103 protein-coding genes, 1 tRNA gene and 1 pseudogene (2 of these 105 only partly in view) are annotated in these 113,797 nt (G+C 60.4%); 45 read left to right on the plus strand and 60 right to left on the minus strand.

What is annotated here, in order from left to right:
* From AC07OJ_RS13885 to AC07OJ_RS13905, 5 genes are all read right to left on the minus strand, one after another.
* Positions 1–698: the 5' portion of a gamma-butyrobetaine dioxygenase gene (locus AC07OJ_RS13885; RefSeq protein ID WP_495094664.1), read on the minus strand. Its footprint begins 463 nt before the window's first position; 698 of the gene's 1,161 nt are visible here — the first part of the coding sequence; the start codon lies at positions 696–698; the stop codon falls past the left edge of the window.
* A gap of 9 nt (positions 699–707) precedes the next feature.
* A complete protein-coding gene (locus AC07OJ_RS13890; RefSeq protein ID WP_106802431.1) occupies positions 708–1,187 on the minus strand; it encodes a thioesterase family protein in 480 nt (159 codons plus the stop codon).
* A 118-nt stretch (positions 1,188–1,305) separates the two neighbouring features.
* Positions 1,306–2,271, minus strand: coding sequence for an L-carnitine dehydrogenase (locus tag AC07OJ_RS13895; RefSeq protein WP_106802432.1), 966 nt, complete (start codon positions 2,269–2,271; stop codon positions 1,306–1,308).
* A gap of 57 nt (positions 2,272–2,328) precedes the next feature.
* On the minus strand, positions 2,329–3,216 hold the full coding sequence (gene cdhC / locus AC07OJ_RS13900) for a 3-dehydrocarnitine:acetyl-CoA trimethylamine transferase CdhC (RefSeq protein WP_065904795.1): 888 nt from the start codon (positions 3,214–3,216) through the stop codon (positions 2,329–2,331).
* Between the two features lie 74 nt (positions 3,217–3,290).
* The gene (locus AC07OJ_RS13905) at positions 3,291–4,235 is read right to left on the minus strand and encodes a choline ABC transporter substrate-binding protein (protein ID WP_065904794.1); all 945 of its coding nucleotides are present in this window, start codon (positions 4,233–4,235) and stop codon (positions 3,291–3,293) included.
* A 193-nt stretch (positions 4,236–4,428) separates the two neighbouring features.
* On the opposite strand from AC07OJ_RS13905, the gene AC07OJ_RS13910 reads away from it, so the two are divergent.
* Both AC07OJ_RS13910 and AC07OJ_RS13915 read left to right on the plus strand, forming a co-directional pair.
* Positions 4,429–5,373 carry a GlxA family transcriptional regulator gene (locus AC07OJ_RS13910; protein WP_065904801.1) on the plus strand — a complete coding sequence of 315 codons (945 nt, stop codon included), beginning with the start codon at positions 4,429–4,431 and terminating at the stop codon, positions 5,371–5,373.
* Between the two features lie 68 nt (positions 5,374–5,441).
* The gene (locus AC07OJ_RS13915) at positions 5,442–6,608 is read left to right on the plus strand and encodes an AAA family ATPase (protein ID WP_495094665.1); all 1,167 of its coding nucleotides are present in this window, start codon (positions 5,442–5,444) and stop codon (positions 6,606–6,608) included.
* Between the two features lie 124 nt (positions 6,609–6,732).
* On the opposite strand, the gene AC07OJ_RS13920 is transcribed toward AC07OJ_RS13915, so the two are convergent.
* On the minus strand, positions 6,733–7,149 hold the full coding sequence (locus AC07OJ_RS13920; RefSeq protein WP_495094666.1) for a DUF3010 family protein: 417 nt from the start codon (positions 7,147–7,149) through the stop codon (positions 6,733–6,735).
* A 41-nt stretch (positions 7,150–7,190) separates the two neighbouring features.
* Positions 7,191–7,592 (minus strand): lysozyme inhibitor LprI family protein, encoded by a 402-nt coding sequence (locus tag AC07OJ_RS13925; protein ID WP_034109800.1) that lies wholly within the window; start codon positions 7,590–7,592, stop codon positions 7,191–7,193.
* Between the two features lie 218 nt (positions 7,593–7,810).
* Here AC07OJ_RS13925 and AC07OJ_RS13930 point away from each other — a divergent pair, with 218 nt between their 5' ends.
* The 6 genes from AC07OJ_RS13930 (at position 7,811) to etfB (ending at position 15,702) form a co-directional block, all read left to right on the plus strand.
* Positions 7,811–8,788, plus strand: a complete 978-nt coding sequence (locus AC07OJ_RS13930; RefSeq protein ID WP_213552689.1) for a dipeptidase — start codon at positions 7,811–7,813, stop codon at positions 8,786–8,788.
* Positions 8,789–9,001: 213 nt separating this feature from the next.
* On the plus strand, positions 9,002–9,532 hold the full coding sequence (locus tag AC07OJ_RS13935; RefSeq protein ID WP_065904787.1) for a DUF5943 domain-containing protein: 531 nt from the start codon (positions 9,002–9,004) through the stop codon (positions 9,530–9,532).
* Positions 9,533–9,548: 16 nt separating this feature from the next.
* Entirely contained in the window at positions 9,549–11,609 is a 2,061-nt protein-coding gene (gene dgcA, locus AC07OJ_RS13940; RefSeq protein WP_065904785.1) for a dimethylglycine demethylation protein DgcA, read from the plus strand.
* A gap of 151 nt (positions 11,610–11,760) precedes the next feature.
* Positions 11,761–13,701 carry a dimethylglycine demethylation protein DgcB gene (gene dgcB, locus AC07OJ_RS13945; protein ID WP_495094667.1) on the plus strand — a complete coding sequence of 647 codons (1,941 nt, stop codon included), beginning with the start codon at positions 11,761–11,763 and terminating at the stop codon, positions 13,699–13,701.
* Complete coding sequence (etfA, locus tag AC07OJ_RS13950; RefSeq protein ID WP_495094668.1) at positions 13,701–14,921, plus strand: electron transfer flavoprotein subunit alpha; 1,221 nt, start codon at positions 13,701–13,703, stop codon at positions 14,919–14,921. Before dgcB ends, etfA begins: the two co-directional genes overlap by 1 nt.
* A gap of 10 nt (positions 14,922–14,931) precedes the next feature.
* The gene (etfB, locus tag AC07OJ_RS13955; RefSeq protein ID WP_120450242.1) at positions 14,932–15,702 is read left to right on the plus strand and encodes an electron transfer flavoprotein subunit beta; all 771 of its coding nucleotides are present in this window, start codon (positions 14,932–14,934) and stop codon (positions 15,700–15,702) included.
* 894 nt (positions 15,703–16,596) lie between these two features.
* Here etfB and gbca read toward each other — a convergent pair.
* Positions 16,597–17,892 carry a glycine betaine monooxygenase oxygenase subunit gene (gbca, locus tag AC07OJ_RS13960; RefSeq protein ID WP_495094669.1) on the minus strand — a complete coding sequence of 432 codons (1,296 nt, stop codon included), beginning with the start codon at positions 17,890–17,892 and terminating at the stop codon, positions 16,597–16,599.
* 282 nt (positions 17,893–18,174) lie between these two features.
* Between gbca and gbcB the strand changes: the two genes are divergently transcribed.
* The gene (gbcB, locus tag AC07OJ_RS13965) at positions 18,175–19,275 is read left to right on the plus strand and encodes a glycine betaine monooxygenase reductase subunit (protein ID WP_106802438.1); all 1,101 of its coding nucleotides are present in this window, start codon (positions 18,175–18,177) and stop codon (positions 19,273–19,275) included.
* 178 nt (positions 19,276–19,453) lie between these two features.
* Here gbcB and AC07OJ_RS13970 read toward each other — a convergent pair whose 3' ends face one another.
* The gene (locus tag AC07OJ_RS13970; protein ID WP_495094670.1) at positions 19,454–19,654 is read right to left on the minus strand and encodes a hypothetical protein; all 201 of its coding nucleotides are present in this window, start codon (positions 19,652–19,654) and stop codon (positions 19,454–19,456) included.
* A gap of 194 nt (positions 19,655–19,848) precedes the next feature.
* Complete coding sequence (locus tag AC07OJ_RS13975; RefSeq protein ID WP_065929441.1) at positions 19,849–20,889, minus strand: threonine aldolase family protein; 1,041 nt, start codon at positions 20,887–20,889, stop codon at positions 19,849–19,851.
* Positions 20,890–20,979: 90 nt separating this feature from the next.
* Between AC07OJ_RS13975 and AC07OJ_RS13980 the strand changes: the two genes are divergently transcribed.
* The 8 genes from AC07OJ_RS13980 (at position 20,980) to fdhA (ending at position 30,945) form a co-directional block, all read left to right on the plus strand.
* Positions 20,980–21,708: a TraX family protein gene (locus AC07OJ_RS13980; RefSeq protein ID WP_495094716.1), complete on the plus strand. Its 729-nt coding sequence runs from the start codon at positions 20,980–20,982 to the stop codon at positions 21,706–21,708.
* A 236-nt stretch (positions 21,709–21,944) separates the two neighbouring features.
* A complete protein-coding gene (gene glyA, locus AC07OJ_RS13985) occupies positions 21,945–23,198 on the plus strand; it encodes a serine hydroxymethyltransferase (protein WP_106802442.1) in 1,254 nt (417 codons plus the stop codon).
* A 22-nt stretch (positions 23,199–23,220) separates the two neighbouring features.
* On the plus strand, positions 23,221–24,471 hold the full coding sequence (locus AC07OJ_RS13990; RefSeq protein WP_003209185.1) for a sarcosine oxidase subunit beta: 1,251 nt from the start codon (positions 23,221–23,223) through the stop codon (positions 24,469–24,471).
* A gap of 15 nt (positions 24,472–24,486) precedes the next feature.
* Complete coding sequence (locus AC07OJ_RS13995; protein WP_065904766.1) at positions 24,487–24,789, plus strand: sarcosine oxidase subunit delta; 303 nt, start codon at positions 24,487–24,489, stop codon at positions 24,787–24,789.
* Positions 24,786–27,803 carry a sarcosine oxidase subunit alpha gene (locus AC07OJ_RS14000; protein WP_495094671.1) on the plus strand — a complete coding sequence of 1,006 codons (3,018 nt, stop codon included), beginning with the start codon at positions 24,786–24,788 and terminating at the stop codon, positions 27,801–27,803. Before AC07OJ_RS13995 ends, AC07OJ_RS14000 begins: the two co-directional genes overlap by 4 nt.
* Positions 27,804–27,935: 132 nt before the next feature.
* Positions 27,936–28,568: a sarcosine oxidase subunit gamma gene (locus AC07OJ_RS14005; RefSeq protein ID WP_065904762.1), complete on the plus strand. Its 633-nt coding sequence runs from the start codon at positions 27,936–27,938 to the stop codon at positions 28,566–28,568.
* A 125-nt stretch (positions 28,569–28,693) separates the two neighbouring features.
* Positions 28,694–29,551 (plus strand): formyltetrahydrofolate deformylase, encoded by an 858-nt coding sequence (gene purU, locus AC07OJ_RS14010; RefSeq protein WP_005792124.1) that lies wholly within the window; start codon positions 28,694–28,696, stop codon positions 29,549–29,551.
* Between the two features lie 194 nt (positions 29,552–29,745).
* Positions 29,746–30,945: a formaldehyde dehydrogenase, glutathione-independent gene (gene fdhA, locus AC07OJ_RS14015; protein WP_034116135.1), complete on the plus strand. Its 1,200-nt coding sequence runs from the start codon at positions 29,746–29,748 to the stop codon at positions 30,943–30,945.
* 29 nt (positions 30,946–30,974) lie between these two features.
* Here the strand turns inward: fdhA and AC07OJ_RS14020 are convergent, their stop codons facing one another.
* The 4 genes from AC07OJ_RS14020 to AC07OJ_RS14035 form a co-directional block, all read right to left on the minus strand.
* Complete coding sequence (locus AC07OJ_RS14020) at positions 30,975–31,379, minus strand: hypothetical protein (protein WP_495094672.1); 405 nt, start codon at positions 31,377–31,379, stop codon at positions 30,975–30,977.
* A 139-nt stretch (positions 31,380–31,518) separates the two neighbouring features.
* On the minus strand, positions 31,519–31,977 hold the full coding sequence (locus AC07OJ_RS14025; protein WP_065904758.1) for an anti-sigma factor: 459 nt from the start codon (positions 31,975–31,977) through the stop codon (positions 31,519–31,521).
* 76 nt (positions 31,978–32,053) lie between these two features.
* The gene (locus tag AC07OJ_RS14030; protein WP_065904756.1) at positions 32,054–32,731 is read right to left on the minus strand and encodes an anti-sigma factor; all 678 of its coding nucleotides are present in this window, start codon (positions 32,729–32,731) and stop codon (positions 32,054–32,056) included.
* Positions 32,728–33,372 carry an RNA polymerase sigma factor gene (locus tag AC07OJ_RS14035; RefSeq protein WP_371920610.1) on the minus strand — a complete coding sequence of 215 codons (645 nt, stop codon included), beginning with the start codon at positions 33,370–33,372 and terminating at the stop codon, positions 32,728–32,730. The genes AC07OJ_RS14030 and AC07OJ_RS14035 overlap by 4 nt, the downstream gene beginning before the upstream one ends.
* Positions 33,373–33,499: 127 nt before the next feature.
* On the opposite strand from AC07OJ_RS14035, the gene AC07OJ_RS14040 reads away from it, so the two are divergent.
* A complete protein-coding gene (locus tag AC07OJ_RS14040; protein ID WP_065904752.1) occupies positions 33,500–34,072 on the plus strand; it encodes a DUF2780 domain-containing protein in 573 nt (190 codons plus the stop codon).
* Here AC07OJ_RS14040 and yihG read toward each other — a convergent pair.
* Positions 34,069–34,956 (minus strand): 1-acylglycerol-3-phosphate O-acyltransferase, YihG family, encoded by an 888-nt coding sequence (yihG, locus tag AC07OJ_RS14045; RefSeq protein WP_495094673.1) that lies wholly within the window; start codon positions 34,954–34,956, stop codon positions 34,069–34,071. The genes AC07OJ_RS14040 and yihG overlap by 4 nt on opposite strands.
* Before the next feature lie 172 nt (positions 34,957–35,128).
* Between yihG and rloA2 the strand changes: the two genes are divergently transcribed.
* From rloA2 to creD, 4 genes are read left to right on the plus strand one after another with little or no spacing between them, the layout of a single operon-like run.
* Positions 35,129–35,629, plus strand: coding sequence for a retropepsin-like aspartic peptidase RloA2 (gene rloA2, locus AC07OJ_RS14050; protein ID WP_065904748.1), 501 nt, complete (start codon positions 35,129–35,131; stop codon positions 35,627–35,629).
* A gap of 8 nt (positions 35,630–35,637) precedes the next feature.
* The gene (creB, locus tag AC07OJ_RS14055) at positions 35,638–36,306 is read left to right on the plus strand and encodes a two-component system response regulator CreB (RefSeq protein ID WP_065904742.1); all 669 of its coding nucleotides are present in this window, start codon (positions 35,638–35,640) and stop codon (positions 36,304–36,306) included.
* Positions 36,306–37,745: a two-component system sensor histidine kinase CreC gene (gene creC, locus AC07OJ_RS14060; protein WP_065904741.1), complete on the plus strand. Its 1,440-nt coding sequence runs from the start codon at positions 36,306–36,308 to the stop codon at positions 37,743–37,745. Before creB ends, creC begins: the two co-directional genes overlap by 1 nt.
* Before the next feature lie 51 nt (positions 37,746–37,796).
* Complete coding sequence (gene creD / locus AC07OJ_RS14065; protein WP_495094674.1) at positions 37,797–39,170, plus strand: cell envelope integrity protein CreD; 1,374 nt, start codon at positions 37,797–37,799, stop codon at positions 39,168–39,170.
* 293 nt (positions 39,171–39,463) lie between these two features.
* On the opposite strand, the gene AC07OJ_RS14070 is transcribed toward creD, so the two are convergent.
* The 8 genes from AC07OJ_RS14070 to AC07OJ_RS14105 all read right to left on the minus strand — a co-directional run bounded on the left by AC07OJ_RS14070 (position 39,464) and on the right by AC07OJ_RS14105 (position 48,409).
* On the minus strand, positions 39,464–40,093 hold the full coding sequence (locus AC07OJ_RS14070; RefSeq protein ID WP_106802450.1) for a glutathione S-transferase family protein: 630 nt from the start codon (positions 40,091–40,093) through the stop codon (positions 39,464–39,466).
* Positions 40,094–40,172: 79 nt separating this feature from the next.
* Positions 40,173–40,370: a hypothetical protein gene (locus tag AC07OJ_RS14075; protein WP_106802451.1), complete on the minus strand. Its 198-nt coding sequence runs from the start codon at positions 40,368–40,370 to the stop codon at positions 40,173–40,175.
* The gene (locus AC07OJ_RS14080) at positions 40,367–41,470 is read right to left on the minus strand and encodes a PepSY-associated TM helix domain-containing protein (RefSeq protein ID WP_065904730.1); all 1,104 of its coding nucleotides are present in this window, start codon (positions 41,468–41,470) and stop codon (positions 40,367–40,369) included. Before AC07OJ_RS14080 ends, AC07OJ_RS14075 begins: the two co-directional genes overlap by 4 nt.
* A 62-nt stretch (positions 41,471–41,532) precedes the next feature.
* Entirely contained in the window at positions 41,533–43,965 is a 2,433-nt protein-coding gene (locus AC07OJ_RS14085) for a TonB-dependent siderophore receptor (protein WP_495094675.1), read from the minus strand.
* A 233-nt stretch (positions 43,966–44,198) separates the two neighbouring features.
* On the minus strand, positions 44,199–45,167 hold the full coding sequence (locus AC07OJ_RS14090) for a FecR domain-containing protein (protein WP_495094676.1): 969 nt from the start codon (positions 45,165–45,167) through the stop codon (positions 44,199–44,201).
* Positions 45,164–45,682 carry an RNA polymerase sigma factor gene (locus tag AC07OJ_RS14095; RefSeq protein WP_065904725.1) on the minus strand — a complete coding sequence of 173 codons (519 nt, stop codon included), beginning with the start codon at positions 45,680–45,682 and terminating at the stop codon, positions 45,164–45,166. The genes AC07OJ_RS14090 and AC07OJ_RS14095 overlap by 4 nt, the downstream gene beginning before the upstream one ends.
* 100 nt (positions 45,683–45,782) lie before the next feature.
* Positions 45,783–46,490 (minus strand): 3'-5' exonuclease, encoded by a 708-nt coding sequence (locus tag AC07OJ_RS14100; RefSeq protein WP_495094677.1) that lies wholly within the window; start codon positions 46,488–46,490, stop codon positions 45,783–45,785.
* Positions 46,487–48,409, minus strand: coding sequence for a putative nucleotidyltransferase substrate binding domain-containing protein (locus tag AC07OJ_RS14105; protein ID WP_495094678.1), 1,923 nt, complete (start codon positions 48,407–48,409; stop codon positions 46,487–46,489). Before AC07OJ_RS14105 ends, AC07OJ_RS14100 begins: the two co-directional genes overlap by 4 nt.
* Positions 48,410–48,654: 245 nt before the next feature.
* Here AC07OJ_RS14105 and AC07OJ_RS14110 point away from each other — a divergent pair, with 245 nt between their 5' ends.
* Both AC07OJ_RS14110 and AC07OJ_RS14115 read left to right on the plus strand, forming a co-directional pair.
* Complete coding sequence (locus AC07OJ_RS14110) at positions 48,655–49,101, plus strand: response regulator (RefSeq protein ID WP_065904718.1); 447 nt, start codon at positions 48,655–48,657, stop codon at positions 49,099–49,101.
* Positions 49,102–49,227: 126 nt separating this feature from the next.
* A complete protein-coding gene (locus AC07OJ_RS14115; RefSeq protein ID WP_120450214.1) occupies positions 49,228–49,668 on the plus strand; it encodes a hypothetical protein in 441 nt (146 codons plus the stop codon).
* Between the two features lie 50 nt (positions 49,669–49,718).
* Here AC07OJ_RS14115 and AC07OJ_RS14120 read toward each other — a convergent pair whose 3' ends face one another.
* Positions 49,719–51,896 (minus strand): malate synthase G, encoded by a 2,178-nt coding sequence (locus AC07OJ_RS14120; protein WP_495094679.1) that lies wholly within the window; start codon positions 51,894–51,896, stop codon positions 49,719–49,721.
* Between the two features lie 365 nt (positions 51,897–52,261).
* On the opposite strand from AC07OJ_RS14120, the gene AC07OJ_RS14125 reads away from it, so the two are divergent.
* Positions 52,262–52,774 (plus strand): glycine cleavage system transcriptional repressor, encoded by a 513-nt coding sequence (locus AC07OJ_RS14125; RefSeq protein WP_495094680.1) that lies wholly within the window; start codon positions 52,262–52,264, stop codon positions 52,772–52,774.
* 222 nt (positions 52,775–52,996) lie between these two features.
* On the opposite strand, the gene rarD is transcribed toward AC07OJ_RS14125, so the two are convergent.
* From rarD to AC07OJ_RS14150, 5 genes are all read right to left on the minus strand, one after another.
* Positions 52,997–53,881 carry an EamA family transporter RarD gene (rarD, locus tag AC07OJ_RS14130; RefSeq protein WP_065904709.1) on the minus strand — a complete coding sequence of 295 codons (885 nt, stop codon included), beginning with the start codon at positions 53,879–53,881 and terminating at the stop codon, positions 52,997–52,999.
* Between the two features lie 171 nt (positions 53,882–54,052).
* Positions 54,053–55,027 carry a serine/threonine protein kinase gene (locus AC07OJ_RS14135; RefSeq protein WP_065904707.1) on the minus strand — a complete coding sequence of 325 codons (975 nt, stop codon included), beginning with the start codon at positions 55,025–55,027 and terminating at the stop codon, positions 54,053–54,055.
* Positions 55,028–55,337: 310 nt separating this feature from the next.
* Positions 55,338–57,236, minus strand: a complete 1,899-nt coding sequence (locus AC07OJ_RS14140) for a PhoX family protein (RefSeq protein ID WP_495094681.1) — start codon at positions 57,234–57,236, stop codon at positions 55,338–55,340.
* Positions 57,237–57,315: 79 nt separating this feature from the next.
* Entirely contained in the window at positions 57,316–58,080 is a 765-nt protein-coding gene (locus AC07OJ_RS14145; RefSeq protein ID WP_120450208.1) for a TOBE domain-containing protein, read from the minus strand.
* 57 nt (positions 58,081–58,137) lie between these two features.
* Positions 58,138–58,875, minus strand: a complete 738-nt coding sequence (locus tag AC07OJ_RS14150) for a ComFC family protein (RefSeq protein ID WP_065904698.1) — start codon at positions 58,873–58,875, stop codon at positions 58,138–58,140.
* Positions 58,876–58,967: 92 nt separating this feature from the next.
* Here AC07OJ_RS14150 and bioB point away from each other — a divergent pair, with 92 nt between their 5' ends.
* The 10 genes from bioB to AC07OJ_RS14200 all read left to right on the plus strand — a co-directional run bounded on the left by bioB (position 58,968) and on the right by AC07OJ_RS14200 (position 71,456).
* Positions 58,968–60,023, plus strand: coding sequence for a biotin synthase BioB (gene bioB, locus AC07OJ_RS14155; protein WP_065871819.1), 1,056 nt, complete (start codon positions 58,968–58,970; stop codon positions 60,021–60,023).
* A gap of 163 nt (positions 60,024–60,186) precedes the next feature.
* Positions 60,187–61,356, plus strand: a complete 1,170-nt coding sequence (gene bioF / locus AC07OJ_RS14160; protein ID WP_106802459.1) for an 8-amino-7-oxononanoate synthase — start codon at positions 60,187–60,189, stop codon at positions 61,354–61,356.
* A complete protein-coding gene (locus tag AC07OJ_RS14165) occupies positions 61,349–62,080 on the plus strand; it encodes an alpha/beta fold hydrolase (protein ID WP_495094682.1) in 732 nt (243 codons plus the stop codon). Before bioF ends, AC07OJ_RS14165 begins: the two co-directional genes overlap by 8 nt.
* Complete coding sequence (gene bioC, locus AC07OJ_RS14170; protein WP_495094683.1) at positions 62,073–62,885, plus strand: malonyl-ACP O-methyltransferase BioC; 813 nt, start codon at positions 62,073–62,075, stop codon at positions 62,883–62,885. Before AC07OJ_RS14165 ends, bioC begins: the two co-directional genes overlap by 8 nt.
* On the plus strand, positions 62,882–63,562 hold the full coding sequence (bioD, locus tag AC07OJ_RS14175) for a dethiobiotin synthase (protein ID WP_065904689.1): 681 nt from the start codon (positions 62,882–62,884) through the stop codon (positions 63,560–63,562). The genes bioC and bioD overlap by 4 nt, the downstream gene beginning before the upstream one ends.
* 106 nt (positions 63,563–63,668) lie before the next feature.
* Positions 63,669–63,950, plus strand: coding sequence for a pyrroloquinoline quinone biosynthesis protein PqqE (locus tag AC07OJ_RS14180; RefSeq protein WP_065904687.1), 282 nt, complete (start codon positions 63,669–63,671; stop codon positions 63,948–63,950).
* A gap of 316 nt (positions 63,951–64,266) precedes the next feature.
* Positions 64,267–66,072, plus strand: a complete 1,806-nt coding sequence (locus AC07OJ_RS14185) for a phenylacyl-CoA dehydrogenase (RefSeq protein WP_065904685.1) — start codon at positions 64,267–64,269, stop codon at positions 66,070–66,072.
* Positions 66,073–66,280: 208 nt separating this feature from the next.
* A complete protein-coding gene (locus tag AC07OJ_RS14190) occupies positions 66,281–67,570 on the plus strand; it encodes a GGDEF domain-containing protein (protein ID WP_106802463.1) in 1,290 nt (429 codons plus the stop codon).
* A gap of 90 nt (positions 67,571–67,660) precedes the next feature.
* A complete protein-coding gene (locus AC07OJ_RS14195; RefSeq protein ID WP_495094684.1) occupies positions 67,661–69,430 on the plus strand; it encodes an acyl-CoA dehydrogenase C-terminal domain-containing protein in 1,770 nt (589 codons plus the stop codon).
* Positions 69,431–69,677: 247 nt separating this feature from the next.
* Positions 69,678–71,456: an acyl-CoA dehydrogenase C-terminal domain-containing protein gene (locus AC07OJ_RS14200; protein WP_120450198.1), complete on the plus strand. Its 1,779-nt coding sequence runs from the start codon at positions 69,678–69,680 to the stop codon at positions 71,454–71,456.
* 241 nt (positions 71,457–71,697) lie between these two features.
* Here the strand turns inward: AC07OJ_RS14200 and AC07OJ_RS14205 are convergent, their stop codons facing one another.
* Entirely contained in the window at positions 71,698–72,597 is a 900-nt protein-coding gene (locus AC07OJ_RS14205) for a LysR family transcriptional regulator (protein WP_065904676.1), read from the minus strand.
* A 209-nt stretch (positions 72,598–72,806) separates the two neighbouring features.
* On the opposite strand from AC07OJ_RS14205, the gene AC07OJ_RS14210 reads away from it, so the two are divergent.
* The 3 genes and pseudogenes from AC07OJ_RS14210 to AC07OJ_RS14220 all read left to right on the plus strand — a co-directional run bounded on the left by AC07OJ_RS14210 (position 72,807) and on the right by AC07OJ_RS14220 (position 74,670).
* A complete protein-coding gene (locus tag AC07OJ_RS14210) occupies positions 72,807–74,075 on the plus strand; it encodes an aspartate aminotransferase family protein (protein WP_495094685.1) in 1,269 nt (422 codons plus the stop codon).
* A 169-nt stretch (positions 74,076–74,244) separates the two neighbouring features.
* A pseudogene (locus AC07OJ_RS14215) lies at positions 74,245–74,415 on the plus strand (helix-turn-helix domain-containing protein); the annotation flags it as partial.
* 96 nt (positions 74,416–74,511) lie between these two features.
* Positions 74,512–74,670 (plus strand): YqaE/Pmp3 family membrane protein, encoded by a 159-nt coding sequence (locus AC07OJ_RS14220; RefSeq protein ID WP_007904205.1) that lies wholly within the window; start codon positions 74,512–74,514, stop codon positions 74,668–74,670.
* A 5-nt stretch (positions 74,671–74,675) separates the two neighbouring features.
* Here the strand turns inward: AC07OJ_RS14220 and pqqE are convergent, their stop codons facing one another.
* The 10 genes from pqqE to AC07OJ_RS14270 form a co-directional block, all read right to left on the minus strand.
* Complete coding sequence (gene pqqE, locus AC07OJ_RS14225) at positions 74,676–75,806, minus strand: pyrroloquinoline quinone biosynthesis protein PqqE (RefSeq protein ID WP_201146007.1); 1,131 nt, start codon at positions 75,804–75,806, stop codon at positions 74,676–74,678.
* The gene (gene pqqD, locus AC07OJ_RS14230; protein ID WP_106802467.1) at positions 75,799–76,074 is read right to left on the minus strand and encodes a pyrroloquinoline quinone biosynthesis peptide chaperone PqqD; all 276 of its coding nucleotides are present in this window, start codon (positions 76,072–76,074) and stop codon (positions 75,799–75,801) included. Before pqqD ends, pqqE begins: the two co-directional genes overlap by 8 nt.
* Positions 76,071–76,823: a pyrroloquinoline-quinone synthase PqqC gene (pqqC, locus tag AC07OJ_RS14235; RefSeq protein WP_017138042.1), complete on the minus strand. Its 753-nt coding sequence runs from the start codon at positions 76,821–76,823 to the stop codon at positions 76,071–76,073. The genes pqqD and pqqC overlap by 4 nt, the downstream gene beginning before the upstream one ends.
* Positions 76,824–76,834: 11 nt before the next feature.
* On the minus strand, positions 76,835–77,746 hold the full coding sequence (gene pqqB / locus AC07OJ_RS14240; protein WP_120450194.1) for a pyrroloquinoline quinone biosynthesis protein PqqB: 912 nt from the start codon (positions 77,744–77,746) through the stop codon (positions 76,835–76,837).
* A 71-nt stretch (positions 77,747–77,817) separates the two neighbouring features.
* The gene (gene pqqA, locus AC07OJ_RS14245) at positions 77,818–77,892 is read right to left on the minus strand and encodes a pyrroloquinoline quinone precursor peptide PqqA (RefSeq protein WP_003194766.1); all 75 of its coding nucleotides are present in this window, start codon (positions 77,890–77,892) and stop codon (positions 77,818–77,820) included.
* A gap of 159 nt (positions 77,893–78,051) precedes the next feature.
* Positions 78,052–80,418 (minus strand): pyrroloquinoline quinone biosynthesis protein PqqF, encoded by a 2,367-nt coding sequence (gene pqqF, locus AC07OJ_RS14250; protein WP_495094686.1) that lies wholly within the window; start codon positions 80,416–80,418, stop codon positions 78,052–78,054.
* 48 nt (positions 80,419–80,466) lie between these two features.
* A complete protein-coding gene (locus tag AC07OJ_RS14255; protein ID WP_495094687.1) occupies positions 80,467–81,261 on the minus strand; it encodes a carbon-nitrogen hydrolase family protein in 795 nt (264 codons plus the stop codon).
* A 10-nt stretch (positions 81,262–81,271) separates the two neighbouring features.
* The gene (locus tag AC07OJ_RS14260; RefSeq protein ID WP_065904799.1) at positions 81,272–82,954 is read right to left on the minus strand and encodes a flavin monoamine oxidase family protein; all 1,683 of its coding nucleotides are present in this window, start codon (positions 82,952–82,954) and stop codon (positions 81,272–81,274) included.
* Positions 82,955–83,122: 168 nt separating this feature from the next.
* Positions 83,123–83,569, minus strand: a complete 447-nt coding sequence (locus AC07OJ_RS14265) for an Lrp/AsnC family transcriptional regulator (RefSeq protein WP_065904662.1) — start codon at positions 83,567–83,569, stop codon at positions 83,123–83,125.
* Positions 83,570–83,653: 84 nt separating this feature from the next.
* Positions 83,654–84,172 carry a hypothetical protein gene (locus tag AC07OJ_RS14270; protein ID WP_495094688.1) on the minus strand — a complete coding sequence of 173 codons (519 nt, stop codon included), beginning with the start codon at positions 84,170–84,172 and terminating at the stop codon, positions 83,654–83,656.
* 737 nt (positions 84,173–84,909) lie between these two features.
* Here AC07OJ_RS14270 and AC07OJ_RS14275 point away from each other — a divergent pair.
* Together AC07OJ_RS14275 and AC07OJ_RS14280 are read left to right on the plus strand one after the other, a co-directional pair.
* Complete coding sequence (locus AC07OJ_RS14275; RefSeq protein WP_495094689.1) at positions 84,910–86,412, plus strand: alpha/beta fold hydrolase; 1,503 nt, start codon at positions 84,910–84,912, stop codon at positions 86,410–86,412.
* Positions 86,412–88,982, plus strand: coding sequence for an AAA-like domain-containing protein (locus AC07OJ_RS14280; protein WP_495094690.1), 2,571 nt, complete (start codon positions 86,412–86,414; stop codon positions 88,980–88,982). The genes AC07OJ_RS14275 and AC07OJ_RS14280 overlap by 1 nt, the downstream gene beginning before the upstream one ends.
* A 177-nt stretch (positions 88,983–89,159) precedes the next feature.
* Here AC07OJ_RS14280 and AC07OJ_RS14285 read toward each other — a convergent pair whose 3' ends face one another.
* Positions 89,160–90,428 carry a hypothetical protein gene (locus AC07OJ_RS14285; protein WP_495094691.1) on the minus strand — a complete coding sequence of 423 codons (1,269 nt, stop codon included), beginning with the start codon at positions 90,426–90,428 and terminating at the stop codon, positions 89,160–89,162.
* 151 nt (positions 90,429–90,579) lie between these two features.
* Positions 90,580–91,122 (minus strand): plasmid mobilization relaxosome protein MobC, encoded by a 543-nt coding sequence (gene mobC, locus AC07OJ_RS14290; RefSeq protein WP_495094692.1) that lies wholly within the window; start codon positions 91,120–91,122, stop codon positions 90,580–90,582.
* Between the two features lie 304 nt (positions 91,123–91,426).
* Here mobC and AC07OJ_RS14295 point away from each other — a divergent pair, with 304 nt between their 5' ends.
* Positions 91,427–91,615, plus strand: a complete 189-nt coding sequence (locus AC07OJ_RS14295) for an AbrB/MazE/SpoVT family DNA-binding domain-containing protein (RefSeq protein ID WP_495094693.1) — start codon at positions 91,427–91,429, stop codon at positions 91,613–91,615.
* Positions 91,616–91,745: 130 nt separating this feature from the next.
* On the opposite strand, the gene AC07OJ_RS14300 is transcribed toward AC07OJ_RS14295, so the two are convergent.
* Positions 91,746–91,994 carry an antitoxin VbhA family protein gene (locus AC07OJ_RS14300; RefSeq protein WP_495094694.1) on the minus strand — a complete coding sequence of 83 codons (249 nt, stop codon included), beginning with the start codon at positions 91,992–91,994 and terminating at the stop codon, positions 91,746–91,748.
* Positions 91,995–92,512: 518 nt separating this feature from the next.
* On the opposite strand from AC07OJ_RS14300, the gene AC07OJ_RS14305 reads away from it, so the two are divergent.
* Entirely contained in the window at positions 92,513–92,827 is a 315-nt protein-coding gene (locus AC07OJ_RS14305) for a hypothetical protein (RefSeq protein WP_282397594.1), read from the plus strand.
* A 368-nt stretch (positions 92,828–93,195) separates the two neighbouring features.
* Here the strand turns inward: AC07OJ_RS14305 and AC07OJ_RS14310 are convergent, their stop codons facing one another.
* The 12 genes from AC07OJ_RS14310 to rpsU form a co-directional block, all read right to left on the minus strand.
* The gene (locus AC07OJ_RS14310) at positions 93,196–94,272 is read right to left on the minus strand and encodes a TrbL/VirB6 family protein (RefSeq protein WP_495094695.1); all 1,077 of its coding nucleotides are present in this window, start codon (positions 94,270–94,272) and stop codon (positions 93,196–93,198) included.
* Position 94,273: 1 nt separating this feature from the next.
* Positions 94,274–94,537 (minus strand): EexN family lipoprotein, encoded by a 264-nt coding sequence (locus AC07OJ_RS14315; RefSeq protein WP_457404110.1) that lies wholly within the window; start codon positions 94,535–94,537, stop codon positions 94,274–94,276.
* On the minus strand, positions 94,534–94,998 hold the full coding sequence (locus AC07OJ_RS14320) for a hypothetical protein (RefSeq protein ID WP_495094696.1): 465 nt from the start codon (positions 94,996–94,998) through the stop codon (positions 94,534–94,536). The genes AC07OJ_RS14315 and AC07OJ_RS14320 overlap by 4 nt, the downstream gene beginning before the upstream one ends.
* Before the next feature lie 306 nt (positions 94,999–95,304).
* On the minus strand, positions 95,305–95,559 hold the full coding sequence (locus AC07OJ_RS14325) for a hypothetical protein (protein ID WP_457404106.1): 255 nt from the start codon (positions 95,557–95,559) through the stop codon (positions 95,305–95,307).
* Between the two features lie 53 nt (positions 95,560–95,612).
* Entirely contained in the window at positions 95,613–96,392 is a 780-nt protein-coding gene (locus AC07OJ_RS14330) for a helix-turn-helix domain-containing protein (protein ID WP_495094697.1), read from the minus strand.
* Positions 96,389–96,631 (minus strand): plasmid-related protein, encoded by a 243-nt coding sequence (locus AC07OJ_RS14335; protein WP_495092141.1) that lies wholly within the window; start codon positions 96,629–96,631, stop codon positions 96,389–96,391. Before AC07OJ_RS14335 ends, AC07OJ_RS14330 begins: the two co-directional genes overlap by 4 nt.
* 277 nt (positions 96,632–96,908) lie before the next feature.
* Positions 96,909–97,964, minus strand: a complete 1,056-nt coding sequence (locus AC07OJ_RS14340) for a site-specific integrase (RefSeq protein WP_495094698.1) — start codon at positions 97,962–97,964, stop codon at positions 96,909–96,911.
* A 125-nt stretch (positions 97,965–98,089) separates the two neighbouring features.
* Positions 98,090–98,166 (minus strand) — tRNA-Ile (locus AC07OJ_RS14345).
* A gap of 15 nt (positions 98,167–98,181) precedes the next feature.
* On the minus strand, positions 98,182–101,925 hold the full coding sequence (locus AC07OJ_RS14350; protein ID WP_282397591.1) for an EAL domain-containing protein: 3,744 nt from the start codon (positions 101,923–101,925) through the stop codon (positions 98,182–98,184).
* 136 nt (positions 101,926–102,061) lie between these two features.
* On the minus strand, positions 102,062–103,912 hold the full coding sequence (rpoD, locus tag AC07OJ_RS14355) for an RNA polymerase sigma factor RpoD (protein WP_065904657.1): 1,851 nt from the start codon (positions 103,910–103,912) through the stop codon (positions 102,062–102,064).
* Positions 103,913–103,979: 67 nt separating this feature from the next.
* Entirely contained in the window at positions 103,980–105,950 is a 1,971-nt protein-coding gene (dnaG, locus tag AC07OJ_RS14360; protein WP_495094699.1) for a DNA primase, read from the minus strand.
* A 444-nt stretch (positions 105,951–106,394) separates the two neighbouring features.
* Positions 106,395–106,610: a 30S ribosomal protein S21 gene (gene rpsU, locus AC07OJ_RS14365; RefSeq protein ID WP_002551877.1), complete on the minus strand. Its 216-nt coding sequence runs from the start codon at positions 106,608–106,610 to the stop codon at positions 106,395–106,397.
* A gap of 202 nt (positions 106,611–106,812) precedes the next feature.
* Here rpsU and tsaD point away from each other — a divergent pair, with 202 nt between their 5' ends.
* Positions 106,813–107,838 carry a tRNA (adenosine(37)-N6)-threonylcarbamoyltransferase complex transferase subunit TsaD gene (tsaD, locus tag AC07OJ_RS14370; protein ID WP_065904654.1) on the plus strand — a complete coding sequence of 342 codons (1,026 nt, stop codon included), beginning with the start codon at positions 106,813–106,815 and terminating at the stop codon, positions 107,836–107,838.
* Between the two features lie 33 nt (positions 107,839–107,871).
* Here the strand turns inward: tsaD and plsY are convergent, their stop codons facing one another.
* Complete coding sequence (gene plsY, locus AC07OJ_RS14375; protein WP_065904651.1) at positions 107,872–108,441, minus strand: glycerol-3-phosphate 1-O-acyltransferase PlsY; 570 nt, start codon at positions 108,439–108,441, stop codon at positions 107,872–107,874.
* A gap of 74 nt (positions 108,442–108,515) precedes the next feature.
* Here plsY and folB point away from each other — a divergent pair, with 74 nt between their 5' ends.
* Positions 108,516–108,869 carry a dihydroneopterin aldolase gene (gene folB, locus AC07OJ_RS14380; protein WP_015886183.1) on the plus strand — a complete coding sequence of 118 codons (354 nt, stop codon included), beginning with the start codon at positions 108,516–108,518 and terminating at the stop codon, positions 108,867–108,869.
* On the plus strand, positions 108,860–109,378 hold the full coding sequence (folK, locus tag AC07OJ_RS14385; RefSeq protein ID WP_065904649.1) for a 2-amino-4-hydroxy-6-hydroxymethyldihydropteridine diphosphokinase: 519 nt from the start codon (positions 108,860–108,862) through the stop codon (positions 109,376–109,378). The genes folB and folK overlap by 10 nt, the downstream gene beginning before the upstream one ends.
* A gap of 57 nt (positions 109,379–109,435) precedes the next feature.
* On the opposite strand, the gene AC07OJ_RS14390 is transcribed toward folK, so the two are convergent.
* The 4 genes from AC07OJ_RS14390 to AC07OJ_RS14405 form a co-directional block, all read right to left on the minus strand.
* On the minus strand, positions 109,436–110,665 hold the full coding sequence (locus tag AC07OJ_RS14390; RefSeq protein WP_495094700.1) for a multifunctional CCA addition/repair protein: 1,230 nt from the start codon (positions 110,663–110,665) through the stop codon (positions 109,436–109,438).
* A 63-nt stretch (positions 110,666–110,728) separates the two neighbouring features.
* Positions 110,729–112,294 (minus strand): SpoVR family protein, encoded by a 1,566-nt coding sequence (locus AC07OJ_RS14395; RefSeq protein ID WP_065904645.1) that lies wholly within the window; start codon positions 112,292–112,294, stop codon positions 110,729–110,731.
* Positions 112,291–113,562 carry a YeaH/YhbH family protein gene (locus AC07OJ_RS14400; RefSeq protein WP_495094701.1) on the minus strand — a complete coding sequence of 424 codons (1,272 nt, stop codon included), beginning with the start codon at positions 113,560–113,562 and terminating at the stop codon, positions 112,291–112,293. Before AC07OJ_RS14400 ends, AC07OJ_RS14395 begins: the two co-directional genes overlap by 4 nt.
* Before the next feature lie 113 nt (positions 113,563–113,675).
* Positions 113,676–113,797, minus strand: partial view of a PrkA family serine protein kinase gene (locus AC07OJ_RS14405; protein WP_003194732.1) — the final stretch only. The gene runs 1,801 nt beyond the window's last position; only the last 122 of its 1,923 coding nucleotides appear in the window; its start codon lies off the right edge, out of view; it ends in the stop codon at positions 113,676–113,678.

The following is a 113,797-nucleotide window of genomic DNA, read 5'->3' on the forward strand; positions in this document are numbered from 1 at the left end:
TCGTTCACCAGGCAATGTAGAAATTGCAGCCCCGGTTGCAGCTCCCGCGTCGGCAAATCGCTGTGCAACGGCAGGTTGAAGGCGGTGTAGGCATTGCTGTCGGCATCGGCCTTGGATTGCACGTTGAACAGCACGCCGAAATTGCTTTCGCGGATGAACGCAATACGCTTGGCGATCAGCGCCAGTGAGCCGGGTTCGGTCGGTACGCCGCGCACTTGGGTCAAGCCAGAGTCGCGCACGGCCAGCAGCCACTGCAGCAGCGCCTTGGGGTCTTCCATCACGGCGGCATAGTCGAACACCGGCAACGTAAAGCGGCTGTCCCAGAGCCTGGATTTCGGCCGGGCAGCCTGGCGTTCAGCGCGCGATTGGTCGTCGTAGGCGTGAGCCCGCAACCAGCCGGGATCGTATTGGCTGCGATGGCCGCCGAGCCACTGCACACTGAGAAAACCCTGCTCGATCTGCACATCGACGGCGGTCAGTGCCTCGTCCACATCGACGATTTCCAGCACCTGCTCGCGGGTGACGCTGTACACGCATTCGGTGCACGGGCAGTTATCGCGCAGCCATTGATGATGAAACGGGCTGACCCGTCCATCGGCCCACCGCACGCGAATCTGATCGTTCAGCACCTGCGCATCGGCGAGGTCGCTGATCTTGGGGTAGGTACGAAAATCGGCAACAGCGGCGGCGGTTTGCATGGTGGCTCCTTATGGTTTTTTGGGTGGCAATCCAATCACTCGACCCAGCAGGGCGGGGCGGGGCAGGTCGGCTTGAGCGGTGCTGATGACCGTCAGCTTTTCCAGCGTGGCCTCGGTGAACGGCGCCGAATTCGGTCCTGCCAGGTCGACGTGCAAGAGCATCTGTTCATTGCCGGCCAGTTCCTGCTCATGACCGACTAAATGCAGGCTGTGATAGAGATGCAGGCGCTTGGCGTCGTGGGCGATCAGTTGCGTGTGTACTTCAACCTCGGCACCCAGTTTCACCTCGTGCAGGTAGTTGAGGTGCAGCTCGAGCGTGAACAACGAGTGGCCGCTGGCTTCGCGGTTTTCGCTGTCCAGCCCCAGGGTGTCCATCAGTGCGTCGGTGGCGTAGCTGAAGATCAGCAGGTAGAACGCATCGCGCAGATGGCCGTTGTAGTCCACCCAATCCGGTTGGATTTTGGTGGTGTAGGTGGTCAATGCAGGCATGTCTGGGATTCCGGATCATTATTCGGTTCAACTGTAGGAGCTGGCTTGCCGGCGATGGCGATGTCGGATTCACCACCGCTATCGCCGGCAAGCCAGCTCCCACAAGGATCAACTGCCGTTATTCGGCGAAGCTCATGCCGTGCTTGGCTTTAGTCACCTTGACCGCCTCCAGCACTGCCAGCAGGCAATCATCACGATAGCGTTCCAGCGCCGAAATGCTGTGGCTGCCGAGTTGATCGCGGGTGCCGTCGACCACATCGTCAATCAACTTGTCGGTGAGTTCCGGTGCCGGCAGGTACGTCCACGGCAACTGCAGCGCGGGGCCGAACTGCGCCATGAAGTGACGCATGCCGGCATCACCGCCTGCCAGGGTGTAGGTGAGGAAGGTGCCCATGAACGACCAACGCAAGCCGGCGCCAAAACGAATCGCATCGTCGATTTCACCGGTGGTCGCCACGCCGTCATTCACCAGGTGCAGCGCCTCGCGCCACAGCGCTTCGAGCAAGCGGTCGGCGATGAAGCCGGGGACTTCCTTGCGCACATGCAACGGGCGCATGCCAAGGGATTCATACACCGTGATCGCGGCTTGAATGGCTTGCGGCGCGGTGTGCTTGCCGCCGACCACCTCCACCAGCGGCAGCAGGTACACCGGGTTGAACGGATGACCCACCACGCAACGTTCCGGGTGCGTGGAGCCTTCATAAAACTCGCTCGGCAACAGCCCTGATGTACTCGAACCAATCAATGCATTCGGCTTGGCCGCTGCACTGATCTTGCTGTGCAGTTCCAGCTTCAACTCCAGGCGCTCCGGGGCGCTTTCCTGGATGAAGTCGGCGTCTTTCACGCACTCTTCAATGGTGGCGACAAAGCGCAGGCGCTCCTGCGAGGCACCCGGTGCCAGGCCTTGTTTCTCCAGGGCGCCCCAGGCATTCGCGACGCGCTTGCGCAGGGCGGCTTCGGCACCGGGCGCCGGGTCCCAGGCGACCACATCGAGGCCGTGGGCCAGGGCGCGGGACACCCAGCCGCTGCCGATAACGCCGCTGCCGAGGGCGGCGAAGGTTTTGATTTCAGTGATAAAGCTCATGGAAAATTCCTGAAGTATTCGATGATCCCGCATGTTTAATTCGCTTTCGGCAAGCAATCAGCCGCGCTTGGCCAGGCCCATCTTGATTCGACCTTCCGCCGGGGTCATGACCCGTGCACCCAGGCGGCTGAGGATTTCACTCGCCCGCTCCACCAGTTGGCCATTGGTCGCCAGCACGCCCTTGTCCAGCCACAGGTTGTCTTCCAGGCCGACCCGCACGTTGCCGCCCAGCAGCACCGCTTGTGCGGCCATCGGCATTTGCATGCGGCCGATGCCGAAGCCGGCCCACACCGCGTCGGCGGGCAGGTTGTCGACCATGGCTTTCATGGTGGTGGTGTCGGCCGGCGCGCCCCACGGAATGCCCAGGCACAGTTGGAACAACGGGTTATCGAGCAGGCCTTCCTTGATCATCTGCTTGGCGAACCACAGGTGGCCGGTGTCGAAGATTTCCAGCTCGGCCTTCACGCCCAGCTCTTGAATGCGCTTGGCGCCGGCACGCAGTTGCGCCGGGGTCGACACGTAAATGGTGTCGCCGTCGCCGAAGTTCAGGGTGCCGCAGTCCAGGGTGCAGATTTCCGGCAGCAGCTCCTCGACGTGAGCCAGGCGGGTCAGCGGGCCGACCAGGTCGGTATTGGGGCCGAACTCCATCGGGTGCTCGCCGCCGCCGATCTCCAGGTCGCCGCCCATGCCGGCCGTGAGGTTGACGATGATGTCGATGTCGGCCTCGCGGATGCGCTCCATCACTTCGCGGTACAGGGCGACGTCGCGGCTGAACTTGCCAGTGTGCGGATCACGCACATGGCAGTGCACCACGGTGGCACCGGCCTTGGCGGCTTCCACCGCGGCGGCGGCGATTTGCTTGGGGGTGACCGGCACGTGCGGGCTTCTGGCGGTCGTGTCGCCAGCACCGGTGAGTGCGCAGGTGATGATGACGTCGTGGTTCATGAGGCAGGTTCCTTACAGGCGTGGTGGTGCCGTTCGCAGCCAGGAATGGCTGCGAAACGGTGATTCGGATCAGGTTATTTGCTGCTCAATTGCAGGTTGGCGGCGGCCGGTTTGCCGTCGAACGTGGTCACCCCTTCTAGCCAGCGCTGCTGGTCTTGCGGGTGATCCTTGAGCCACTGCCTGGCGGACTCGAGAGCGTCCTTGTGATCCAGCAACGGCTGCATCATTCGGCTCTCGTCGGCCGCAGTGAAGGTCAGGTTGGTCAGCAGCTTGTGGACGTTGGGGCACTGCTCGGCGTAGTTCGGCGCGGTAACGCTCCACACGGTGGCCATGCCTTCGTTCGGGCCCAGGGCATCGTCGCTGCCGGTGAGGTAAGTCATGGCGACGTTGACGTTCATCGGGTGCGGCGCCCAGCCGAAGAACACCACCGCTTCCTTGCGGCGCACCGCGCGGTCGACGGCGGCGAGCATGCCGGCCTCACTGGATTCCACCAGCTGGAACTTGCCGAGGCCGAACTGATTCTTGGCGATCATGGCCTTGATCTGGGTGTTGGCGCCCGAGCCAGGCTCGATGCCGTAGATCTTGCCGCCCAGCTCTTTCTCGAACTTGGCGATGTCGGCGAAGGTTTTCAGGCCTTTGTCGGCGAGGTACGTGGGGACTGCGAGGGTGGCGCGGGCGTCTTCCAGGCTCGGCTTGTCGAGGACCTTGACCTGCTTGGCGTCGACGAACGGCGTGATGGTCTGGGTCATCAGCGGGTTCCAGTAGCCGAGGAACAGGTCCAGGCGCTGGTCGCGGATGCCGGCGAAGATGATTTGCTGGGAGGCGCTGGTCTGTTTGGTCTTGTAGCCGAGGCCGTCGAGCAACACTTGGGTCATGGCGCTGGTGGCGATTACGTCGGTCCAGTTCACCACGCCCATGCGCACGTTCTGGCAAGAGGCCGCATCGGCAGCCAGGACGTTCGTGCTCAAAATGGCGCTGGCGCTGAGTGCGAGCACGCAGCGGCTGATCAGTCGGTTCATGGTGGATCCCTCGGCAGGTCGTTATTGTGGGGGCCGGCGTCTTTGTGCGCCGTGAGGCCAAGTTACGCAGCTTGCAGGTCGAGAAAACGCACGGCGGCGACTCGCTCTTGCACTGCAGCGACCTGCCCCCTTGAATCCGCCCATGAACGGGAGTATCACAGTGCCACGCTGCCCGTCCGACGAGAGCGCCACCATGTCCCAGGATTTCTACTTTCTGCTGATGCCGGGTTTCTCGGCCATCGGTTTTATCTCCGCGTTGGAGCCACTGCGGGTCGCCAACCGCTTTCGTGGTGAGCTGTACCGCTGGCACATACTGAGCGCCGATGGAGGGGCGGTACTGGCGAGCAATGGCATGTCGGTCAACGCCGATGCCGCGCTGGAACCCCTGAAAAAAGGCGCGACGCTGCTGGTGGTGGCCGGCTTCGAGCCGCTGCAGTTCGCCACGCCTGCGCTGGAGCACTGGCTGCGCCGCCTCGACCACGATGGCGTGACCCTCGGCGCCATCGACACCGGCGCGTGTGTGCTGGCCGAAGCCGGTTTGCTCGACGGCCACCGGCTGACCCTGCACTGGGAAGCCATCGACGCCTTCAAGGAATCTTATCCACAGCTCACCGTGACCCAGGAGCTGTTCGAGATCGACCGCCGGCGCATCACCTGCGCCGGCGGCACCGCTTCCATCGACCTGATGCTTGACCTGATCGCCCAGGCCCACGGCCCGGACCTGGCGATCCAGGTCTCCGAGCAATTCGTGCTCGGGCGTATTCGCCCACGCAAAGACCACCAGCGCATGCAGATCGCTACGCGCTATGGCATCAACAACAAGAAGTTGGTGCAGGTGATCGGCGAAATGGAGCAGCACACCGAACCGCCCCTGAGCACCCTGGCCCTGGCGGAGGCGATCAAGGTCACGCGGCGCCAGCTGGAGCGCCTGTTTCGCCTGCACCTGAACGACACACCGAGCAACTTCTACCTCGGCCTGCGCCTGGAAAAAGCCCGGCAACTGCTGCGCCAGAGCGATATGAGCGTGCTGGAAGTGAGCATTGCCTGCGGGTTTGAGTCGCCGTCGTACTTCACCCGGAGTTATCGGGCGCGGTTTGCGAAATGTCCGCGGGAGGACCGGCGACGGGAGGCGGTTTGACGGCCAATTATAGTAGATTATACTCGCTACTATAATTTATAGTCCTTTGCATAATTGAGTATAAAACCATGTCCAAGCACAGCGGCTTTGTATTCCGCCGTCCCGCCCTGGCCAGCAGCATTGCCGATGGCCTGGTGGGGGCTGGCATCCAGGATTTCACCTCGGGCCTGTTTCTAGCGGCGCCGCGCCGCACGGGCAAAAGTACGTTTTTGCGTGAAGACCTGATCCCGGAGTGCCAGCTGCGCGGTTGGCTGGCGGTGTATGTCGATCTGTGGGCCGACAAAGAGAAAGACCCTGCGGAGTTGATCGCCAGTGCAATCGCCGCCGCGCTGGTGACCTATGAGAAGGGCATTCGCAAGCTGGCCAAGAACATTGGCATCGAGAAATTAAGCTTCCTGCGTACCCTGTCCTGGGATTTCACCAAGCCGCAATTGCCCGTCGGTGCGACGCTGACCCAAGCCTTGGAGTTGCTCCACAGTGCTGCGGAAAAACCCGTTGTGCTGGTGATTGACGAAGCGCAGCACGCCTTGACCACCGAGTCAGGCATCAATGCGATGTTCGCGCTGAAGGCCGCCCGGGACCAGCTAAATCAAGGGCGTGACGAGGAGGGCAGCGGTTTGCACCTGGTGTTCACCGGTTCCAACCGCGACAAGCTGGCCCATTTGGTGCTGGGCAAGAGTCAGCCGTTCTTCGGGTCCAGCATCACGCCGTTCCCGTTGCTCGGCAAAGAGTTCACGCGAGCCTACACCGCGCACCTCAACGCACATTTGGCTAAAACCAATCAGTTCAACGCCGCCGACATTGATGACGCCTTCGAGCTGGTAGGCCGTCGCCCCGAAATGCTGCGCACCATTATTGGCGAAGTGGCGCTGGAGCTGGGCGAAGCGAGCAATCTGGGCCAGTTGCTGCACAGCCGCGCCGAATTTCTGCGTGCCGGCGTGTGGACGGAATTCGAAAGTGCCTGGAACAACCTCACCGTCCCCCAGCGAGCCGTGCTCGAGGTCATGGTGCAGCGCTCGCAGAACAACGAACCCTTTGCGCCGTTCACCGACAGCACCCTCACGGCGGTGAGCAAGGCGCTGGAAGCCATGGGCAGCGATGTGGTGCCGGGCACCCAGACGATTCAGGCCTGTATCGATGCCCTGCGCGACAAGGAACTGGTGTGGAAGTCGAGCCGGGGCGGATATGCCCTGGAGGACAAAACCTTCGGCGATTGGCTGCTGCGCAAGCGCTGAAGGGCAACACTGGTCAAATGTGGGAGCTGGCTCGCCTGCGATAGCGGTCGATCAGGCAGTGCAGGGTTGTCTGGCAAACCGTCATCGCCGGCAAGCCAGCTCCTACAGGGGGTTGGTGTGTGGCTTATTTCTTCAGCAGGGCCGAACACGCCGCCTTATAGGCTTCATGCTGATACTTGTTCAACGAGGCCGGCAGCTCGAAGTTGTGTTTCTTGTTCTGTGCATTGATGGTCTGCGGCGACAGCAGCGTCACCTCAACCCCCTCCAGCAACTGAAACACGCCTTCGATCTTGAACGTGGTCGGGCCGCCGGCGAACTCGCCTTTCTTGCTGCGCTTCTTGATCGCGATCCGGGTGATGGCGTTGGCCTGCACGAACGCCTTCACCTGTGCCGCAAAGGCTTTGACGTTGGCGGCTTCATCGTCGTCTTCAAGCGCGATTTTCTTGGTGGCCAGGGCGAGGTGGGCCAGCGCCTGGTTATCCAGTGAGGCAACGGCGATGATGGCTTCGCTGCCTTTGATTTCGATGCCGCAGAGAGTCATGAGTAGCCTTGATTCAAGAGGAAAGTGACGGGGATTGTCGCTTATTCCTGCCCGATCGACTCCAAAAACTCCGACCGCTCATCACTCATCCGCGCCAGGCAGTCATTTTGCGCAATCGCGTAGGCCTTGGTCCCGTTCACCGCTGGGAAGGTGTCCACGGCGCAGTCGGCGTCACGCAGTTTTTCCCACTTTTGCTGGGCATCCTTCAGACGAGCGGTAATGTCGGCGAGTTTGGTCTTGTCGCTGCCATAGGTCGAACCCATGCGTTCCAGCAGGCCCTGGTAGTTATCCTTGAGCAGCTGTTCGGCGGTGGTTTTGTTGTAGGTGGCGCATTCCAGGGTTTGCTTGTCGTTTTCGATGCCATCGCACGGCGTGCTGTCGGTGTCTTCGGCCGCGTGGACGCCGGTTGCGATGAGTGCCAAAGCCAGGAAAATCGATTTCATTGCGCCGTCTCATATCAGGTGATGCGGAATTCTGGCTCAAGCGTAAGACAAATAACAGCCGCCAGTCAGACACCTCTTAACAGCCTTTGTCGCGGATTGACGCTTTCGGCAATTCCCCTGTCGTTTTTGCACCCGGCTCGGGTTTGCCCTGGGCATATGCTGGCCCCAAAGCGCCGGCAGACGATTCGGCGCATGAATCGCCAATAAGGGGACGCCTGATGAGCCCAGCCGAATTGCACGCCGACAGCATCGTTATCGACGGGCTGATTATTGCCAAGTGGAACCGCGACCTGTTCGAGGACATGCGCAAAGGTGGCCTCACCGCCGCCAACTGCACCGTGTCGGTGTGGGAAGGGTTCCAGGCCACGATCAACAATATCGTCGCCAGCCAGACCCTGATCCGCGAGAACAGCGACCTGGTGATCCCGGTGAAAACCACCGCTGACATCCGCAAGGCCAAGGAGCAGGGCAAGACCGGCATCATCTTCGGCTTCCAGAACGCCCATGCGTTTGAAGACCAGTTGGGCTATGTCGAGATCTTCAAGCAGCTCGGCGTCGGTGTGGTGCAGATGTGCTACAACACCCAGAACCTGGTGGGCACCGGCTGCTACGAACGCGATGGCGGCCTGTCGGGCTTCGGGCGCGAGGTGGTCGCCGAAATGAACCGCGTCGGCATCATGTGCGACCTGTCCCACGTCGGCTCCAAGACTTCCGAAGAAGTCATCCTCGAATCGAAAAAACCGGTGTGCTACTCCCACTGCCTGCCTTCCGGCCTGAAAGAGCACCCGCGCAACAAGTCCGATGAAGAACTCAAGTTCATTGCCGACCATGGCGGTTTTGTCGGCGTGACCATGTTTGCGCCGTTCCTCGCCAAGGGCATCGATTCGACGATCGACGACTACGCCGAAGCCATCGAATACACCATGAACATCGTCGGCGAAGATGCCATCGGCATCGGCACCGACTTCACCCAGGGCCATGGCCAGGATTTCTTCGAAATGCTGACCCATGACAAGGGCTACGCCCGCCGCCTGACCAGCTTCGGCAAGATCATCAATCCGCTGGGCATCCGCACCGTGGGCGAGTTCCCCAACCTCACCGAGACCCTGCTCAAGCGCGGCCACAGCGAGCGCGTGGTGCGCAAGATCATGGGCGAGAACTGGGTCAGCGTCTTGAAGGACGTTTGGGGCGAGTGAATACCTCCGGAGCCTACTCCGCTCGCCGATAGCTGCGTCAGGTCCTCGCGCCAAACTCGCCGTACGTCCCGTACTGCCTCGCTTGTCGCTCCGGTCCTTCCTTGCTCTCGACGTGCTCGCTACGGCTCCAAAGTCATTCACACGGCTTGTTTATAAGAGCAAAGCAAAAGCTTTGCTAAGCACTGAAAACGAATTTTCTGGAGTTAAGTTTCCATGGCCAAGATCGCCCCGCAATTGCCTATCGAAGTCGACAGCGAAACCGGTGTCTGGACCTCCGACGCCCTGCCGATGCTGTACGTGCCGCGCCATTTCTTCGTCAACAACCACATCGGTATCGAAGAAGTCCTGGGCGCCGAGGCCTATGCCGAGATCCTCTACAAGGCCGGCTACAAATCCGCCTGGCACTGGTGTGAAAAAGAAGCCGAATGCCACGGCCTGGAAGGCGTCGCGGTGTTCGAGCACTACATGAAGCGCCTGTCGCAACGTGGCTGGGGCCTGTTCAAGATCCAGGACATCGACCTCGACAAAGGCACGGCCAGCGTCAAGCTCGAACACTCGGCGTTTGTCTACGTGTACGGCAAGGTCGGGCGCAAGGTCGACTACATGTTCACCGGCTGGTTTGCCGGCGCGATGGACCAGATCCTGCAGGCACGCGGCAGCAGCATTCGCACGGTAGCCGAGCAAGTCTACGGTGGCTCCGAAGAGGGCCACGACGACGGCCTGTTCACCGTCAAGCCGTTGTAAGTCGAGGAACCCTGCCATGGCTTTCGAAGCAATGTTCGCGCCGATCCAGATCGGCAAACTGACCATTCGCAACCGCGTGCTCAGTACCGCCCACGCCGAGGTGTATGCCACCGACGGCGGCATGACCACCGACCGCTATGTGAAGTACTACGAAGAGAAAGCCAAGGGCGGGATCGGCCTGGCGATCTGCGGCGGGTCTTCCAGTGTGGCCATCGACAGCCCGCAAGGCTGGTGGAAATCGGTGAACCTGGCCGACGACCGCATCATCCCGCACTTTCAGAACCTGGCCGATGCCATGCACAAGCATGGCGCCAAGATCATGATCCAGATTACCCACATGGGCCGCCGCTCGCGCTGGGATGGCGAGCATTGGCCGACCCTGCTGTCGCCCTCGGGCATCCGCGAGCCGGTGCACCGTGCGACCTGCAAGACCATCGAGCCGGAAGAAATCTGGCGCGTGATCGGCAACTACGCCACGGCGGCGGCGCGCGCCAAGGCCGGTGGCCTGGACGGTGTGGAACTGTCGGCGGTGCACCAGCACATGATCGACCAGTTCTGGAGCCCGCGGGTCAACAAGCGTACCGACGAATGGGGCGGCAGCTTTGAAAACCGCATGCGCTTCGGCCTGGAAGTGTTGAAGGCGGTGCGCAAGGAAGTCGGTCCGGATTTCTGCGTCGGCATTCGTTTGTGTGGCGATGAATTCCACCCGGACGGCCTGTCCCACGAGGACATGAAGCAGATCGCCAAGTATTACGACGACACCGGCATGCTCGACTTCATCGGCGTGGTTGGCTCGGGGTGCGACACCCACAATACCCTGGCCAACGTGATCCCCAACATGAGTTATCCACCGGAGCCGTTCCTGCACCTGGCGGCCGGTATCAAGGAAGTGGTCAAGGCCCCGGTGCTGCACGCGCAGAACATCAAGGACCCGAACCAGGCCACGCGGATCCTGGAAGGCGGCTACGTGGACATGGTCGGCATGACCCGTGCGCACATCGCCGACCCGCACCTGATCGCCAAGATCAAGATGGGCCAGGTCGACCAGATCAAGCAGTGCGTCGGCGCCAACTACTGCATCGACCGCCAGTACCAGGGCCTGGATGTGCTGTGCATCCAGAATGCTGCGACGTCCCGTGAGTACATGGGCGTGCCGCACATCATCGAGAAGTCCACCGGGCCCAAACGCAAAGTCGTGGTGGTCGGTGCCGGCCCGGCCGGGATGGAAGCCGCACGGGTGGCTGCAGAACGGGGCCACGACGTGACCCTGTTCGAGAAGAAAGACTTTATCGGTGGGCAAATCACCACCGCTTCCAAAGCCCCGCAACGCGACCAGATCGCCGGCATCACCCGCTGGTTCCAGTTGGAGTTGGCGCGCCTGAACGTGGACCTGCGCCTGGGCGTGGCGGCGAATGCCGACGCGATCCTCGACCTGCGCCCGGATGTGGTGGTGCTGGCCGTCGGCGGGCATCCGTTCCTGGAACAGAACGAACACTGGGGCGCAGCCGAAGGCCTGGTAGTCAGCAGCTGGGACGTGCTCGACGGCAAGGTTGCGCCGGGCAAGAACGTGCTGGTGTACGACACCATCTGCGAATTCACCGGCATGTCGGTGGCGGATTTCCTGGCGGACAAGGGCAGCCAGGTCGAGATCGTCACCGACGACATCAAGCCGGGCGTGGCCGTCGGCGGTACGTCGTTCCCGACCTACTACCGCAGCATGTACCCCAAGGAAGTGATCATGACCGGCGACATGATGCTGGAAAAGGTCTACCGCGAAGGCGACAAGCTGGTGGCGGTGCTGGAGAACGAATACACCGGCGCCAAAGAGGAGCGGGTGGTCGACCAGGTGGTGGTCGAGAACGGCGTGCGCCCGGATGAAGAACTCTATTACGGGTTGAAAGCCGGCTCGCGCAACAAGGGCCAGATGGACATCGAAGCCCTGTTCGCGATCAAGCCGCAGCCGTGTTTGAGCGAGGCGGGTGAGGGTTACTTGCTGTTCCGCATCGGTGACTGTGTAGCGCAGCGCAATACCCACGCCGCGATCTATGACGCCCTGCGCCTGTGCAAGGATTTCTGACCCACCTGATCGTTCCCACGCTCTGCGTGGGAATGCCGCCCTGGACGGCTCTGCGTCCGCTCTTAAGGTCGTGACGCAGAGCGTCACAGGATGCATTCCCACGCGGAGCGTGGGAACGATCATTGACCCCGAGATCTGTGGGAGCTTCACCATGTTGAACACCTTGCTTCCTGTTCTTTTGTTCGCAGCGATAGGCCTCGCCGTACTCGGCGCCCTGCGCCGGGTGAACATGTGGCGCCGTGGCCGTGCATCCAAAGTCGACCTGCTGGGCGGCCTGCTGGCCATGCCCAAGCGCTACATGGTCGACCTGCACCATGTGGTCGCCCGCGACAAATACATCGCCAACACCCACGTCGCCACTGCCCTGGGCTTTGTGCTCTCGGCGTTGCTGGCGATCCTGGTGCATGGGTTCGGCCTGCATAACCGCATACTGGGCTACGCCTTGCTGCTGGCTTCGGTGTTGATGTTTGTCGGTGCCACGTTCGTCTACCTGCGTCGGCGCAACCCGCCTGCGCGGCTGTCCAAAGGCCCGTGGATGCGCCTGCCGAAAAGCCTGATGGCGTTTTCGGTGAGTTTCTTCCTGGTGACGTTGCCGGTGGCCGGGGTCCTGCCTGCGGACTTCGGCGGCTGGTTGCTCGCTGTGCTGCTGAGCCTTGGCGTGCTGTGGGGCGTGTCCGAAATGTTCTTCGGCATGACCTGGGGCGGCCCGATGAAACACGCCTTCGCGGGCGCCCTGCACCTGGCCTGGCACCGCCGGGCCGAGCGCTTCGGTGGCGGTCGCTCCACTGGCTTGAAGCCGCTGGACCTCAGCGACAAGACCGCGCCATTGGGGGTGGAAAAACCCAAGGATTTCACCTGGAACCAACTGCTCGGCTTCGACGCCTGCGTGCAGTGCGGCAAGTGTGAGGCCGCGTGCCCGGCATTCGCCGCCGGCCAGCCGCTGAACCCGAAAAAGCTGATCCAGGACATGGTGGTCGGCCTGGCCGGCGGCACCGATGCCAAGTTCGCCGGCAGCCCTTATCCCGGCAAGCCTGTCGGCGAACACAGCGGCAACCCGCACCAACCGATCGTCAATGGCCTGGTGGACGCCGAGACCCTGTGGTCCTGCACCACCTGCCGCGCCTGCGTGGAAGAGTGCCCGATGATGATCGAGCACGTGGACGCCATCGTCGACATGCGCCGCCACCTCACCCTGGAAAAAGGCGCCACGCCGAACAAGGGCGCCGAGGTCCTGGAAAACCTGATCGCCACCGACAACCCCGGCGGCTTTGCGCCGGGCGGGCGCCTGAACTGGGCGGCGGATTTGAACCTGCCACTGCTCAGCAACAAAGGCCGCGCCGACGTGCTGTTCTGGGTCGGCGACGGCGCATTCGACATGCGTAACCAGCGCACCCTGCGGGCTTTCGTCAAAGTGCTCAAGGCCGCCAAGGTCGACTTCGCCGTGCTCGGCCTCGAAGAGCGCGACAGCGGCGACGTGGCCCGCCGTCTCGGCGATGAAGCCACCTTCCAACTGCTGGCCACGCGCAATATCCAGACCCTGGCCAAGTACAGCTTCAAGCGCATCGTCACCTGCGACCCGCACAGTTTCCATGTGCTGAAAAATGAGTACGGCGCCTTCAACGGTGACTACGTGGTGCAGCACCACAGCACCTTCATGGCCGAGTTGATCGGCGACGGCGCGCTGAACCTGGGCCAGCACAAGGGCAACAGCGTGACCTATCACGACCCGTGCTACCTGGGGCGCTACAACGGCGAATACGAGGCGCCGCGCCAGGTGCTGCGCGCGCTGGGCATCGAGGTCAAGGAGATGCAACGCTCGGGCTTCCGTTCACGCTGCTGCGGCGGCGGCGGTGGTGCACCGATCACCGACATCCCCGGCAAGCAACGTATCCCCGATATGCGCATGGAGGACATCCGCGAAACCGGCGCCGAGCTGGTCGCCGTGGGCTGTCCGCAATGCACTGCGATGCTGGAAGGTGTGGTCGAACCGCGCCCGATGATCAAGGACATCGCCGAACTGGTGGCTGACGCGTTGCTTGAAGACGCCGCACCGGCCAAGACCCTGAAACGCGAACCTGCGGAGGTGCACTGATGAGCGACATTATCCGCCGCGACCCACGGGCCGAATGGATCGCCCGCAACCGCCTGCACCCGTTGCATGCAGCGATGCAGCCGGCGCAACACAGCTGGATGGGGCCTAACGGTGTGATTCGCAAAAACGTCCACGGTGTCGGGTTCATCGGCCCCAACGGCATCAAGCGCATCGACCGCAGCGGCGCCCAGCAGGGCGGCACGGCCAAGCGTATGGCGGCGGTGCAGGTGCAGTTGCCGCTGCACCAGGTGCCTGCGCCGGCGTTCTATATCAACGTGGTGCCGGACATGGTCGGCGGCCGCCTGAGCAGCCACGACCGCGACCTGATCGGCCTCGCGCGGCAACTTGCCGGCAGTGACGGCGCGGTGCTGGCGGTGGTGTTTGGCGAGCACAAGGAAAGCGCCTTTGCCACGGCCGGGGTGGATCGCCTGCTCGTGCTCGACGGCCACGAATTCGACGGTTATGCACCGGAACAACGCGTGCAGGGCCTGCGTGCTGTGGATAACCAGTTCAACCCGCGCCATTGGTTGCTGCCTGACAGTCGCAGCGGTGGCGGTGAGTTGGGTCGGCGCTTTGCCGCCAGCCTCAAGGAACGTCCGGCCACGCGGGTGTGGCAGATCAAGGGCCAGGAGTGCATCGGCCGCGCCGGGGCGGGCCAGGAGGACTTGGCGCGACCGCTGCCGCGCCTGATCCTGGCGGCCGCCGAGTGCGCCGAGCCGGTCAGCGAGACCCGCCACGAAGTGTTGCCCGTGGAGTTATCCACAAGCCTGGCACGCAGCCTGCCGCGCATCGAAGACCTCGGCGCGGTGGCGGTGGACCCGGCAGCGATTCCGATGGCCGAGGCCGAATTCATTTTCTCTGGCGGCAATGGCGTGAAGGACTGGGCGCTCTTCCACCAGACCGCCGCTGCATTGGGCGCCACCGAAGGCGCATCGCGCGTGGCGGTGGACGACGGCTTTATGGCCCGCGATCGCCAGGTCGGCGCCAGCGGCACCTGGGTGACGGCGCGGGTGTACGTGGCCGTGGGGATTTCCGGGGCGATCCAACACCTGCAAGGCATCGGTGCCTGCGACAAGGTGGTGGCGATCAACCTCGACGCCGGCTGCGACATGATCAAGCGTGCCGACCTGTCGGTAATCGGCGAAAGCGCCGCGATTCTGCAAGCCTTGATCGATGCGGTGCAGACATACCGCAACGGCGCCAAGCGCGATGCGGCTTAAGGATATGGCCATGACCACGAATGTAATCAGCCTGGTGTCCATCGGCGCCCACCCGACCTCCGGCCGCCCACGTCGCGCCGAACAGGACGCGCGCGCGGTCGAGTTGGGCCTGCAGATGGCGGGGGACAAATTGCAGGTGCTGCACGCCGGCGATATCCACGAGCCGACCTTGCGCAGCTACCTGGGCATGGGGTTGCCGCAGCTGCACGTGCTCGAACAACCGGCCGGCGCTGATGCCCTGCCGGTGCTCAGTGATTATTTGCGCGAGGCCGGCGCCCAGGTGGTGCTCACCGGCAGCCAGGCCGAAACCGGCGAAGGCTCGGGAATGTTGCCGTTCCTGCTGGCCGAGCAATTGGGCTGGCCGCTGATTGTCGGCCTGGCGCAGGTGGAGTCCATCGATGGCGGCGTGGCCCACGTGCTGCAAGCTTTGCCCCGTGGCCAGCGGCGCCGCCTGAAGGTACGCCTGCCGTTCCTGGCGACTGTGGATAACGCCGCGCCCAAGCCACGACAAAGCGCCTATGGCCCCGCGCAACGCGGCGAGCTGGCGGCCCATGAGGTTGAGGTCGAGCAGGACGAGTTATTCACCGGCGCGCTGTTGCAGCCGGCCAAGCCACGGCCCAAGCGCCTCAAGGTGATCAAGGCCAAGAGTGGCGCCGACCGCATGAAGGCGGCCACGGCCAAGGCCAGCGGCGGCGGCGGGCAAGTACTCAAGGGCGTGAGCGCCGAAGAGGGCGCCCAGGCCATTCTCAAGCTGCTCATCGAAGAAGGCGTCGTGCGCTGATTCAGGGCATTACGATGCCTGTGTGGGAGCTGGCTTGCCTGCGATGGCCTCATCGCGGTCTTGCCTTGGACCGGGTCGCCTGCATCGCGGGCAAGCCCGCTCCCACAGGAAAGCCGGTTGGGCCGGTGTTTTTGCGGCGCGCCTGGAGGATTACCCACAATCCCTGTTGATCCACCTGTGGATAACCTGTTCGCGGTTGTCCACACCCCCTGCAAATCAAGCCCTGTAGCCCTCTGTATGAAAAACAACCAGCCTAACTGACGGTTTTTCCTTGGGTTTTTCTCTTATTCAGCGCCTCTCTGTCCACAGACTTTCCCCCAAAGTCTGTTGGCGCTTCTGTGGATAAGATGTTCGCTATCGGCTGCAGGCCATATAAACAGGGGCTTTCAGGTTGTTGGTCGAAATATGATCAATTAGGCAGTATTACCGGCTGTGTGAGCCTGGATACCCCGGTTTATGAAGGTTTGAAGCGGTTTTCCACAGCGCTGGCAAAGTTGCCCCCAAAGTCTGTTGGTGCTTCTGTGGATAAGGTGTTTGCGCACCGCTGCAGCCCACGGATTATGTGGCTTGCAAAGGATTGATCAATAAGTGATCAATGTGTATCGGGAACCGTGAGCTTGAATAAGTCACGGATTTTCTTCAGTTAATTTTGGACGGGTCGTGCAGTTGCCCACAATTGCTGTGGGTGGCTTTGTGGATAAGTTGTTGGGTAAAGGCTGGAGGGCACAGTGGTAAAGGGGTGTAGCGGGGTTGATCAATTATTGATCATTGCGTGGGGCTAAAAGTAGGAGCGGGCTTGCCCGCGAAAGCGGTGTGCCAGCCGTACAATTTACCGGCTGATCCACCCCTTTCGCGAGCAAGCCCGCTCCCACATTTTTATCTGTGGTGTGTCAGTTACTCGTGAACCGCAACGCCCTTGAGGTAAGGCGCGGGCGCCGCCCCCAGGTTGTTGAGCATGCGCTCGCTGTACCAGTCCACGAAGTTCACCACGCCAAATTCATAGGTCTTCGAGTACGGTCCTGGCTGATAGGCCGTGGAGTTGATGCCGCGCTGGTTCTCTTCGGCCAGGCGCCGGTCCTGGTCGTTGGTGGCGTCCCACACCTGGCGCATGCGCTCCACGTCGTAGTCCACGCCTTCGACGGCGTCCTTGTGCACGATCCACTTGGTGGTGACCATGGTTTCCTGGGCGCTGATCGGCCACACGGTGAACACGATGATGTGGTCGCCCATGCAGTGGTTCCACGAGTGCGGCAAGTGCAGGATGCGCATCGAGCCCAGGTCGGGGTTCTTGATGCGGCCCATGAGCTTGGCACAGCCCTGCTTGCCGTCCAGGGTCATCGACACGGTGCCCTTGAGCAAAGGCATGCGCACGATACGGTTGCGCAGGCCGAAGCTGGCGTGGGCGTAAGGGATTTTCTCGGCATCCCAGGCGGCGGCCGAGGCGGCGACGTGGTCCTTGAAGGCCTGGTCGGCGCGCGGGTCGGTGACGTCGTCCCATTCCAGCAGGGTTTTCAACAGCTCCGGGTGCGACGCGTTGCAGTGGTAGCACTCGCGGTTGTTTTCCAGCACCAGTTTCCAGTTGGCTTTTTCCATCAAGGTGGTTTGCACCGCCACCTTGGTGTTCTCCATGTCGTACGGTTCCATGTAGTGATTGAGTGTCGACAGGAAGTCATCGATGGCCGGCGGATTCTCGGCCAGGCTGATGAAGATGTAGCCGCCGGCGGTCTTCACATTCACTGGCTTGAGGCCGTACTGCTTCATATCGAAGTCGGCGCCCATCTCGGTGCCGGCGAACAGCAGGCGGCCGTCCAGCTCGTAGGTCCATTGGTGGTAGTGGCACACCAGTTTGGCGACCTTGCCCTTGTCGCTGGTGCACAGGCGCGAGCCCCGGTGGCGGCACACGTTATGGAACGCATGCACGACGCCTTCGGCGCCACGGATCACGATGATCGGGTTCTTGCCCACTTGCAGGGTCAGGTAGTTGCCCTTGGTAGGGATTTCGCAGGTCATGCCGGCGATCAACCATTCTTTCTGGAAGATCTCCTGCATGTCGATATCGAACAGCCGCTCGTCAGAGTAGAACGGCTGCGGCAGCGAGAAGGTGCGCTCGCGCTCTTGCAGCATTTGCGCGGTGGCCTTGCGTGCGAGTTCCAGCGGATCGCCCAAGCTCAGGGTTGCGGTGACGTCCATCGTGTGTGTCCTCATGGCCATTCTGTGTGGCCGGGATAAGTGGCTACGGTTGTTGCTGTGCAAGGCGTAAAGAAAGCGTCGTTGTTGGGAGCGAGTGTGGGGCCGCCGATGCCCCGAACCTTATCCATGAGCGACATGGCCCACTCTGATCCCGACGCGCAACCCCCGTGGTATGGGGGCTGGTCGCGATAAGTATGTGAATGTCGCAGATAGGTAAATGGGTGGTTCTCGCGTTACGCAGAATCGCCACCATCAGGCCGACACACGGCTACGGAGAACAGCATGTCCAACAGCTTCCTGAATCCGGTCACCACCCAGACCTGGGCCAATGGTCGACACATCGTCCGTTGCGTCAAAGTCATCCAGGAAACCTGGGACGTGCGCACCTTCTGCTTCATGGCCGACCAGCCGATCCTGTTCTTCTTCAAGCCGGGCCAGTTCGTGACCCTGGAGCTGGAAATCGACGGCCAGCCGATCATGCGCTCCTACACCATTTCCAGTTCACCGTCGGTGCCTTACAGCTTCTCGGTGACCATCAAGCGCGTGCCGGGTGGCCGTGTGTCCAACTGGCTGCACGACACCCTGCATGAAGGCCAGGAACTGGCGGTGCACGGTCCGGTGGGGCTGTTCAATGCCATCGACTTCCCGAGCCCGAAAGTGTTGTACCTCAGCGGTGGCGTGGGGATTACTCCGGTGATGTCCATGGCGCGCTGGTTCTACGACACCAACGCCAACGTCGACATGACGTTTATCCACAGCGCCCGTTCGCCCAAGGACATCATCTACCACCGCGAGCTGGAACACATGGCGTCGCGGATCGACAACTTCAGCCTGCACCTGATCTGCGAGAAACACGGGCTGGGCGAACCGTGGGCCGGTTATCGCGGCTACTTGAACCACAAGATGCTCGAGCTGATGGTGCCGGACTTCCTGGAGCGCGAAGTATTCTGCTGCGGCCCCACGCCTTATATGAACGCAGTGAAGCGCCTGCTGGAAGCTGCCGGTTTCGACATGGCGCGCTACCACGAGGAATCCTTCGGCGCGACGCCGCCGGAAGCGCGCGCCGATGCGGTGGAGCAAGCCGAACAAGCGGCCGAGGCACCGGAAATCGACCTGGCGGACCTGCACCAGGTGGAGTTCATTGCCTCGGGCAAGAGCATTCGCGTGGCGCCTGGCGAAACCGTCCACGCAGCGGCGGCCAAGCTTGGGCTGTTGATCCCCAAGGCCTGCGGCATGGGCATCTGCGGAACATGCAAAGTGATGAAGCTGGGCGGGGAGGTCGAGATGGACCACAACGGCGGGATCACCGAGGAAGACGAAGCCGAAGGCTACATCCTGTCGTGCTGCAGTGTGCCCAAGGGTGATGTGCGCATCGAATTCTGATTTACCACGCGCTTAAGCGAGCACGATCCAATGTGGGAGCGGGCTTGCCCGCGAATGCGGTGTATCAGTCAAAATCTCCAGCGACTGACACTCCGCTTTCGCGAGCAAGCCCGCTCCCACAGTTTTACCGGGTTACATCAGTGATGGCTGGGTGACTGGGGAATGCTCAAGCTAACGGTTACTGGGCATAGATATGCACGACGAAGTGCTGGCCTGATGCTGTCAATTCGTAGACTTTGTCGTAGATCCGCAAGGTCCTGGATGGTTCGCGGATGGTGTCACCGACTTTTGCGTATTTGCGAAACTCATCCCAATCAATGACGGTGGTGCTGATGGTGCCGTCGCCTTGCAGGTTGTTACTGTTGTTTTGATATTCCATGGTGTAGTCCTCTGCTGGAGTTCCATTTCCGGCCGATTGTTCGGCAGGCGGTGATACCCGAAAGGAGGTCGCTGCAGCGGCCTTTTCCTTCCGGGTTCCAAGAGGCTAGTCAACGAAAAGCGGGTCCGCTGCTGTCAGAAATATCAAAAAACAGTCTCGGCATTCGGCCAGTATTCGGCGGCCTTTTTCCTACGTTAAGCGTTCATCACTTCCCGAATATCCGCAGCCAATTCTCTTACGCGCTCTTCTTCGGTATCCCACGCACACATGAAGCGCGCACCGCCTTTGCCGATGAAGGTGTAGAAGCGCCAGCCCTTGGCCGTGAGTGCGGCGATGGCCGGTTCCGAGAGTTGCAGGAACACGCCGTTGGCCTGTACCGGGAACATCAATTCCACACCCGGAATGTCTGCCACCAGGCTGCTCAGCAGCTGCGCGCAGTGGTTGGCATGGCGTGCGTGTTTGAGCCAGGCGTCGTTTTCCAGCAGGCCCACCCACGGCGCGGAGAGGAAGCGCATTTTCGACGCCAGCTGGCCGGCCTGTTTGCAGCGGTAGTCGAAGTCTTCGGCCAGTTTGTGGTTGAAGAACAGGATCGCTTCGCCCACCGCCATGCCGTTCTTGGTCCCGCCAAAGCACAGCACGTCGACCCCGGCTTTCCAGGTCAGGTCGGCCGGCGAGCAGCCGAGGAACGCGCAGGCGTTGGAGAAGCGTGCGCCGTCCATGTGCAGGTTCAGGCCCAGCTCCTTGCAGGTAACGCTGATCGCGCGGATTTCTTCCGGGGTGTACACGCTGCCGACTTCGGTGGCTTGGGTGAGGGTGACCACGCGCGGTTTCGGGTAGTGGATGTCCTGGCGCTTGAGGGCGATCTCACGAATCGATTCCGGGGTCAGTTTGCCGTTTTCGGTGCGCGCGGTGAGCAGCTTGGAGCCGTTGGAGAAAAACTCCGGTGCGCCGCATTCGTCGGTTTCGACGTGGGCGGTTTCCGAGCAAATCACGCTATGGTAGCTCTGGCACAACGAGGACAGCGCCAGCGAGTTGGCTGCAGTCCCGTTGAAGGCGAAGAACACTTCGCAGTCGGTTTCAAACAGATTGCGGAAACCGTCGGCGGCGCGATGGGTCCATTCATCATCGCCGTAGGCGCGTTGATGGCCCTGGTTGGCTTGTTCCATGGCGGCCCAGGCTTCCGGGCAGATGCCCGAATAGTTGTCGCTGGCGAATTGTTGGCTCTTGTCGGTCATGGCCCATTCCTGTGGTCGATGTTGGTGCGCACTGTAACCAAGATTGTCGGGCGTGCGCACGCACTGTAAATGCAAAGTCACTGGGGAATTATGCACGGCACTGAAACGATTCCTGTCAGACGCGTCCGTGATGGCGCCCTGGACCTGCTCAAGTGGCTGGCGCTGCTGTGCATGGTGCTTGATCACCTGCGCTATGTCGGGCTGAGCCTGGATGGCCTGTACGTACCGGGGCGCCTGGCGTTCCCGTGGTTTTGCCTGGCGATTGCGGCGAATTTGCATCGGGTCAAGGGCGCGCCGGTGACGGGGCAGTGGCGCTATATGGGCTGGTTGCTGCTCTTCAGCGTGATCAGTGAAGTGCCGTACCGTCTGTTTATCGACGACGCCGATACCTTGAACGTGCTGCCGACCCTCGCGCTGGGTCTGCTGGTTGCCCGAGGATGGCAGCAGAAGACGCTGGTTGATCGAGGATTGGCGCTGATTGCGTTAGTTGTCGCCGGCGTATTTTCGACCCAACTCATGTTCGGTTTCTTTGGCGTCGTGCTGCCGCTGGCGATGCTCGTGGTGCTCAGCCGGCCCTGGTATTTCAGCATATTGCCAGGCCTGGTATGCGTAGCTGCCAATCAATGGCAGATCCTGCTCAATAGCGGCACGCCAGTGGCGTTAATGGGATTGGCGACATGCCTGATTGCGCCGCTGGCCGGACTGGTCTTGTTGCGACATGCCGGGCAGGTGTCGCCACCGGCCATGCGGCGCTGGGCGTATGCGCTTTATCCAGCGCATTTCTTACTATTGCTACTCCTTCGAAAGATCATCGCCTAATGCTTGTGGGCGCTGGCTTGCCTGCGATGCAGACGCCTCGTTCGAGGGGATGGTATCGCAGGCAAGCCAGCTCCCACACAAGCCCGCTCCCACATTTGTTCTGTGTTGTTCCGGCCATGTCGTAAACGCACCTTTGCGTGGCGTCCGTAGGCATTTGACCTGCGAGCGCCAGCCCTACCATCGCATCAAAGGGCCCTGCGAGGGCCTCAACAATACGAAAGGCTGGGAGAGACGCGATGTTCAGCAAAAAAGACCAGATCCAGGGATATGACGACGCACTGCTGGCGGCCATGAATGCCGAGGAGCAGCGCCAGGAAGATCATATCGAGCTGATCGCGTCGGAGAACTACACCAGCAAACGCGTGATGGAAGCCCAGGGCAGCGGCCTCACCAACAAATACGCCGAAGGCTACCCGGGCAAGCGCTACTACGGCGGCTGCGAGCACGTGGACAAGGTCGAGGTGCTGGCGATCGAACGCGCCAAGCAGCTGTTCGGCGCCGATTACGCCAACGTGCAGCCGCACTCCGGCTCGTCCGCCAACAGCGCGGTGTACCTGGCGCTGCTGAACGCCGGTGACACCATCCTCGGCATGAGCCTGGCCCACGGCGGTCACCTGACCCACGGCGCCAAGGTGTCGTCCTCGGGCAAGCTGTACAACGCGGTGCAATACGGCATCAACACCGACACCGGCCTGATCGACTACGACGAAGTCGAGCGCCTGGCGGTGGAGCACAAGCCGAAGATGGTTGTCGCCGGTTTCTCCGCGTACTCCAAGACCCTGGATTTCCCCCGTTTTCGCCAGATTGCCGACAAGGTCGGGGCGCTGCTCTTCGTCGACATGGCTCACGTCGCCGGCCTGGTTGCCGCTGGCCTGTACCCGAACCCGCTGCCGTACGCTGATGTGGTCACCACCACCACCCACAAGACCCTGCGCGGCCCGCGTGGCGGTTTGATCCTGGCCAAGTCCAACGAAGAGATTGAGAAAAAACTCAACTCCGCAGTATTCCCCGGCGCCCAGGGCGGCCCGCTGATGCACGTGATCGCCGGCAAGGCCGTGTGCTTCAAGGAAGCGCTGGAGCCCGGCTTCAAGGCCTACCAGCAACAGGTCATCGACAACGCCCAGGCCATGGCCGAGGTGTTTATCAAGCGGGGCTACGACGTGGTGTCCGGCGGCACTGACAACCACTTGTTCCTGGTCAGCCTGATCCGCCAGGGCCTCACCGGCAAAGAGGCGGACGCCGCCCTCGGTCGCGCCCACATCACCGTCAACAAGAACGCCGTGCCGAATGACCCGCAGTCGCCGTTCGTGACCTCGGGCCTGCGTATCGGCACCCCAGCGGTGACCACGCGTGGTTTCAAAGTGCCGCAGTGCATCGAACTGGCCGGCTGGATCTGCGACATCCTCGACAACCTCGGCGACGCCGACGTCGAGGCCAACGTGGCCAAGCACGTGTCTGCCCTGTGCGCTGATTTCCCGGTTTATCGCTGAGCGCGGTTTTGGAGTAATGACTATGCAACGCTACTCGGGCTTCGGCCTCTTCAAGCACTCACTCAGCCACCACGAAAACTGGCAGAAGATGTGGCGCACGCCGACCCCTAAAAAGGTCTACGACGTGGTCATCGTCGGCGGTGGCGGGCATGGCCTGGCGACCGCCTACTACCTGGCCAAGGAACACGGCATCACCAACGTGGCCGTGGTCGAGAAAGGCTGGCTGGGCGGCGGTAACACCGCGCGCAACACCACCATCGTGCGTTCCAACTACCTGTGGGACGAGTCGGCGCACCTCTACGAACACGCGATGAAGCTCTGGGAAGGTTTGTCCCAGGACCTGAACTACAACGTGATGTTCTCCCAGCGTGGCGTCTACAACCTGTGTCACACCCTGCAGGACATCCGAGATTCCGAGCGCCGCGTGAGTGCCAACCGCCTCAACGGCGTGGACGGCGAACTGCTCAACGCCAAGCAAGTGGCCGATGAGATCCCGTACCTCGACTGCTCGAAAAATACCCGCTACCCGGTGATGGGCGCCACTGTGCAACGGCGCGGCGGCGTGGCCCGTCACGATGCCGTGGCCTGGGGCTTTGCCCGCGCCGCTGATGCACTCGGCGTGGACTTGATCCAGCAGACCGAAGTGATCGGTTTCCGCAAGGAAAACGGCGTGTGCATCGGCGTGGAGACCAACAAGGGCTTCATCGGCGCCAAGCGCGTCGGCGTGGTCACCGCCGGTAATTCCGGGCACATGGCTTCGCTCGCGGGCTTTCGCCTGCCGATCGAATCCCACCCGTTGCAAGCACTGGTGTCGGAGCCGATCAAGCCGATCATCGACAGCGTGATCATGTCCAACGCCGTGCACGGCTATATCAGCCAGTCCGACAAGGGCGACCTGGTGATCGGCGCGGGGATCGACGGCTACAACGGCTACGGCCAGCGCGGCTCTTACCCGGTGATCGAACACACCATCCAGGCCATCGTCGAGATGTTCCCGGTGCTGTCGCGCGTGCGCATGAACCGCCAATGGGGCGGCATCGTCGACACCACGCCGGACGCCTGCCCGATCATCTCCAAGACCCCGGTCCCGAACATGTTCTTCAACTGCGGTTGGGGCACCGGTGGCTTCAAGGCCACGCCGGGCTCAGGCAACGTGTTTGCCGCCAGCCTCGCCAAGGGTGAAATGCACCCGCTGGCAGCGCCTTTCTCCATCGACCGTTTCCACAACGGTGCGTTGATCGATGAACACGGCGCTGCAGCCGTCGCTCACTAACAGGAGAAATTCCCTATGTTGCATATCTTCTGTCCTCACTGCTTTGAGCTGCGCTCCGAAGAGGAATTCCACGCGTCCGGCCAGGCACATATCCCGCGCCCGCTGGACCCGAACGCCTGCACCGACGAAGAGTGGGGCGACTACATGTTCTTTCGCGATAACCCGCGTGGCCTGCACCACGAGCTGTGGATCCACGCCGCCGGGTGCCGCCAGTATTTCAACGCCACCCGCGACACCGTGACCTACGAAATTCTTGAAACCTACAAGATAGGCACCAAGCCGCAATTCACCGCCAAGGCTTCTGGAGAGAAGGTATGAGCCAGATCAATCGCCTGTCCAACGGTGGCCGGATCGACCGGAACAAAGTGCTGAGCTTCAGCTTCAATGGCCAGAGCTACAAAGGCTTTGAAGGCGACACCCTGGCCGCAGCCCTGCTGGCCAACGGCGTCGACATCATCGGTCGCAGCTTCAAGTATTCCCGCCCGCGCGGCATCTTCGCCGCCGGTGCCGAAGAGCCGAACGCGGTGCTGCAGATCGGCGCCACCGAAGCCACCCAGATTCCCAACGTGCGCGCTACCCAACAGGCGCTGTACCAAGGCCTGGTCGCCACCAGCACCAACGGCTGGCCGAGCGTCAACAACGACATGATGGGCATTCTCGGCAAGGTCGGCGGCAAGCTGATGCCGCCGGGTTTCTACTACAAAACCTTCATGTACCCGCAGTCGTTCTGGATGACGTACGAGAAGTACATCCGCAAGGCTGCCGGCCTGGGCCGCTCGCCGACCGAGAATGACCCGGACACCTACGACAACATGAACCGTCACTGCGACGTGCTGATTGTCGGCGCCGGCCCTGCCGGTTTGGCCGCTGCACTGGCCGCCGCGCGCAGCGGTGCCCGCGTGATCATCGCCGACGAGCAGGAAGAGTTCGGCGGCTCGTTGCTGGATTCGCGCGAGAGCCTCGACGGTAAGCCGGCCACCGAGTGGGTCGCCAGCGTCATCGCCGAATTGAAAGCCCTGCCGGACGTGGTGCTGCTGCCTCGCGCGACCGTCAACGGTTACCACGACCATAACTTCCTGACCATTCACGAGCGCCTTACCGATCACCTCGGCGACCGTGCGCCGATCGGCCAGGTGCGCCAGCGTATCCACCGTGTGCGTGCCAAGCGCGTGGTGCTGGCGACCGGCGCGTGCGAGCGCCCGCTGGTGTACGGCAACAACGATGTGCCGGGTAACATGCTCGCCGGTGCGGTCTCGACTTACGTGCGCCGCTACGGCGTGGCGCCGGGCAAGAAGCTGGTGCTGTCGACCAACAACGACCACGCCTATCGCGTGGCGCTGGACTGGTTCGACGCTGGCCTGCAAGTGGTCGCCGTGGCCGATGCGCGTCACAACCCACGCGGCGCGCTGGTGGAAGAGGCCCGCGCCAAAGGCATTCGCATCCTCACCGGCAGCGCCGTGATCGAGGCCCGTGGCAGCAAGCACGTGACCGGCGCCCGCGTGGCGGCCATCGACGTCAAGGCGCATAAAGTCACCAGCCCCGGCGAGTGGCTGGACTGCGACCTGGTCGCCAGCTCCGGCGGCTACAGCCCGGTGGTCCACCTGGCTTCGCACCTGGGCGGCAAGCCGACCTGGCGTGAAGACATCCTCGGCTTCGTCCCGGGCGAAGCGCCGCAGAAGCGCGTGTGCGTCGGTGGTATCAACGGCGTCTACGGCCTCGGCGATTCCCTGGCGGATGGTTTTGAAGGCGGCGTGCGCGCGGCCAGCGACGCCGGTTTCGCGCCGGTGGAAGGCACCTTGCCGAAAGCCTTGAGCCGTCTGGAAGAGCCGACACTGGCGTTGTTCCAGGTGCCCCATGAGAAAGCTACCGCGCGGGCGCCCAAGCAATTTGTGGATTTGCAGAATGACGTCACCGCCGCCGCCATCGAACTCGCGACCCGCGAAGGTTTCGAGTCGGTCGAGCACGTCAAGCGCTACACCGCGCTGGGCTTCGGCACCGACCAGGGCAAGCTGGGCAACGTCAATGGCCTGGCCATCGCCGCCCGTTCGCTGAACGTGACCATCCCGCAGATGGGCACCACCATGTTCCGTCCCAACTACACGCCGGTGACCTTCGGCGCCGTCGCGGGCCGCCACTGTGGGCACATCTTCGAGCCGGTGCGCTACACCGCGTTGCAGGCCTGGCACGTGAAAAACGGCGCCGAGTTTGAAGACGTCGGCCAGTGGAAACGCCCGTGGTACTTCCCGCGTAACGGTGAAGACCTGCACGCCGCCGTGAAGCGTGAGTGCCTGGCCGTGCGCGACAGTGTCGGCCTGCTCGATGCATCCACCCTCGGCAAGATCGACATCCAGGGCTCGGACGCGCGTGAGTTCCTCAACCGCATCTACACCAACGCGTGGACCAAGCTCGATGTGGGCAAGGCGCGCTACGGCCTGATGTGCAAGGAAGACGGCATGGTCTTCGACGACGGCGTCACCGCCTGCCTCGCCGACAACCACTTCCTGATGACCACCACCACCGGCGGCGCCGCGCGCGTGCTGCAGTGGCTGGAGATCTACCAGCAGACCGAGTGGCCAGACCTCAAGGTGTACTTCACTTCGGTCACCGACCACTGGGCGACCATGACCCTGTCTGGTCCCAACAGCCGCAAGCTGTTGAGTGAAGTGACCGACATCGACCTGGACAAGGACGGCTTCCCGTTCATGACCTGGAAGGAAGGCCTGGTCGGCGGTGTGCCGGCGCGGGTGTTCCGCATCTCGTTTACCGGCGAGCTGTCGTACGAAGTCAACGTGCAGGCCGACTATGCGATGGGTGTGCTGGAGAAAATCGTCGAGGCCGGCAAAAAGTACAACCTCACGCCCTACGGCACCGAGACCATGCACGTGCTGCGGGCCGAGAAGGGCTTCATCATCGTCGGCCAGGACACGGACGGCTCGATGACCCCGGACGACCTGAACATGGGTTGGTGTGTCGGTCGCACCAAGCCGTTCTCGTGGATCGGCTGGCGCGGGATGAACCGTGAAGACTGCGTGCGCGAAGAGCGCAAGCAACTGGTGGGCTTGAAGCCGATCGATCCGAACGTATGGCTGCCGGAAGGCGCGCAACTGGTGTTCGATCCGAAGCAGACGATCCCGATGAAGATGGTTGGCCACGTCACCTCAAGTTATGCGCACAACTCGCTGGGTTATTCGTTTGCGATGGCGGTGGTGAAGGGCGGCTTGAAGCGCATCGGCGAGCGGGTGTTTTCGCCGCAGGCCGACGGCAGCGTGATCGAGGCGGAGATCGTGTCTTCGGTGTTCTTTGACCCGAAAGGCGAGCGCCAGAACATCTGACACCTGATCGTTCCCACGCTCCGCGTGGGAATGCATCCCGGGGCGCTCTGCGCCCAAAGAGCGGACGCAGAGCGTCCATGGCGGTATTCCCACGCAGAGCGTGGGAACGATCAAATTCAACACAGGTGCTTTATGACAGCAGCCAATGTTTACCAACAACGCCCCACCACCGGCGCCAAGGCCGAGTCGTCGCTGCACCATGCCGACCTCGCCAGCCTGGTCGGCAAGGGCCGCAAGAATGCCGGCGTGACCGTGCGTGAAAAGAAACTCCTCGGCCACCTGACCATCCGTGGCGATGGCCACGATGCCGCCTTCGCCGCCGGCGTGCACAAGGCCCTGGGCATCGAGTTGCCTGGCGCCCTGCAAGTGATCGTCAACGGCGAAACCAGCCTGCAATGGCTCGGCCCGGATGAGTGGCTACTGGTCGTGCCAAGCGGTGAAGAGTTCGCCGCCGAGAAAAGTTTGCGCGAGGCGCTGGGCGAGCTGCATATCCAGATCGTCAACGTCAGCGGCGGCCAGCAGATCCTCGAGCTCAGCGGCCCGAATGTGCGCGACGTGCTCATGAAGTCCACCAGCTACGACGTACACCCCAACAACTTCCCGGTGGGCAAGGCGGTGGGCACGGTGTTCGCCAAGTCGCAACTGGTGATCCGCCATACCGCTGAAGACACCTGGGAGCTGGTGATTCGTCGCAGCTTCTCGGACTACTGGTGGTTGTGGCTGCAGGATGCCTCGGCCGAATTCGGCCTCAACGTTCAAGCCTGACATGATCGTTCCCGCGCTCCGCGTGGGAATGCATCCCGGGGCGCCCTGCGTCCCAAGAGCGGACGCAGAGCGTCCATGGCGGCATGCCCACGCAGAACGTGGGAACGATCAAGGAGTCATGCACTATGAGCCGCGCACCCGATACATGGATTTTGACCGCCGACTGCCCCAGCGTGCTCGGCACGGTGGACGCGGTCACCCGCTATCTGTTCGAGCAGGGGTGCTACGTCACCGAGCACCATTCGTTCGATGACCGCCTCTCGGGCCGATTTTTTATCCGCGTGGAATTCCGCCAGCCCGACGGCTTTGACGAGCAGGCTTTCCGCGATGGCCTGGCCACGCGCGGTGAAGCCTTTGGCATGATCTTCGAGCTGACGGCGCCGAACTACCGGCCAAAAGTGGTGATCATGGTCTCCAAGGCCGATCACTGCCTGAATGACCTGCTGTACCGCCAGCGCATCGGCCAGCTGTCGATGGATGTGGTCGCGGTGGTCTCCAATCACCCCGATCTCAAACCTTTGGCCGACTGGCACCAGATTCCCTACTACCATTTCCCCCTCGACCCCAATGACAAACCGTCCCAGGAGCGGCAGGTGTGGCAAGTGGTGGAAGACACGGGGGCAGAGCTGGTGATCCTTGCGCGCTACATGCAAGTGCTGTCGCCGGAGCTGTGCCGCAAGCTGGATGGCAAGGCGATCAATATCCACCACTCGTTGCTGCCGGGATTCAAGGGCGCCAAGCCCTATCACCAGGCCTACAACAAGGGCGTGAAATTGGTCGGCGCCACGGCGCATTACATCAACAACGATTTGGACGAGGGCCCGATCATCGCCCAGGGCGTGGAGGTGGTGGACCACAGCCACTATCCCGAGGACTTGATTGCCAAGGGACGGGATATCGAAGGCCTGACATTGGCCCGGGCCGTGGGGTATCACATTGAGCGGCGGGTGTTTTTGAATGCCAATCGCACGGTGGTGCTTTGATGGACGCCTTCGCGAGCAAGCCCGCTCCCACATTCGACCGCATTCCAAAGGTGGGACCCGGTCGAATGTGGGAGCGGGCTTGCTCGCGAAAGGGCCATCAGCAACAACGCAAAAACAGCATCTGTACCCGAGCACTTAAACGCGCTGCCTGCCTGGGCAACGCGGTTCCATAAAAACAACAGCGAGGTGAAAGCATGTCTGGTAATCGTGGTGTCGTGTATCTCGGCAACGGCAAGGTCGAAGTACAGAAAATCGACTATCCCAAAATGCAGGACCCCCGTGGCAGGAAGATCGAGCACGGCGTCATCCTGCGCGTGGTCTCCACCAACATCTGCGGCTCCGACCAACACATGGTGCGCGGCCGCACCACCGCCCAGACCGGCCTGGTGCTCGGTCACGAGATCACCGGCGAAGTGATCGAGAAGGGCAGCGACGTCGAAAACCTCAAGATCGGTGACCTGGTCTCCGTCCCCTTCAACGTGGCGTGCGGCCGCTGCCGTTCCTGCAAGGAGCAACACACCGGCGTCTGCCTGACCGTCAACCCGGCACGTGCGGGGGGCGCCTATGGCTATGTCGACATGGGCGACTGGACCGGCGGCCAGGCCGAGTACGTGCTTGTGCCGTACGCCGATTTCAACCTGCTGAAACTGCCGGACCGCGACAAGGCCATGGAGAAAATCCGCGACCTGACCTGCCTCTCCGACATCCTACCTACCGGTTACCACGGCGCCGTGACGGCCGGTGTCGGCCCTGGCAGCACTGTCTACATCGCCGGCGCTGGCCCGGTCGGCCTGGCTGCAGCGGCCTCGGCACGCCTGCTGGGCGCGGCGGTGGTGATCATCGGTGACGTCAACCCGATCCGCCTGGCCCACGCCAAGGCCCAGGGGTTTGAGATTGCCGACCTGTCCAAGGACACCCCGCTGCACGAACAGATCGCCGCGCTGCTGGGCGAGCCGGAAGTGGACTGCGCCGTCGACGCCGTAGGCTTCGAAGCCCGTGGCCACGGCCATGAAGGCGCCAAGGCGGAGGCCCCGGCCACCGTGCTCAACTCGCTGATGGGCGTGGTGCGCGTGGCGGGCAAGATCGGTATCCCCGGCCTCTACGTGACCGAAGACCCGGGCGCCGTCGACGCCGCCGCGAAAATGGGCAGCCTGAGCATTCGCTTTGGCCTGGGCTGGGCCAAATCCCACAGCTTCCACACCGGGCAGACGCCGGTGATGAAGTACAACCGCCAGCTGATGCAGGCGATCATGTGGGACCGTATCAACATTGCCGAGATCGTCGGTGTGCAGGTGATCAGCCTGGATGATGCACCGCGCGGATACGGCGAGTTCGATGCGGGTGTGCCGAAGAAATTTGTGATCGATCCGCACAAGTTGTTCAGCGCGGCGTAATAAAAAAGGGCGACTTCAAGTCGCCCTTTTCAGTGGTGCGTAAATTCACACCTGGAACGGTCCAGGGCTTCGCAATAGGTGCCTCTCCACTCGCCTCTGGTGGGCGTAAGGTTCCAATCAACGACAGGTGCCGTTACCGAAACGCTGACGTCGTTATTCATGGGGCCTTTGTAGGTGCAAATGACGGCCTTGCTGTTCATGTCGTAACGGGCATCGTGGAAGGTCGAGTCAGTCAGGTCCGACACCGCCGCCTGCGGGTTTTCGCCTGTCCAGGTGAGCGCGTCAGGCTGTGAGGTTTCGTAGCGGTAACCGCCGTTGGCCATTGCCGTTTGCTTGATGTCCTGGATCGGCGGGCAGGTGGAAGTTGCCGCCGCGTGGGCAGGGCCCATCAGTGCGATCGTGACGAACACACCGGCAGACATTGCGCTGTTCATGGCCCACCTCCTGTGGCGCGCGGGAAGCTTTATGCTGCGGGTGGTTTTGCGTCGTCGGCTACTGTGAGAAATCACAGTTTTCTAGAACAGATCGCGATTAATCGATGGGCTTTTATCGCGAGACACGCAAAAGGCCAACTCAACGCACTGCCAGCGCGCCCTGATACACCGTCGGCCCTGTCGGCTGTTTGCTCAACGAGCCGCCCTTGGTCTCCGAACTCACCAGTAACGCCACCGGCTGGCGGATGCTTGCCTGCTGGCGCGGGTTGAGACCGATGATGCCTTTGCCGTCTTCCGGCAATAGCCCCAGGGAGACCGGTTTGCCCCCTTCGGGCATGGCCCACAGTTCCAGGCTGCGATCGGGCTCGGGCGCTGTTGTGGCGATCGGTTCGACTTCGAGGTAATCCTTGTGCGCCATGACCTGCGCCGCCGGCTGCTGGGTGGTGGTCACCAGGGTGGCGGCAGACTTGACGTTGTCCTGGGTGTAGAACGCGCCGCCGAGGCCGGCGATCACGGCCACGCAGACGCCGATGAACAGGCGCGGACGGCTCCAGAAAGGGGGTTTGGGCTCGATGATAGTGGGGCGTGTCGCGCTCATGAAGAGGGTCCTGACAGGGCTTTCAGTCCTGTCATGGACCCTGGTTTACGCGATGGGTTCCTGAACCGGTTGGCGCTCAAAGTGATGCCAATTGGCCCTGATACAGCACCGGTCCGGTCGGCTGCCCGGTGGGCGAACCGCCGCGCGGCTCCAGGCTCACGGCCAGGGTCAGCGGTGCGGCAAGCAAGGCTTGCTGTGCCGGGCTCAGCTGAATCCGGCCCCTGCCTGCCGTCGGCACCAGGCCCAGCGAGATCGGTTTGCCACCGGGCTGGATGGCCCACAATTCCAGGTCGCGCGTCGGCTCAAGCGCGGCCAACGCCAGCGGCTCCACTTGCAGGTGATCGGCAAACGCCTTGATCTGCAGCGCCGGTTGCTGGTTGGCAGCGACGAGTGTGGCGTTGTATTCCACGCCCAGGTCGCGTTGGTACAGCACGCCCACCAGCACCGCGATGACAATCCCGAAGGCGGCCGCCCATAGCCGCAGGTTCAGCCACAACGGTTTCTTCGCCGGCAGGTGCAGGACCTGCGGCTCGATCCGCGCCTGGATGCCTTCCCACACGTGATCGGGCACCGGCCGTTCGGGCAGGGTCCCGGTCAGGCTGGCCAGGGCCGCCTGCCAATGGCCGAGTTCCACGCGCAATGCGGCGTCGTCGAGCAGCAGGGCCTCAAACCGGCGGCGGGCGGTAGCGGGCATCAGGCCGATGGCGTAGTCGCCCGCCAGGGCGCGGCGCAGGGGAGTGGTCTGGTAGTTCATGATTCAAGGCACCTGCGCAGGCGTTCCATGCCGCGACGAATCCAGGACTTGACCGAACCCAGCGGCGCGGCCAGATGGTCGGCCAATTCCGAGCACGACAGGCCCTGGAAGTAAGCCACGGTGATCGATTGGCGCTGCATGCCGTCGAGCGTGTCGAGGCAGCGGTTCAGCGCGCGGGCCTCGCGCTCGCTGTCGAGCTGTTCGAAGGTACTGGGGCCGTCATCGAGCAGGGCGTCCTGTTGGCCATCTGCCAACGGTTGTTCACGGCGTTTGCGCAGTTGGTCGATGGCCAGGTTGCGGGTGATGTTCACCATCCAGGTCATCGGCGCCGCCAGGTGGGCCTCGTAGCGCGAGGCGTTGTACCAGATACGCACGAAGGCTTCCTGCAGCACCTCTTCAGCCAGGTCCGGGCGCCCCATGAAACGCAAGGCAACGCCGTGCAGCCGCGGTGAAACCGTACGGTAGAGGGTTTCGAACGCCTGGCGGTTGCCCAGGGCGCATTGGGCCAGCAGGGGCCGCAGCGGGTCAGCGTCGGAAGTGGAAATAGGGCTTCTCCAGGCCCTGGCGACAGGGCGGTGGGACTGCACGTGCAAGCGGTGGCAGGCAGAGGGTAGTCCAGGTTGCGCGTGCGTTCCATTCACCGGCGTCGTCCTCAACAGGTGTGTGGGGGTTATACGCAGCAGACGGGGGATTGGATGCACTGGGAACAATCCCCCGGGCTACCCAGTCAAACGCCTGCTTTCGCACCTATATCCAGAGGTTGTTTCGATGAAGATTTCACGCGGTTTCGCCCTTTCCTGCCTGATGACCCTGGCGGCCGGCCCGGTGTTCGCCGCAGGGTTCAGCCTTGGCGATGCGGCCAATGCCATTTCCGGCATGCAGGGGGGCAACAACAAAGCCGCTGCCGCCGCACCGTCGTCCGAGACGGCCGGCCTGCTGAGCGCATTGACCTCGCAATTGAATGTCACCCCCGAGCAAGCGGTCGGCGGCACCGGCGCGATGCTCGGCCTGGCCAAGAACCAACTGAGCAGCACCGACTACTCGCAACTGGGCAAGAGCGTGCCGGGCCTGGATCAGCTGTCGGGCAACAACGCGTTGGGCAGCCTCGGGGCCTTGAGCGGGATGCTCGGCCAGACCGGCGGCAGCAAGACCAGCGGCCTGGATGGCCTGCTGGGTAATGTGAAAAACACCAATGACCTGAACACCGCGTTCAGCGCACTGGGCATGGACAGCGGCATGGTCGGCCAGTTTGCCCCGGTGATCCTGCAGTACCTGGGCGGCCAGGGCGCCAGCAGCTCCGTGTTGGGCAAACTGGCCCAGGCGTGGGGCACCGGCAGTTAAGGGTTTTCCGCGCGCAGTTGGGCGATGCGCGCGTCTTTCTCCAGCCAGAGCTGGTTCACCCAGTTCTGGACGGTCTGGCGAAACACCGGATCGTTTTCGTAATCGCCCTGCCACAACGCCGGATCCAGCTCGCGGGTCTGGATATCGATGATCACCGTCGGCACCGAGCCGCAGATCAAGTCCCAGAAGCCCGGGATCTTCTCCTGGGGATAGACGACCGTAACGTCGAGCACGGCGTCCAGTTGTTCACCCATCGCCGCCAATACAAACGCCACGCCACCCGCCTTGGGTTTGAGCAGACGCTCGAACGGCGAGGCCTGCTGTTTGCGCTTGGCCGGGGTGAACCGCGTGCCTTCCAGGTAATTGACCACCGTCACCGGCTGGCGCTTGAACAGCTCGCAGGCCTCTTTGGTGATCTTCAGGTCCTGGCCGGCCAGCTCGGGGTGCTTGGCCAGGAAAGCCTTGGTGTAGCGCTTCATGAACGGGTAATCCAGCGCCCACCAGGCCAGGCCGAGGAAGGGCACCCAGATCAGTTCTTTTTTCAGGAAGAATTTGAAGAACGGCGTGCGCCGGTTGAGGGCCTGGATCAGCGCGGGGATATCCACCCACGATTGATGGTTGCTGATCACCAGGTAGCTGGTGTCGCCGCGCAGGTCGCCGCCGCCGCGAATGTCCCAGCGGGTCGGGATGCACCACGAGAAAATAAGCTTGTCGATCTCGGCCCAGGTCTCGGCGATCCACATTACCGCCCAGGATGCGTAGTCGCGAAAACGTCCGGGAGCCACCAGCTTGAGCAGGGCAAACACCATCAATGGCCCGAACAGCACCAGGGTGTTGAGCAACAGCAGCAGGGTAACGAAACAGCCGGTGAGCAGGCGGCGCATAAGCAACTCTTGGGATCGTGTGGGCGGGTCATGATAAGAGAGCTTGGTCTGCAGGCCAAATCTCAAATCACCGGACGAATGTTTCACAATGTGCCCGGTATGCTCGGATCAGCTAACTAAGTGCCCCCTTTGCGGTCTAGAATCCGCCTACTTCTTTCCGAGGAACCACTTCGTGAAACTGCTCCTTGCCTCGCTCGCCCTGGTTGCCCTGCCCGTCATGGCTGCCGAGCCGACCCTTTACGGTCGCTACGAATACATCCAGTTGCCGGAGATCGGCGAAACCTTCAAGGCCAAGATGGACACCGGCGCGCTGACCGCTTCGCTGTCGGCCCGTGACATCGAGACCTTCACCCGTGACGGCGACGATTGGGTGCGCTTCCGCCTCGGCGGCAAGGACGCCAGCAACAAAGTCTACGAACACAAAGTGTCGCGCATCAGCAAGATCAAGAGCCGCGCCGACGAAGACGACGACAAGGACGAAGCCAGCGTGGCCAAGCGTCCGGTGATCGACCTGGAAATGTGCCTGGGCGACGTCAAGCGCACCGTCGAGGTCAACCTGACCGACCGCAGCAGCTTCAACTACCCGTTGCTGATCGGCGCCAAGGCCCTGCGCGAGTTTGGTGCAGCGGTGAACCCGGCCCGTCGCTATACCGCTGACAAACCGGACTGCTGATCGAACCCATGCCGCACATCCTGATTGTCGAAGACGAAGCGGCGATAGCCGACACGCTGATCTTTGCCCTGCAAGGTGAGGGCTTCACCACCACCTGGCTGAGCCTTGGCCAGGAAGCGCTGGCCTATCAACGGCAAACACCGGCCGACCTGATCATCCTCGACATCGGCCTGCCGGATATCACCGGCTTTGAGACCTGCAAGCAATTGCGGCGTTTCAGCGAAGTGCCGGTGATGTTCCTGAGTGCGCGCGATGGCGAGATCGACCGCGTGGTGGGCCTGGAGATCGGCGCCGACGATTATGTGGTCAAGCCGTTCAGCCCGCGGGAAGTGGCGGCGCGGGTGCGGGCGATCCTCAAGAGGGTCGGCCCTGGCGTGGCTCCCGCCGTGTTCCAGGTTGACCTGGAGCGCATGCAGATCAGTTATCGCGGCCAACCCCTGAGCCTCACGCGCCATGAGTTCCGCCTGCTGCAGAGCCTGCTGGAGCAACCCGAGCGCGTGTTCAGCCGCGAGCAGTTGCTGGACGCGGTGGGCGTGGCGGCGGATGCCGGCTACGAGCGCAATATCGACAGCCACATCAAGAGCCTGCGCAGCAAATTGCGTGGCATTGCGGCGGACGCCGAGCCGATCCAGACCCATCGCGGCCTCGGCTACAGCTATAGCCCGGGCAACAGCTGATGCGCCTGGGGCTGCGGATTTTCCTGGTGTATGCGCTGTTCATCGGCCTGACCGGCTACTTCGTGCTTAGCACGGTGATGAAGGAAATCCGCCCCGGCGTGCGCCAGTCCACCGAAGAAACCCTGGTGGACACCGCCAACCTGCTGGCCGAGATCCTGCGTGATGACGTGAAAAACCACACCCTCGGCCAGAGCCACTGGCCGCAGCTGCTCAAGGCCTACGGCAATCGCCAGCCGGGCGCGACCATCTGGGGCCTGCCGAAAAACCAGGTCAACCACCGTATCTACGTGACCGATGCCAAGGGCACCGTGCTGCTCGATTCCAGCGGCGAAGCGGTGGGCCAGGACTACTCGAAATGGAACGACGTGTACCTGACCCTGCGCGGCGAATACGGCGCGCGTTCCACCCGCAGCGAACTGGACGACCCGGCCTCATCGGTGATGCACGTGGGCGCGCCGATCCGCGATAACGGCCAGATCATTGGCGTGGTCACGGTGGCCAAGCCCAACAGCTCACTGCAGCCGTATGTCGATCGCACCGAGCGGCGGCTGCTCTGGTACGGCGCCGGGCTGGTGGTGCTTGGCCTGTTGCTGGGGGCAGTGTTGTCATGGTGGCTGAGCAGGGCCCTGCACCGGTTGACGGCCTATGCGCAGGCGGTCAGCGAAGGCCGGCGTGCCGAGTTGCCGCATTACCGCGGCGGCGAGCTCAAGCAGCTGTCCACCGCCGTGGAGCATATGCGCACGCAGCTGGAGGGCAAGGCCTACGTCGAGCATTACGTGCACACCCTGACCCATGAATTGAAAAGCCCATTGGCCGCGATTCGCGGCGCGGCGGAGCTGTTGCAGGGCGATATGAGCCGCGAGCAACAGCAGCGTTTCGTTGGCAATATCGACAGCGAGAGCGCGCGCCTGCAGCAGTTGATCGAGCGCCTGCTGAACCTGGCGCAAGTGGAGCAACGCCAGGGCCTGGAAGAACAGGTCAGCCTGCCGTTGGCCGGCTTGGTCGATGAGGTTCTCTTGGCCCAATGCGCGCGTATCGAAGGCGCCGGCCTGCACATCGAACAAACGATCGGCGCCGACGTGAAAGTGTTCGGCGAACCTTTTCTGCTTCGCCAGGCCCTGGGCAATCTGCTCGAGAATGCCCTGGACTTCACCCCGTCCGGCGGCACCTTGAGGTTCAGTGCGCAGACACAGCACCACGCGGTGCAGGTCAGCCTGTTCAACCAGGCCGCGCCGATTCCCGACTACGCCTTGCCGCGTCTGAGCGAGCGATTCTACTCCTTGCCACGCCCGGCCAGCGGGCGCAAAAGCACTGGCCTGGGCCTCAACTTTGTCGAGGAAGTGATGAAGCTGCACGGCGGCGCGTTGCAGATCGGCAATGTGCCGGGTGGCGTCCAGGTGGTGCTGCATCTCCACACAGTCTCCACATTGCCCACATAAATCCCCCACACGCGCGGCTCATGCTCTGCCCATCAAAACAGGGAGAGACCCATGAACCGCAGCCTGCTTTTCAAACTTGGCGCGATTGCGCTGCTGATCCTGCTGTTGCTGATTCCGTTGCTGATGATCAACGGCATTATCGGCGACCGCCAGCAACTGCGCGACGGCGTCCTGATGGACATTGCGCGCAGCTCCAGCTATGCCCAGCGCCTCACCGGACCGGTGATGGTGGTGCCGTATCGCAAGACCGTGCGCGAGTGGAAACTCAATGAAAAGCTCAACAAACGCTACGAGGTCACCCGTGAGGAGCGCGGTCGCCTGTATTTCCTGCCGGACCGTTTCGAACTCGACGGCAAGGTGCAAACCGAACTGCGTGCCCGGGGCATCTACCAGGCGCGGCTGTTCCATGCCGACACCCGCATCAGCGGGCGTTTCGAGCTGCCTGCGCAGTTGGGGATCACCGAAGACTTTGCCGATTACCGCTTCGAACCGGCATTCCTGTCGGTGGGCATCAGTGATATTCGTGGTATCGAAAACGCGCTGAAACTCGAGCTGGGCAGCCAGCGCCTGGAGTTCTCGCCGGGCTCCCAAGTGGACTGGCTGGGAGAGGGCGTGCATGTGGCACTGCCCGAACAGGACAGCAAAAAACCGGCCGTGGTGGACTTCGCTTTCGACCTGCGCCTGCAAGGCACCGAACAACTGCGAGTGGTGCCCGTGGGCAAGACCAGCCAGGTCTCGCTCGCCTCCAACTGGCCGCACCCCAGCTTCATCGGCAACTTCCTGCCGACCCAGCGCGAAGTCACCGATCAAGGCTTCAGCGCCAGCTGGCAGACTTCGTTCTTCTCCACCAACCTTGAGCAGGCCCTGCAGACCTGCCTGGACAGCCAGGGCTGCAACGACTTCAACAATCGCAGCTTTGGCGTGAACTTCATCGATCCGGTGGACCAGTACCTCAAGAGCGACCGCGCGATCAAATACGCGCTGCTGTTCATTGCCCTGACCTTTGCCGGTTTCTTCCTCTTCGAAGTGCTCAAGAACCTGGCGGTGCACCCGGTCCAGTATGCGTTGGTGGGCTTTGCGCTGGCGTTTTTCTACCTGCTGCTGTTGTCGTTGTCCGAGCACCTGGGCTTTGCGCTGGCCTACCTGATCTCGGCGAGTGCCTGTGTGTTGCTGATCGGATTTTATGTGTGCCACGTGCTGCGCAGCGTCGCCCATGGCCTGGGCTTTTCCGCTGGATTGGCGGCGTTGTATGGCTTGTTGTACGGGTTGTTGAGTGCCGAGGATTACGCGCTGCTGATGGGCTCGCTGTTGCTGTTTGGCCTGCTGGGGACGGTGATGGTGCTGACGCGCAAATTGGATTGGTACGGCGTGGGCAAGCGCAAGGTCGCCGAGCCGTTGCAGTTCGACCTGGAGGACGTGCAATGATCGGCTTGCGTGAGGATCAGCGAGTGAAGGCGCAGTTGGTGGCGAGGATCAACCGGCTGTTCCCCGTGGTTGTGGCGGGCGAGCCTCCTGTCGTGAGCGGGTTTTCTGTGGCGAGCGGGCTTGCCCCGCGTTGGGCTGCGCAGCAGCCCCAAAACCTGACATGAGTTTCATCGGATAAAACGCGGTGACCTGATGGGGCCGCTTCGCAGCCCAACGCGGGGCAAGCCCGCTCGCCACAGGGAGTTCGGTCACCACAAGATGCCCGCTCGCCACAGGGGCAGATGGCAACAGGGCTATACCGGCGGCTGGGTCTCCAGCATCGAAGGCCGCTGGCTGACCTCGGCGTACCAGGCGGCCAGCTGTGGGTTGGCCGCGCGCCAGTGCATATCGGGGTGGCGGAAGTCGAGGTAGGCGAGGGCGCAAGCGACGCTGATCGAGGCGATGTCGAAGTGGCTGGTCAGCTCGGCGATGGCGTCCTGTTCCAGCTCGGCGAGGGTGCGGCGGATCTTGTTGCGTTGCTCGTCGAGCCACGGCGCCCAGTGCTTTTCCGCCGGACGCAGGGCCGACTCGTAACGCACCAGTACGGCCGCATCCATGATGCCGTCAGCCATCGAGGCCAGGGTCAGGCGCCGCCAGCGGGCCGAGCCGTCGCGGGGGATCAGCGGGTTGCCGACATGCTGGTGGTCGAAGTAATCGAGGATCACCCGGCTGTCATGCAGCACGCTGCCGTCAGCCAGGCGCAGGGCCGGGATCTTGCCCACGGGGTTGCCTTGCACCACCTGCGCATCCGGGTTGACCGGCGTCGGCATGCAGCCGTGCAGCGCCACGCGGTCCTGCTGGCCGGTTTCGATCAGCAGCACGCGAACTTTGCGAACAAACGGTGAAGCGGGGTTGTGGAACAAGGTCATGCTGGGCACAGACATGGGCATTCCTCTGGAGGGGCGAGCGGGCTCGCGAAGGACGCTTACGATAGCGCAGTGCATCAGATTTGACGCGGTACTCTCAGGGTTTTCGCCGGCAAGCCGGCTTCCGCAGGAGGGCCCATACACCGATCACCGCAGGTATCCCAAGCCCCACCCAACTGAGCGAATCCCACCACCCATCCCCCAGCAACGCCGCAAACAACCCGGCGGCGCTGAGCAGGCCAATCCCCAGCGGAATGCCAAACACTTTCCAGAAATTCGACTGCCGTGGCTTCATGCCTTGCCCGCCTTGCGCCTGACGATCCACAGGTAAATCCCGCTGATCAGCACGATGATGGTCAGCACATCCAGTACCGCCCAGAGGACTTTCATCGGCATGCCGCCGTAATCGCCAAAGTGCAGGGGCTGGGACATGCCCATGGCGTCCATGTACCACGGCCGTTCGGCGATGGCGGTGACGGCCAGGGTGCTGGCGTCGATCAGCACCGGCGTCAGCAGGTGGGAGGTCAGGTGCGTGCTGCCCTTCATGAACACCGCGTAGTGGTGCTCGCTGGAAAAGCGTGTGCCGGGGAAGGCAATGAAGTCCGGCTGCATGCCGGGCGCGGCCTGGGCGGCAATGCTCAGCAGCTCGGTGGCGGGCGCGCGCTGGGTCAGCGGCGGGGCATGTTTGTACGGCTCGATCATGGCGCTGAGGCTGTCCTGGCGCCAGGCTGCGATGATCAGGTCGGCACAGGCGCTGATCACGCCGGTGACGCCCACCACCAGCGCCCAGGTCAGGGTGACCACGCCGATCAGGTTGTGCAGGTCGAGCCAGCGCAGGCGGGTGGATTTGTCCTGGCGCACGGTGGCGAACTTCAAGCGGCGCATGAAAGGCAGGTACAGCACCGTGCCCGACACGATGGCCAGCACAAACAGAATGCCCATGAACGCCAGCAATAACTTGCCCGGCAGGCCGGCGAACATATCCACATGCAGGCGCAGCAGGAACAGGGTCAGCCCGCCATTCGCGGAGGGCATTTCGACAGCGTCGCCGGTGCGCGCATCAAGCATGAAAGTGTGCGACGAGTTGGGTTCGGTGCCGGCCGTCGCAGCCATGATCGCGATCACACCGTTCTTGTCGTCCTCGTCCCACGCCAGGTATTGCATGGCTTCGCCAGGGCGATGGGCCTGCGCTTTGGCCACCAGCTGTTCAAGGTTGAGCTGCGGCGTATCGGCGGGCATCTGCGCCAGTTCTGGCTCGTTGCCCAGCAGGTGATCGATTTCGTGGTGGAACACCAGCGGCAGCCCGGTCAGGGCGAGCAGCAGCAGGAACACCGTGCAGACCAGGCTGGTCCAGGTGTGGATAAAGGACCAGCGGCGGATGGTTTTACTTTTCATTTTCCAGCCTTCAGGCGCACCAAAGCCGCCCCGGAGGACGGCCTGATGGTTAACTCAGTCGATTACCACTGGTAGGTGGCACTGGCGACGACGCTGCGTTGGTCGCCGAAGTAGCAGTAGGAGCCATCGCAGGTGGAAATGTAGTCCTTGTTGAACAGGTTGGTGGCGTTGAGTTTCACCGAGGCGCCTTTGAGGCTGTTGTCCAGGCGGCCGAGGTCGTAGTGAACCGCGCCGTCGAACACGGTGTAGGCGTTGGCCTTGCCCGTCCAGGTGTTGCCTTGGTCGCCATAAGTGTTGCCGGTGTAGCGCGCGCCGAAGCCGATGCCGAAGCCATCGAGTACACCGGTGTGCCAGGTGTAGTCGGTCCACAGCGAGGCTTGCTGGTTGGGGATCAGTTGCAGGCGGTTGCCTTTGTAGATACCGGTTTGCACTTCGGACTTGGACAGGGTGTAGGCGGCGATGACCTTGAGGTTTTCGGTCACGTCGGACACCGCTTCCAGTTCCAGGCCCTTGACCTTCACTTCGCCGGCCTGGTCGGTGATCGATTGGTTACCCGCGCCGATCCGGGTCACCAGCACGTTTTTCTGGGTCAAGTCGTAGACCGCCGCACTCAGCAGCGTATTGGAGCCAGGTGGCTGGTACTTGATCCCCAGTTCCCATTGCTTGCCTTCGGTGGGCTTGTACGACTTGACGGGGTCGACGCTGGCGTTGCTCGCCGGTTGGAACGACTCGGCGTACGACAGGTAGGGCACGAAGCCCGAATCGAACACATAGCTGAGCGCCGCGTTGCCGCTGAAGTTCTTGCTGCGGTCAGTGTTGGTCGCGTCCAGCTTGTTGAAGTAGGTGGTGCCCTGGTGCACCCAGTCCTCACGCCCACCCAGGGTCAGGCGCCAGTTGTCGAGGGCCATCTGGTCTTGTGCGTAGAGGCCGGTCTGGATGGTTTTCTGGTTGTAGTCGTAGTACGGCGTGACGTCCGTCGGGCGCAGGGTGGGCACGGTGTTGATCGGGTTGAAAATATTGATGTTCGACGCCGTGCCGTAGATCGTCCGGAAGGAGGTGTCGGTGCGCTGGTGGTCCAGGCCCAGCAGTACCGTGTGGGTGATGTCGCCCGTGGCGAAGTCAGCCTGGAAATTGTTATCCACTGCGAACTGGCCGATGTCCTCGTCAACGTTGGTGCTCGAGCGGCTGATATTGCCGTTGGCGTCAGCCGGGGAGTAGATATAGGAACCGACCGTCAGTTGCTGGAACGACAGCTCAGACTTGGTATAGCGCAGGTTTTGCTTGAACTGCCAGGTATCGTTGAAGCGATGCTCGAACGCATAACCCAGGGCGTAGTAGGTGCGGTCGTAGAACTCATAGTCGGGGTCGCCGAGGTTCTTGTGGTGGGAAACCTCGCCTTGGGGGAGCTTGATCTTGGTGCCCTGGATCGGCAGAAATTGACTGGTGGTGCCAGTATCGTCACGCGTGAACTGCGACAGCAGGGTCAGCTTGGTGTCGGTGTCGATGTTCCAGGTCAGGCTCGGCGCGATGTTGTAGCGTTTGTTGTCGATGTGGTCGACCTGGGTGCCGGCATCGCGCACCACGCCGCTGACGCCATAGAGGAACTGGCCTTCATCGTCGATCTTGCCGGTGCTGGCGAAGTTGATCTGGCGGTAGTTGTCACTGCCGTATTGCACCTGGATGGCATTGCTCGATTCGGCGCTCGGACGGCGGCTGACCATGTCCAGCAGGCCGCCTGGCGGGGTCTGGCCATACACCGACGAGGCCGGGCCGCGCAGCAGGGCGATGCGGTCGAGGTTCCAGGTCTCGGCTTTGGGGTTGGCATACACGCCGCGCGGCAGGGGCAGGCCGTCGAGGAACTGGGTGGGTTCGAAGCCGCGCACGCGCATCCAGTCATAACGGGTGTCGCTGCCGTAGCTGGCGGACACGATGCCGGGCATGTATTTGACCGCGTCATCCAGGTTCTGCACGTTGCGGTCCTGCATCTGCTCGCGGGTCGCCACGGAGATCGAGCGCGGCGCTTCCACCAGGGCGGTGTCGGTCTTGGTGCCGGCGGCGGTGCGTGTGGCCAGGTAGCCTTGCACCGGGCCCCAGGCGCTTTCCTGGTTGCCCTCTTGCCCGGTGATGTTGGTGACCGGCAGCGCCATCACGCCTTCCGGGATCGCCACCAGGGAATAAGTCCCCGCACTGCTTTGCTCCAACTGCAGCCCGGTGCCACGCAGTGCCTCACGCAGCGCGCCCGGGGCATCGAACTGGCCCTGGACCGGCGCCGAGGTCTTGCCCGATGCCAACGCCGGGTTGAGGGTCAAGGCCAGGCCGGCCTGGCTGGCGATCTGGTTCAGGGTGCTGGACAGCGGCGCAGCCGGCAGGTTGTACGCGCGCACGCTGGCGGACTGCTCGGCGGCGATCAGCGCGGTGCTCGCCAGCGGCGTGCAAAGGGCAATCGCCACGGCTAACAGGCTGGGGCGCAACAAGGTGTCTAGCGTGCGGGACATGGGCGGCTCCTGAATGGAAGTAATTCGCAATTGCCTATGTGCCGAGCGAGAATCGAAAAGTGATAGGGCAGGATCAAAATATTTTTTGTGGTGGGTTTGAGGGCCTCATCGGGGGCAAGTCGAATCGTCGTACCGCCCCTCCCACATTTGAGGTATTCGCACATCAACCTGTGGGAGGGGCGGTACGACGATTCGACTTGCCCGCGATAGCCATGGCCCAGGCCCCGCCTGAGCTAAGGCTTGGCGGTCACCGTCACCCACCACGGCGTGTGCTGCTGGATCTGCACCGGCAGGGTCGGCAGCAGCGCGTTGAGGGCCAGGTCGGTGTCATGCAACGGGAAGCTGCCGGTGATGCGCAGGTCCGCCACGCTTTTATCCACACCCAAATGACCGGTGCGGTAGCGGCCAAGCTCGGCCACCACATCGCCGAGACGGGCGTTTTCGACCACCAGCATGCCGCGCGTCCACGCATCGGTAGCGGGGGTGACGGCCAGCGTAGGACTAAGGCCGTCACTGCGCATCAGCACTTGCTGGCCTTCCTTGAAGATCTGTTCCTGCGGCAATGCCTCGGGCTGGGCGCCCACTGCCGACTGCAGCACGCTCAGGCGCGTGGCGTGGTCTTCGCGCTTGACGATAAACCGCGTGCCCAGCGCCCGCAGGTTGCCGTCGCGGGTTTGCACGTAGAACGGGCGCGCATCGTTGTGGCCGGTCTCGATGAGGATTTCGCCTTCCTGCAGCACAATCAGCCGGCGCTTGTCATCGAAACGCACATCGATGGCGCTGTGGGTATTGAGGTTGATCAGCGTGCCGTCCGCCAGTTTCAGCGTGCGCTGTTCACCGGTGGCCGTGCGTTGGTCGGCCAGCCAATAGTGGATCGGCACGTAGCGTTCGCCGGCAAACAGCGCCAGGCCGCACACCAGCGCAATGCTCGCCAGGCCGCTGCCGAGTTTGCGCACGCGCTGGCGAATGCCCTCGCGCGACTGCAGCAACGCCACCCGCGCCGGGCCCGAGGCCACGCTGAAGCGCTGGTCGAGCATGCCCAGTTGGCGCCAGGCGCGGGCGTGCTCTTCATCGCTGGCTAGCCATTTGTCGAATTCCTCGCGCTCCACCGCGCTGCCGTCGCCCGAATCCAGCGACAGTTGCCAGGCGATCGCCGCATCCAGCACACGGGCCGACACGGGTTTGGAACTGATCACGCTCACAGCGGCTCGCCATACAGGGCGATGTAGCACTGGCGAATGCCCTGGGCCAGGTATTGGCGCACGCGCGGCACGGAGACGCCGAGGCGCTGGGCGATTTCCGCGTGGCCCAGGCCATCCAGGCGGTTGTAGAGGAAGGCCGCGCGGGCCTTGCTCGACAGCTTGCCGAGCAGGCGGTCGATGGCCTTGAGGTCTTCGAGGATCAACTGCTGTTCTTCGGGCGACGGGTGTTCGCTTTCCGGGATCAGCATCAATTCGCTGAGGTACGCCTGTTCCAGCGCTGCGCGACGGAAGTAGTCGAACAACAACCCTTTGGCGATTGCCACCAGGAAGGCACGCGGCTCGCGGGGTGCGCGCAACTCGTCACGGCCGAGCAGGCGCATGAAGGTGTCCTGGCTCAGGTCCTCGGCGCGGCTCGGGCAGGCCACATTGCGCCGCAGCCAGGCCAACAGCCAGCCACGATGGTCGCGATACAACGCGCCAACAAGCTCACTGTGTGGGTTCTGGACCGACGACAAGGCATCACCGAATAAACAAGAGGTTTAAACTAACGAGAATTATTCGCGATTGTGTCAGAGGCGTGGGGTGGGCGCAATTGGCGTCTGTCGGGAGATGACATTAAAACGATGGCGCCTGTTTACGCCGTTTCCATTGGCTCAAACGCTTTTGCAGCGCCTGGGGCGTGTCGATCTGCTGCTGGCGCGCACGGCTCAATAGGATGAGCATCAGCTCCGCCGTGGCCAGGGCGTCGGCGCTGGCATGATGGCGTTCGCCCACCTGCAGGTTGAAGTGATGGATCCAGTCATCCAGCCCGGCTTCACGGATGTGCGCTTCGGGGCACAGCAGTGGGGCGATGTCGGCCACATCCAGAAACGTGTGGGCCAGGCGATAGCCCAGGCTGTCCTTGAGCGCCCGGCACAGCATGTGCTGATCGAATGGCGCGTGGAACGCGAGCAGCGGGCTGTCGCCGACAAACGCCATGAAATCCAGCAGCGCTTCAACCGGATCACTGCCCGCGGCAATTGCACTCGGGCCCAGGCCGTGGATCAGCACGCTGGGGCTGAGCTTGGTGTCGGCGCGGTGCAAGGTGCGCTCGAACAGCTGGGAGAAATCCACCGCGCCGTCCTCGATGACCACTGCACCGATCGACAGCACCTGGTCGCGATTGAGGTTCAGGCCGCTGGTTTCCAGGTCCACCACCACCCAGCGCTGACTGCGCAGCGGACCGCCGCCCAGGGCCGCTGGCTTGGGCAATTGCGCCAGGCGTTGTTGCTGCGCGGCATCGAGCCCGGGTTTAGCCGCGCGCAGCCAGCCGAACAGGCTCACAGCTGGTACCGCAAGGTCAGGCTGCTTTGCAGGCGCTGGGCCTGGCGCAGGGACTCACGCAGGATGCGGCGGTCCAGGTGGTTGAGGCTGTCAGGGTCGACGCGGTTGGAGTACGGCTGGTTTTCCCGGGTCTGCAACTGATGCTGCTGCATGCGGGTTTGCTGGATGAAGTGATAGGCCTCTTCGTAGGCGGCGCCGTCGAGCGGCTCGATCACCTCCTTGACCACCAACTGGCGCAGGCGCTCCAGGGTGTTATTGGCGTGGATGCCATTGGCCAGGGCGAGCAATCGCGCGCCGTCGACGAAGGGCGTCAAGCCCTGGACCTTGAGGTCGAGGGTGGCTTTTTCCGCACCTTTGCGCGACAGCACAAAATCACGGAAGCGTCCTACGGGCGGGCGCTGGCGCAAGGCGTTTTCCGCCAGCATGCGCTGGAACAGCCGGTTATCCGCGACCTGATCGAGAATGCCCTGGCGCAGTTGTTCGCAGCCGCGCTCATCGCCCCACACCACGCGCAGGTCGAAATAAATGCTCGAACCCAGCAGGTTCTCCGGCGTCGCCTCGCGAATAAACGCGCCGAAGCGCCGCGCCCATTCGGCCCGTGACAGGCACAGCTCGGGGTTGCCGGCCATGATATTGCCCTTGCACAGGCTGAAGCCGCACAGCGCCAGGCTTTGGTTGATCTGCTGCGCCAGGGGCAGCAGGCGCCCACGCAGGATCGCAGCCTCGACGGCGTCCTTGGCGTCGAACAGGATGCCGTTGTCCTGGTCGGTGAAGAGCGTCTGCTCGCGGCGGCCTTCGCTGCCAAAACACAGCCAACTGAAGGGCACGCCTGGGTCGCCTTTTTCCGCCAGGGTCAGCTCGATCACCCGGCACACGGTGTGATCGTTGAGCAGCGTAATGATGTGGGTGATCTGCGTCGACGACGCGCCGTGGGCCAGCATGCGCTCGACCAACTGGCCGATCTCGCCGCGAATCGCCACCAGGTTCTCCACCCGGGGCGCGTTGCGGATGGTGCGTGCCAGGTGCACCAGGTCGACCCGCTGCAGGGAAAACAGGTCGCGCTCGGACACCACGCCACACAGGCGCTTTTCCTTGACCAGGCAAACGTGGGCGATATGCCGTTCGGTCATGGCGATGGCAGCGTCGAACGCGCTGTGGTCCGGGGTCAGGAAGAACGGCGCCTGGGTCATATGGGCGTCGATGCCCTGGCTGAAATCGCTGGTGCCATCGGCCACCACCTGGCGCAAATCGCGCAGGGTGAAAATCCCCAGCGGCGCCTTGTGTTCATCGACGATCACAATGCTGCCGACTTGCTGCTCGTGCATCAGCGTCACCGCCTCACGCAGCGGCGTTTGCGGGCTGCAGGTGACCGGGTGGCGCATGGCCAACTCGCCCAGGCGGGTGTTCAGGGAATATTGGGTGCCGAGGGTTTCCACGGCTTTTTGCTGCACCTGCTGGTTGACCTGGTCCAGCAGGCTGCTGACGCCGCGCAGGGCAAAGTCGCGAAACGGGCTGGAAAGGGCGAACAGCTTGATAAAGGCCGGCTTGTTCAGTTGCAGGCAAAAGGTGTCTTCGGCGGCCTTGTGCTCGGTCCGTGTGGCCCGCTCGCCCAACAGCGCGGCGAGGGGGAAGCACTCGCCGGCGGTGATTTCGAAGGTGGCTTGCTTCGAGTCCGGCCGTTCACCCACCACGCGACCTTGCTTGACGATGTAGAAGTGCTCCACCGGCCCGCCCGACGGTTTGAGGATGCTCTCGCCGGGGCCGAAGAAGCGTAATTGACACTGCTCCACCAGGAACGCCAGGTGTGCGTGCTCCATCTGGTTGAACGGTGGGAAGCGTTGCAGGAACTGCAGGGTGCCGTGGATGTTCTGCAATACAGCAGTTTTCCCCGCTTGGGCGAAGGCATCAGCTTTACTCATAACATGACCGCAATTTTTTTGTCGTTATCGTCCTGCATGGTCGACTCCTGCGCGGCAGGTGCCCATTGGACGTAAGTCTAGGTCGATGAAAACGGCGTAAAACTAAGGAAAAACCTTACATGACTATCGTCCAAACCCCGTAGAACGCCCACTAGGCAAACTTTCCGACGAAGTGCACATTGAACGCCCTTCCGCAGATGTCTGACGAGTGTGCTGGGAGATTGATGAGAACTGCTGAGAACTGTATGTCCGACCACGATATTTTGAGTGATGCCGAGCGCGAGGCGCTGAGCGCCGTGATGCTGGAGCCTGATTTACCGCCACAACGCGTGTTGATTGTTGACGACGACAAGGATGCGCGTGAACTGCTGGCGGAGATCCTGGGCCTGGACGGTATTCGCTGCATGACGGCCGACAGCGGCAAGACAGCGTGGGAATTGTTGAGCTCCAGCAGCTCCATCGGTTTGCTCATCACTGACCTGCGCATGGCCCCCAGCAATGGCCTGGAACTGATTCGCCAAGTGCGCAGTTCCACCCGTGCGGCGTTGCCGATCATCATTATGTCGGGAGACGCCGAAGCCCCGGATGTGATCGATGCAATGCATTTGAGCGTGGTGGACTTCTTGCTCAAGCCGATTGATAGCGTGAAGCTGGCGAAGATGGTCAAGCGGGAATTGGGGATGGCGCAGTAGGTACCGTTTATCTTTTTTTTATTTGAACTGTCAATTCTCACAGTAGGCAAATAAGTGGTCAGCGAGTTTACTGCACGGGAGGGTCCGGTCTTCAACCAGGATCCTATCCCGCCAAAGGAGCTAGTTATGTCTACTCAACAGCCTAAAAATCAAGTGGCTAGCAATAACGCAAGAATTCTAGTTATCAGGGATGAAAGGCCCCGCTTTTTTGATTCTTCCAATGTACAAGCAAGCTTGAGAAGTTTTTCGGTCATCACGGATGGCGCTGGTTCATTGACAGCGGAGTATGGGAATACGCTGTTTCCGCGGGATGAACGGTACGAGTTCGGCTTTCCTCGAGATATAGAGAAGCATCGAGGAAATATCGATTATAGAGACGAAAACGGTGTTTATTTTATAATGCCTATATCGGGGACGTTTTATGTTTTTTCCGAGTCTGCGGGTCTTCCGGATACGTACATAAATCATATTAACTACGTCAATTTGAAGTTTGAGCATCAGGGACAAGAAGTTACTATCAGCGGCACGGGTGAGGCCACTTTTGTTTTTCAAAAGTCTTCACACTAAGAAAAAAGCCCTGTTCTCACGAACAGGGCTTTTTTCGTTTCAGCGTTTACTCAACGCCCATTCTTGGCCTTGAACTCCCGACGCCGACGATGCAACACCGGCTCGGTATACCCATTCGGCTGCTTGGTCCCTTCAATCACCAGCTCCACCGCGGCCTGGAAGGCAATGTTGCTGTCGAAATCCGGCGCCAGCGGTCGGTACAGCGCATCCCCGGCATTCTGACGGTCCACCACCGGCGCCATGCGCTTGAGGCTTTCCAGCACCTGGGCTTCATTGACGATGCCGTGGCGCAGCCAGTTGGCGATGTGTTGGCTGGAGATACGCAGCGTCGCGCGGTCTTCCATCAGGCCGACGTCGTTGATGTCCGGCACTTTCGAGCAGCCCACACCCTGGTCGATCCAGCGCACGACATAGCCGAGGATGCCCTGGGCGTTGTTGTCCAGTTCGTTGCGGATCTCTTCCTCGGACCAGTCGGTATTCTGCGCCAGCGGGATAGTGAGAATATCGTCCACCGAGGCGCGCTCGCGCTTGGCCAGTTCGGCCTGGCGGGCGAACACGTCGACCTTGTGATAGTGCAACGCGTGCAGCGCCGCGGCGGTCGGCGAGGGTACCCAGGCGGTGTTGGCACCGGCCAGCGGGTGCGCGATCTTCTGTTCGAGCATCGCGGCCATCAGGTCGGGCATCGCCCACATGCCTTTGCCGATCTGCGCACGGCCCTGCAAGCCAGTGCTCAGGCCGATATCGACGTTCCAGTTTTCGTAGGCGCCGATCCATTTTTCCGCCTTCATCGCCGCCTTGCGCACCATCGCGCCGGCTTCCATGGAGGTGTGGATTTCGTCACCGGTACGGTCGAGGAAGCCGGTGTTGATAAACACCACGCGCTCGCTGGCGGCCTTGATACAGGCCTTGAGGTTGACCGTGGTACGGCGCTCCTCGTCCATGATCCCGACTTTCAAGGTGTTGCGCGGCAGGTTCAGCACGTCTTCGATGCGGCCGAACAGCTCGTTGGTGAACGCAGCTTCTTCGGGGCCATGCATCTTCGGTTTGACGATGTACACCGAACCGGTGCGGCTGTTCTTGCGGCTGCTGGTGCCGTTGAGGCTGTGGATCGCCGCCAGACTGGTGAGCAGGCCGTCGAGAATGCCTTCCGGGACTTCGTTGCCGTCTTTGTCGAGGATCGCGTCGATGGTCATCAAGTGGCCAACGTTGCGCACGAACAGCAGCGAACGGCCATGCAGGGTCACGTCCTGACCATCCACGCCGGTGTAGACACGGTCGGCGTTCATGGTACGGGTGAAGGTCTTGCCGCCCTTGGCCACTTCTTCGGCCAGGTCGCCTTTCATCAGGCCGAGCCAGTTGCGGTAGATCACCACTTTGTCATCGGCATCGACGGCGGCGACGGAGTCTTCGCAGTCCATGATGGTGGTCAGCGCTGCTTCCATCAGCACGTCTTTGACGCCGGCGGCGTCGGTCTGGCCGACCGGGGTGCTGGCGTCGATCTGGATTTCGAAGTGCAGGCCGTTGTGCTTGAGCAGGATCGCGATCGGCTCGGCCGCGGGGCCCTGGAAACCGATCAACTGGGCGTCGTCGCGCAGGCCGCTGTTGCTGCCGCCCTTGAGGCTGACGATCAGCTTGCCGTCGACGATCTTGTAGCCGGTGGAGTCGACGTGACTGCCGGCCGTCAGCGGCGCGGCTTCATCGAGGAAAGCGCGGGCAAAGGCGATGACCTTGTCGCCACGCACCTTGTTGTAGCCCTTGCCCTTCTCGGCGCCGTCGGCTTCGCTGATGGCGTCGGTGCCATACAGCGCGTCGTACAGCGAACCCCAGCGCGCATTCGAGGCGTTGAGGGCGAAGCGGGCATTCATCACGGGCACGACCAGCTGGGGGCCGGCCATGCGGGCAATTTCGTCATCGACGTTTTGGGTCGTTGCCTGGAAATCTGCGGCTTCTGGCAGCAGGTATCCGATATCTTGCAGGAAGGCTTTGTAGGCCACCGGGTCATGGGCCTGGCCGGCGTGAGTCTGGTGCCAGGTGTCGATCCGCGCCTGGAAATCATCGCGTTTGGCGAGTAGGGCTTTGTTCTTCGGTGCCAGGTCATGGATGACCTTGTCGGCGCCGGCCCAGAACTGGTCGGCAGTGATGCCGGTGCCGGGAATGGCTTCGTTGTTCACGAAGTCGAACAGGACTTTGGCGACCTGCAGGCCACCGACTTGAACGTGTTCAGTCATTGCTTGCCTCACTCTGCGGAGCTTATGCGCTGTTTCAGATTTTCATTATGTAGTGCACGGTTGGGCATACTACATGATGACTTGCGGTTGTGAAAATTAGACTAAATACGTCGTTTAGCGACCCACTTTGGTCGTACGGTCACAGCGGAGAACGGGATGTTCTCAAAAAACTATGAGATTGTTCCAGATAAATCTAAAAATGGTACACGATTTGTTTTCGGCCACGCCTGCGTCCACCTTGTAAGAGCTGGGGGGACGCTGAGTCCTTGCCAGCGATGAGGCCCTTGAGCCTTGCGGCGATGATCAGGCCGCTGTCGCCGGAACGCCGGCTCCTGCAGAAAACAACAACATCTGAGGAATTCGCCATGGACCATCTTGTACTCACTATTATCGCCGCCGACAAACCCGGCCTGGTGGAACGCATCGCGCAGAACATCGCGGCGCACGGCGGCAACTGGCTGGAAAGCCGCATGGCGCACATGGCTGGGCAGTTTGCCGGGATCCTGCGCGTCAGTATGCCGGCGGAAAGCCGTCAGGCCCTGGTGGCCGCGCTGGAGGACTTGTCCACCCACGGCATTCGGGTGCTGGTGGGCGAGGGCAGCAGCGGGCAGGCGTCGGCGTCCAAACCGATCCTGATGACGCTGGTGGGCAATGACCGTTCGGGCATCGTGCGCGAGATCACGGCGCTGCTGAGCAAGCAGGGGGTCAACCTCGAGCGCTTGAGCACCGATGTGCGCCCGGCGCCGATGAGCGGCGACCTGCTGTTCAGCGCCGAGGCCCTGCTGCAGGTGCCGTCGAACGTGTCCCTGGAGACGTTGCAGGAATCCCTGGAAACCCTGGCGGATGACCTGATGGTGGAACTGCGCAACGAGGAATAACCACGCACAAGGTTATGCATGGAAATCTTGCATGGGCCTGTGGATAACCTGTAGAGACCTGGCCCCAGGCCACGCGCTGCGTGCGTCTTCGCGAGCTGAGCAAAAAACGAGCAGTTTCAAGGGCTTGTGCACAAATGGCGGGGATCAGGTTGTGGATAACCTTGGGGTGGATGTCTGCAAGCCACGCCATTCGTGGCCTGCAGGGGGTTGTACGTTATTTGATCAGCGTTTGCGCACGCTCATCCAGGCGTCCAGGCTGTAGACCACCAGGCCGGCCCAGATAAAGGCGAAGGCGATCAGCGTGCTTTGCGCCAGATGTTCGCCGAACAGCAGCACGGCTTCCAGCAGCACCAGCGTCGGCGCTACGTACTGCAGGAAGCCCAATGCGGTGTAGGGCAAATGCCGCGCAGCGGCGTTGAAGCACACCAGCGGGATCAACGTGACCGGGCCTGCGGCCACCAGCCACCAGGCCTCGGATGTGCTCCAGAATTCCAGCTGCGCACTGTGCGCCGACGGATTGAACAGCAGCCACGCCACCGCAATCGGCACCAGCATCCAGGTCTCAACCACCAGCCCCGGCAACGCCTTGACGGGTGCCTGCTTGCGGATCAGGCCGTAGAACCCGAAAGTCAGTGCCAGCACCAGCGACACCCACGGCAAGCTGCCCACCTGCCACACCTGCTGGGCTACACCCACCGCTGCCAGGCCTACGGCGACCCACTGCAGGCGGCGCAGGCGTTCGCCGAGGATCAGCATGCCCAGCAGCACATTCACCAACGGGTTGATGTAGTAACCCAGGCTCGCTTCGAGCATGCGCCCGCTGTTCACCGACCACACATAGGTCAACCAGTTACCCGCAATCAACGAACCGCTGAGGGCCAGGATCGCCAGGCGCTTGGGGTTGTCCCGCAGTTCGCGGAACCAGCCGGGGTGTTTCCACACCATCAGCAGCACGCCACCGAACAGCGCCGACCACAGTACCCGGTGCACGATGATTTCGGCGGCGGGTACGCTGGCGATGGCTTTGAAGTAGAGCGGGAACAGACCCCAGATGACATAGGCGCTCAGGCCCAAAATGTACCCTTTGCGAGGGTTGGCGGCGTGCATGCAGAATCCTTGCTTAGGCAGCTAACAAAGCGCGATTGTAAGGATTTTTGTCAGACAGTGGGACTGGCTTTTCTGTGGAGCTGGCTTGCTTGCGATGCAGGCAACCCGGTGTATCAGGCACGCCGAGGTGACGCCATCGCAGGCAAGCCAGCTCCCACAGGGGCATTTCGGTCAGAACAGTTTCAGCGGTTCTTCGTTGAGCGCCGAGAGCTGTTCGCGCAACGCCAGCACCTGATCGCCCCAGTACCGCTCACTGCCGAACCACGGGAAGCTGTGGGGAAACGCCGGGTCATCCCAGCGTCGTGCCAGCCAGGCGCTGTAGTGCATCAGGCGCAAGGCGCGCAGCGGTTCGATCAGCGCGAGTTCACGCGGGTCGAAGTCGTGGAATTCCTGGTAACCGTCCATCAGTTCTGACAGCTGCCCCAGGCATTCCTGGCGGTCGCCGGCGAGCATCATCCACAGGTCCTGCACGGCCGGGCCCATGCGGCAGTCATCGAGGTCGACGATATGGAACATCTCGTCGCGGCACATCATGTTGCCGGGGTGGCAATCGCCGTGCATGCGGATGTTCTTGTGCGGGGTGGCCTTGTACACCTCTTCCACCCGCTTGAGCAGGTCGCGGGCCACCGATTCATAGGCTGGCAACAGGCTCTTGGGGATGAAGTTGCCTTCCAGCAGGGTGGTGAGGGAATCGTGGCCGAAGTTCTTCACGCCCAAGGCTTCGCGGTGTTCGAACGGGCGCGTGGCCCCCACCGCGTGCAAGCGGCCGAGCAATTGCCCGAGGCGATAGAGTTGATCGAGATTGCCCGGCTCCGGCGCACGGCCGCCACGGCGAGGAAACAGGGTGAAGCGGAAACCTGCGTGTTCGAACAGGCTTTCGCCATTGTGGATCAGCGGCGCAACCACCGGGACTTCGCACTCGGCCAGTTCAAAGGTGAAGCGGTGTTCTTCGAGGATCGCTTCGTTGGTCCAGCGCTGGGGGCGGTAGAACTTGGCGATCAGCGGTTCGGCGTCTTCGATGCCCACCTGGTAGACACGGTTTTCGTAGCTGTTGAGCGCGAGAACGCGCGCATCGCTGAGGAAACCGATGCTTTCGACGGCGTCGAGCACCAGGTCGGGGGTGAGTGTTTCAAACGGATGGGCCATGCGAACTCCTGCGCGCAGCAGAGCGCCGCGTCCGGCCGGGTATGGTAACGCACACGGGCAGAGATAGGTGGTGGCTGTGCGGACGCCTTCGCGGGCAAGCCCGCTCCCACAGTTGACCCAGTTCCAGCATGCACCGGCGTCCAATCCGCCCACGTCCCCAGGCTGGAATGCGTCCACCTGTGGGAGCGGGCTTGCCCGCGAAGACGGCCTACCAGACACCCCCAACCCCGCAGATGCAATTAGCATCCGCCCACGTCCCAGTTTGGAATGCGCCCAGCGTGGGAGCGGGCTTGCCCGCGATGACGGCCTATCAGGCGCCCACGACGCCACCATCATCCCGCCGAATCGCCATCACCGACGAGCGCGGCTTGCCGTTGGGCAGATGCTCCGGCCACGTCGAACCGCCCGTTTCGCCCGGGTGCTGAATCCCCACAAACAGGGTCTTCTGATCCGGCGAAAAGCTGATCCCCGTCACCTCACAGGCCACCGGTCCGACCATGAAGCGGCGAATCTCACCGGTACTCGGGTCGGCGCACAGCATCTGGTTATTGCCCATGCCGGCGAAGTCGCCCGCGTTGCTGTAGTCGCCGTCGGTGAGGATCCACAGGCGTCCGGCTTTGTCGAACCCCAGCCCGTCGGGGCTGTTGAACATGTTCTGCGGGTTGATATTCGACGAACCGCCTTTTGGCGTGCCGGCATGCACACCGGGGTTGCCGGCGACCACAAACAGGTCCCAGCTGAAGGTGTTGGCACCGTGGTTATCGGCATCCGCCTTCCAGCGCAGGATCTGGCCGTAGACGTTCTTTTCACGCGGGTTGGGGCCGCCCACCGGCTGGCCGTCTTCGCCACGCTTGGCGTTGTTGGTCAGGGTGCAATAGACCTGGCCGTCGGTGGGGCTGACCACGATCCATTCCGGGCGGTCCATGCGCGTGGCTTTCACCACGCTGGCGGCCAGGCGGGCGTGGATCAGCACTTCAGCCTGGCTGGCAAAACCGCTGCCGGCATCGATGCCGTTTTTGCCGTGGGTCAGCTCGACCCATTGGCCCTTGCCCTTGGGGTGGTCGGCATCGCCGTCGCCTGCATCGAAGATCGCCACGTACAAGGTGCCGTGGTCGAGCAGGTCTTTGTTGGCCTTCGGATTCTTGTGGTTGATCTTGTCGCGGCTGACGAATTTGTAGATGAACTCACCGCGTTCATCATCGCCCATGTACACCACGGCGCGGCCGTCGCGGGTTTCGGCGAGGGCGGCGTTCTCGTGTTTGAAGCGGCCCAGGGCGGTACGCTTGACCGGCGTGGAGTGCGGGTCGAACGGGTCGATCTCCACCACCCAGCCGTGGCGGTTGAACTCGTTGGGGTTTTTGGCGATGTCGAAGCGCGGGTCATGCAGGTGCCAGTTGATGTCTTTGCTGGCGGCCACCACGCCGTAGCGTTTCTGCCCGGCGTCGAAGCTTTGCTGGGGGTTACTGCTGCCGAAACAGTCGGTGAAGTTCTCCTCGCACGTCAGGTAAGTGCCCCACGGCGTCTTGCCGTTGGCGCAGTTCTGAAAGGTGCCCAGCACCTGCTTGCCTGACTTGTCGGCAGCGGTTTTCAGCCAGGCGTGGCCGGCAGCGGGGCCCCCTACGCGGATCGGCGAGTTGCCGTGGATGCGGCGGTTGTAGCGCGAGTCCTGGACGAACTGCCAGCTGTCACCTTTGCGCTGCACTTCGATCACCGACACGCCTTCGCTGGCCTGGGCCTTGTGCACGTCTTCGGCCGACTGCGGCGCACCGCCGTGGGCGAAGAGGTAGCGATAGTTGGTGTATTCGTTGTTGATCGCCATCAGCGCGCGGTGATCGTCGCCGGGGAAGGCGAACAGGCTCATGCCGTCGTTGTTGTCACCGAACTGCTGCTCCTGGGCCTTGGCGGTGCCGTTGCCGGACGGGTCGAACGCCGGCGCGTTCTTGTGCAGTGGCTGGCCCCAGCTGATCAGCACCGAGGCGCTGTAGCCGGGCGGCAGGGTGATGGCGTCGCTGGTGGCGGCGGCGATGCTGGTAAAGCCCAGCAACGGGCTGGCTGTGGCGGCGTTGACGGCCAATGCGCTGCGGCTCAGCAGGTTGCCGCCGAGGAACATCGCGGCACCGCACAGGGCGCCGGCGCCGATAAAGCGGCGGCGGGTAAGGCCGACCATCTGCTCGAGGTCGGTGGCTTGGTTTTCTTCTAATAGGCTCATCTCAGGCTCCCTGCGGTTTTTGCAGACACCTTAAGGAGCGGGCGTGACGAAATTGTTGCAGTTTGAAGGCGGGGCGTTGCTACACCGGTGTGCCGAGCAGCACATTGCTCGGCGCAAATTGCACCTGGAGCGTCTTTCCTTCCACGGCACCCAGGGCCTTGAGTGCGTCGGGCTGGGCCAGGGCGCATAAAACCTGGCCAGTGGGCAAGGCGATGCGCACTTCGCTGGGGCCGTCCTCGGCCTCGAGAATGGCCTCGACGCTGCCGCCCATGCAATTGTGTCCAGGTGTTGCAGCTTGTTCCGGAGCGAGCAGTTCCAGCCAGCCCGCCTTGATCAGCGCGACCACTTCGACGCCCATTTCCAGCTCCAGCCGTTGCGTGCTGTCGTGGGTGATTTGCGCTTGCAGGGTAAGTCCGCCGGCCAGTTGCAGGCAGATCAGGTCGTTGCGGCCATGCTGCTCGATGGCGATCACTTGCCCGTGCAACTGGTTACGCGCGCTGGTGCGCAGCATCAAGCGGCCGAGCAGGCTGAAGTCGCTGGCGGCCTCATCCGAACCCAGCACCTCGGCCTGCAACATTTGCAGGCGCTGGTAAAGGCGCAACACGCGCTCGCCTTCGGCCGTCAGCTTGGCGCCGCCCCCGCCCTTGCCACCGACGCTGCGCTCGACCAGCGGTTTTTGCGCCAGGTTGTTGAGCTCGTCGATGGCGTCCCAGGCCGCCTTGTAACTCAGGCCGGCACTCTTGGCGGCACGGGTGATGGAGCCCTGCTCGGCGATATGCCCCAGCAATGCGATGCGCTGGGGGCGACGGATAATGTGTTGGCTGAGGGAAGTCGGCAGGGACATGGGCACACGCTTCGTTGAGATGAGTGGACGTTGCAGCGCTGGCGCGCGGGAGTCAAGTCAGCCGCCCGGTTTGGGCGTGCGCGCCAGGCAATACACATCGACCTGCCGCGCCCCGGCGCTCAGCAGCAGGCGCGCCAGGCTGTGGGCGGTGGCTCCGGTGGTGAGTACATCGTCCACCAGCGCAAAGTGCCGGCCCTGCACCAGCGCGCCGGGCGCCAGGGCGAAAGCGCCGAGCAGGTTGCGTCGTCGGGTCTTGGCGTCCAGCGCCTGTTGCGCGACGGTTTCCTGGGGGCGCAGCAGCAGGTGTTCATCAACGCCGATGTCCAGCTCCTCGCTGAGCCAGCGCGCGAGCATCAGCGCCTGGTTGTAACCGCGTTCGCGCAGGCGTTTGCGCGCCATGGGCACCGGCAGCAGGCAATCGGGGCGGCTGAGTTCGGCGTTGTCCAGGCGATGGCGCAGGTGCTGACCCAGCAAGCGGCCCAGCAGGTGCCCGAGTGGCCAGCGGGCCTGATGCTTGAAACGGGTGATCATGGTGTCGACGGGAAAACTGAAGGTGAAGGGCGCGACCACTTGTTTAAAGGCCGGCGGCTGGCGCTGGCATTGGCCGCAGATCAACCCGTCCATGGGCAACGGCAGGGCGCACACCTCGCAGTGTTCCGTCAGCCAGGGCAATTGCGATTCGCAGGCAGTGCACACGCACTCGGCTGTTTGGGTGCTTTCATCACAGAGTAAACATGTCTGTGTGTTTTTTAACCAGATGTAAACCTTGTGTTTGTAGTCGGGTTGACAGTGCATGAATCTTCCTTAAATATGCCGAGCATCCGTGTCGCGCTTGTGGGTATTGCCCTTCCCGCAGCGCCTGCCCAAGCATAATCAAGGAATCGCCCATGAGCGCCAGCACCACCGCCACGTTGCGTCACGATTGGTCCTTAGCCGAAGTCAAAGCGTTGTTCGTGCAGCCGTTCAATGACCTGTTGTTCCAAGCGCAGACCGTGCACCGCGCGCATTTCGACGCCAACCGCGTGCAAGTGTCGACCTTGCTGTCGATCAAGACCGGCGCCTGCCCGGAAGATTGCAAATATTGTCCGCAGTCGGGCCACTACAACACCGGCCTGGAAAAAGAAAAGCTGATGGAGGTGCAGAAGGTCCTCGAAGAGGCCGCCCGCGCCAAAGCCATCGGCTCAACGCGTTTCTGCATGGGCGCGGCGTGGAAGCACCCGTCGGCCAAAGACATGCCCTACGTGCTGCAGATGGTCAAAGGGGTGAAGGCCATGGGCCTGGAAACCTGCATGACCCTTGGCCGTCTCGACCAGGACCAGACCGAAGCCCTGGCCCAGGCCGGCCTCGACTATTACAACCACAACCTCGACACCTCGCCGGAGTTCTACGGCTCGATCATCACCACCCGCACTTACGGCGAGCGCCTGCAAACCCTGGCCTACGTACGTGACTCGGGGATGAAGATTTGCTCCGGTGGCATCCTCGGCATGGGTGAGTCGCTGGATGACCGCGCCAACCTGCTGATCCAGCTGGCCAACCTGCCGGAGCATCCAGAATCGGTGCCGATCAACATGCTGGTGAAAGTCGCCGGCACGCCGCTGGAAAACGCCGAAGATATCGACCCGTTCGACTTCATTCGCATGCTCGCCGTGGCGCGCATCCTGATGCCGCAATCCCATGTGCGGCTGTCGGCCGGCCGCGAGGCGATGAACGAGCAGATGCAGGCACTGGCATTCTTCGCCGGCGCCAACTCGATTTTCTACGGCGACAAACTGCTGACCACCGCCAACCCACAGGCCGACAAGGACATGCAGCTGTTCTCACGCCTGGGCATCCTGCCGGAAGCGCGCGAAGAGCACGCCGATGAAGTGCACCAGGCGGCGATCGAGCAGGCGTTGGTGGAGCAGAAGAGCAGCGAGCAGTTCTATAACGCCGTGGTTTGACGCCGCCCTCTATTGGAATGCATTCCAAAGGTGGGAGCGGGCTTGCTCGCGAAGGCGGTGTATCAGTGTCAGATGTGCTGACTGACCCACCGCCTTCGCGAGCAAGCCCGCGCCCACAGTTGATCGCATTCAGTCTCAAGTTCCTTGATCTGCCGAGGCCTGCATGTCTTTCGATCTCGCCGCGCGCCTCGCTGCCCGCCGTGCCGAACACCTTTATCGCCAACGCCCCTTGCTCGGCAGCCCCCAAGGCCCGGAAGTGGTGGTGGATGGCCAGCCGTTGCTGGCTTTCTGTAACAACGATTACCTCGGCCTGGCCAATCACCCGCAAGTGATCGAAGCCTGGCGCGCCGGTGCGTCCCGCTGGGGCGTGGGCGGCGGCGCTTCGCACCTGGTGGTCGGGCACGCCACGCCGCACCATGAGCTGGAAGAAGCGTTGGCCGACCTCACCGGGCGTCCACGCGCCTTGCTGTTCACCACCGGCTACATGGCCAACCTTGGCGCCGTCACGGCGCTGGTCGGGCAGGGCGATACGGTGTTGGAAGATCGCCTCAACCACGCCTCCTTGCTGGATGCCGGGCTACTGTCCGGGGCGCGTTTCAATCGCTACCTCCACAACGACCCCGCCAGCCTGGCCAAGCGCCTGGAGAAAGCCACCGGCAATACCCTGGTGGTCACCGATGGCGTGTTCAGCATGGACGGCGATCTCGCCGACTTGCCGGCACTGGCCCGTGAAGCCCGGGCCAAGGGCGCCTGGCTGATGGTGGATGACGCGCACGGCTTCGGCCCGCTGGGCGCCAATGGGGGTGGGATTGTCGAGCATTTCGGCTTGAGCCAGGAGGACGTGCCGGTGTTGGTCGGCACCCTCGGCAAAGCGTTCGGCACCGCCGGCGCGTTTGTCGCCGGCAGCGAGGAGCTGATCGAAAGCCTGATCCAATTCGCCCGGCCCTACATCTACACCACCAGCCAGCCGCCGGCGCTCGCCTGCGCCACGCTGAAAAGCCTGGAGTTGCTGCGCACCGAGCATTGGCGCCGCGAGCACCTCAATGGCCTGATTCGCCAGTTCCGCCAGGGCGCCGAGCAGCTCGGCCTGGACTTGATGGACAGCTTTACGCCGATCCAGCCCATCCTGATTGGCGACAGCGCCAAGGCTGTGCGCCTGTCCCAGCGGCTGCGCGAGCGCGGGCTGATGGTTACCGCGATCCGTCCGCCCACCGTGCCGGCCGGCAGTGCACGTTTACGCGTGACCTTGACGGCGGCCCACAGCGCAGCGCAGGTGCAGCTATTGTTAAACGCGTTGGAAGCGTGTTTTCGCTTGGAGTCCGACCATGCGTGATCGACTGATATTGCTGCCCGGCTGGGGCCTTGGCGTATCACCGCTGGAACCCCTGGCCGCCGCCTTGCACGGGATTGATGCGCACCTGCGGGTGCAGATCGAGCCCTTGCCGCTGCTGGCTTCCAGCGACGTGGATGAGTGGCTCGACGAACTCGACGCCACGCTGCCGGACAACGCCTGGCTGGGCGGCTGGTCCTTGGGCGGCATGCTCGCCTCTGAGCTGGCGGCGCGTCGCGGCGAGCGCTGCTGCGGCCTGCTGACGTTGGCTAGCAATCCGTGTTTTGTCGCCCATGACGGCTGGCCCAGTGCGATGCCCGCCGAGACCTTCGATGCGTTTCTCGCCGGTTGCCATGCCGACTCACAGGTGACCCTCAAACGCTTCGGCCTGCTGTGCGCCAAGGGGGCCGAAGACCCGCGCGGGCTGGCGCGCCTGTTGGTCAGCGGGGCACCGACTACGCCGTCCAGCGCATTGATGAGCGGCCTGGAGCTGCTCGCCCAACTGGACACCCGCGAAGCCTTGCTGGCCTATCGCGGCCCGCAGTTGCACCTGTTTGCCGGGTTGGACGAACTGGTCCCCGCCGAGGCCGCCAGCCACTTGCTGGCCCTGCTGCCCGATGTTGAAATCGGCCTGATTGAACAGGCCGGTCACGCTTTTCTTCTGGAAGACCCCCACGGTGTGGCGGGGGCCATCCAGGCTTTTTTGCATGAGTGCGTCGATGACTGATCTATCCCAGCCTTCCTTGCCCGGCGCGTTGCCGGACAAGCGCCAGGTGGCGGCTTCCTTTTCCCGCGCGGCGGCCAGTTATGACAGCGTCGCCGAGTTGCAGCGCGCGGTAGGGCATGCGCTGCTGGCGCGCCTGCCGGCGGCTATCGCGCCAGATCGTTGGCTGGACATGGGCTGTGGCACCGGCTATTTCAGCCGCGCGCTGGCGGGGTTATTGCCAGCCAGCCAGGGCGTGGCCCTGGATATCGCCGAAGGCATGCTCAACCACGCGCGTCCACTGGGCGGGGCCGAGCATTTCATCGCCGGTGATGCCGAGCGCCTGCCGTTGAAAGACGAGAGTTGTGGGCTGATCTTCTCCAGCCTGGCGGTGCAATGGTGTGCGAATTTCGACGCTGTACTCAGCGAAGCCTGGCGCGTGCTGCGGCCCGGCGGTGTGTTGGCGTTTGCGAGCTTGTGCGTGGGCACCCTGGGTGAGCTGCGCGACAGCTGGCGCGCCGTCGACGGGCTGGTTCACGTCAATCGCTTCCGCACGTTCGAGGCGTATCAGCAGTTGTGCGCCGCCAGCGGCTTGCGCGTGGTGAGCCTGGAGCGTCGCCCGCATGTGCTGCATTACCCGGATGTGCGCAGCCTCACCCACGAATTGAAGGCATTGGGTGCGCATAACCTCAACCCGGGTCGCCCGGGAGGGTTGACGGGGCGCGCGCGGATTGTTGCACTGGTGAACGCTTACGAGCAGTTCCGCCAGGCCCAGGGCCTGCCGGCGACTTACCAAGTGGTGTATGCCGTACTGGAGAAACCTCTATGAGCGCCGCCTACTTCATCACTGGCACCGACACCGATGTCGGCAAGACCACCGTCGCCGCCGGCCTGTTGCACGCCGCACGCCAGCTCGGCAAAAGCACCGCCGCCGGAAAGCCGGTGGCCTCCGGTTGCCAGGTCACGCCCAAAGGTTTGCGCAACGCGGACGCGCTGGCGCTGCTGGCCGAATGTTCATTGCCGCTGAGTTATGCCGAGGTCAATCCGGTGGCGTTCGAGCCTGCCATCGCCCCACACCTGGCCGCGCGCGAGGCGGGGGTGGCGCTGACCGTGCAATCGCTGTTGAAGCCCATGCAGCAGATCCTGGCGCGGCAAGCAGATTTCACCTTGATCGAAGGCGCAGGCGGCTGGCGCGTACCGTTGGCCGACCAGGACAACCTGTCGGACTTGGCGATGGCGCTCAAGCTGCCGGTGATTCTGGTCGTCGGCGTGCGCCTGGGCTGTATCAGCCATGCCTTGCTCACCGCCGAAGCCATCGCGCGGGACGGTTTGCCGCTGGCGGGTTGGGTGGCGAATATCATCGATCCCAAGACCTCTCGTCTGGAAGAAAACCTCGCTACCCTGGCCGAACGCTTGCCCGCACCGTGCCTGGGCCGCGTGCCGAAACTCAAGCACGCCAGCGCCGAAGCCGTGGCGCAGCACCTGCAGTTGGACCTGCTTGACTGATTTTGGCTATCGACAAGGCATTATGCCATTAGTGTTTTTGACGGGCGTTTTGCCGGTTTCTCTGCTTCAATCAGCGTTCACGATTCTCTAAAGGCAGGCTTACGCCATGGAAATCTCTGGAAGCAGCGCGTTTTACTCGGGCCTGAGCAGCATTCAGACCGGGCAGAACCGTGTCGACCAGGCCGCCGGCAAAATTGCCAGCGCCGCGACTACCCAACCGTCGGATGCGCAGATCGATCGTCTTCGCGCCAACGACCGGGCCCAGCCTTCCAACTCGGCCAGCAATATGGTCGAAATGGCCGAAGGCAAGTTTCAAGTGGAGCTGGGCGCCAAAGTCGCCAAGGCTTCGGATGAAATGCTCGGCACGCTGATCGACACCTACGCCTGATCCCCTCTTTCCAGGTAGGCCGGTTCTTCTGTGGGAGCTGGCGTGCCTGCGATAGCCTCTACTGGTCCCCTTGATACCCCGCGGCGCCTGTAAAGCAGGCAAGCCAGCTCCTGCGGTTCTATTTCTCTCCTGAGCGCCTTGTGGCATCCCGCCGCAGGCTTTGCCGTGCGTGGCATTGATGCGCGTCATGACAAACGGCGTCGGGACGATGCTTGACAACCCCAGGTCGTAAACGTATGTTTCAAACACCTGTTTGACCGCCACAACAAATCCATGCGGTTGTTCATTCCAGATTCATCAGCAGAGGTTTATCGCTATGCCTGACTACAAGGCCCCCTTGCGTGATATTCGCTTCGTTCGTGACGAACTGCTCGGTTATGAAGCGCACTATCAGAGCCTGCCGGCTTGCCAGGACGCTACCCCGGACATGGTTGACGCCATCCTCGAAGAAGGCGCCAAGTTCTGTGAGCAAGTGCTGGCACCGTTGAACCGCGTGGGCGACATCGAAGGGTGTACCTGGAGCGAGTCAGGCGTTAAGACCCCTACCGGTTTCAAAGAAGCCTACAAACAGTTCGTCGAAGGCGGCTGGCCAAGCCTGGCCCATGACGTCGAGCACGGCGGCCAAGGCCTGCCGGAATCCCTGGGCCTGGCGGTCAGCGAAATGGTTGGCGCGGCCAACTGGTCGTGGGGCATGTACCCGGGCCTGTCCCACGGTGCGATGAACACTATTTCCGAGCACGGCACCCCCGAGCAGCAAACCGCTTACCTGACCAAGCTGGTGTCGGGCGAATGGACCGGCACCATGTGCCTGACCGAGCCACACTGCGGCACCGACCTGGGCATGCTGCGCACCAAGGCTGAGCCTCAGGCCGACGGTTCCTACAAAGTGTCCGGCACCAAGATCTTCATCTCGGCCGGTGAACACGACATGGCCGACAACATCGTCCACATCGTGCTGGCCCGCCTGCCGGATGCACCGGCGGGTACCAAAGGTATCTCGCTGTTCATCGTGCCCAAGTTCCTGCCTAACGCAGACGGCTCGATCGGTGCGCGCAACGCAGTGACCTGTGGCTCCCTGGAACACAAGATGGGCATCCACGGCAACGCCACCTGCGTGATGAACTTCGACGCGGCCACCGGTTTCCTGATCGGCCCGGCGAACAAAGGCCTGAACTGCATGTTCACCTTTATGAACACCGCTCGCCTGGGTACCGCGCTGCAAGGCCTGTCCCACGCCGAGATCGGCTTCCAGGGCGGCCTGAAGTACGCTCGCGACCGCCTGCAAATGCGTTCGCTGACCGGCCCGAAAGCCCCGGACAAAGCCGCTGACCCGATCATCGTGCACCCTGACGTGCGCCGCATGCTGCTGACCATGAAAGCCTTCGCCGAAGGTAACCGTGCGATGGTGTACTTCACCGCCAAGCAAGTGGACATCGTCAAGTACGGCACCGACGAAGACGCCAAGAAACAGGCTGATGGCTTGTTGGCCTTCATGACTCCGATCGCCAAGGCGTTCATGACCGAAGTCGGTTTTGAATCGGCCAACCACGGCGTGCAGATCTACGGCGGCCACGGCTTCATCGCCGAGTGGGGCATGGAGCAGAACGTTCGCGACAGCCGCATCTCGATGTTGTACGAAGGCACCACCGGCATCCAGGCGCTGGACCTGCTCGGCCGTAAAGTGCTGATGACCCAGGGCGAAGCGCTCAAGGGCTTCACCAAGATCGTGCACAAGTTCTGCCAGGCCAACGAAGGCAACGAGGCCGTCAAGGAATTCGTTGCGCCGCTGGCCGCGCTGAACAAAGAGTGGGGCGAGTTGACCATGAAGGTCGGCATGGCCGCGATGAAAGACCGTGAAGAAGTCGGTGCGGCGTCGGTGGATTACCTGATGTACTCGGGTTACGCCTGCCTGGCCTACTTCTGGGCCGACATGGCCCGCCTGGCCGCCGAGAAACTGGCTGCCGGCACCACCGAAGAGGCGTTCTACACCGCCAAGCTGCAAACTGCGCGCTTCTACTTCCAGCGCATCCTGCCACGGACTCGTACCCACGTGGCCACCATGCTGTCGGGCGCCAACAACCTGATGGACATGAAAGAAGAGGACTTCGGCCTGGCTTACTAAGCCTTACCGGGTCGCCTGAACAAACCGCCGCGCCTTTTGAGGCGCGGCGGTTTTTTTATGCGTGAGAAAAAACCGCAGTAATGCGCTCAGGGATTGCCGCAGGCTGCCGTTAAAGTGATGGCAATGTGATACATGTCACACAGGTTGTGCTTAACTGTCTGCGTGAAGGCACAGTGCCATTACTTCTTTGCGGGTCGGAGCTTTACCCTTGTCACGCGTGTCCGCTGTACGTTTCAGTCATTTTCTCCCTTCGTTGCTGCTCTTGCTGGCCGGGCTCTCGGCTGCGTACGTCAAGGATCTCAACGTCTTTTTCACCTCGCTGTTCAACGTGCTGCCGACCCTGGTGCTGTTGCTCGGCGGTTCGTACTGCGCGGTGTATCGCCGCCAACGTGAACTGTTCTTGATGATCACGGTGTACATCGCCTATTTCCTGCTCGACACCCAGACCGACTTTTACCGTGACAATGGGCGCGTGCGCGAAGACGCCGCCGTGGTGTTTCACTTGTGTTGCCTGTTGTTGCCACTGCTCTTCAGCATCTACGCGCTCTGGCAGGAGAAGACCCACCTGTTCCGTGACTTCGTCGCCCGTGGCGCGGTGCTGCTGGCGGTCGGCAGCGTGGCATTGGCGCTGGAGCAAAGTTATCCCCAGGCGGTGCTGAACTGGCTGGCAGAGATTCGCTGGCCGGCGCTGCATGGCACCTGGATGAGCCTGATCCAGCTGTCGTACCCGATGTTCCTGATCGGCTTCCTGACCCTCGCCGCCCAGTACTGGTACCAGCCGCGCCCGCTGCACGCGGCGCAACTGGTGGGGTTGCTGGGGTTGTTCTGGATGCTGCCGCAAACCTTCATCCTGCCGTTTACCCTGAACATCATGTGCAGCCAGGTGATGCTGATGATCGCCGCCGGCGTGGCCCACGAGGCTTATCAAATGGCCTTCCGCGACGAGCTGACCGGCTTGCCGGGGCGCCGAGCGCTGAATGAGCGCATGCAGCGCTTGGGGCGCAACTACGTGCTGGCGATGAGCGATGTCGACCACTTCAAGCGCTTCAACGACACCCACGGCCATGACGTAGGCGACCAGGTGCTGCGCCTGGTGGCGAGCAAACTGTCCAAGGTCAACGGCGGTGGGCGTGCCTATCGCTATGGCGGTGAGGAATTCGCCGTGGTCTTCGCCGGCAAGACCCTGGATGAGTGCATGCCGCACCTGGAAGAGATTCGCGAGATCATCGCCGACTACGACATCAAGCTGCGCAACTCGGACCGTCCCCAGGACGATCATCAGGGCCGTCAGCGCCGTGCCGGCAGCGGCGCATCGAGTGTGTCGGTGACTATCAGCATCGGCGTGGCCGAGCGCCAGGCCGAGCAGCGCTCCCCCGAAGAAGTGCTCAAGACCGCCGACCAGGCGCTGTACGCCGCCAAGGGCGCCGGGCGTAACTGTGTGGTGGCGGCCGGGCAAACCCGACGTGGCGCCGTGCGCACGGAGAGCGCTGCCGGTTGAGTGATGGCGCTGTATTCAGCGGTTCTACAGTGATTGTCCGGGGCGCCGGCCGGCAGTAGGTTAAAACCATCTGCTGCCGGAGACATTGCCATGCCTGAGTACAAAGCTCCTCTGCGCGACATGCGCTTTCTGATCGACAACGTGTTTGATTTCCACGGCCACTACGCGGCCTTGGGCGCGACGGATGCCAGCCCGGACATGGTCAGTGCCATCCTCGAAGAAGGCGCCAGATTCTGCGAGAACGTGCTCGCACCGCTCAACCGCAGCGGTGATGAAGAAGGCTGCCATTTCGATAATGGCGTGGTCACCACGCCCAAGGGCTTCAAGCAGGCCTTCGCCCAGTATGTGGAGGGCGGCTGGCATGGCGTGGCGGCGGATCCGGCCTACGGTGGCCAGGGCCTGCCGCAATCGCTCGGCCTGGTGCTCAGCGAGATGATCGGCTCCAGCAACACCTCCTGGGGGATGTACCCGGGCCTGACCCACGGCGCGATGTCGGCGATCCACGCCCACGGCACCGACGAACAGAAGGCCACGTTCCTGGGCAAACTCACCGCCGGTGAATGGACCGGCACCATGTGCCTGACCGAAGCCCATTGCGGCACCGACCTGGGCCTGATCAAGACCCGCGCCGTGCCCCAGGCGGATGGCAGTTATGCGCTCACCGGGAGCAAGATCTTCATCTCGGCCGGCGAGCACGACATGAGCGCCAATATCATCCACCTGGTGCTGGCCAAGCTGCCGGATGCACCGGCGGGTACCAAGGGCATCTCGTTGTTCATCGTGCCCAAGTTCCATGCCGATTCGGGCGAACGCAACGCGGTGCACTGCGGCTCCATCGAGCACAAGATGGGTATCAAGGGTTCGGCCACCTGCGTGCTCAACTTCGACGGTGCCAAGGGCTTCTTGATTGGTGAGGCGAACAAAGGCCTCAACTGCATGTTCACCATGATGAACCATGCGCGCCTGGGCACCGGCATGCAGGGCTTGTGCAATGGCGAGGCGAGCTTCCAGGGCGCGGTCAAGTACGCCAACGACCGTCTGCAAATGCGCTCGCTGACCGGCGCCAAGGCCCCGGAAAAACCCGCCGACCCGATCATCGTGCATGCCGATGTACGCCGCATGTTGCTGACCATGAAAGCCTTCAACGAAGGCAACCGCGCGCTGACCTATTTCACCGCGCAATTGCTCGACACCGCGCACTTGGGCAGCGACGCCGGCCAACGCCAGGAGGCCGAAGACCTGCTGGCGTTCCTCACCCCGATCTGCAAGGCGTTCATGACCGACACTGGGCTTGAGGTGACCAACCACGGCATGCAGATTTTCGGCGGCCACGGCTACATCCGCGAATGGGGCATGGAGCAACTGGCCCGCGATGCGCGGATTGCACCGATCTATGAAGGTACCAACGGCATCCAGGCCCTCGACCTGCTGGGGCGCAAAGTGCTCGGCAGCCAGGGCAAGTTGTTGCGCGGCTTTACCAAAATTGTGCATAAGTTCTGCGCGGCGAATGCCGGGCATCCGCAGCTCAAGGCCTATGTGGCGCAACTCAATCAGCTGAACCAGGAGTGGGGCGAGTTGACGGTGAAGGTCGGCACCGCCGCGATGAAGAACCCCGATGAAGTCGGCGCAGCGGCCGTGGATTACCTGATGTACAGCGGCTACATCATCTTGGCCTACTTGTGGTTGCGCATGGCAATAGCGGCTCAGGCACACGACGATGCCGAGTTTGTCCAAGCCAAACTGGCTACCTGCGACTTCTACTTCAAGCGTTTGCTGCCGCGTACAGCGACTCACCGCGCCGCTGTGGAGGCGGGCAGCGAGTGTCTGATGAGCTTGCCGGCGCAGTTGTTTGCACTGTAGGCACGGATTCTCCAAGCGCTAACTGCGCAGCGGGCTTGCTTCGCGAAGGTCATGTGTCAGAAGCACCCCAGGTGACTGACACAGCGCCTTCGCGAGCAAGCCCGCTGCCGTATTAGACTCACGTGTGACTTATAAATACTGAATGGTCACGAATGGACCCTATGTGTCTCAAAAGTTGTTCAGTTACACTCGGAGCCTGTAAAACCGATCCTACCGAATTACTTTTAACGTTCTCACGAGGTTTGCCATGGCTGATTACAAAGCGCCGCTGCGTGATATGCGCTTCGTCCTCAACGAAGTTTTTGAGGTCGCCAAGACTTGGGCCCAATTGCCGGCATTGGCAGACACCGTTGACGCCGAAACCGTAGAGGCAATCCTCGAAGAAGCTGGCAAAGTCACCGCCAAATCCATCGCCCCGCTCAGTCGCGGTGGCGATGAGCAGGGTTGCCGTTGGGCGGACAGCGTAGTCACCACGCCGGATGGTTATCCACAGGCCTACAAAACCTACGCCGAAGGCGGTTGGGTGGGCGTAGGCGGTGATCCGATCTTCGGCGGCATGGGCATGCCCAAGGCGGTGTCGGCGCAGGTCGAAGAGATGATCAACTCCTCGAGCCTGGCATTCGGGCTGTACCCGATGCTGACGTCCGGCGCCTGTGTGTCGATCAACACCCATGCCAGCGAAGAACTCAAGGCAACCTACCTGCCGAAGATGTACTCCGGCGAGTGGGCCGGTTCCATGTGCCTGACCGAAGCGCACGCCGGGACCGACCTGGGCATCATCCGCACCAAGGCCGAGCCTCAGGCGGACGGTTCCTACACGATCAGCGGGACCAAGATCTTCATCACCGGTGGCGAACACGACCTCACTGAAAACATCATCCACCTGGTGCTGGCCAAACTGCCGGACGCGCCGGCCGGTCCCAAGGGCATCTCGCTGTTCCTGGTGCCGAAATTCATGGTCAATGCCGACGGCAGCCTGGGCGCGCGCAACCCGGTGACCTGTGGCTCCATCGAACACAAGATGGGTATCCAGGCCTCCGCCACCTGTGTGATGAACTTCGACGCAGCCGTGGGTTACCTGGTGGGCGAGCCTAACCGTGGGCTGGCGGCGATGTTCACGATGATGAACTACGAGCGCCTGGGTGTGGGTATCCAGGGCCTGGCGTCGGGCGAGCGCTCCTACCAGAACGCGATTGAATACGCGCGCGACCGTTTGCAAAGCCGTGCGCCAACTGGCGCCCAGGCCAAGGACAAAGTGGCCGACCCGATCATCGTCCACCCGGACGTGCGTCGCATGCTGCTGACCATGAAAGCCGCCAACGAAGGCGGCCGGGCGTTTTCCACCTACGTGGCGACGCAACTGGACATCGCCAAGTTCAGCGAAGACGCGGCAGCGCGCGAGCGTGCCGATAACCTGGTGGCGTTGCTGACGCCGGTGGCCAAGGCGTTCCTCAGCGACCTCGGCCTGGAAACCACCGTGCTCGGCCAGCAGGTGTTCGGTGGCCACGGTTACATCCGTGAGTGGGGCCAGGAGCAGCTGGTGCGTGATGTGCGCATCACGCAGATCTACGAAGGCACCAACGGCATCCAGGCGCTGGACTTGATGGGGCGCAAGATCGTCGGCAGCGGCGGCGCGTTCTACCGGTTGTTCGCTGATGAAATCCGCCAGTTCATCACCACCGCGGGCGCCGAGTTGGGTGAGTTCACCCGTCCGCTCAGCGCGGCGCTGGATAACCTGGATGAATTGACCGCCTGGGTGCTGGATCGCGCCAAGGCCAACCCGAATGAAATCGGCGCGGCATCGGTGGAGTACCTGCACGCCTTTGGCTACCTGGCGTATGCCTATATGTGGGCGCGCATGGCCAAGGCGGCGTTGGGCAAGGAGGCTGAGGAAGATTTCTACGCCAGCAAACTGGGGACCGCGCGCTTCTACTTCGCCCGCCTGCTGCCCCGTATTCATTCACTGAGTGCGTCGGTCAAAGCCGGCAGCGAATCGCTGTTCCTGCTGGATGAAGCCCTGTTCTAACGGCGTGGAGGTCGTGTAAGCATTCTCTTACATGACGTACTGCTATTCGTCCTCTATCGCCAAATTGGATCCACGGATAATCTACTTCACATGGACGTCGCGCAGGAAGCGCAAAGCAACAACACGGACACGTAGGATTCTGCCAGGACGGCGGAGTGAAATGGATGTCAGGGAAACAGTCTGCAAAGCCCCGCTTCGGCGGGGTTTTCTTTTGCCCGCGAAAAAGTCCGGACCGCCCACTTCACGGCTGTACCGGCGGGGCGTTCATCACGTCCTCCAGCAGCGTGCGCAGCAATGCCACCGTCGCCTGCTGGCGCTGCACATCGCGGCACACCAAACCTACCTTCAATGGCACCCTGGGTTCACTCAAGGGTTTCCACAGCAATGCCTTGCTGTTGTGCTCGTCCTGCGAGCGCCCCGGTAGCACGGTGGCCAGCTTGGTATGTGGCAGGCTGTCGAGAATTCCCACCATGGTATTCAGTTCGGCCTGTACCTGCGGCCGGCGCCCGAGGTTGGACAACTGGCCCTGCCAGATCTGCCGCACCTGGAATTCTTCGCCCAGCAGCAACATCGGCAACTCGGCCGCCTGTTTCAGCGAGACTTTCTTGAATTCCCGCAAGGGGTGGTCTTCAGGGATGACGACCTTCAACTCATCTTCATACAGCAGCACGCCGTGCAGGCCTGGCTGGCGCGGCGGCAGGTAGCTGATGCCGATGTCCAGCGAGCCGTTGAGCAGGCGGCGCTCGATCTCCAGCCCGGTCAATTCGTAGATCTGCACCACAAGGTGCGGCTGGGCCTTGCGCACGCGTTCAAGCATTTGCGGGACCAGGCTGGTGTGCACGGTTTGCAGCACGCCGATGGCCAAGGTGCGCATGGCCTGGCCCTTGAAGTTGCGCAAGGCTTCGACGGCCTGCTGCATGCCATCGATCAGCGGCAGGGCGTGGTTGTACAGGGTGTGGGCGGCGAGGGTCGGCAGCAGGCGCTTGCTGCTGCGCTCGAACAGGCTCACATCGAGGTTCTGCTCCAGCTGGCGAATCTGTTGCGACAACGCCGGTTGTGAGATCGACAGGCGTTCAGCCGCGCGGCCTACGTGGCCTTCTTCATACACCGCGACGAAATAACGCAGTTGCTTGAAATCCATAAGTCTTTCTTATCGAAAAAGCTGGAAAATCGAAATGGCCGTTGGCCCCCGAGACGCCTAGTCTAGCGCCTATTCGCAGCGCTTACAGGGCCGGATCGGGCAATGAACAGTGTTTATGTTGATGGTATTTACATAGGCAACGCAAAAAACCTCAAGGCCGTGAGTGCAGGGGTGACCCACCATGGTGTGCTTGCCATCGGGGGTGAAGTGTGAACCTGTTCAATATGCGCCGCCCCGTGCCGAGCCTCGACGACCTGATCGAGGACGCCTCCCACCACGACCTGTCCAGTGACTGCCTGATGCCTACCGTCGCGCGGCCTGCCCAGGTCTTCGTACGCGGCCAGGGCTCATGGCTGTGGGACAGCGACGACCGGGCCTACCTGGATTTCAGCCAGGGCAATGCCGCCAACAGCCTCGGCCACAGCCCGCAGGTGCTGATCAAAGCTTTGTCCGACCAGACCCAGGCGCTGATCAATCCCGGTATCGGCTTGCATAACCGTGCCCAACTCAACCTTGTCGACCGCCTGTGCCACCGCACCGGCAGCGACCAGGCGTACCTGCTCAACAGCGGCGCGGAGGCCTGCGAAGCGGCGATCAAACTGGCGCGCAAATGGGGCCAACTGCACCGGGGTGGCGCCTACCGCATCATCAGCGCCAGCAGCGGTTGCCATGGCCGCAGTTTTGCCGCGATGGCTGCCTCGTCGAACGCCGGTGAAAACCGCTTTGAACCGCAACTGCCGGGCTTCAGCCATGTGCCCTTTAACGATCTGCCGGCGCTGCATGCCGCCGTCGATGCGCAAACCGTTGCGATCATGCTGGAACCGATCCAGAGCGAAGCCGGCGTGATCCCTGCGACCGAGCACTACCTCAAAGGCGTCGAGCGCCTGTGCCGGGAACTGGGGATCCTGCTGATCCTCGATGAAGTCCAGACCGGCCTCGGCCGTTGCGGCGCCTTGCTCGCCGAACAGCAGTACGGCGTGCGCGCCGACATTCTCACCCTCGGCAAAGGCCTGGGCGGCGGCGTCCCGTTGGCGGCACTGCTGGCGCGCGGCAAAGCCTGTTGCTTTGCGGCGGGCGAGTTGGAAGGCACCCATCATGGCAATGCGCTGATGGCCTCGGCCGGGCTGGCGGTGCTCGATACGGTACTGGGGCACGGTTTTCTTGAACAGGTGCGTGAGTCGGGTTGCTACCTGGGTGAAGGCCTTGCCCGCCTGGCCTATCGCTACGACCATGGCCAACTGCGTGGCCACGGCCTGATCTGGGGACTGACCTTGTCGGATGATTCTGCCGATGCGGTGGTAAAAGCCGCACTGCATGAAGGCCTGATCCTAAACGCGCCACAACCCAACTGCCTGCGTTTCACCCCGGCCCTGACGGTGAGCAAGAGCAACATCGACGAAATGCTCCTGCGCCTGGCCCGTGCCTTCTCCCGCGTGCGCACAGCCCAACTGCAATGCCGCAAGGGCATCGCCGTTTAAACCCTGATTCTCGAACCGTCTCGCGGCATACGCGGCGCCTCCAGCCTGATTCTTTTGGCTGGGGGCGTTTTTTTGTCGGTGAAATTTTTGGATTGAAAAGGTTGATTGAGCGTCAGTGAAAACAATGGCTTTTTAGCGGACGTCGGCAAGGAATGCCGACCGGGCACTCATCAAGCAGCTTCGTGAAAGCAGTCATGTGAGCCAACCTGTTTTCGCCCGCTACCTGAACACCAGCGCCTCCACGGTGAAAAAATGGGAGTCCGGCGAGAAACAACCCAGCGGCATGGCGCTAAAGCTGCTGAGCATCGTGCGAAAACACGGGTTGCAGATCCTGACCTGAAGGATGGCCCAGTGCCAGATCCCACTGAACCCTCACGAACGCCCAAGGTCGATTAGCTAGACGGCTCACACGAGCCGATTTTCTGGAGCTGATCCCATGGATTTCATTCGTATCATCATCGCCATTCTGTTGCCGCCACTGGGTGTGTTCCTGCAAGTAGGTTTCGCCGGTGCGTTCTGGCTGAACATCCTGCTGACCCTGTGCGGCTACATTCCCGGCATCGTGCACGCGGTGTACATCATCGCCAAGCGTTGAGGCCGTCAGCCTTTTGCGATGAGCCTTGAGTTGCGCTCATTGCGAAAGGCCAGTTGCTCGATGGTCTGGGTGGCATGTTCGGCTTCTTCCCGCGCTTGCAGGATGATGCCGTGCTGCTCGGACTTGCTGCACACCGGATCGGCGTTGCTCGCATCCCCCGTGAGCATGAAGGCCTGGCAGCGGCAGCCACCAAAGTCCTTCTCTTTTTCGTCACATGAGCGGCACGGCTCGGGCATCCAGTCGTAGCCGCGAAAGCGGTTGAAACCGAACGAGTCGTACCAGATGTGCTGCATGCTGTGGTCACGCACATTCGGAAATTGCACCGGCATCTGTCGGGCACCGTGACAGGGCAGGGCAGTGCCGTCCGGTGTCACGGTCAGGAAGATGCTGCCCCAGCCGTTCATGCAGGCTTTCGGGCGTTCCTCGTAGTAATCCGGCGTCACGAATATCAGCTTGCACGGGTGGCCTTCGGCTTCCAGTTTGGCGCGGTATTCGTTGGTGATGCGTTCGGCGCGCACCAGTTGCTCGCGGGTCGGCAACAAGCCCACACGATTGAGTTGCGCCCAGCCGTAGAACTGGCAGGTGGCGAGCTCGACGAAGTCCGCCTCCAGCGCAATGCACAGCTCGATGATGCGGTCGATCTTGTCGATGTTGTGCCGATGGGTGACGAAGTTAAGCACCATCGGGTAGCCGTGCGCCTTGACCGCGCGGGCCATTTCGAGTTTTTGCGCGAAGGCTTTTTTCGAACCGGCCAGCAGGTTGTTCACCTGTTCGTCGCTGGCCTGGAAGCTGATCTGGATATGGTCCAGGCCGGCCTTCTTGAAGTCGCTGATCTTCTGCTCGGTGAGGCCAATGCCGGAGGTAATCAGGTTGGTGTAGAAGCCCAGCCTGCGTGCTTCCGCAATCAACTCGGCGAGGTCCTGGCGCACCAACGGCTCGCCGCCGGAAAAGCCCAGCTGCGCGGCCCCCATCTCACGCGCCTCGCGAAATACCTTGAACCACTGTTCGGTACTCAGCTCCTTGCCCTGCTCGGCGAAATCCAGCGGGTTGGAGCAATACGGGCACTGCAACGGGCAGCGGTAAGTCAGCTCGGCCAGCAGCCACAACGGCAAGCCGACGGGCGGCTTGTCAGGCAAGGGTGATCCAGTGCTCAGCACGGGCGACCTCCATGAACTGCTCGATGTCTTCACCCAGCTCCGGTACGCCGGGGAATTGCCGCTCAAGTTCGGTAATGATCGCGGCGACATCGCGATCGCCGTCGATCAGGCCACCGATCAGCGCGGCGCTGTCGTTGAGCTTGATCATGCCCTCGGGGTAGAGCAACACATGGCCTTTCTGCGCCGGTTCATACTGGTAGCGATAGCCCTGGCGCCAGGTCGGTTTTCTGCTGCGATCGAAGCTCATAGGGTGATCCCTTTATGCCAGACCCGCTGCTCGGTCACGCTGTGATACGGCGGGCGTTTCAATTCATAGGCCATGCTCATGGCATCCAGCATGCTCCACAGAATGTCGAGTTTGAACTGGAGAATTTCCAGCATGCGTTCCTGGCCTTCACGGGTGGTGTAGTGCTGCAGCGTGATCGCCAGGCCATGCTCGACATCACGCCGAGCCTGCCCGAGGCGGGTGCGGAAGTACTCATAGCCGGCGGGGTCGATCCACGGGTAATGCTGCGGCCAGCTGTCGAGGCGCGATTGGTGGATCTGCGGCGCGAACAGTTCGGTCAGCGAGCTGCTGGCGGCTTCCTGCCAACTGGCGCGGCGCGCAAAGTTGACGTAGGCGTCCACCGCAAACCGCACGCCGGGCAGCACCAGTTCCTGGGAGCGCAGCTGGTCCGGGTCAAGGCCGACGGCCTGGCCCAGGCGCAGCCAGGCTTCGATGCCGCCGTCTTCGCCGGGCGCGCCGTCGTGGTCGAGCAAGCGCTGGATCCACTCGCGGCGGATCTCGCGGTCCGGGCAGTTGGCCAGGATCGCGGCGTCTTTCAACGGAATGTTCACCTGGTAGTAGAAGCGGTTGGCGACCCAACCCTGGATCTGCTCGCGGGTAGCGCGGCCTTCATACATCGCCACATGGTAGGGGTGATGGATGTGATAGAAGGCGCCCTTGGCGCGCAACGCGGCTTCGAATTCGGCTGTGGTCAGCGGTGTGTCAGTCATTTCGATCACTCCTACAATTCAATGCTCATGCCGTCGTAAGCCACTTCGACATTGCGTCGCCCCAGCTCGGCACGCTCGGGGGAGTCTTCATCGAGGATCGGGTTGGTGTTGTTGATATGGATCAGCACCTTGCGCTGTTTGGGCAGCTGTTCCAGCACCTCAAGCATGCCGCCGGGGCCGTTTTGTGCCAGGTGCCCCATCTCGCGACCGGTGCGGGTGCCGACGCCACGGCGCTGCATTTCGTCGTCATCCCACATTGTGCCGTCCACCAGCAGGCAATCGCTGCCAGCCATGATTTCCAGCAGGGGAGCGTCGACCTTGCCCAGGCCCGGGGCGTAGAACAGTTTGCCGCCGGTGCGCAGGTCTTCGACGATCAGGCCGATGTTGTCGCCTGGGTGCGGATCGAAGCGGTGCGGCGAATAAGGCGGCGCGGCGCTGCGCAACGGCAGCGGGGTGAAGCGCAGGTTGGGGCAGGCCGGGATGGTGAAGCTGGCGTCCAGTTCGATACGGTTCCAGGCCAGGCCACCGTTCCAGTGGGTGAGCATGGTGAACAACGGGAAGCCGGTGCTCAGGTCTTCATGGACCATGTCGGTGCACCACACCTGATGTGGGCAACCTTCGCGCAGGCTCAGCAGGCCGGTGGTGTGGTCGATCTGGCTGTCCATCAGGATGATCGCGCTGATACCGGTGTCGCGCAGGGCGCGGCCGGGTTGCATCGGCGCAAAGCCCTGGAGTTGCGCGCGGATATCCGGCGAGGCATTGCACAACACCCAGTTCACGCCGTCGTCGGAAATCGCGATGGACGATTGGGTGCGCGCCTGCGCCCGCAGGCTACCGTCACGAAAACCCGCGCAGTTCACGCAGTTGCAGTTCCACTGCGGGAAGCCACCGCCGGCGGCGGAACCTAGAATCTGGACAAACATGGCCGCTCCATCAAGCAAAGCTCAAAACAAAAACGCCCCGGGCGAACCGAGGCGTTGTATTACCCAGCGGATTAACGGCTGGCGAAGTACATGGTGACTTCGAAACCGATGCGCAGATCAGTGTAAGCAGGTTTGGACCAGGTCATATTCTTACTCCTACGAAGGGATGGGACATTCACTACCAAGTAATACATATAGTCCACCTCCAGTCGGAGATGTTCAGAGGTGTGCGTATGAATGTTACGCAATTCTTTTCAAGTTAGCGCTGTCTCGGTAACAAAAGCCTTTTGCAAGGGCGGCAATGATCAGCCTGGCACTTGCCAGGCATCGTTGGTGCGCGGGCCGTTGGCGATGCAGCGCCAGCCGCCTGCAGCACCCTCGAGCTGTCGGGCGGCGTGCAGCAGGTCTTCGCGGGTGCAGGCCTGGATCGCTTGTTGGAGGCGCGTGAGGTAATCCGACGGATGGCCGGCCAAATACGCCTGCCAGAGCAGTTCGGCGGCGTGGGCGATGGGCAGCGCCTGGACCGTGAATTGTTGCGCCAGGGCCTGGTTATCCAGCGCGCGGCTGTCGATCAGCGCAGGCAACTGCGCCAGGAAAGCCTGCAGGTGCTCAAGGATCCCTTCAAGTGAAACGCTGGGGGATTGCACGCCAAACAGCAGTCCGATTTGCCCGTTGATTTGTCGGACGTTGCTGAACACTGCGTAGCCTAACTGCAACTCGACCCGCAGACGTTGGTAGAAGGGGCCCTGGAGCAAATGCCCGAGCAATCGCCACGCGGCTTCGTCCCTCAGGGACTGGGTCGGCGCAGGGCAAAACAGCAGCAACGCCGCCTCTGCGGAGTCGGTGTTCAGTTGATGCCAGAGATGTTGGCCGCTGATGCTGGTGCACGTGGATTCCAGTCGCACAGCGTGCCCGGGCAGGCGCGCGGCCGCAGCCTTGATCGCCACTTCAGAGGCGGGCGACAAACCAACGCCAAGCCCTTGCCAGCGTGCGGTAGCCCAGGACATGGGTTGCTCGCTGGAGACGCTGACGCCGGTGGTGCAACAGGCAGGGAGCGCCTTGAGCAATGCCCGGATCGCGAGCATCGGTGTCGGGGCGCTGGGTGCCTCTTGCGGTTGATGCATGTCGAGCGCCAGCGCCTCGAGTATCGCTGGCATCGGCTCTTGTAGCCCGATCAGCTTCACCAGCCAGTCATTGCCGACAGTTTCGAAAGACATTTCAACACCTGCCTGACGAGCATTCTCGCGCAGTGCCTGCAAGGTGCTATCCAGCCCGGCGGGTACGGCGGCCTCAAACCGCCAGTGCAGGTAGAGCGCGCCCTCATCGCTGTCATTCGCCAACCCTTGGCTGAATGTCAGTGCCGACAGCTCTCGCCGCCCCCGCGAACGGTCTTGGGCAAAGGTGCGCAAGCCCCGGTGGGCGCTGGTTTGGCCGCGAATCAGGCCGGCGCGCTCGTCCTTGGCGGGTGGGCGCAGGAGCGGATTGTTGGGCGGCAGTTGCCAGGCCTGTACGCAGGACGGGAGGTGCAGGGTCTCCAGCAGGGTCTTGAGGGCCGCGACGTCCTCATCCGTCAGGCCTTCGCTGTCGTGCCGGGCCAGGGCCAGTGCGCCTTGCACCTGCTGTTGGCGCGCCGCCAGCAGGGCGAATTCTTCTCGCAGTGAAGCCCAGTCGCTGTGTGCGAAAAAGCTCAGCCAGTCGTAAAGCAATGCCTCGATGTGTGTCGTCGAAGCGCTTTGGTTCGCGAGCGTGAAGTCGATATCCAGCACTGCCTGCCCGGCGAAGTGGTAAAGCACCGACGCCTGCACTGCGCTGGCGAGTTTTCGTGCTTTCAGTTCCGCCAACAGCCCGCCTGGCGCCGAGGCGTTTAGCCAGGTGCAGAGAAAATCCAGCGCTTCGCGGGGAGCCCTGCAGGTAATGACCTGGTGCAGGTGGTTATCGGCGACATGTTGATAACTCGGTGCCTGGCCTTGCGCCAATGGCGGCGGCTCGACTTGGGGCTGCAAAGGCCCAGAGGTCAGGGCTACGCTGAACTGCTGCGCCAAGGCTTGCAAGTCTGCCAGCGACTGGGGGCCGGCAAGGCACAACGTCATCTGTCCGCTGCGATAGAACCCTTGGTGGAATGCTCGCAACGCTTGCTGAAAAGCCTCACGCTCCACCGGCAGGCTGTCGCGGTTACCTGCATGAAAACCCCGCAACGGATGATCCGCCGCCAGGCCTGCCAGCAACGCCACCTGCTGTTGCGCCTGGGCATCCTGGGACCAGGCCACATACTCGGCGTGCAGGACTTCGCGCTCACGCAACTGGTCTTCGACCGTCAGGCGCGGGTGAGTCAGCATGTCTGCCAGCCGCTCCAAACCCTGCGCCAAGCTCGCCACCGGCAACTCGAAGAAGAACTCCGTGGTGCGCTCGCGCGTGCTGGCATTGATTTGGCCACCCTGGCGTTGCACGTAGGCCATCAAGCCTTCGCCCGTGGGAAAACGCTCAGTACCGAGAAACAACAGGTGCTCCAGAAAATGCGCCAGCCCCGGCCACGCCAGCGGCACATCATGGCTGCCGGCAGCCACCCGCAAGACCGCCGCACTGCGCTTCAAGCGCGGCGCATGGTGCAGGGAAACCCGCAGGCCGTTGGCCAGGGTCAGGTGTTGGCGATGAGGGTGGGCCGGCGCAGGCATGGGCACTTCCGAAACAAGAGAGGTGCCTATGCTAGCAAACCCGCAGGATCAGGGCTTGTGCAGTGCGCCGTACAGTTCGGGGCGGCGGTCTTGCAGGTAATGATTGGCAGCGCGCGCGTCGCGGATCGATTGGTGATCCAGCGTGCCGACAATCAAGGCTTCATCCAGACCGGCCTGGGCGATTCGCTGGCCGTCCGGCGCGGCGATGCTGCTTTGCCCACAGTACTGAATCTCGCCTTCATGCCCACAGTAATTGGCGTAGGCCACGTAGCACTGGTTCTCGAAGGCGCGTGCCCGCACCGTCACGTCGGCAACAAAGTCGAACGGCACCATATTGGCCGTGGGTACCAGGATCAGCTCGGCTCCGGCGAGAGCCAGGCGGCGGGTATTTTCCGGGAACTCCAGGTCGTAGCAGATCAGGACGCCGAGCTTCCAGCCATTGAGCTCCACCAGCGGCCAATCATCGCCGCCGGCACTGAACATCGAGTGGTCCAGGTCGCCAAACAGATGGGTCTTGCGGTAGTTGCACAAGCGCTGGCCGTGGGCGTCGATCAATTGCACGGCGTTGTAGATCTGTCCGTCTTCGGCGCGTTCCGGGTAGCCGTACAGAATCGCCAGGCCAGCGCTTTGCGCCATTTCGGCAATTGCTTGAGCCGATGGCCCATCCTGCGCTTCGGCCAAGGCGCCAACCGCCTCGGCGCCGATGTTGTAGCCGCTGAGAAACATCTCCGGCAGCACCAGCATATCGGCAGCCGAAGCTTCATGCGCCAGCTGGTGCAGACGCTTGAGGTTGCCGGCCACATCCAGCGGCAACGGCGGGCATTGGTACAGGGCGACACGCATCCTCAACTCCTTAGTCCGCCAGGGCGATCGGCCCGATCTCATCGAACACATCACCCGGCCCGGGGTTCTCGGGGTGAGTGCTGCCGCCAAAGTGGGTCATGATGCCCCACACCGCGTTCAGCGAGGTCTGTACCGCGCCCTCGACCCAGGCAGGGGTCCAGGACACGTCATCGCCGGCGATAAAAATCCCACGTTGTTCAGCGGGCATATCCTTCTGCATGAAGTGCGCATACATCCGCTGGTTGTAGCGATAGTGACCCGGCAGCGCGCCCTTGAAGGCCCCGAGAAAGTGCGGGTCGGCTTCCCAGGACACTGTGATCGGATCGCCGATGATGCGTGCCTTGATGTCGACGTTCGGGTAGATCTTTTTCAGCGCGTCGAGGGCCAGCTTCACGCGTTTATCGATGGGCTGCGGCAGCATTTTCAACGCGTCGCTCATCCATGAGTACGACAGGCAGATCACGCCGGGTTTGTCGTCGCCGTTGTCGAACAGATAGGTGCCACGGGTCAGGCGATCCGTGAGGGTCATGCTCATCAGGTCGCGGCCGGTTTCCGGGTCTTTGTCTTTCCAGAACGGGCGGTCGACCATCACGAAGGTTTTCGACGACTGCATATAGCGCGTGCGGTCGAGGGCCATCCACATCTTTTGCGAGAACAGGGTTTCATCGCACTCGATCTGGGTGGTCAGCAGCCAGCTTTGGCAGGTGGTAAGCACGGCGGCGTATTCGCGCGTGTCGCCGTAGTTGTCGGTGACGGCAAAGCGGCCATCGGCAGCGTGGGCGATGCGCTTGACCCCGGCGCGCGGCGCGCCGCGGTGCAACGAGCTGAGGCTGGTGCCGGCCGGCCAGTGGGCGCAGCGCTCCGGTACGTGACGCCAGATGCCCATCGGCACCTGGGCCACGCCGCCGACCACCAGGTGCTGGTGGTCGTCGCAGTTGGTCATGACCACGCGGAAGATTTCCAGCATCGAGTTGGGGAAGTCAGAGTCCCAGCCGCCGGTGCCGAAACCGACCTGGCCGAACACTTCGCGGTGCAGGAACGAGAGCTTGGCGAACGCCTTGGAGGTGGCGACGAAGTCGTAGAAAGTGCGGTCGTCCCACAGTGGCACCAGCTTGTTCCACAGCGCTTTGAGGCGTGGCACGTCACGGTCGCGGATCGCCTGCTGGATATCGCCGAACTGCGAGCCGGCTTCCAGGGCATCCGCCCACGCATCGGCGACTTCCTGGAACAGCACCGGTAAGTCTGAGAGCTTTTGGGCGTAATGGGTCTGGCCTTCGAGGTCGATCACCGTGCTGCCGGACGCCGGCGTCAGCGGGTTGGGGAAGGGTTTGGTCTCCAGGCCCAGCTTGTCGACATAGTGATAAAACGCGGTGGACGACACCGGGAAGCGCATGCCGCCCAGCTCGGCGATGATGCCTTCGGCGCCTTCGAAGGCCTGGGAGCGCAGGCGGCCGCCCATCTTCGAGGCTTCGTACACCACGGGCTTGAGGCCCAGTTTCATCAGCTCGTAGGCGGCGACCAGGCCGGCGATCCCGGCCCCGACGATTGCCACTTCGGCGCCATGGTTGGCGGCGGGAATGCTGCCCAGTCCGGCCGGGTGTTCGATCCAGTCATCGAAGGCAAACGGAAAGTCCGGGCCGAAGATGGTGATGGGTTTCTTGCCGTCTGCGGGGTGGCGATTGGTCTTGCTGATGGTGCTGGACGGAATGCTCATGGCTGACCCTTGCTGACGACTCGGCAGGACGTGACCCGCTGAGTATAGGAAAAGATGGCAGCCAGTTTAGGGAGCGTTGCGCTCGTTAATAAGACGCAATGTGTCGTCGGAATGAATTGGTTTCAGTCAATGTGACGAGGTTACTGGTCAGATTGGCTGGCCGCGGTCCAATTTGTTACTGAGGATGATCGAGGTGGTGGTTTTTTCCACACCGTCGACACTGCCGATCTGGTCCAGCAGTTGGTCCAGTTGCTCCGGCGAATCGGTGCGCAGCCAGGCGACGTAATCGAACTCACCACTCACTGCACAGAGCTGCTGCACCTGGGCCATGGCACTCAACTTGCGCAGCACCTCCTTGCCCGAGCGCGCCTGTACAGTTATCCCGACATAAGCCTGCAAACCGCCATCCACAACACGCTGCCCCAGGCGCACGCCGTAACCGGTGATCACCTGGGTTTTCTCCAGCCGTGCCAGGCGCGACGTCACCGTGGTACGCGCGATGCCCAGCTGCCGAGCGAGCATGGCCACGCTTTCACGCGCGTTGATCTGCAGGGCGGCGATCAGTTGACGATCGATTTCATCGAGGACGGGCAAGGGCAAAGCTCCAGAGCGGACGGCAATGGAGTGGCATGTTACAGGCTTGCGTCCTGGAACCGCACGTTCGGCTCCAGGCTGCGCTCAGCTCGCGGCGGGCGCCTTGCACACCTTCGCCGCGGCGGGGTCGTCGGGCACAAACGAATCGACTGCGCCGGGCTTCAACACCACGTAGCCACGCCGCCAAGGCTGGTCGTCGATGAGCTTCCAGCGATGGCCTGAGCCGGTGTTGTCTTCGGCGACCAGCACTTCACCGGGATGCAACGTGAACGTTTCGCCACCCCGCGTAGCGAACGCCAGGGTGCCGGACAGTGTCATCACGTACTGCGGCTCCGGGTCGTTATGCCAACCGTAAGCGGCATGCGCCGGGCTTTGCTTGAAGTGAATGGCGGTGACGTCATTGCGCATGTTCTGGTCAATGCTGCCGACCAGGACGTGCGACGCATTGTCCGCGCCCGTACACAGTTTGAACGCCTTGATCGTGGCCGGGGCGGGCGTTGCGGCATGGGCGCAGCTGAAGGTCACAAGGGTGATGGCGAGGGCGCTGCCCAGGTTGAACAGGGGGCGGATGAGCGCGTGCGGCGAACGTGGGGCTTGAGGCATGGAGCCGGTTTCCTCGTACTGAAGTCGATATTGATCGCCGGCCATGGTCTGCGTCGCAGCTGGCGCGAACAATTAACAAATCTTTCATTGCCGAGGTCGAGTGCAGCAGCGCCCCGAATTTGCAGGCGCCAGAAACGACGAAAGCCGCGCAATGCGCGGCTTTCTTGTTTGGTGGGCCCACACGGACTTGAACCGTGGACCAAAGGATTATGAGTTGCTGGGCGAGCTGATATGCCTAGAGAAACCGTTCGTAGGTGAACGTAGGTTGGCATAGCTGTAGATCCCGTAATACATGGTGTTTAGCGTAGTTTTGAGAAGCTTGATCAAGCTAGAGAGTGTACTGCAGTTGTACTGATTTTGGCGGTGCATTTGGCGTGTTGGCTTTTGGGTTGTCCCAAGGCCTGCTCCGCAGAAGCTAATTCGTGATCTGATCTGCACACTTGGTACGGTCAGGTCCTAGCGGCTCTGCATGCGGAATGGTAGCAATCGAAACACGGCTAGCTATCAACAATCGCATAGAAATTTTTGTGCTAACCCATCCGCATAACGATCCATGCCATTACCGCCCCAGGCTGGCTAGAGGGCCACTACCACTCTGATCGCGGGCAATTCTGCGACAATCTTGCCCATAGCGTGAATTTGATGTGGCACACTGCCATCCAGGGAGCTGTTGGTCCATTTTTTTGGCGCGTACCGACAGTGTATTTGATTGCAGCTTTCCATCATTCAGGTGGCAAATGGTTTCAGCTTCAGCGACAAGGAAAGTTATTCTATTCGTGCATGGATTGTCAGGTTCTGCCGAAGGAACATGGGGGAAAATGTTCGAGCTCTTTCGGAGAGATGAATGTTTCTCTGAGTACCATTTGGACTCCTACCAATATCCAACAGCGAAATTTCGCTTACCCTTTGGGAAAAAGATGCCTGGGATCCAGGACTTAGCTGAAGGTTTGAAAAGCTATGTGAATGCATATCATACTGATAAAAGTGACATCATCCTGATCGGCCATAGCTTGGGCGGATTAGTGCTTCGGCAATATATAACGAATGAACTAAAAAAGCCTGCATTAACAAATATCCGCGCAGCAATAATGATAGCAACTCCTCATACTGGTGCATCTCTCGCGAGTATAGGCTCTAACTTATCGTGGGGGCATACACATTTAAAGCAGTTGGCTAAAGGTCAAGATATATTGCGGTCGATTTTGGACGACTGGGCCGCTTTGAATGTTGAAAGTCGTATTGATACGTTGTACGTCACTGGTGGCTCAGATGCAGTAGTAGATCGCCAAAGTTCTATGCCTTATTACGGCGGTGTTGAGTTTGAAAATTTGATAAATTATGGTCACATAGATGTTATCAAACCTGAACACGCCGCAGATATTCGGTACGTTGTTATTAAAAAATTCATAACCGGACTCTCTTTAGTAAAAAAGTCTGATGTGGTCCAGTCGAATGCAGTCGGCTGGCCACTGTTCTATCGATATGATTTATCTTGTGAGAAGTTTTACTATACCAGGGACTCAGACAAAGTAATAGAGCAAGCATTATCTGGTTCGAATGTCTGGTTGAGTGGTCCGGCTGGAGTGGGAAAAACGGTTGCGCTAACTCGTGCAATTTTACTCAAAGGTTGGCAGCCATATTATTTTACTCTCGATGGTTTTAGCGAGCTTCCGGCAGAAAGTCTGTTAAAGGAAGTGTGCAGGCTGTTATATGACCGCCTAGGGCTACCAGATGAAATGCTAAGTGAGTGTTCGTCACTACCTGATATTCTCAGGTCTTTCTCATTAGCTTTAACCTCAAGCGCTCACACTTGCAAAATTGCTATCTTTATAGAAGAGATACCTATCACTTCTGTGGAAGAGTACTCAAGATTTCTAGATTTGGCGTGTCATCTATCAATTCTCCAAGAGTCATGCGCTTCAGCCCATGGTGTTACATGGATCTTTAGCTCAATTGTTGACCCGATGAAATATACTCAAAGCCAAAATATAAAGCTCAAAGAGCGCTATGAGTTCTTGAAAGCTGAGGTTTGGAGCACGTATGAGATAAGTGAACTCATGAACATACTGGTCGATGAACTAGACATACAATTCTCTAGCGCTGAGAAAGATGAGATTTTGTCTGGAGTCAATAATTCTCCAAGGTATCTTAAGATGTTTCTAAAGGCTTTTCGTACTGAGCTGGGGTCGAAAAAGTCAGTTTCAGAACTTATTTCTTCAATTTCTATGGTCGCACGATAATGATAAATAAAACTCTGCGGAGATCCACGATAATACCAAGCGGGCTTTATATTGAGCGTGCGGCTGATCGCCAACTAAAGTCAATCGTGGACGATATGGGGCGGCCAGGATATGTGCTTGTAGCCCGACAAATGGGCAAAACCAATCTACTAATACATATGAAGAGAACGAGAGTTGACGACTTAGTTCTCTACAAAGATCTTTCAACGCAATTTGAAACGTCGAAAGCTTTTTTTCGAGATATTATAGATTCTCTCCTCGAATCATTTCCCGAACTACAGAGTGGTGAGGTCTCTATCGACTCGCTGCGTAATAACGAGCTTGAACCAAATATCGAGTATGATCGTCATTTGCGGATGCTGCTCAAAAATACTAAAAAGAAAGTCGTTATCGTTCTTGATGAAATTGACTCACTCGTAAATTCACCATTTTCAGATGTGATTTTTGCGCAAATTCGAAGTATGTATTTTTCTAGAATTAACTTTCCTGAGTATGAGCGACTAACATACGTTTTGTCTGGTGTTGCCGAGCCAACCGACCTTATTAAAAATAAAAATATTTCACCTTTCAATATTGGTGAGAAAATATACTTAGAAGATTTTGATAGGACCGAGTATGACGAGTTTATTCGTCGCGCAAATTTAATTTTGAGTGGTGAGGTGAGTGATGAAATTTATAAATGGACTAGCGGTAATCCTCGTATAACGTGGGATTTGTGTACCGAGATCGAAGATCTAATCCTCTCAAAAAACTTGATCGATGTCTCTACCGTAAAGGATGTTGTACAGAAGTTGTATTTGCGGGATTTTGACCGGGCACCAATTGATCATATTAGGACATTGGTTGAGAGCGACAAGATAATTAGAGACGCAATTATTTCAATAAGGTGGGGGAAGTCCGACTTTATCGATGATAAAACAAAAAGCAGGCTCTATTTGTCCGGTATTACAGGTAGCGCCGGTGGTGAAGCGCGAATCAAAAACAAGATCATCGACGAGGCCCTATCCGACGCTTGGATTAAGAGTGTGACACCTAATGCCACCTCTCCGATATTACTTGCCCTGTCGTATCATGCTTTTGGTGATCATTTATCGGTAATTTCCAAATTCGAAGAAATTAAGGCCGATCCGATATGGTCTGCAAAGCTAACGCTTACACAAAGGTTACAATTTGCAAGTTCATATCTATGGGCAAAAAAACCAGACCTAGCATTAGAAGAGTTTAGAAATTGCTTGGGGAGTACGACGGGGTCAGCAAATCGCCAGGACTCTGAGCTTAGAATAGGGAATGTACTAACTTACTTCAAGGAATATTCCAGCGCTGTTGAATTTTTTAAGTCGGCCTCGGAAGGGCCAAGTTTAATTCTAAAATTTAACGCTCAGCTAAATTTAGCTGAAACATATCGTGCATCTGGGCTAGAAAATGACTCCGAAACTTTAGATATTATTAACAACCTTTTGCTAAAGCTAGAAACGCCTGATATTCATGCTAGCGAAGCGGGTCGCAATCTTTATGTTGCTGCTTCAGTATGTCAGGCTGCAATTCTAATGAAAATGAGTCGCCTTGATGAGGCAGATATATCTCTGCAAAAAGCCTTCCCCATGGCAGTATATAGTACTCAGCCAAAGTTACTTCTGCTTCGATACGAATGTGTGAAGGACGAATTAGAACAACAGGATATTTTGGTTCAGTTGTGTGGGATTGTTATGGATAACTCCCTGGCAACTCTAACCTTTGATGGTGCAGATCTTCATTTTGATAACAAGCAAGTTGCTCAAATACTAAGCTGTCTGCTTAAGAAAAAAATGACAGAGCTTTTTGATGACTTTCTCTCGTATGCAACTAGTGAGATATTTGCTACTGTGCTGTGTCGGGTGGATGTAGTACTGACATGCGTGAATAGCATCCCATCTAGAGATGAGCGTCTTAAAAACTTAGATTTGCTTATTTATTGCGCTGAAAACTATTTAGATGAGTCAGTGCCAGCTCCAACACGATTAAAGTTATATAGAGAGATATCTTCATCCACACCATTGCCTCAGGCTATGATGTGGAGGATTCGTTACCTTGACGAAATAGAGCGACATAGTAATCACGATCACTTGTTGCTGGATGATATTCAATCGTTAAGTTTTACTTCTTATTATCTCCGAAGAGATAAGCAGTATGCTCAGCTCGACCGTCTTTATAGTTTTTGGGAGAGGATTCAAACTAAGGCATGCGAATTGTCTATTTTTTGGTCAGTATTTGTCTTGGCTCACGGAATGATATTTTATGCAGAGACGAAGAAGGCTGCAAAGGCTAGGGATTATGCAGTATCAGTTTTAGAGTTAATTGATCTCAATAAGAAAGAGTTTCTATCAGGAAGCGCCTCTGAAGACTTTTTGTCTATACAGGCGCAGGCCGAAGCGATATTGCGAGTTAGGGTTGATCACGACCCTTATCGCCATATAGGTAGAAATCAAAAAGTACAGGTAAAATATGGAGAGGGTAGGCCGGTTATCCTTAAGTTCAAACAGATCAAGGAAGATTTGGCAGATGGCAAATGTATTATGTTAGGCGATGAGTAAAGCGTAGAAATTGATTTGTGCTCTAGTTAAATATTACGGTAAGCCTCTTTCCATTAAGGAGGCTTGCCGGCCGAGTAAAGTAAGTTGTCTAATCGTCGATGACATGTGGCTGTATAAAATCTCGTAGTACGCCTGGAGTCAGGAGTACTGCCCGCGTGTTAAAACAAGGTGAGGGGCTTAAAGTTTTAAACTAGAGTTCTTCATCGATAGTAGCCGTGCACGGTCTTCCATCAATATGTTTTGAACTCTCTCATGACTTCTCAATTTGGCTCTTAACTCAAAACCTTCTGGCTGGAAAATTCCCGCAAGAGAGTTTATGCGCTTTTCACCTATGCGGGTTACTAACCAGCCTACGAATTCTTCATTAAAAAACGGGAATGTAAGTGATGATTCTCGGTGCATTGCCATTGCCCGAAGTTCTGTAAGTTTCAGGATGTCGGCTACGTCTGTATCGAAGGTTACTAAATTTCCGAGATAAAAGTCAGCTTCGGGTAAAGTGTTTGTATTAGCCATTGCGTCCAAGGCTCTAGGGAGATATAGGTCCCATGAGCAGTTTTTTATGATGGCAAGGGGATCCTTTTTGTCCAGCACGGAGTTAAGCTTTTTTGACAGTGCGGACCTACCGCTACGGCATAGAATATCGGCACAAACAATTAGCTCTCGTAGCATAAATGTTGAAAGCTCTTCATGCATGAACTGCATGAGCTCTTCCATTTTGTGCTCTGCTGATTTTGAAGAGCTTGATTCGATGATTTTGGTGCGCAAAATCATACTTTCGACGAGATTTACCTGCTGCTCAATACCGTCATGTAAGCCGTTGTCTAATTGCTTTTGAAAGTCAGCTAGTTGCTCGTCTGCGTAAGCTTCAGCTTGTTCTTTATATATCTGTCTGAATCGTCCCCCCCAAGACTCATCTAATGGGGACGAGTCTAGTGATAGCGCGTGTATTGCAGCGAGAGTCATTCGGCTGTTTTCAATTGTTTGCGCATTCCAGGACCTTTGCGCCTCCCAAAGATACAGGTAAGGATTGAGCGTTGCCAATTCCTCATTATTGAAAGTCGCCCTTATAGAAAGACCATGATTAATTAGCTCGGAAGATGGGTTCTCTCGATATGCAAGCGCTTTAATAAAGCTGGCTGCGTTAGAATCGACAAAGGTTCCATATCCCATCTGAAATTTTACGGGCGAAAAAGTACTGACGGCTTCCGTATCTAGTATCCAGAGTGACTTTCCTCGAAAACACGTTGATAAAAATCCTCTGTCAGCAAATTCTTTGCGCCTTAGTTTAAATGGGCCTGCATCCTCTTCGGCTGCATAGATGATCCGCCAATCCTTTAGCAAGTCTTGGTTTTGTTCATATGCAAGTAGAGCTGAGAGCGGATCTGAAGAGGTGCACACTTGATGTAGAGCGAACTGTGTTTCGTAGCCGATGTTTCTAGTATTCATAGAGATAGATCTTCCTTTTAGGGTAACGGTAACTTCCATTTATGGTGCCGACTCGGAGTCTGCAATGCGCAAGGCTAGTGCGCATGATTAGCTAGGGACTGATTTCCGCCGCTCAAAACGACTATTTAGCGCCTCTCTCCTATAATTTTTATTATTTTAGTGAGAGTGACGAATCTTCGATATTCCACCGCTCGAGGCTAGCGCGAATGGCCTGGCTGACGATTTCAGTATGCTTCTCAATCAACCCGCTTAGCGCTTCGATTCTTTCCACTGTTACCGGCTCATATGCGCCACCATTAAGGTGGCGAGCAATTTGATTAAGGTTTCGCCCTACCGCCAAAAGCTGATAGTTCGATTCGCCCAATGCCTCGATTTCATCCATGCCAAATTGTGGCTCATAGGTCAAGCCTACGCGGATCGCATCGATGATCCAGCGGCGCATAGAGCACCGTTCAATATGGGCGCGTTCCGCGACCGCACGTTTTTCAGACGCTGTTAGCAGAATCTCAAACCTTTGCTTTGGCTCAAGCGGCGGTGCCTCATTTGTTTGCTGATAGGTTTTCGGAGCTGGGAGCGATTGAGCTTTTTTTAGCTGTAGCTCGATGGCCTCCTTGATTGCTGAGCCGGGTTTCTTGCCCAGTGCTTTGCAGTAATCCGCCCACGGTTCTTTGAGCGCACCTAAATACACGTCCATGTACTGGTTCGCCTTAGACACCTTCGATTTCTCCATAACAAGCTAACCCCTCTAAAGCCCAATGCCCCAAGGGACAGACCAAACTACCGGGGTAGTTTACCGGCGGTTAGCCTATCCTGCACTAGATCTCCATGCGCTTGAATCCTTGTTCATGAACAAGCTTTTGGCGTCTATTAACCGGCGAGTTGATGACCGACTGCACCTGTTCAGTCTGACGGCTTTCCTTGGGTGCTTGAATGAAGTTGGTTGCTACAGCACTAGCATGATAGAACTCGTCCAACAATGATTCGAGGGTTGTACGGTTATGTGCGATAGCGAACGCTGGATCGTGAAGTGCCTGGGGGCTGCTGATGGAAGTGGCGATGTCATCATCGAGCTGCCGTTGGACCTACTTACAGAAATGGGCTTATCCCTTGGCGACGATTTGGATGTCGAGGTGTTGGATGACGCGATTATCCTCAAGCCCAAACGTCTCATCGACGCCCCATCATGACAACCCCTGATTTGAGCTGACAGCTCCGGAGTAAGTATTTCGCCGGGCTTGCGGCGTCGAGTGGCTCTCTGCCGACCGTGGCCAAACCCTACGGAAAGACCGCTCAGATCGTCAGGTCGGCTGAAGGGCTTTATTTCGTCGCGGTTGCTACGAACTCATCCAATTCAATCTCACCATTGATGTAGCGCTCGCCCAGGAGCTGCATTGCTTCGGTGACTTCAAATCCCGATTGGTTTAGTGAGGCAGTGGCAAAGCTCACAGCTTTTATCCGCTCACTCCGTTCGGACTCGGTGAGCAGCTCTGTGTCCGGCCGATCATCACTGGTTGAGGGGGCAACTTTGCCTTGCTGTTTGGCGGCGTTTTGATTTTCTAAGGTCATACCTGTCCCTGCCGAGCTTGAGGAAATTTGTTCATACACAAAGGCATTGAAGTTGACGGCCCTTAGGCTGCGCACGTTGACCAGACAACAGGATCTTGATGGAAGCCTTGGTATACATGAAATCGTACAGTAGCCAAAGTGCCAAGATTCTTGCTGGATGTGGTGTCAAGGGCGGCACCGGAGGCCGCATGCGGAGCGGAGCCGAAGGCGAGCACCGAACGGGCGAGGATGCCGGGCGTAGCCGTACCCTTGACTCCACAGGAAGCGCTCAGCCTATCGCCAGGGGTAGGTCAAGGGCTCCGCCCGCCGTGCCTGCCCCGCAGCCAGTCCGGCAAGTTCGGACACGGGATGCAACCGAAGGGGTTGCCCAAGCAGGGCGCGGAGCTTCAAGGCTGATGTTCAAACATTCCAATCGTTTGGATTTCTGATCCGTGTCTGCGTGTTCCCTGATGACTCGCTGGGGAGAACATCCGTTAGACTAGCGGTTCTTCAAGGAAGCTTTTCAAAGGAGTGAACCGGTGCAAACCAACCAAACCGTTAGTTGCCCACATTGCATGAACGACGTCCCGTGGGGCGCCTCAGTTTGTAGAGGCTGTCATGCGGAAATTGCCTATGGCACGCCAGGGGCAATCACCATCTTTTTCATTGTCGTTTCAGTGGCGGCAGGCTGGTATGCGGCGAAGCTCGTTCATGATCACCTCTCCACCAATTCGACATTCCTCTGGATTGTGTTCGGGGTCGTACTGGTGCTGGTAGGCATTCTGTCCATCAAGATCTGTAAACGTCTTTACAAAGGTAGGACTTGGTTTCGAAGGATTTATCGGACCAAGTGATCGTCCGGTCTTGAGCGTTTGTGTACGCAAATACCATCAATGCGTACACGCTGAAACTGTCTTGTTTTTTGCCGTTAGGTAATTAAATTCAATAGGTTAACGTTCTTTCGTAACCCATCCCCCCGCCCTTCCCGCAAGCGGGAAGGGAGCGAGTCGCCCTCTGTCGTCAAGGGTGCAGGCGAGGCCTCCGGCCTTGATCCCCTACACCCGTGCCGTGAGCGTGGGTCGCTTCTGCCGCATCAAGGGGCCGGGTCCTCGTCGCTTCGTTCCTGCGGGCCGCACCAACCCCTTGACCCGTCATCCACTTGTTGAAGTTGCTCAAAAAAAGACCTCGCCGAAGCGAGGTCTTATGAACATTGATTCAAGGCCTAGCGGTTCACTTTTCCCCCTGACGCATTGCCCCAGTTTTTGCCCATGTTCTGCATGACGTGCTGTCGGTACGCGGGGTTCCAGGCTGTGTTACCAGCCGCAAGGTGGTTCAGTCGTCCAGCGGTGACCATTTGCCCCGACTGCATGTCGCGGCGTGTGGACTGTCGGTTAAGCCCTTTGGTGATCGGTGAGGCGGCACCGCTTGCGATTCCGCGTAGAGTGAGTCCTGCACTTGATAACCCGCCTGCAAGGCTCCCAGCAACGGCATTGGCTTGCTGCAACATGTACAACACCACGACCGTCACCACCAGAAGTTCCAGAAATGTGGAGATGGGGTAGTCAGCGGGTGTTGCGAGTATGTCGCTGGTCAGCGACGAGAAAAATTTGATCCCGAAGCTGAGCACTGTGACCACCAGCGCGATTTGCAGAATGTACGTGATGACCTGGGCGAACCAGCTATCGAACCATTTGGATGTGAACTGCCCGAACAACAGCATCATGATAAAAATTGGGCCGATGCCCAGCATGATCGACAACATTCCCTTTGCAACGATGATCATGGCCCCTGCTGGAACCGCGATGACGAGTGTCGCCGCGTAGACGATGATGGCAGTCAGCAAATCAAAAAAGATCATGCCCACTTCATGCCAGGCGCGCGTTCCCATCTTCGCTAGAATATCGGCGCCTATCGCCCAGCCGTCGGACATTGCTTTGTCCACTACCTGAAATACAGACGTTGAGGCCGTTGAATCGCCTGTTGCGGAAAAGGCAGATGCTACACCCGTTTCCAAGCCATTTAGTGCCTCCACTACCCACGACATGTACGTGTCCGCATTCATTGCCAGCCCGCTGATAAGTAGAAATTTTCCGCAGGTCTTGAGGAAGTGGGACGCTGGTTGCTCGATTGTGCCAATGATCATCATGAATCCGATCATGGTCAGGTAGAGCGTTCCGCACAGCGTTATCGTCAGTGAAAAGTCATTGATGACTTGGCTGGAAGTGATGCGTATGAACGTCTGGAGCGTTTGGTCCATGCTCCCCGCGATCCATTCAAATATTCCGGTCGTGGTGGTCATTCTATTTTCCCTGAGAAGAAAAATTGACCGGTTCGCGCTGTTTGTAACCACGCAGCTCCAGCGTTATGGCATTCGCGGCAGATGACGCGTTGATGCAGTTCGCAGAGATCGATAGCTCTCCAGGGTTGGCTTTGCACCTCTCTAGCATTTTCAAACGCTCAGATGGATTGGCCTTGTACCAGTCAACGGTTTGAACCGGTTCTTGTTGTCCGCAGCCCGTGAGAATTGAAGCAGCGATGAGCAGTAGAGCAGGGACCTTGTTCATTTCTTCACCACCTGGCCGATGCTGCTTGGTTCCGTGCTTACGGCTTTCGGGCTGTGATTGCTCAATACATTCAGCTCTGCTTGATCAATGATCCGTAGCACCGCGACCGTGCGGAGAACGCTTTCCCGCGTTCCCGCCCAGTTGCCTGCGAGGCGTTCAAGGGTATTGTTTAGAACGCCTATGCAGGTGCATACGCAGCACACCGAGAGCAGTGCAGCGAAACCTGAAGGAATGGGGGCTGACTGCCGGGGAAGCGTTATTTCAAACCAATCAATCGCCGCCATTGCGAATGGCACCATCGCAAGCACTGCGGCTATTAGGTCCCGGTGCAGTAACGACGGTGCCCGTGTCGAAACCTCTTTCATGTATCCGAGGTGGTCTACGCAGACCCAGTATCGGCGGATGGAGATGAGGACGAACGTGCAGAAGGTGAGAATCGGTAGGTAAAGGTACGAAATCATTGTGTTGCTCCTTGGGGTAGGGGCGAACGCAGAGCTGTCTTTCCAGCCGTCCGGCGACTCTTTTTATCGAGCTACTTTTCTCGCCAGTCAGGGCTTTTTTAAGGCCCGTATCCAGTGCGCCTTTTTGGCGTTCTTGGGATGTGGTCTATACGGCGCGTCTTTCCGCTGCTTGTCCGGTGGCTCTTTCTATCGAGCTACTGTTCCCACCTGTCAGGGACTTTCTTTTCGGTCCCGGCACCCTGCACGCTTAGGCGTTCTTGGGGTATAAATTAGCTGCGTTCATTGGTTGACGCTTTGGTTTCAAAATCAAGACCAAGACTTTCGGTCAATCATGATCTGGTCAGCAATATACGGAATGTTTGCGAGCTCATCTAATGCCATTTCTACTGTCCTGAACCAGTAGGGGCGATTCTCTTCATCGATGACGGTGTGATCTATTACACCGTCGGAGACGCTGAGTGCAAAGCCGTTTTTGTAGTGCGCTCTGAGGATGACTTGTATATCGCCTGTTCTGTCTAGGCTGTCGCAATAGCTTTCAAGCTGCTTAAAATGGAGTGACATAGCTCTGTCCTTTCAATGCTGTTCGTTTGGTTTGTGGCTTTAATTGTCGATGGCTACAGAGGTCGTACCGTATTCCTAGTTAATAACTTCAAAGCATTAATGTGTTCTTGTTTGCTTTCGTGGCTCATCAGTAATGGTTTGTCGATGCTGTCCGTTATTAAGCTTGGATCGGTTGCTGGTTTTGACTTGCTCGGTTTTGCGAGAGGGCAAAAATTTCCATTCAAGTAGTTTTTTTTCAATCCATAAAACCATCGCTGTGGGGTCGTCGTGATTTTTCCAGATTTCAGTGCTTCCGAAAGCTCATCAAGGAGTACTTGATGGTCATACCTTGGAATGTCCTCCAAGAGTTGAACGATCCATGCGCGATCTCCTTTCTTTAACAGCTTAGGTAGGCGCAGCTCGTCATTTGTTGTTTGTAGTAGTTCTTTTTGGGGTTCTCCTGTTAGTTCTTGGTGTGTCACTGCTGTGTCATTCCCCCCGTGACACTCTGGTGTCTGGGGCTTGGGTGTCGTGGGTGACATCCCCCCGGTGACAGCGGTGTCAGTGGCACCTAAACCTTTAACGACAGGAAGCGCTATGCAATATACATTCGCCGTTTGTCCCCCATCGCCACGATACTTTTTCTGAATGGTTATAAGGCCGGCTCGTTCAAATTCCTTCAGTTGACGTTGCACGGTTCTGGAGGAAATTCCGCAAAACTCGGCTAGAGTCCGCACTCTTGGCCAACACATTCCTTTTTCATCCGCATGTTTAGCTACCGCCATCATTACAAGCTTCGCGGTAGGGGAGCCGAACGAGTGTGTCCAGACCCAGTCATAGGCTTTGTAGCTCATTGCAGTTTGTCCTGGGGACTTACCTCAGAGTCTAAGTTGAGCGCATCATTGATCTGCATTGTCCTGAAATATACACGGCGGCCGATTCGGATCATTGCTGGCTTGAGCTTGCGGGAAATGTCGGTGTCGGAATAGAGAGAGACTCTCACTCCGTCAGGAGAACGCCCTAGTAAATTGGCAATGTCTAAAATGCTCATTAAGGGGCCAAAACGGTTAAGTAAATACTCTTCGGTCGTCATGTGTAAGCTCGCAGTGTTTGGTGAAGGTCTGCGAATTCTTGGGTGGGATTGCCGTATTGTCAAACTGGCTAGTGTGCCGAAATTACCAATATGCAGTATCTTGGTTCAAGGTTTTGTATGTCTTGGTAGCTTCGGATTAGCTATCTTGGTTTTAAAGTTGGGTGGGGATAATCTGATAATGTCTATATGTATCTAATGGTTGTTGGTGTTTGTTTGTTTTTGGTTGTGCGACTATGAAAATAGTCGCATTTATATCAAGTTTTTTTGGGCAGATTAGTCATCTTGAGATCTTGTCCAGCTTTTCAACCAGATCTTCAGCCCGAAGGTGGGTATATCGCTTGAGCATTTGCATCGATTTATGACCGCTGATGGCTGACACCTCTTGATCAGATAACCCGCCTTCGACAAGTCGACTCACTGCCTCATGGCGCAGGTCGTGAAACCTGAAATCAGGCAGATCAAGCTTCTTCTTCAACTGCCCCCATATTTTCGTGAAGGTATACGGCCGACGCTTCCCGTCCTTCCCAGGCTCACCGAAAAACACCAGATTGCAGTCGATCGGACGCACCGGGTTATCCATCGCAGCTTTAAATACTTCGGTGGCACGCTTGCTCAGAGGCACAGTGCGCGAGCCGTCGTTCTTCGTGTCTGAGAGGCGTATGACGCGCTTTGCCAAATCCACTTGAGGTCGACGTAGAGATGAGATCTCTGACGAGCGCATACCCGTTTCCAGAGCGATGCAAACAATCCAGCCCAGCATAGGGTTGCTGTGCCGATTCACGGCCGCGAGCAGATGGCGTTCTTCCTCCGGCGATAATCTTCGGTCACGACCATCCCCAGGGCTTGGCTTACGGATGTTCAGCACTGGGTTGAACGTCAGACCTAAACCCCACTCCTGAATCGCTACCGTGTACAGGTGGCTCAATAGGGCCAGTTCGAGGCGCACGGTGTTGTTGCTGATGGTCCCACCACGGCTGGGTTCGTTCAGGCGCATGTCACGATAGCCGGCGATGATTTCAGCGGAGAGGGCGGCCATGGAATATTTGCCCAGGAGCTCGATGAGCTTCTTGGCTTTCGAGATTTCGCCGCGCTGAGTGGTGGGCTTCTTGGTGGGGGTAATGTCGCTCAAGTAGCGCTTGAGGGCTGTTTCCAGCGTCATGCGTTCGGAGCCGCTGCGCTGGATGTACACACCTCTGACCATTTCGTCTTCGGTACGTCGAGACCAGTCCTCCGCATCACGCTTTGTGCGGAAGGTTTTAGCCACAGTTGGCCAGCCAGTTTTGCGAATCAGCGCCTTCCAGGTGCGGGAAGGTGTTTTGACGAGAGTAGCCATGAGAGGGTGCTCCTAGGCGGCTGGCGAACCAGCACTGTACCTAAATTGTACCCTTGGACCATAGGACTGTATCTGTGATGTACGAGCCAGAAACGCGAAAGCCGCGCAATGCGCGGCTTTGGAGTTGGTGGGCCCACACGGACTTGAACCGTGGACCAAAGGATTATGAGTCCTCTGCTCTGACCAACTGAGCTATAGGCCCTAAACAGGTCGCGGATTATAACGATGGTTTCTCCGCTGTGCTATCCGAAAAGTCCTCAAGGTCCATACGAAGAAACGTCGCTGCAAAAAGCTCCGGTGGCAGGGGCAGGCTGACGATGTAGCCTTGCATCTGTTCACAGCCCTCAGCGGCTAGGAATGCCTGTTGCGCAGGGTTCTCCACACCTTCGGCGATGATGGTGAATTGCATGCTGTGGCCCAAGGCAATGATGGCGCGCACGATCGCGGCGTCGTGCGGGTCGTCGGGCAGGCCGCGGACGAAGGATTGGTCGATTTTCAGGAAGTCCAGCGGCAGGCGCTTGAGGTAGCTGAGGGATGAGTAGCCGGTGCCGAAGTCATCGATTGCCAGCTGTACGCCCAGGCGTTTGAGCTGGTGCAGGACTTCCAGCGCTTCTTCGGCCTGGCTCATGATGAAGTTTTCGGTGATCTCCAGTTGCAGGCAGCCGGGGTCGAGGCGGTAGTCATGCAGCAACTGTTCGATGCGCCCCAGCAGGCCGGGGTGACGCAGTTGCGCGCCGGCGAGGTTGACCGACAGCGGGCCGAAATCATCGAAGGCGGATTGCCAGGCATGCATTTGCCGGCAGGCCTGCTCCAGCACCCAGTCGCCAATCTGCAGGATCATGCCGTTCTCTTCGGCCAGGGCAATGAAGTGTTCGGGCGGTACGTCGCCAAAGGTGGGGTGACGCCAGCGGATCAGTGCTTCGGCGCCGATCAGTTCGTGGGTTTCCAGGCTGAGTTTGGGTTGGTAATACAGGCTCAGCTCGTCGCGCTCGATGGCGCGGCGCAGTTCATGTTCCAGCGCCACGCGCTCGTTGGCCTGGGCGGTAAGGTCGCGGGTGTAGCTTTCGACGCGGTTACGGCCCTTGGCCTTGGAGCGGTACATTGCCGCGTCGGCGTTTTTGACCAAGGTGGCGACGTCGGTGCCATCCTGGGGATAGAGGCTGGTGCCAATGCTGGCGCTGATGAAAAACTCGTGTTCGCCGGCCTGGAAGGGCGGCGTGAAGCACGCCAAAAGCTTGTTCGCCAGGTACTGGGCGTCGCTGGCATGTTGCAGGCCGGGGAGCAGGATGATGAATTCATCACCGCCCAGGCGCGCAACGGTGTCGATGTCGCGCAGTTGCTCCTTGAGGCGCACCGCGATGTCTTTGAGCAGCAAGTCGCCGATCGGATGGCCGAGGCTGTCGTTGATGTGTTTGAAACGGTCCAGGTCGAGAAACAGCACGGCACCCTGTTTGCCGGTTTCCTGATGGCCATTGAGGGCGGCCTGCAAGCGGCTCTCGAACAGGGTGCGGTTGGGCAGGCCGGTCAGTGGATCGTGGTGCGCCTGGTAGTCGAGACGGGCCTGGGCCAGTTTGAGGCTGGAGATATCGGCAAAGACGGCGACGAAGTGCGTGATCATCTGGTCGCGGTTGCGCACGGCGCTGATGGTCAGCCAGCTGGGGTACAGCTCGCCGTTCTTGCGCCGGTTGGAAATCTCGCCCTGCCAGTGCCCCTGGGCAGTCAATTGGTGCCACATCGCGGCGTAAAACGCGCTGTCATGCAGGCCGGAGGCGAGCAGGCGCGGTGTATTGCCAAGGGCTTCAGCCTCGCTGTATCCGGTGATTTCGCTGAAGGCGCGGTTGACGGCGCTGATGTTCTGCCGAATGTCGGTGATCAAGACGCCTTCGGCGGTGCTTTCAAACACCGTCGCGGCCTGTTGCAGTTTTTCCTGCATCAGCTGGCGTTCGGTAATGTCGCGGGCGATGGTCAGCATGCAATCTTCACCGGCAATCGGCAGCGGGCGGCTGGACACTTCACATAGCCGGATCTGCCCGTCGCTGCGGCGGATATGGCAGATGAAGTCACGCACAAAACCATCGCGGTGCATCAACTCCAGCATGTGCTTGCGCTCGTTGAGGTCGACCCAGATGCCCAGGTCCAGTGTGGACTGGTCGAGGGAGGTGGCACTGTTGAAGCCGGTGATGCGGCTGAAACCATCGTTGACTTCAATCAGCAGGCCATCGCGTTGCCGGCTCAGCAGCAAGCCGTCAGGGGAGGCGTGGAAGGCTTTGGCGAACTTCTCCTCGGAGGTTTGCAGTTGTTGCTGGGTTTCCTTGAGTTGGGTGATGTCGCGCACCACCACCACCAAGGCTTCGGTGGTGTCGAGCTGGAACGGCTCGGCCGAAATCAGCCCGGTGAACGCCTGGCCGTTGCTGCGCCGGAAAGGCATTTCGAGGTTGCGGATACTGGTGGTTTGCACCCGTTTCAGCAGGTCGGGGCCGATGCCCGGGATGCCCCAGATATTCAGGGACGTCGCAGTTTTGCCGAGCACTTCCTCGGCCGTCAGGCCAACCTGGTCTTCGAACGCTTTGTTGACCTCCAGCAGGCAACCATCGGACAGCCGCGCAATCACCAGAATGTCCGGGCACTGCTGGAACACGGAGGCAAATTTCTGCTCGGACAGTTGCAGCGCCTCTTCGGTGCGCTTGGCTTCGCTGATGTCGATCATCAAGCCGCGCAGTACCGGTTCGTGGCCGTGTTCGATCAGGCTGACAATGTCGCGCACCCACAGGCAGCGACCGTCGGCAGTGATCACCCGGTAATCGACACTGTGATCGCGGCTGGCGCGGGTTTCGCGGTAGCAATAGGCTTCGGTCCGCGTCAGGTCGGCCGGGTGGATGATGTTGCGCCAGAAGCCCGGAATCAGCCAATGCGCGCGGGGATAGCCGAGCAATTCCTCGGCATGTGGTGAGACGTAGCTATAGGTGAAGTCGGTGACGCTGGCTTCCCAGGCAATGGCGGACAGGCTCTCCACCAGCCCGCGATAGTGATATTCGCTGCTGCGCAGTTCCTGTTCGAGGGCGACACGGCGGGAAATTTCCGAGCTAAGCCGACGATTGATCCGAATCACGATGGCCAGGACGGTGCTCAGCAACAGCACCGCAGGCAGGCCGTACATCAGCAGATCGGTCCAGAATGTGCGGTGATCGGTGAAGCTGCCGACCCAGTGTTGCTGGATCGCGTCGGTTTCCTGCGGGCTGAGGTCGGCCAGGACCTTGTCCAGGATGCCCACCAGCATTTTGTTGTCTCGTGGCACGCCCATCGCCAGTTGGTAGCGATAGGGAGTCTCGCCGCTGACGTACAAACCATCCAGTTTGAGCTGGCGCAGGCTCCAGACGCTGGAGGCCAGGTCGCCGACCACCGCATCCACCTCATCGGTCGCCAGGGCCTGCAACGTCGAACTGACGTTTGGCATGGCCACCAGGTTGAGGTCGGGATGGTGAGTGCGCAGCAGCTCATGGGGAGCGTAGTTCTCGACCACGGCAATCTTCAGGCCGTAGAGGTCCTTCAGGGTGCGGGGAGTCGCGCCGCCTTCATGGGCCAGGATGACGATAGGGAAGTCCAGGTACGGGCGCGTGAACGCCATGTAGCCCTGGCGCTCCGGCGTGGACATGATGCCTGGCAGCAGGTCGAGCTGGTTGTTGCGAGCCTGCTCCAGCACCGCGCTCCAGTTCACTGGCTCGATCAGCTTGACCCGCACGCCGAGGCGGTCCTGGATCAGGCGCACGTAATCCGCCGCCAGGCCTTGGTAGCGGCCGTTTTCGTCGCGGTATTCAAAAGGTGGCCACGACGCGTCCACCCCCAGGCGCAGCTCCTGATGGTCCGCCAGCCAGCCACGCTCATCATCAGTAAGAGTCAACGCGCCAGCCGTTGCGGTCCAGGTCAGCAGCGACAGCAGTAACACAGTCGGCAATCTGGGCATAACGGTCTCGTTATGGCACGGGGAATGTTTCGAGTGTAGACGGGCATTGCGGGGGAGGGGTGGTGCGGGGGCAGTTAATCTGTCGAGTTAAATCGGTACAAAACAAAACCCCCGGCCTGGGCCGGGGGTTCTGGTATCACTCGTCGAGGAAGGAGCGCAGATGCTCGCTTCGCGTCGGGTGGCGCAACTTGCGCAGCGCCTTGGCTTCGATCTGACGGATCCGCTCACGGGTCACGTCAAACTGCTTACCGACTTCCTCAAGGGTGTGGTCGGTATTCATGTCGATGCCGAAACGCATGCGCAGTACCTTGGCTTCACGGGCAGTGAGGCCGGACAGTACGTCGCGAGTCGCTTCTTTAAGGCTCTCAACGGTGGCGACATCGATTGGCGACTGCATGGTCGAGTCTTCGATGAAGTCACCCAGATGGGAGTCTTCGTCATCACCGATCGGGGTTTCCATGGAGATCGGCTCTTTAGCGATCTTCAATACCTTGCGGATCTTGTCCTCAGGCATTTCCATGCGTTCGCCCAGCTCTTCCGGGGTCGGTTCGCGACCCATTTCCTGCAACATCTGCCGGGAAATACGGTTGAGCTTGTTGATCGTCTCGATCATGTGCACCGGAATACGGATGGTGCGGGCCTGGTCGGCGATCGAGCGAGTGATCGCCTGACGGATCCACCAGGTGGCATAGGTCGAGAACTTGTAGCCGCGACGGTATTCGAACTTGTCCACAGCCTTCATCAAGCCGATGTTGCCTTCCTGGATCAGATCGAGGAATTGCAGGCCACGGTTGGTGTACTTCTTGGCGATGGAGATCACCAGACGCAAGTTCGCTTCAACCATCTCTTTCTTCGCGCGGCGGGCCTTGGCCTCACCGATCGACATGCGACGGTTGATGTCCTTGATCTCGGCAATCGTCAGACCGGTTTCGGTCTCAAGCGCGGTCAGCTTCTGCTGGCAACGGATGATGTCGGGCTGCAGGCGACCAATGGCTTCGGCGTATTTCGCCTTGCCCTTGGCCAGTGCATCGGTCCAGCTTTCGTCAACTTCGTTGCCCGGGAACTGGCGCAGGAAGTCGGCACGCGGCATGCGTGCATCACGCACACACAGCTGCATGATTGCGCGTTCTTGTGCACGCAGACGCTCAAGGGCGCTGCGAACACGCTCAACCAGGCCTTCGAATTGCTTCGGTACCAGCTTGATCGGCATGAACAGCTCAGCCAGGGCCAGCAGCTCGGCAATTGCCTGCTTGTTGGCGCGACCGTGCTTTTTCAGGGCCTTGCGGGTGATTTCCATTTGATCGGAAACCGCACCGAAACGCTGGGCAGCAATGATCGGGTCCGGACCGCTTTCGACTTCATCTTCGTCATCGCCGCTGGCTTCAGCGTCGTCGTCTTCGGAATCGTCGTCGGCTTTCGCGGCCTTGGCATCGACAGGCGGTGGTACCTCGGCGGCAGGCGGCGCAATGCCGTCGTCCGGATCGATATAACCGCTGAGGACGTCGGACAGGCGGCCACCTTCGGTGGTGACGCGAGTGTACTCGGAGAGAATGTGGTCAACCGTGCCTGGGAAGTGCGCGATTGCGCCCATCACTTCACGGATACCCTCTTCGATACGCTTGGCGATTTCGATTTCGCCTTCACGTGTCAGCAACTCGACGGTACCCATTTCACGCATATACATGCGCACAGGGTCAGTCGTGCGACCGATGTCGGTCTCCACCGCGGCCAGCGCGGCAGCGGCTTCTTCAGCGGCTGCCTCGTCGGTATCGGCGTCGGCCAACATAAGGGCGTCCGCATCCGGAGCACTCTCGTGTACGGGGATCCCCATGTCGTTAATCATGCGGATGATGTCTTCCACCTGCTCTGGATCTGAAATATCCTCAGGCAGGTGATCGTTGACCTCTGCGTAAGTCAGATACTTCTGCTCACGACCAAGGGTGATCAACTCTTTGATACGAGACTGCTGTTGCGCTTTTCCGGACATAACACCCTATCCACTGAAGGTCTTGGCGGGCAAAAAACAAGCCGAGGATTATACCCGAGCTATGACCTCACACGCCAGCTGAGGTCGGGTTTGATGCGGAAACATTCTGTTTTAAGAGGTCGCGCATCTGTTTTGCTATCTGAATTTGCTCTTCAGCCGACAATCCCGGCTGCCTTGCTCTCTTGATCAGTTCATCGAGGGTCTGCGTGTGCTGACCCGCGGATAACCTAGTAATGGTGTCTAAAAACTGTTGTTCAAGGTTATCGCCGTCAATTAGCCACTCCTTTTCCGCGAGGGCTTTCAACAAGCGGCCTTGTTCGGTTCCATGCCAACGAGCCATCAGCTGAATAGAGTTTAGCTTAGGATTTTTCTGCACGGCTTCGATCAGGGCGATCAGCACCTGAGCGTAAGTGTTGCTCTCGTTGGCAAAATGTTCGGCACTTTCAACCTTGCCCGCCAGTTGCGGGTGGTGGATAAGCGTGCGCAGGGCAATCAACGTCGGTGCCTCTACGGCAACCGGCGTGCGCGGGGCGTAGGTTTCGTCGCGATCACCGCGCTTGCCGTTCTTGCTCCAGGGCTTCTTGTCCCATTTCTTGCCGCCGGCGCCGGGTTTTTTCGGCGTCCATTCCTGCTGTGGCGCGTAGGCCTCCTGCGGTTGATGGAAATCCGAATAGTCCGGCATGGCGTCGTAATCCATGCCTGGGTCGTAGGCAGGCGGCGCGTCCTGCGGGGCGTTGTGCACCAGCTGGCTGACGGCTTCACCGCTCAATCCGGTGATTTCGAGCAGGCGCATGCGCATCAGCGATTTCAGGTTCGCGCCTGGGACTTTGTCGATCAGCGGCGCAGCGAGGGTAGCCATGTGGGCCTTGCCTTCAAGCGAGCGTGGATCGGCTTCTTCGGTCAGTTGCTGGAAGAAGTAGTCGGCCAGCGGCTGCGCATGTTGGTTGATGCGCGCGCGGAACGCGTCGGTGCCTTCGGAGCGGACCAGGGTGTCCGGGTCTTCGCCTTCGGGCAAAAACAGGAAGCGAGCGCGGCGCCCGTCCTGCAGGCTCGACAGCGTGGCCTCGAGGGCGCGCCAGGCGGCGTTGCGGCCGGCCTGGTCGCCGTCGAAGCAGAACAATACGCTGGGCACCACGCGAAACAGGCGCTTCATGTGTTCTTCGCTGGTCGCGGTGCCAAGGGTGGCTACCGCATTGCGCAGGCCTTGCTGAGCCAGCGCGATCACGTCCATGTAGCCTTCAACCACAATGATTTCATCGAGGTTGCGGTTGTTCTTGCGCGCCTCGAACAGCCCGTACAGCTCCTGGCCCTTGTGAAACACCGGGGTTTCCGGGGAGTTCAGGTATTTGGGCTTGTCGTCACCCAACACGCGGCCGCCGAAGGCGATGATGCGGCCCCGACTGTCGCGGATCGGAAACATCACGCGGTCGCGGAAACGGTCATAGCGCTTGCCGGTCTCGGCGTTTTCCACCAGCAGGCCGGCATCGATCATGGCTTTTTGCTGCAGGGTGTCGCTGCTCAGGTGCTTGTAGAGGTTGTCCCAGCCCGGCGGGGCGAAACCGAGGCCGAAGTCACGGGCGATTTCACCGGTGAGTCCGCGACCCTTGAGGTAGTCGACGGCGGCCTTGCGCTGCGGATGGCTTTTAAGCGCCTGACGATAGAAGTCGGCAGCGGCCGTCAGCAGCGGGTACAGCGGCGAATCGGTAGGCTGGCGCGGTTTGTGCGCACGTCCACTTTCCTCGCGGGGGATTTCCATGCCGGCGGCTTTGGCCAGTTCCTCGACGGCCTGGGGGAAGTCCAGGTTGTCGTGGTCCATGATGAAGCCGAGGGCGTTGCCGCCGGCGCCGCAGCCGAAGCAGTAGTAGAACTGCTTGTCAGGGCTGACGCTGAACGAGGGGGTCTTTTCTTTGTGGAACGGGCAGCAGGCGGTGTAGTTCTTGCCGGCCTTCTTCATTTGCACGCGCGAGCTGACAACATCGACGATGTCGGTGCGGTTCAGAAGGTCGTCAATAAAGCTCTGGGGAATCAGCCCGGCCATGGCGTTCTCGTCATCACTGCGTGTAAATGAGGGCCCGTGAAGTGTTCAAGCGCGCGTATCGAGTGCTCGAGCATCTAGCGTCTGCATGGGGTGTACGGAAGTGTATCTGCCGAATATTCACTGACGTTAGTTTCTAATCAGTCTTCGGTGTGGAAATGTTGCCCTGACGCCCGGTATTGGCCAACGGTGGGCCTCGGAAACGCCTTGATGGGCACAGTCGATCCAGTTGATCGCCTGTTTATGGAATAAGTGTGCTCGTCAGTAGCCTTGTTAGGCTCGTCAGAAGAGACGTGCACCGCTGGCAGAAGAGCCAGTCCTGACGTGTGAAGCAGTGTCTCGGTCGCGTGTGCGGCGTCGACGGTGAAGCATCAAGCGATATCCGCAAATGCCAACAGCCCGGCTGAGGGCCGGGCTTGGCAGAAGCTTGCTACGAACGTCTGTGTATTAGTACAGACGAACGGCGCGGCGCTGCTCGCGCTGAACTTTCTTGGCGTGACGCTTAACAGCGGCTGCTGCTTTACGCTTACGCTCAGAAGTTGGCTTCTCGTAAAATTCGCGGCTACGAACTTCAGCCAGAACACCGGCTTTTTCGCAGGAGCGCTTGAAACGACGCAGAGCTACGTCGAAGGGTTCGTTCTCTTTTACTTTGACGGCTGGCATCCAGAGCTACCTTCTTTCATTACCGGGATCAACGTTCTCGTCGCAAAAAATTCGCGGCTGAGGTCGTCGGTTTTTAAGGGTTGCGGATGTTAACCCCTCATTGCCCGGAATGCAAAGCCTCTGATCGAAAACCGCTAGTCGGGAGGGGGAGTGGCGACTATTATGCGCGCCTTCGAATTCAGCCTCTACAAGGCGCAAACCCATGCTAGTACTGGGACTTGAAACCTCCTGCGACGAAACCGGTGTCGCACTTTACGACAGTGAACGCGGGCTCCTGGCCGATGCGCTGTTCAGTCAGATCGACCTGCACCGCGCTTATGGCGGCGTGGTGCCCGAGCTCGCCAGCCGTGATCACGTCAAGCGCATGCTGCCGTTGATTCGCCAGGTGCTGGACGAAGCCGGTTGCGTGCCGACCGAGATCGACGCCATTGCCTACACCGCTGGCCCCGGATTGGTCGGAGCCCTGCTGGTTGGGGCCTCTTGCGCCCAGGCGCTGGCCTTCGCCTGGGGGATTCCGGCCCTGGGTGTGCACCACATGGAAGGCCATTTATTGGCGCCGATGCTGGAAAAAACACCGCCGCAGTTCCCGTTCGTCGCTTTGTTGGTTTCCGGCGGTCATACGCAGCTGGTCCAGGTCGACGGGATCGGCCAATACACGTTGTTGGGCGAGTCGCTGGATGACGCTGCCGGTGAAGCATTCGACAAGACCGCGAAGATGATGGGGCTCAATTATCCCGGTGGTCCGGAAATCGCCCGGCTCGCCGAAAAGGGCGTGCCGGGCCGCTACACCTTCCCGCGCCCGATGTGCGATCGGCCGGGCCTGATGTTCAGCTTCAGCGGCTTGAAAACCTCGGCGCTGAACACCTGGCAGCAGAGCGTCAGCGCCGGGGACGACAGTGAGCAAGCCCGTTGCGACATCGCGCTGGCGTTCCAGCAGGCCGTGGTGGAGACTTTGACCATCAAGTGCAAGCGTGCCCTGAAACAGGCTGGCATGAAGCGCCTGGTGATCGCAGGCGGCGTCAGCGCCAACAAGGCCTTGCGCGCTTCGCTGGAAAAAATGCTCGGTGACATGAAGGGCGATGTGTTCTACGCGCGGCCGGAGTTCTGCACCGACAACGGCGCGATGATCGCCTACGCCGGTTGCCAGCGCCTGCAGGCCGGGCAACATGAAAGCCTGGCGATCAGCGTGCAGGCACGTTGGCCGATGGAGCAGTTGTCACCGCTGTGAGGTGCAGCGTGGGCCGGGCGCATCGGGGGGTATTTAAAAATGCCGTTCGCGCCCGGCAAACAGGTCGCGTAAATTGCCCCGGTGGCGCCAGACGATCAGCAGCGTCAACACGCTCATCGGCAGCAGCGCTGCCGGTTCCTGCCAGGCCAGCAACGGCAGGGTGAGCGGGGTGGCGATCAATGCGGCCAGTGAGCTGGTGCGGGTCAGGTAGAACGTCAGCAGCCAGGCCAGCACGGCCAGCAACGCCGCGGGAGGGTAAATCCCCAGCAGCATGCCGGCTGCCGTCGCGACCCCTTTGCCGCCGCGGAAGCGGAAGTACAGCGGAAACAGATGGCCCAGGACGGCGCACACGCCCACCCAGGCCTGCTGCTGCAGGGACAGGCCGGCAGCATTGGCGATCAGTACGGGCAAGAGGCCCTTGCAGACGTCGCCGAGCAACGTCAGGACGGCAAGTTTCTTGCCCGCCAGGCGCAACATATTGGTGGCGCCGGCATTGCCTGAGCCACTCATTCGCGGGTCGGGATTTCCCGTCAGGCGGCTGAGCAAAATGGCAAAGGACAGCGAGCCGAGCAGGTAGGCGAGAATCGCCAGTGACCAAAACATGCTAACTATTCCGGGCGAGGACGCCCTGATTCTAACGGGGCATCGCGCCCTTGTCGTGCTGCGGAGAAGAGTGCTTGGACAGAGTGTTTATCGAAGGCCTGGAAGTCGACACCGTGATCGGGGCCTACGACTGGGAGCGTGGCATTCGCCAATGTCTGCGCCTGGACCTGAGTTTTGCCTGGGACAATCGCCCGGCGGCTGCGGGTGACGACCTGACCCTGGCCCTGGATTACGCCAGCGTGTCCGCGCGTATCCAGGCCTTTGCCGAGCAGTCCCAGTACCAACTGGTGGAAACCTTCGCCGAGCGCCTGGCCGAAGTGCTGATGAGTGAGTTCCAGATTCCCTGGCTGCACCTCAAGTTGACCAAGCCGGGAGCCGTGCCGGCTGCCAAGGGCGTGGGCGTGGAGATCGAGCGCGGATGTCGCTAACTCAGGTTTACCTTGGTCTCGGTAGCAATATCGAGCGCGAGCCGCGTTTGCACGCAGGCCTGGATGCCCTGGCGAGCTTTTTGACGGATATGCGCTGCTCGGCGGTGTTCGAAAGCCAGCCGGTGGGCATCAAGAGCGGGCCCTTCTTCAATCTGGTGGTGTCGGGCTATACTGACCTGCCGTTGATGGAGCTGGACCGTCGGCTCAAGTTCATCGAGGCCGATAACGGTCGCTATGCGCCAGACCGCAAGGGCCTGCCGCTGGACATCGACGTGCTGCTGTATGGCGAACTGGTGGGCAATTTCGACGGTTTGATCCTGCCGCGTGCGGAGATCCTGAAGAATGCGTTTGTGCTGTGGCCGCTGTCGTTGATGGCGCCGGAGCGTGTGCACCCTGAGGTGGGCAAGACCCTGGCTGAGCTGTGGCGCGATGCACAGATCGACCAGGTGCTGGCCCCGGTCGCATTTGAGTGGCAAGGCCAGCAACTGACGCCGAACACACTCCTGTAGAAGTCCGGCTTGCCGGCGATAGCGACCGCGGATACGCGATCGCCGGCAAGCCGACTGCTACAGGGCGTGGTGTTCCTTGTAGATTTTTAATGCCTTGAGCCGTTCGCGCTTGAGTGCCTCGCCCAACTCCGGGCCTTTGAAACCCTTCTCCAGCAAGGGCGCGACTGCAACTTCGCGCGCGACCTTGGCCGCGCCGCGCAAATAATCCGCCTGTGGATAACTCCTTTGCTCCAGGCCTTTACGGCCTCGCGCGTCCATCTCACAACTCACCACAAACTCTTCAAAGCGCTGCGGCCGCCGGTAGACATCGAAACTCTGCAGCAAATCCAGCAGTGTCGAGACTTTGAGCTCCAGCGCGCGATGACCATGGGTGTGATACTGGCCGACCAGCAGTGCCAATTCCTGGCAGTCCCTGGGCACTTTGAAGCGCTCGTTGACCGCCTTGATCAGCTTCAAGCCACGGTGTTCGTGGGCAATATGCTGTGGCAACTTATCCACAGGCGTTAATCCCTTGCCCAGGTCATGCAGCAGGCAGGCCCAGCGCACGGTCAGCGGCTGTTGGTGCAAGGCGGCCTGCTGCAGCACGCTCAAGGTGTGTACGCCGGTGTCGATCTCGGGATGATGGGCTGCGGGCTGTGGCACGCCGAACAGTGCGTCCACTTCCGGCATCAATGTTTTCAGCGCGTTGCAGTCGCGCAGGACCTGGATAAAGACCTGTGGCTGATCTTCCATCAGTGCGCGGGAGATTTCTTTCCAGCTGCGCTCTGGCGTGAGGGCCTCCAGTTCACCGGATTCGCTGAGCTGACGCATCAGTTCCAGGGTCTCAGGTGCGACGGTGAAGCCCAGGTGTGCGTAGCGCGCGGCAAAGCGGGCAACACGCAGGACACGCAGGGGATCTTCGGCGAACGCAGGGGAAACGTGGCGCAAGATGCGCGCTTCAAGATCGCGTTGGCCGTGGTAAGGGTCGGTCAGGCTGCCGTCGTCGTCTTCGGCCATGGCGTTGATGGTCAGGTCGCGGCGGATCAGGTCTTCTTCCAGCGTGACCTCGGGGCTGGCGTGGAATACAAAACCACCATAACCCCTGCCGCTCTTGCGTTCAGTGCGGGCCAGGGCGTATTCATCGCCGTTTTTCGGGTCCAGGAATACCGGAAAGTCAGCACCCACCGGCTTGTAGCCCTTGGCGAGCATCTCTTCGGTCGTTGCACCGACGACGACACGGTCGATATCGGTGACTTCGATGCCCAGCAGGCGGTCCCGTACGGCGCCGCCGACTTTGTAGATTTTCATGAAAAAGCCTCCATTAGCGGCACAGGATACCGCCTGTGCCTGACCAATGGAGGCTTTGCTGTTTCAGAGATGAACGACGGCCAGGTCCAGGCGGCCGTAGTCGTTGTCGTTGTGATCGCTGCGCGGCGGCACGTGGTGGGTTTTCATCACCTGATCGCCCTGCAGGGTCTCCAGGTGGATGTCGAACCCCCACAGCCGGTGCAGGTGCTTGAGCACTTCCTCGGTGGATTCACCCAGCGGTTTGCGGTCGTGCTGCTGATGACGCAGGGTCAGCGAGCGGTCGCCACGTACGTCGATACTGTAGATCTGCACATTGGGTTCTCGGTTGCCCAGGTTGTACTGCGCCGCCAGGGTTTCGCGGATCACGCGATACCCGGGTTCGTCATGGATGGCTGGTACCACCAGGTCATCCTTGAGGTCGTCATCCAGAATACTGAACAGCTTGAGATCGCGAATAACCTGAGGCGACAGGTACTGCAGGATGAAACTCTCGTCCTTGAAGCTGCTCATGGCGAACTTGATGGTCGAGAGCCAGTCACTGCCGGCGATCTCCGGGAACCAGCGGCGATCCTCCTCAGTGGGGTGTTCGCACATGCGCCGGATGTCGCGGTACATGGCAAACCCCAGGGCATACGGGTTGATGCCGCTGTAGTACGGGCTGTCAAAGCCCGGCTGGAACACCACGCTGGTGTGGGACGTGAGGAACTCCATCATGAAGCCGTCAGTGACTAGGCCTTCGTCGTACAGGTCGTTCATCAAGGTGTAGTGCCAGAACGTCGCCCAGCCTTCGTTCATCACCTGGGTCTGGCGCTGTGGATAAAAATACTGGGCGATCTTGCGCACGATGCGCACGATTTCCCGTTGCCATGGCTCCAGCAGCGGCGCGTGTTTTTCCAGGAAGTACAGGATGTTTTCCTGAGGTTCGGCGGGGAAGCGTGCATTGTCCTTGTCGTTGTTTTTGCCGGCCTTTTTAGGAATGGTGCGCCACAGGTCATTGATCTGCTTCTGCAGATGCTCCTCGCGCTCCTTCTGGCGCAGGCGTTCTTCCTCGGCGGAAATCGGATAAGGGCGTTTGTAGCGGTCAACGCCGTAGTTCATCAGGGCGTGGCAGGAGTCGAGCAGGTCTTCCACCGCGTCGATGCCGTGGCGTTCCTCACACTGCATGATGTACTGCTTGGCGAATACCAGGTAATCGATGATCGAGCTGGCGTCGGTCCAGGTGCGGAACAGGTAGTTGCCCTTGAAGAAGCTGTTGTGGCCGTAGCAGGCGTGTGCCACCACCAACGCCTGCATGCAGATGGTATTTTCTTCCATCAGGTAGGCGATGCACGGGTCGGAGTTGATCACGATCTCGTAGGCAAGGCCCATCTGCCCGCGGGTGTAGGACTTCTCGGTGCTGAGGAAGTGTTTGCCGTAGGACCAGTGGTGGTAACCCAGAGGCATGCCGACAGAGGCGTAGGCATCCATCATCTGTTCGGCGGTGATCACTTCGATCTGGTTGGGGTAGGTGTCCAGGGCATAACCCGCCGCGATGCGGCTGATTTCCCGGTCATAGGCCTGGATCAGTTCGAAGGTCCATTCAGACCCCGTGGAAATGGGTTGGCGCTTATGCTCTTTTTTGGCGGTCATGTCACTAACCTGCGCTGGAAGAGTTCACGGAAGACCGGGTAGATATCGCCGGCCGAGACCAGTTGCTGTTGCGCGAATGTATCGGCAAAGGCTTCGCCGATGCGCTCGTATTCGAACCACAGGGCCTGGTGCTCACGGGGGGTGATCTCGACGTACGTGTAGTACTGCACGTACGGCATGATCTGGTTGATCAGGATGTCGCGGCAGATCGGTGAATCGTCGTTCCAGTTGTCGCCGTCGGAAGCCTGGGCGGCGTAGATGTTCCACTCGTTGGCCGGGTAGCGTTCGGCCATGATCTCCTGCATCAGCTTCAGGGCGCTGGAGACGATGGTGCCGCCGGTTTCCCGTGAGTAGAAGAACTCTTCCTCGTCGACTTCCCGGGCGCTGGTGTGATGACGGATAAACACCACGTCGATCTTGTCGTAGTTCCGCTTCAGGAACAGGTACAGCAGGATGAAGAACCGCTTGGCGATGTCCTTGGTTGCCTGGGTCATGGAGCCGGACACGTCCATCAGGCAGAACATCACGGCCTTGGAGCTGGGGTTGGGCTGCTTGACCAGCAGGTTGTACTTGAGGTCGAACGTGTCGAGAAACGGCACGCGATGGATACGCGCGCTGAGTTTTTCGATTTCGGCCTCCATTTCCTGAATATCGCCGAAGTTGTCCGGTTCTTCGCGTTTCAAGCGTGCCAGTTCTTCCTTGGCTTCCTTCAGTTTGGCGCGGCTGCTGCCGGACAGGGCGATACGCCGGGCGTGGGCCGAGCGCAGGGTACGAATGATGTTGATCCGGGACGGGTTGCCCTCGTTGCTGATCCCGGCGCGTACGGTCTTGTAGGTATCGGTGCCGGTCAGGTTGCGCTTGACCAGGTTGGGCAGCTCCAGGTCGTCGAACATGAACTCAAGGAATTCTTCCTGGGTGATCTGGAACACGAACTCATCCATGCCTTCGCCGGAATTGCCGGCCTTGCCAGGACCCTTGCCGCCGCCACCGCCCTGGGGGCGCTGGATATGTTCGCCGGTGGTGAATTCCTTGTTGCCGGGATGCACGACGGTCTGTTTGCCGCCCCGGCCATGGTGAAGCACCGGTTCGTCGATGTCCCTTCCGGGAATGCTGATCTGTTCGCCATGCTCCATGTCGGTGATGGAGCGGCGGCTGACGGCCTCTTCAACGGCCTTTTTGATGTGGTCACGGTAACGCCGCAGGAAACGCTGGCGGTTTACCGTGCTCTTGTTCTTGCCATTGAGGCGTCGGTCGATCACATAGCTCATGGGGAGCCCTCCGGGCAGCTTCACGTTACAAGCTTCAAGCCGCGAGCTGGAAGCTTAGAGACAAGCGGTCAGCTGCCAGGCCAAAGACCTGGCAGCGCACGCCTGCCGCTGCCTTACTGCGATTTACGGACTCGCAGGTACCACTCGGAGAGCAGCCGTACCTGTTTGTCGGTGTAGCCACGCTCGACCATTCGTGTGACGAAGTCGTTGTGTTTTTGCTGATCCTCCTTGCTGG

Source organism: Pseudomonas sp. GW821-FHT09C08, assembly GCF_059418125.1.

What these genes read in the sequence shown, in the direction of transcription:
- creB (WP_065904742.1), top strand. Translation starts at nt 35,638, where the DNA reads ATGCCGCACATCCTGATTGTCGAAGACGAAGCGGCGATAGCCGACACG.
- AC07OJ_RS14340 (WP_495094698.1), bottom strand. Translation starts at nt 97,964, where the DNA reads ATGGCTACTCTCGTCAAAACACCTTCCCGCACCTGGAAGGCGCTGATT.
- etfA (WP_495094668.1), top strand. Translation starts at nt 13,701, where the DNA reads ATGAGCGACATTATCCGCCGCGACCCACGGGCCGAATGGATCGCCCGC.
- pqqC (WP_017138042.1), bottom strand. Translation starts at nt 76,823, where the DNA reads ATGACTGACACACCGCTGACCACAGCCGAATTCGAAGCCGCGTTGCGC.
- bioD (WP_065904689.1), top strand. Translation starts at nt 62,882, where the DNA reads ATGAGCGCCGCCTACTTCATCACTGGCACCGACACCGATGTCGGCAAG.
- AC07OJ_RS14310 (WP_495094695.1), bottom strand. Translation starts at nt 94,272, where the DNA reads ATGACCACCACGACCGGAATATTTGAATGGATCGCGGGGAGCATGGAC.
- AC07OJ_RS14180 (WP_065904687.1), top strand. Translation starts at nt 63,669, where the DNA reads ATGGAAATCTCTGGAAGCAGCGCGTTTTACTCGGGCCTGAGCAGCATT.
- AC07OJ_RS14295 (WP_495094693.1), top strand. Translation starts at nt 91,427, where the DNA reads ATGTGCGATAGCGAACGCTGGATCGTGAAGTGCCTGGGGGCTGCTGAT.
- AC07OJ_RS14020 (WP_495094672.1), bottom strand. Translation starts at nt 31,379, where the DNA reads ATGAACAGCGCAATGTCTGCCGGTGTGTTCGTCACGATCGCACTGATG.
- AC07OJ_RS14275 (WP_495094689.1), top strand. Translation starts at nt 84,910, where the DNA reads ATGGTTTCAGCTTCAGCGACAAGGAAAGTTATTCTATTCGTGCATGGA.
- gbca (WP_495094669.1), bottom strand. Translation starts at nt 17,892, where the DNA reads ATGGACGTCACCGCAACCCTGAGCTTGGGCGATCCGCTGGAACTCGCA.
- AC07OJ_RS13905 (WP_065904794.1), bottom strand. Translation starts at nt 4,235, where the DNA reads ATGAACCGACTGATCAGCCGCTGCGTGCTCGCACTCAGCGCCAGCGCC.
- AC07OJ_RS14070 (WP_106802450.1), bottom strand. Translation starts at nt 40,093, where the DNA reads ATGTCTGTGCCCAGCATGACCTTGTTCCACAACCCCGCTTCACCGTTT.
- AC07OJ_RS14125 (WP_495094680.1), top strand. Translation starts at nt 52,262, where the DNA reads ATGGACCATCTTGTACTCACTATTATCGCCGCCGACAAACCCGGCCTG.
- AC07OJ_RS14080 (WP_065904730.1), bottom strand. Translation starts at nt 41,470, where the DNA reads ATGAAAAGTAAAACCATCCGCCGCTGGTCCTTTATCCACACCTGGACC.
- dnaG (WP_495094699.1), bottom strand. Translation starts at nt 105,950, where the DNA reads ATGGCCGGGCTGATTCCCCAGAGCTTTATTGACGACCTTCTGAACCGC.
- tsaD (WP_065904654.1), top strand. Translation starts at nt 106,813, where the DNA reads ATGCTAGTACTGGGACTTGAAACCTCCTGCGACGAAACCGGTGTCGCA.
- AC07OJ_RS13930 (WP_213552689.1), top strand. Translation starts at nt 7,811, where the DNA reads ATGAGCCCAGCCGAATTGCACGCCGACAGCATCGTTATCGACGGGCTG.
- AC07OJ_RS14120 (WP_495094679.1), bottom strand. Translation starts at nt 51,896, where the DNA reads ATGACTGAACACGTTCAAGTCGGTGGCCTGCAGGTCGCCAAAGTCCTG.
- AC07OJ_RS14140 (WP_495094681.1), bottom strand. Translation starts at nt 57,236, where the DNA reads ATGAGCCTATTAGAAGAAAACCAAGCCACCGACCTCGAGCAGATGGTC.
- AC07OJ_RS13975 (WP_065929441.1), bottom strand. Translation starts at nt 20,889, where the DNA reads ATGACCGACAAGAGCCAACAATTCGCCAGCGACAACTATTCGGGCATC.
- plsY (WP_065904651.1), bottom strand. Translation starts at nt 108,441, where the DNA reads ATGTTTTGGTCACTGGCGATTCTCGCCTACCTGCTCGGCTCGCTGTCC.
- AC07OJ_RS13895 (WP_106802432.1), bottom strand. Translation starts at nt 2,271, where the DNA reads ATGAGCTTTATCACTGAAATCAAAACCTTCGCCGCCCTCGGCAGCGGC.
- AC07OJ_RS13925 (WP_034109800.1), bottom strand. Translation starts at nt 7,592, where the DNA reads ATGAAATCGATTTTCCTGGCTTTGGCACTCATCGCAACCGGCGTCCAC.
- rarD (WP_065904709.1), bottom strand. Translation starts at nt 53,881, where the DNA reads ATGCACGCCGCCAACCCTCGCAAAGGGTACATTTTGGGCCTGAGCGCC.
- bioF (WP_106802459.1), top strand. Translation starts at nt 60,187, where the DNA reads ATGTCTTTCGATCTCGCCGCGCGCCTCGCTGCCCGCCGTGCCGAACAC.
- AC07OJ_RS14390 (WP_495094700.1), bottom strand. Translation starts at nt 110,665, where the DNA reads ATGAAAATCTACAAAGTCGGCGGCGCCGTACGGGACCGCCTGCTGGGC.
- dgcA (WP_065904785.1), top strand. Translation starts at nt 9,549, where the DNA reads ATGGCTTTCGAAGCAATGTTCGCGCCGATCCAGATCGGCAAACTGACC.
- mobC (WP_495094692.1), bottom strand. Translation starts at nt 91,122, where the DNA reads ATGGACGTGTATTTAGGTGCGCTCAAAGAACCGTGGGCGGATTACTGC.
- AC07OJ_RS14185 (WP_065904685.1), top strand. Translation starts at nt 64,267, where the DNA reads ATGCCTGACTACAAGGCCCCCTTGCGTGATATTCGCTTCGTTCGTGAC.
- cdhC (WP_065904795.1), bottom strand. Translation starts at nt 3,216, where the DNA reads ATGAACCACGACGTCATCATCACCTGCGCACTCACCGGTGCTGGCGAC.
- pqqB (WP_120450194.1), bottom strand. Translation starts at nt 77,746, where the DNA reads ATGTTTGTCCAGATTCTAGGTTCCGCCGCCGGCGGTGGCTTCCCGCAG.
- AC07OJ_RS14335 (WP_495092141.1), bottom strand. Translation starts at nt 96,631, where the DNA reads ATGACGACCGAAGAGTATTTACTTAACCGTTTTGGCCCCTTAATGAGC.
- AC07OJ_RS14145 (WP_120450208.1), bottom strand. Translation starts at nt 58,080, where the DNA reads ATGTCCCTGCCGACTTCCCTCAGCCAACACATTATCCGTCGCCCCCAG.
- AC07OJ_RS14105 (WP_495094678.1), bottom strand. Translation starts at nt 48,409, where the DNA reads ATGAGTAAAGCTGATGCCTTCGCCCAAGCGGGGAAAACTGCTGTATTG.
- AC07OJ_RS13990 (WP_003209185.1), top strand. Translation starts at nt 23,221, where the DNA reads ATGCAACGCTACTCGGGCTTCGGCCTCTTCAAGCACTCACTCAGCCAC.
- AC07OJ_RS13980 (WP_495094716.1), top strand. Translation starts at nt 20,980, where the DNA reads ATGCACGGCACTGAAACGATTCCTGTCAGACGCGTCCGTGATGGCGCC.
- glyA (WP_106802442.1), top strand. Translation starts at nt 21,945, where the DNA reads ATGTTCAGCAAAAAAGACCAGATCCAGGGATATGACGACGCACTGCTG.
- AC07OJ_RS14030 (WP_065904756.1), bottom strand. Translation starts at nt 32,731, where the DNA reads ATGAACTACCAGACCACTCCCCTGCGCCGCGCCCTGGCGGGCGACTAC.
- creD (WP_495094674.1), top strand. Translation starts at nt 37,797, where the DNA reads ATGAACCGCAGCCTGCTTTTCAAACTTGGCGCGATTGCGCTGCTGATC.
- rpsU (WP_002551877.1), bottom strand. Translation starts at nt 106,610, where the DNA reads ATGCCAGCCGTCAAAGTAAAAGAGAACGAACCCTTCGACGTAGCTCTG.
- creC (WP_065904741.1), top strand. Translation starts at nt 36,306, where the DNA reads ATGCGCCTGGGGCTGCGGATTTTCCTGGTGTATGCGCTGTTCATCGGC.
- AC07OJ_RS14195 (WP_495094684.1), top strand. Translation starts at nt 67,661, where the DNA reads ATGCCTGAGTACAAAGCTCCTCTGCGCGACATGCGCTTTCTGATCGAC.
- AC07OJ_RS14150 (WP_065904698.1), bottom strand. Translation starts at nt 58,875, where the DNA reads ATGCACTGTCAACCCGACTACAAACACAAGGTTTACATCTGGTTAAAA.
- AC07OJ_RS14075 (WP_106802451.1), bottom strand. Translation starts at nt 40,370, where the DNA reads ATGAAGCCACGGCAGTCGAATTTCTGGAAAGTGTTTGGCATTCCGCTG.
- gbcB (WP_106802438.1), top strand. Translation starts at nt 18,175, where the DNA reads ATGTCCAACAGCTTCCTGAATCCGGTCACCACCCAGACCTGGGCCAAT.
- AC07OJ_RS14200 (WP_120450198.1), top strand. Translation starts at nt 69,678, where the DNA reads ATGGCTGATTACAAAGCGCCGCTGCGTGATATGCGCTTCGTCCTCAAC.
- AC07OJ_RS14325 (WP_457404106.1), bottom strand. Translation starts at nt 95,559, where the DNA reads ATGTCACTCCATTTTAAGCAGCTTGAAAGCTATTGCGACAGCCTAGAC.
- AC07OJ_RS14300 (WP_495094694.1), bottom strand. Translation starts at nt 91,994, where the DNA reads ATGACCTTAGAAAATCAAAACGCCGCCAAACAGCAAGGCAAAGTTGCC.
- AC07OJ_RS14350 (WP_282397591.1), bottom strand. Translation starts at nt 101,925, where the DNA reads ATGCCCAGATTGCCGACTGTGTTACTGCTGTCGCTGCTGACCTGGACC.
- AC07OJ_RS14005 (WP_065904762.1), top strand. Translation starts at nt 27,936, where the DNA reads ATGACAGCAGCCAATGTTTACCAACAACGCCCCACCACCGGCGCCAAG.
- folK (WP_065904649.1), top strand. Translation starts at nt 108,860, where the DNA reads ATGTCGCTAACTCAGGTTTACCTTGGTCTCGGTAGCAATATCGAGCGC.
- AC07OJ_RS14000 (WP_495094671.1), top strand. Translation starts at nt 24,786, where the DNA reads ATGAGCCAGATCAATCGCCTGTCCAACGGTGGCCGGATCGACCGGAAC.
- AC07OJ_RS14400 (WP_495094701.1), bottom strand. Translation starts at nt 113,562, where the DNA reads ATGAGCTATGTGATCGACCGACGCCTCAATGGCAAGAACAAGAGCACG.
- yihG (WP_495094673.1), bottom strand. Translation starts at nt 34,956, where the DNA reads ATGCGCCGCCTGCTCACCGGCTGTTTCGTTACCCTGCTGCTGTTGCTC.
- dgcB (WP_495094667.1), top strand. Translation starts at nt 11,761, where the DNA reads ATGTTGAACACCTTGCTTCCTGTTCTTTTGTTCGCAGCGATAGGCCTC.
- AC07OJ_RS14165 (WP_495094682.1), top strand. Translation starts at nt 61,349, where the DNA reads ATGCGTGATCGACTGATATTGCTGCCCGGCTGGGGCCTTGGCGTATCA.
- AC07OJ_RS14085 (WP_495094675.1), bottom strand. Translation starts at nt 43,965, where the DNA reads ATGTCCCGCACGCTAGACACCTTGTTGCGCCCCAGCCTGTTAGCCGTG.
- pqqF (WP_495094686.1), bottom strand. Translation starts at nt 80,418, where the DNA reads ATGCCTGCGCCGGCCCACCCTCATCGCCAACACCTGACCCTGGCCAAC.
- AC07OJ_RS13910 (WP_065904801.1), top strand. Translation starts at nt 4,429, where the DNA reads ATGTCCCAGGATTTCTACTTTCTGCTGATGCCGGGTTTCTCGGCCATC.
- AC07OJ_RS13890 (WP_106802431.1), bottom strand. Translation starts at nt 1,187, where the DNA reads ATGCCTGCATTGACCACCTACACCACCAAAATCCAACCGGATTGGGTG.
- pqqD (WP_106802467.1), bottom strand. Translation starts at nt 76,074, where the DNA reads ATGAGCTTCGATCGCAGCAGAAAACCGACCTGGCGCCAGGGCTATCGC.
- AC07OJ_RS14205 (WP_065904676.1), bottom strand. Translation starts at nt 72,597, where the DNA reads ATGGATTTCAAGCAACTGCGTTATTTCGTCGCGGTGTATGAAGAAGGC.
- AC07OJ_RS13915 (WP_495094665.1), top strand. Translation starts at nt 5,442, where the DNA reads ATGTCCAAGCACAGCGGCTTTGTATTCCGCCGTCCCGCCCTGGCCAGC.
- AC07OJ_RS14255 (WP_495094687.1), bottom strand. Translation starts at nt 81,261, where the DNA reads ATGCGTGTCGCCCTGTACCAATGCCCGCCGTTGCCGCTGGATGTGGCC.
- AC07OJ_RS13970 (WP_495094670.1), bottom strand. Translation starts at nt 19,654, where the DNA reads ATGGAATATCAAAACAACAGTAACAACCTGCAAGGCGACGGCACCATC.
- AC07OJ_RS14115 (WP_120450214.1), top strand. Translation starts at nt 49,228, where the DNA reads ATGTCTACTCAACAGCCTAAAAATCAAGTGGCTAGCAATAACGCAAGA.
- AC07OJ_RS14135 (WP_065904707.1), bottom strand. Translation starts at nt 55,027, where the DNA reads ATGGCCCATCCGTTTGAAACACTCACCCCCGACCTGGTGCTCGACGCC.
- AC07OJ_RS14395 (WP_065904645.1), bottom strand. Translation starts at nt 112,294, where the DNA reads ATGACCGCCAAAAAAGAGCATAAGCGCCAACCCATTTCCACGGGGTCT.
- AC07OJ_RS14110 (WP_065904718.1), top strand. Translation starts at nt 48,655, where the DNA reads ATGTCCGACCACGATATTTTGAGTGATGCCGAGCGCGAGGCGCTGAGC.
- AC07OJ_RS14320 (WP_495094696.1), bottom strand. Translation starts at nt 94,998, where the DNA reads ATGATTTCGTACCTTTACCTACCGATTCTCACCTTCTGCACGTTCGTC.
- fdhA (WP_034116135.1), top strand. Translation starts at nt 29,746, where the DNA reads ATGTCTGGTAATCGTGGTGTCGTGTATCTCGGCAACGGCAAGGTCGAA.
- AC07OJ_RS14025 (WP_065904758.1), bottom strand. Translation starts at nt 31,977, where the DNA reads ATGAGCGCGACACGCCCCACTATCATCGAGCCCAAACCCCCTTTCTGG.
- bioB (WP_065871819.1), top strand. Translation starts at nt 58,968, where the DNA reads ATGAGCGCCAGCACCACCGCCACGTTGCGTCACGATTGGTCCTTAGCC.
- AC07OJ_RS14285 (WP_495094691.1), bottom strand. Translation starts at nt 90,428, where the DNA reads ATGAATACTAGAAACATCGGCTACGAAACACAGTTCGCTCTACATCAA.
- bioC (WP_495094683.1), top strand. Translation starts at nt 62,073, where the DNA reads ATGACTGATCTATCCCAGCCTTCCTTGCCCGGCGCGTTGCCGGACAAG.
- AC07OJ_RS13935 (WP_065904787.1), top strand. Translation starts at nt 9,002, where the DNA reads ATGGCCAAGATCGCCCCGCAATTGCCTATCGAAGTCGACAGCGAAACC.
- AC07OJ_RS13995 (WP_065904766.1), top strand. Translation starts at nt 24,487, where the DNA reads ATGTTGCATATCTTCTGTCCTCACTGCTTTGAGCTGCGCTCCGAAGAG.
- AC07OJ_RS14330 (WP_495094697.1), bottom strand. Translation starts at nt 96,392, where the DNA reads ATGAGCTACAAAGCCTATGACTGGGTCTGGACACACTCGTTCGGCTCC.
- rpoD (WP_065904657.1), bottom strand. Translation starts at nt 103,912, where the DNA reads ATGTCCGGAAAAGCGCAACAGCAGTCTCGTATCAAAGAGTTGATCACC.
- AC07OJ_RS14315 (WP_457404110.1), bottom strand. Translation starts at nt 94,537, where the DNA reads ATGAACAAGGTCCCTGCTCTACTGCTCATCGCTGCTTCAATTCTCACG.
- AC07OJ_RS14280 (WP_495094690.1), top strand. Translation starts at nt 86,412, where the DNA reads ATGATAAATAAAACTCTGCGGAGATCCACGATAATACCAAGCGGGCTT.
- AC07OJ_RS14270 (WP_495094688.1), bottom strand. Translation starts at nt 84,172, where the DNA reads ATGCCTCAAGCCCCACGTTCGCCGCACGCGCTCATCCGCCCCCTGTTC.
- AC07OJ_RS14040 (WP_065904752.1), top strand. Translation starts at nt 33,500, where the DNA reads ATGAAGATTTCACGCGGTTTCGCCCTTTCCTGCCTGATGACCCTGGCG.
- etfB (WP_120450242.1), top strand. Translation starts at nt 14,932, where the DNA reads ATGACCACGAATGTAATCAGCCTGGTGTCCATCGGCGCCCACCCGACC.
- purU (WP_005792124.1), top strand. Translation starts at nt 28,694, where the DNA reads ATGAGCCGCGCACCCGATACATGGATTTTGACCGCCGACTGCCCCAGC.
- AC07OJ_RS13920 (WP_495094666.1), bottom strand. Translation starts at nt 7,149, where the DNA reads ATGACTCTCTGCGGCATCGAAATCAAAGGCAGCGAAGCCATCATCGCC.
- AC07OJ_RS14220 (WP_007904205.1), top strand. Translation starts at nt 74,512, where the DNA reads ATGGATTTCATTCGTATCATCATCGCCATTCTGTTGCCGCCACTGGGT.